Genomic DNA, 115,343 nt, shown 5'->3' with positions numbered 1-115,343 from the left:
TTCGAACGACAGCGGCAGGCGCGCCGGACGTGCCGCCGGGACGAAGGTTGCCGCCGGGGCTTGCAGCGGATCACCCAGCAGCGCGGCCAGGGCTTCGAGGGTCGGGTGTTCGAACACCGCTCGCAGCGGCGGCACGCTGGCGAACTGTTGGCGCAGGCGGGCAAACAGCGTGGCCGCCAGTAGCGAGTGGCCGCCGAGGTAGAAGAAATGGCTGTCACGGCCGATTTGCGCCGACGGCAGGTTCAGCAACTCGGCCCATAGGGCGGCCAGTTGCTGTTCGGCGGCGCTGCGAGGTGGGTCCAGGGCGTCTGGCGCGGCTTGGATGTCCGGGGCCGGCAAGGCCTTGCGGTTGAGTTTGCCGTTGTCGGTCAGCGGCAGCTCATCGAGCAGCACGAATGCCGAGGGCACCATGTAGTCGGGCAGGGCGGCGCCAATGGCTTTGCGCCAGGCGTGGATGTCGGCCTGCTGGTCGCATGTCACGTAGGCCACCAGACGCTTGTCGCCGGGCACGTCTTCACGGGCCAGCACCACGGCCTGGCGCACGCCTGGTTGGGCGCCGATCAGGGTTTCTATTTCCCCCAGCTCGACGCGGAAGCCACGGATCTTCACTTGATGATCCATACGGCCCAGGTATTCGAGCTGGCCGTCGGGCAACCAGCGCACCAGGTCGCCGGACTTGTACATCCGCGCGCCTGCCACGGATGAGAACGGGTCTTCGATAAACACCTTCGCGGTCTGCTCGGCGCGGTTGAGGTAGCCCAGGGTCACGCCGGCACCGCCGATGTGCAGTTCCCCCGGGACGCCCACCGGCATCGGGTTGAGGAAGGCATCGAGCACGTAGGTGCGTACGTTGGCGATGGGGCGGCCGATGATCGGCCGCAGCGGGAAGTCATCCACCGCGCAGCCGGTAGCGTCCACCGTGCATTCGGTCGGGCCGTAGGTGTTGAAGAAGCGGCTGCCGGTAATCGACGGCAGGCGTTGCCACAGTTGCGCGTCCACCGCGTCGCCACCGAACAGCACGAAGCGCGGCAGGTACACCTCGCCACGGCGAACGCCGTCGCTTTCGAGCAGGGCCTTGAGCTGTGCCGGGGTGCACTCGAAGGCCTCCAGGCGAGTGTCGCGGAAGAATCCGGCGAGGGCCTCGGGGTCGTAGCGCACCTCTTCCGGGGTCAGGTACAGGCTGTGGCCGTCGAGCAACAGGATCAGCTCGGCTACCGAACTGTCGAAGGCGAACGAGTAGTTGAAGCTGGTGCGCATCGGCTGGTCGGTGTAGCGGCGATACAAGCCATGGATACGCGCCCAGGCCAGGTTGACCACCGAGCCGTTGGTCACCAGGGTACCCTTGGGCTTACCGGTCGAGCCGGAGGTGTACATGATGTAGGCAAGGTCTTGCGGCCCGGCCAGTGAAGTCGGGTTGCTGTCCGGTTGGTTGGCGAACAGAGCGGCGTCGCTGTCCAGGCGCAGGCGTGGCAGGCCGGCCCCCAGTTGTTCCAACAGGCCTTGCTGGCCGAGGAACAGCGCCGGTTGCGCGTCTTCGAGCATGTACGCCAGGCGATCCACCGGATAGGTCGGGTCCAGCGGCACATAGGCGCCACCGGACTTGAGAATGCCCAGCAGGCCGACCAGCAGCTCCAGCGAACGCTCGACACACAGCGCCACCGGGCGGTTGGCAGCGACGCCACGGCCGCGCAGGTAATGCGCCACCTGGTTGGCGCGCCGGTTCAGTTCGCCGTAGCTCAGGCTGCGGCCTTCGAAACACAGGGCGTCACGTTCCGGGGTGCGCTCGGCCTGTTGTTCGAACAACTGGGCGAAGGTCAGGTGCGTCGGCACCGGCATCTCGGTGCGGTTCCACTCGACCACGGTGCGTTGCCACTCCGTGTCCATCAGCAGTGGCAAGGCGGCGACCGGGCGCTGTGGCTCGGCGAGCATGTGTTCGAGCAAATGCTCCAGGCGGGCGAGGGTCTGGCGGGCGCTGTCGGCGACGAACAGGTCGAGGGCGAACATCAGCTCCAGTTGGATCGGCGCATTGGCCGGGCACAGCACGTGCAGGTCCAGATCGCATTCAGAGTGGCGCAGCGGCGTGTCCAGCGCTTCGAATTCCAGCCCGGGGAAGCGCAATCGCGACTCCATGGCCAGTTGTTGGGCGACCATCACCTGGTACAGCGGGGCGTGGCTGAGGCTGCGTGGCAGTTGCAGGCTGTCCACCAATTGTTCGAACGGCAGGTCCTGATGCAGCAGGCCATTGCGCAGGCGCTCGGCCACTTGTTTGACCAGGGCGGTGAAGTCGGCTTGCGGTTCGAAGTCGGCGCGGATCGCCAGGTTGTTCAGCAAGATGCCCAGCAGTCCTTCGGTGCCCGGCTGTTCACGGTGGGTGACCGGGGTGCCGACCAGCACCGTGGCATCGCCGCTCAAACGGTGCATCAACACGGCAAAACCGGCGAACAGGACGGTGAACGGCGTGGTGCCGAGACGACTGGCAAAGGCCTGTACCCGGGCGCTGAGGTCGGCGCTGAGTTCACGCTGCACGATCCCGGCGCGGTAGCTTTGCACCGATGGCCGTGGATGGTCGGTGGGCAAGGCCAGCAGCGGGCTGGCGTCGCTGTCGCGGCGGTCCAGGGTGGTGGTCCAGTAATCGAGCTGGCGCTTGAGTTCGGCGCCTTGCAGGTGTTCGCGCTGCCAGAGGGCGAAGTCGGCGTATTGCAGCGGCAGGGCCGGCAGTTCGGCGGCGGCACCGTTGCAACGGGCTTCATAACCCAGGGCCAGTTCGCGCAGGGCGATGGTGGCCGACCAGGCGTCCGAGACCAGGTGATGCAGGGCGATGCCGAGTACGTGCTCGCCCGGCGCCAAGCGCAGCAAACGCGCACGCAGCAGCGGTGGGCAGGTCAGGTCGAACGGCTGCTCGAAGGTGTCCTGCAAGGCGTTGAACTGCGCGCCGGCGCGGGCGGTGGCGGTCAGGCCCGACAAGTCTTCGAAAGGCAGCGCGATGTCCAGGGCTGGGCTGATACGCTGGCACGGCACGCCGTCGACGCTGTGGATGCCGGTGCGCAGGATTTCATGGCGCACCAGCAGATCGTTCAGGCTGGCGTGCAGCGCCTCGACATTGAGTTCACCCTTGAGGTGCAGGGCGAACGGGATGTTGAACAGGGTGGTGCCCGGTGTTAGTTGCTCGATGAACCACAGGCGTTGTTGTGAGAACGACAGCGGCAGCAGCGGCGGGCGTGGCTGGGCCTTGGGCACGCTGGTCGCGCTGGCTTGCGGGGCGGCGGCCTCGGCCTGGCGTGCGCCGATGGCTTCGGCCAGCAAGGCCACGGTCGGCTGTTCGAACAGCACCCGCAACGGCAGGTCGAGCTTGAACTGGGTGCGCAGGCGGGCAACGATCTGGGTCGCCAGCAGCGAGTGCCCGCCGAGGGTGAAAAAGTTGTCTTCCACGCCCACCGTGTCGCGCCCCAGGACCTCGGCCCAGATGGACGCCACCGTGGTTTCCAGCGCGTTGCGCGGGGCGATGCTTTGCTGGGTGTCGGCCTGCCAGTCCAGTTCTCGGGCGGCCAGGGCCTTGCGGTCGACCTTGCCGTTATTGTTCAGGGGCAGTTTGTCCAGGCAGACGAAGGCCGCCGGTACCATGTACGGCGGCAGTTGGGCGCGCAGGTGTTCGCTCAGGCCGTCGCTGCCCAGGGTCTGGTCATGGGCCGACCAGTACGCCACCAGCCAGGCTTCGCCGACGGTGTTTTCCCGCAGCAGGACGGCGGCCTCGCGGACGTTCGGGTGCTGGGCGAGACGGTGTTCGATTTCCGTCAGTTCGATCCGATGCCCGCGCAGTTTCACCTGCTGGTCGCGCCGGCCCAGGTACTCGATCACCCCGTCGGCACGCCAGCGTCCCAGGTCGCCGGTGCGGTACAGGCGACCTTCGAGTTGAGGATGGTCGATAAACGCCTCAACGGTGCGCTGCGGGTCGTGCAGGTAACCGCGGCCGACGCCGACGCCACCGACACAGATTTCCCCGGCCACGCCAACCGGCACCGGGCGCAGGGCCTCGTCCAGCACATACAGGCGGTTGTTGGCGGTCGGCTGGCCGATGGGCATGTGGCTGACCTCGGCCCCCGGTGCTTCGAAAATGGGCTGGAAGGCCACGTCGTCGGCGCATTCGGCCGGCCCGTAGGCGTTCATCAGGGCGATGTCGGGGAAGCGCGCGAACCAGTCCCGGGCCACGGTCGGCGGCAGGGCTTCACCGGTGGGCAGGACCCAGCGCAAGTCCGGCAATTGCAAATCGCATGGGCACAGCGCGAGCAAGGTACGCATCAGGCTCGGGACGATTTCCAGTACGTTCAGGCGCTCGCTGGCAAGCACTTGCAACAGGCGCTGCGGGTCGTGGGCGACTTCATCCGCAAGAATGTGCACGGTGGCGCCGAGCACCGGTGCGGCGAGGAACTGCCACACCGAAATGTCGAACGCCACCGACGCGGTCTGGGGAATCCGGTCGGTGGCGCTGAGCCCCAGGGCCGGCACCTTGCCGAAGATATTGTTGAGCATGCCGCGCTGTTCGATCATCACGCCCTTGGGCGTGCCGGTCGAACCCGAGGTGAACAGTACGTAGGCCAAGCTGTGCGGGCCCGCGAGCACCGGCAGTGGCGCGTTGTTGCCGGATGTCCAGCAGGCTTCGGCGAACAGCGCCTCGGGCGCCTGGTCGAGGCCGCTGAGCAGTTGATCGAGCAGGCTGCTGCAAGCTTCGCTGGCGACCAGCAACGGCGCGCCGGACAGCCCGAGGATTTCCCGCAGGCGCTCGGGCGGGTGATTGACTTCAAGGGGCAGCATCGCCGCGCCGGCCTTGAACACGGCCAGCATCATGGTCAACAACGCCAGGCCACGGGGGGCGACCAGCGCCACCAGTTGATCTTCAGCGGCGCCGGCTTCGCGCAGGGCGTGGGCCAGGCGCGTGGAACGCAGGTCCAGCTCGGCGTAGGTCAACGACTCACCAGCGCAGATCGCGGCGACCTGTTCGCCGCGCTGGGCCACCTGGGCGGCAAACAACTCGGCGTAGCTTTGATCCAGCGGAAAAGCGTGGGGGTTGAGCGCCCACTCGCCCAGCAACTGCTGGCGTTCCTCGGCGGCCAGCAGTTCGAAGCTGGCCAATGGCGCGTCGGGGGCGGCGAGCATGCTGCGCACCAGGCTGGCGATATGGCCCAGCAGGCGCTGCACGGTGGCGGCCTCGAAACGTTCGCGGTCATAGGACACGCGGATGCCCAGCTGTTCGCCCGGCAGGATCACCACGGTCAAGCCGTAGTGGGTATGCACGCTGTGGTCCATGCCTTCGAGGCTGAACTGGAAACCGCCTTCGAGAATCTGTTCGTCGATGGGGGCGTTTTCGAATACCAGGATGCTGTCGAACAGGGTTTCGCCCCGGGGGAAATCGCTCCAGCCCTGGATATCGGTCAACGGCGTGTGCTCGAAGTCGCGCATGTCGACGTTGAGCTTTTGCAGGTCGCCCAGCCAATTGCCGAGCGCGGCGTTCGGGTCCACCGAAACCCGCAGCGGCAAGGTGTTGATGAACAGGCCGATCATTTCCGCGACGCCGGTCAGGTCGGCCGGACGCCCGGCCACGGTGACCCCGAAGACCACGTCCCGCTGCCCGCTGTAGCGCGACAGCAGCAACGACCAGACGCCTTGGAAAAACGTGTTCGGGGTGATCCGGCGACTGCGGCAGAACGCTGCCAGCGCTTGGGTTTCCTGCGCGTCGAGGTGAATCAGTTGGTCGTCCACCAGCACCGCGTCGGTGTAGCGGTCGCGGGTCACGCCGTTGTCCACGGTCAGTGGCGTGGGGGCGTTGAGGCCTTGCAACTGGCCGCGCCAGAATTGCTCGGCCTTGCCTGCGTCCTGGCGTTGCAGCCACTGGATGTAATCGCGAAATGGCCGAGGGCTTTTCAGTTCCGGCGTGCGGTCGTTGCACAGTGCTTCGTAGACTTTGAGGAAGTCCACGGTCACCAGGGAAATGCACCAGGCGTCCATCAGGATGTGGTGGAAGCTGCGAATGAACTCGTAGGATTCATCGGCCAGGCGCACCAGCCGGAAGCGAATCAGCGGTGGCTTGGACAGGTTGAAGCCGACTTTCTGCTCGTCTTCCAGCAGCGTGCGGATTCGCGCTTCCTGCTCATGGGGGGCGAGCCCGCGCAGGTCGAGGGTGTCCAGCGGCACCTTGACCTGGCGATGGATCACCTGCACCGGTTGCTTCTGGCTTTTCCATTGGAAACTGGCGCGCAGGGAAGGGTGCAGCGCCACCACCTGGCGCCACGATTCGAGGAACGCCCCTTCATCGATGGCTCCGCCGATGCGGTAGCGATCCTGCATCAGGTACACGCCGGAGTCTTCGTGCAGCAAGGAGTGGAATAGCATCCCTTGTTGCAGCGGCGATAGCGGATAAATGTCTTCGATCGGGTTACCGGCGGTTTTTTCGGTGGTCATTGAAAGCGTCCTGCGTAAAAAGGGGCAGCGGTGATGGCGTGGCGACGGGAGGAGCCGTTCACAGGTCGGCCTCGTCCAGTTCGGCCAGCAACGCTTGCATTTCGTCATCGGACAGGCCCGAGGCGCTGAACTCGGTGCTGTCGGCTTGCGGCTCGGCGGCGTTCGGGGCCAGCGGTTGCGCGACCTCGGCCATGGCGGCGATGGTCTGGCGTTCGAAGACTTGCTTGGCCGAGAGTGCGATGCCTTGCTCATGGGCCTGGGCCACCACTTGCAGGCTCAGGATCGAGTCGCCGCCGATGGCGAAAAAGTTGTCGGTGACGCTCACGGTCGAGAGCTTCAAGACCTTGGCGACGATGGCTTGCAGGGTGGTCTCCATGGCATTGCGCGGCGCCACATGGGCGCTTTCGTCGAACTGGTCCGGGTCGGGCAACTGGCGAGTGTCGAGCTTGCCGTTGGGCGTGCGTGGAAAGCTCGCCAGGGTCAGCACCAGGGCCGGCACCATGTACGACGGCAGGCGTTCGCCGAGGAAACGCTTGATCGCCTCGGAGTCCGGTGCGTAGCCATGAGCGGCCAGGATGTAGGCGAGCAGGCGCTTGCCTGCGGCCTGTTCCTGGACGATCACTGCGGCTTCGCGCACGTCGCTGTGGCTGCACAACTGGCGTTCGATTTCCCCCAGCTCAATGCGGTAGCCGCGGACCTTGACCTGATGGTCCTTGCGCCCCAGGAACGCCAGGCGTCCGTCGGCCAGCCAGCACGCCAGGTCGCCGGTGCGGTAGGCACGGGTGCCGTCGGCCAGGGTGACGAAGGCCTTGGCGGTTTCTTCGGGCTTGTTGCGGTAGCCGCGGGCCAGGGTCGGGCCGGCGAGGACGATTTCTCCCGGCTCGCCGATGCCGCAGGCGGTGTCGAATTCGTTCAGCAGGCGCAGGTCCATGCCGGCGATCGGACGGCCGATGCTGACGTTCCGATTGGGCTCCAACACCTCATAGGTGGCCCAGACGGTGGCTTCCGTGGGGCCGTATTCGTTCACCAGCCGGGCGTGGGGCAGAGCCTTGCTGTGTTGCGCGATCAGCGACGGCGGACAGGCTTCGCCGGCGACGATCCAGCAGGCGAGGCTGTCGGCTCCGCCACTGCGTTGCAACTGATCGAGCAGGGCCTGGTAGAGCGACGGCAGCGACAGACCATGGCTGACCTGATGCTGGGTAATCAACTGGGCCAGGCGAGACATCTCCAGCTCTTCACCTGGGGCGGGCAATACCAGGCGTGCGCCTTGGGCCAGGGTCCAGAAAATCCCGGCGACCGAACTGTCGAAGGCAAACGACGACAGCAGCAGGTAGGCGCGCACTGGCGTCGCATAGGCGGCCATGCGCACCTGGGTCGAGAAGCTCAGGGCGCCGTGGCTGATTTCCACGGCTTTCGGCGCACCGGTCGAGCCCGAGGTGTAGATCAAGTAGGCGAGGTCGTTCGCGTCTGGCAACGGCAGTGTCGGCAAATCGCCGAGGTCCGGCGTTGCCAGGTCATCCAGCACGAAGCGTTGCAGGCTGGCCGGCACGCTGTCGGCCAGTTCGGCGCTGACCACGATGTGGGCAATGGCGCTGTCGGCGAGCATGTAGGCGCGGCGGTCGGCCGGGTAGGTCGGGTCGATTGGCACGTAGGCGCCACCGGCTTTCAAGACGGCGAGCATGGCGACAATGGCCGCGTTGCTGCGGGCGAACAGGATGCCGACGGGCACTCCGGGGCCAATGCCGGCAGCGACCAGGCGATGGGCCAACAGCGTGGCGCAGGCGTCGAGGCGGCTGTAGCTCAGGTCGCCGTCCTTGTCGCTGAGAGCGATGGCGTCCGGCCGTTGGCGAACCTGACGGGCGATCAACTCCACCAGTGTCAGCGGTTCGATGGAGGGCACGTTCGCATTGGTGCCGATCAGCTGCGATTGCAGCGCTCCACCCAGGGGCAGTTGGGCCCAGGCCCGTTGCGGTTCCGCCAGGGCGCCTTGCAGCAGTTGCAGCCATTGCTCGGCGAGGCAACCCGCCGCGTCGGCACTGAGGGCATGGCGATCGTAGATCAACTGCGCGTGCAGGCTGTCGGGCAACTGGCGCACGTTCAGGCACGCCTTCAACGGGTTCATCACCGCGCTGGCATGGCGCTCCCGGGCATCGCCCAAACGCCAGGCAAAGGCATAGTCGGCGTTGAGGTGGCCGGTGTAATAGTCTTGCCAGCCGATTGCTCGCTCCAGGGTGGCGGCCACTTGCGTGCTTTGCTCCAGCAGGGTCGCCTGGGCATCCAGTTCGATGTTCACGGGCAGGCACTGCTCGAACAGGCCCAGGGTATCCGCCAGTTCCGCACCGCGACTTTCATGGATCAGGGCGAGTGGCACCTGTTGCTGGCCGGCCAGTCGGCCCAGCACCGCTGCCCATGCAGCCAGCAGCAGGTCCGGGGTCAGGGCCGGGTGACGGGCGAGGTCGGTCGACAGGCTGAGGTCCAGTCGGGCGGGGGCAAATCCGCCATCGAGGGCCGATTCGAGCGGAAGCTGCAAGGTGGCCGCTTCGGTTTCGCCCGAAGGTTTCCAGAAACTCACGCCCGGATGGTCCGGCGCCTCCTCGACCAGGCTCCAGCGCCACTCGGCGTAATCGGCGTACTGCAGGGTTTCGGACAGGTCCGTGGGGGTGTCTTGCAGCAGTGCACCGGCCAGCCATTTCAGGCTGACGAGGTCGAAGTGGCTGCTGGCCGCCGCCAGGTCCAGGACCGCTTGCTCATCGGACAGGCGCACCAGGGTCACGCACAGAGGGGTTGTCCAGTCACGGGGCTGATCGGCGAGCCGAGTCAGTGCGGCGTCCTGGTCGGCGCGGCTGTGCTGGCGCAGGTCCTGCAGGTTCACCGCCAGTGAGCCGGCTTCGTCAATCACCTGCACCGGGTCGCGCAGGCCGAGTACGGGCATCAGTCGCGTGCGCAGGATTTCGCTGCCGGCCACCAAGGCTTGCAAGCGGTTGTTCAATGCGTCGACGTCCAGCGGTTGCGACAGCGACCATTGCAAATGACAGCTGAACGGGTGCTCCGCCGCGCCGTTGATGTGGGGGTAAACCGATGCCTGTTGCGGTGAAATACGAAAACCTTGAAGTCCGCTCATGTTCATCTCGACTGGAAAAGGGCTTGAGCCTGGATCACCGCACAGACGCCGGGGCTTGCTGGACACGTGTCAGGCAAGCCTCCTGTGAACGGCGGGTGGACCCGTTGAATGTCAGACGGCAACGTCGCTCGACAGCAGGGCTTCAGCCATGCCGGTCATGATGGCGCGCTTGCCGGTAAAGGGTTCGCGACCGTGCACGGCGAGCATGTTGTCGATGAACAACACGTCCCCCTGTTGCCAACTGAAACGCACCAGCGAGTCGAGGTAGGCCGCACGCAGCGATTGCAGTACGTGCGGCTCGATCGGTTCGCCATCGCCATAAAAGGTGTTGGTGGGCAGGTCGAGGTCGTTGAAGTTGCTTTGCAGCGAATCGCGGATGCGTTCGGGCAGGGTGCTGATGTGGAAGAACGTCGCGTGGTTGAACCAGACCTCTTCGCCGGTGCGCGGGTGGCGCACCACGGCCGGCCCGCGTTGGCGGGTGCGCAGGCGATTGTTGTCTTTCCATTCCACTTCGATGCCGACGCTGGCGCAGTAGGCCTCCACTTCGCGGCGGTCTTCGGACTGGAACACGGTCTGCCACGGCAGGCCGAAACCGTCGCCGTAGTTGCGAACGTACAGCACGCCTTTTTCCCGGAACCGCGCTTCGATCTGCGGGCTGATCCTGGCCTTCACGGCGCGGGTCGAACCAATCGGTGTTTCACCACCTGTCTCGGACGGCAGTTGGCAGTAGAAGAACAGCCGCAGCGGGAAGCGCGGCGAATAGGAGTGTTCGTTGTGGGGGAAAATCATCTGGTCGGCCGGGTAGTCGGTCGAGGTGTAGATGTTGCCGCCGACCCGTGTCCGGGGCGAGGCGCGGAACATGTATTCCAGTGCGCCGGGGGAGAGGGCGGCGATCACCTGGTCGAACTGTTCGACGGACGCGACGTTGAAGCCGCGAAACAGCAGGGCGCCGTACTCCAGCAGTTTCTTTTCCAGCGACTGGCGTTCCCGGGCGGCCCAGGCGACCAGGTCGACGCCACTGACCGCCGGCTCGATCACCAGGGGCAGGGCGTGGTCCGGGCTGAGCAGGCGCTCGGTCACCAACTGTTGTTCCGAGACGCTCATGGCTTTGCGACGCACGGCGCCGAGGGCGCGTGGCGATGGGGGCACGATAGACATAACGGCATCCGACTCGGTTAAAGGGACAAGGAGCGACGTTTGGCTTGCATCAGCTGGCTGCGACCGGCCAGCGCCTGGGACTGTTGCCGCTCGCGGGCGAAGGCCTGGTCCCAGCTGTCGATGCGTTCGGCCAGCGCCGGCAATGGCTCGTCCAGCAGGCTGTGTAGCTGTTCCAGCAGGCATGTCCACAGGTGTTGCAGACGCGAGGCACGGTCCTGATCGAAGTATTCACCGCGATACTTGAGGGTCGCGGCGAGGCCTTCGCTGCCGTGCACCAGGTCGAGCACCAGGTGGAAATCCCCCGGTGCCTGTGCCACGTCCAGCGCGGACAAGTGCGCGCCGGCGATGGCGGTCGGGGCCACCCGCGACGGCTGATAGTTGAGCTTGACCTGGAACAGCGGCGAGTGACCGGGACGGCGCTGCGGCGCCAGGGCCGAGACCACCAGGTCGAAAGGCAGGCCTTGGTGGGCGTAGGCCAGGCGCGCTTCATCGCGCACCTGCCCAAGGAAACCGGCCAGGGTCGGTTCGCCGCGCAGGTCACAGCGCAGGGTCAACTGGTTGACGAAGAAGCCGATGACGTCGTTGTGCTCGGCCAGCGGCCGGCCGCTGACATCGGTGCCCAGCAGGAATTGCGGCTGGCCGCCCAGTTGCTTGAGCACCAGTTGGTAGCTGGCCAGCAACAGCATGAACAAGGTCATGCCTTGCTCGCGGGCCAGCGTCGTCAGCCGTTCGCAATTGGCCTGGGGCACGCTGAAGTCCAGGCTGTGCTGGCCCTGGGTCTTGCCGTTGCCACCCAGGTCCAGCGACTGCGGCAGGCCGGCCAGGTGCGCGCGCCAGAAGTCCTGCTCGGCGGCGATCCGCTGTTCGCTCCAGTGCCGAGCTTCCCATTGGGCGAAGTCGAGGTATTGCACCGGCGACGAGGCGTCTGCCGAGCCGGCCAGCTCCGCCAACAGCACTTGCGCCGAGCGACCGTCGAAAGCGATGTGGTGCAGGGTCAGCAACAGGTCATGGTGCTGGTCATCGCGGCTGAGCAACTGCGCTCGCAGCACGGGGCCGGCGTCCAGGTCCACAGGTGTGGCGTGTTCGTTGGCCAGGTGGTCGCGCAGTGCGTGCTGTTGCTGCGCCTCACTCTGGTCACGCAAGTCATGGTGCGCCAGCGGGACCGCCGAAGCCGGCAGCACCCGTTGTTGCGGGCCTTCGACACCGTCGCGGTAGACGGTGCGCAAGACACTGTGGCCTTCGACCAGGGTGTTCAGGCGCAGTGCAAGTGTCTCGACGTCCAATGGCCCTTGCAGATGCAGGTGCAGCACCAGGTTGTGCTGGGTGTCGTCCGGGTTCAACTGACGCAGAAACCACAGGCGACTCTGGGCGAAAGACTGACGACCCTGCTGGGTGTCGAGGCGCTCGCTCAAGGTCTCGGAGGTTGGCGACGCCTGTCCCAGGAAGTCCTGCAAGGCTTGCGCCCATTGCCCGAGGGTTTGTTCGCCGAACAGATCCTGGGTATCGAGGCTCCAGCCCAGGTCCCGGTGCAAGCGAGCGGCAAAGTCGGCCAGGCCGATGGAGTCCAGGCCCTGGCCTACCAGGCTGAGCTCGACGTTCGCCGAGAAATACGGGTTGACCTGGCGCAGCGTCTGTTCCAACCACTGACGGCACGCCGCCGGGGCGAGGTGCGATGCCTCGGCTACCAGGCGCTTGAGCTGGTCAAGGTCGACGGCCTCGCTATCGTCGGCGAGGGCCCCAGTGCTCTGGGCAATGATGCTCAGGGTGCCCGCGGCCAATTGTTTGCGCGCGCCTTGACGGGCGATCTTGCCGCTGGTGGTCATCGGGATGGTGCCGGCTTGCACCAGCACAATCTGGTCGATGCCACAGTCGGCGGCTTCGCGCACGGCGTTTTGCATCGACGCGAACAGCGCCGGGTGATGGGCCGGGTCGACGAACTTGCGTTGCGGCTCGGCGACAATCACCAGTTTCTCGCGGCCCAGTGCCGGGTCCATTTCCGAGAACGCGGCGATGCGCCCGGTACGGATGCCCGGCTCGGCGTCGGTAATGGCGAATTCGATGTCGTGGGGGTAGAGGTTGCGACCGTTGAGAATCAGCAGATCCTTGAGCCGCCCGCAGATCACCACCTGGCCTTCGTGCATGAAGCCCAGGTCGCCGGAGCGCAGGTAATGCTCCGATGAGCCGATGATCTGTGCTTCAAAGGCTTCGCGAGTGGCCGTGGGGTTCTTCCAATAGGATTCGGCGTTGCTCGGGCCCTTGAGCCAGACTTCGCCAATGCGATCGTCAGCGCAGCGCTCAGAGGTTTGTGGATCGACGATGGCGATGCTGTGCAAGGCTTGCGGGTAGCCGCAGGCGACGAACTCCACGGCGGCGGCATCGGCAGCCGCCAGGGCCACGCGGCCGGTCTCCAGCACGGCTTTGTCCAGGCGCAGCACCACCGGCAGCGCGTCGGCCGGTGTGGCGCTGACGCACAGGGTGGCTTCGGCCTGGCCGTAACCGGGGCTGATGGCCAACGGGTTCAGGCCGCATGCGGCAAAGCGCTGGGCGAAGGCTTCCAGGGTGCCTGGGTGGATCGGTTCGGCGCCGTTGATGGCGTGTTTCCAGGCGCTCAGGTCGAGCTGTGCGATCAGGCTATCGCTGACCACGCGGTTGCACAGGGCATAGGCGAAGTTGGGGGCGAAACTGGCGGTGGCGCGGTAGCGACTCAGCGCCTGCAACCAGGTCGACGGCGCATTGACGAACGTCTGGGACGCCATCAGATAGCAGGGCATGCCGCTGTAGAGCGGGGCCAGCATCCCGCCGATCAGACCCATGTCGTGGTACAGCGGCAGCCAGTTGACCATGGCGCCGTGTTCGTCGAAACCGTACGCCTGGCGCATCAGTTCGACGTTGGCGATCAGGTTGCGCTGACGCACCTCGACGCCTTTGGGCGAGCCGGTAGAGCCCGAGGTGTATTGCAGGAAGGCCACGGTCGAACCATCGATGGCCGGGCGTTGCCACTGGCCGGCCGGGGGCGTGCCCAGGTCCTGTACGGTCAGCACCTCGACGCGGCCCTCCACCAGTTCCAGCAAGCCTTCGCAATAGTCCGCCGGTGCGAGAATCAGCGCCGGTTCGGCATCCACCACCACGTTGCGGACGCGGTCGAGATGGCGCGGTTTGCGCGACGGCGGCGGAAACAACGGCACGGCAATCAAGCCGGCATACAGGCAGGCACAGAAGGCGCGGGCGTAGTCGAGGCTGGTGGGCAGCATCAGCAACACCCGGTCGCCCGGTGCATAACGCGCTTGCAGCGCGGCCGCCAGGGATCGGGATTGCTCGTGCAGTTGGGCAAAGGTCAGGGTTTCGCCGATCTCTACGCCGTCCGGCAGGAAATGCAGGGCGGCACGCTGAGGGAAGTGCTGGGCGTTGGCTTCCAGCACGTCGATCCAATGTTCGAATGAAAACATGTGCAATTCACGCCATGGCCACGATGACTTTGCGGTCACCGGTGAAAGGATTGCGACCGTGTGCCACCAGTCGGTTGTCGAGCATCAGGACGTCGCCGGGCTGCCAGGGAAAACTGATGGCGGTCTCGCGGTAGACCTCGCGCACGGTGTCGAGCATGTCGTCGGCAATCGGCGAGCCGTCGCCGAAATAGACATGGCGCGGCAGGTTCTCTTCACCCACCGCCGCCAGCAGGCTGGCGCGTACGCTCGGTTCGATGGCCGAGACGTGGAACAGGTGCGCCTGATTGAACCAGACCCACTCACCGGTCTCGGGATGCTGCTGCACGGCGGCGCAACGCTGGCGGGTGCGCAGGTCGCCATCGGCTTTCCATTCCCACTCGATGTCGTTGTCCTGGCAATAGCGTTCGACCTGGGCACGGTCCTGGGTGTTGAAGACTTTCTCCCAGGGCAGGTCCAGGGCGCCGCTGTAGTTGCGCACGTAGAGCAACTCACGGCTGGCGAACAGCTCGCGAATCTCGGCAGGCATGCGCTGGTAGATCAGGCGGCTGTCGGCAATCGGGGTCTCGCCACCGGTTTCGCTGGCCTTGATGCAGTGGAACCAGATGCGCGAAGGCCAGGGCCGGGTGTAGGCCTGCTCGTTGTGCAACGGGATGAATTGATGGGCCGGGTACTCAGTGGAGCTATAGATCCCGGCGAAGACTTTGCTGCGCGGCGTGGAGCCGAATTCGTAACTGGCCAGCGGTGCACCGAAGCTGGCAGCGAAGCGCTTGAAATCGATGGGCGTGGCGACGGTGAAACCGCGGAACAACACGCCGCCTACCGTGGTCAGGGCATGGGCCAGGCCGTCGCGGATCGAGGCGTCCAGATCGTGGATCGACTGTCCCGGTGCCGCCTGTACCAGCACGGGTAACGACTGCGCGCTTGCATCCGTGGGCGCCATTGAAAAAAGCTCGGAACGCCCGTTCAGGTGTTCGATTGAGGTCATCCTTGTGCATCCTCTTTTGTCTTCTTCGACCAGTCACAGGACCTTGAAAGCAGGGCAGCGGTCGGGTGTGTAGGACTCGTCTGTAATGTATCCAGATCAATACAAGACGACATACTAGGTACAAATGAGATGGATTATCAATACTATTTATTTAATTTTTTTTTTGGATTAGACTCCGCTCCGCTGGCGCCAAACAGCCTTCGGCCAGCTCAAAAAACCTAAAAATATCTGTCGCAGGGGAGCGGGGCGTGAATTTCAAAAAGAACACAATTGCGTTGGCTGTGGGGTCGGCCATCGGCTTGAGCAACGGCGCATGGGCGGCTGAAGAAGCGAGCAAGATGGAGATCGCTCCCATCACCGTGACGGGTGAAAAAATCGACCGTACCCTCGAGAAAACCCAATCCAGCGTCGTGGTCGTCACCGACAAGAACCTGCGTGAGCATGGCGACAAGGACCTGGTGGATGTCTTTGCCCGTACGCCCGGCGTCTATAGCCAGGCCGGCAATGAGAACTGGGGTATTCGTGGCGTGCCGGTGTCCGGTTTCGACGACCAGGGCCCGGCGGCCCTCAACGGTGCGGTATCGGTGTATGTCGACGGTGCCGTGCAGCCGAACCGCGCGCTGACCCTCAGCCCGGTCCCGCTCTGGGATGCCGAGCAGGTCGAAATATTCCTGGGTCCACAGTCCACCACCCAGGGTCGTAACTCCCTGGCCGGTGCGGTGGTTATCCAGACCAAAAATCCAACCTTCGAGCCTTCCTTCTCGGCGCAAACCAATGTGGGGAACTATGGTGAGCACGGAGCGGCCGTGGCGGGTGGCGGGGCGATCGTGGATGAGAAGATCGCCGGGCGTATTGCCGTGGATTATTCCGACGGTGACGGCTACATTCGCAACACCACGCTCGATAAAGATGCCAACCCGCATCGCACCAGCAACGCCCGCGGTAAATTGCTGATCCTGCCCAATGACGACACTGACGTCTTGCTGACGTATGCCCATAACGAGCACCGCCAGGGTGACCGCTCGACGATGCGCGGTTCCGATGGCAAGCCGAGCTATTACGACATCGCGTCCAATACCGAAGCCTTCGACAACCTCAAGCAAGACACCCTCAGCGCCAAGGTGGATTATCGCCTGAACGATGCCTGGTCGCTGACCAGCATGACCGCCAATACCAGCACGGACTACAGCAACCGTCTGGATTTTGACCAGAATGCGGTGGACAACGAGGTCGTTCTGCGTAAGCAAGACGGGAACCTGTTCAGCCAGGAACTGCGTCTGAATTACGCCTCGGACACGGTGAAGAGTTTCGTCGGCGCCTACTATGGCCACAACACCAACAAGTTCCACGACCGGCTGCTGTTCGATGACGTGCTGGTGCGTACCGTCAAAGGTGATACCAAGATTGAAAACAAGGCGGTGTTCGGTGAAGTCAACTGGACGTTCGCGCCGCGCTGGACGTTGATCACCGGCCTGCGTTACGACCACGAGACGAACAATACCGATATCGAGGAGGACGGCCGTTTCGTTCCCGAGAAAATCAAGAAGTCGTTTGATGCCGTGCTGCCGAAACTGGGCATCGACTATGAATTGGCCACGGACCAGTACCTCGGATTCATGGTGCAGAAGGGCTATCGCGGTGGTGGTGTCAACCTGCGCTCCGGTAGCGGTCACCAGGCCTACGACCCGGAATACACCACCAACTACGAGCTGTCCTATCGCGGTTCGTTCTTCGACAAGACCCTGCGCGCCCGCGCCAACCTGTACTACACCGACTGGAAAGACCAACAGGTCAGCGTGCGGCAGTCTGGCAGCAACGTCATTGATATCTACAACGCCGGTCGCAGTGACATCAAGGGCCTGGAAGTCTTCGTCGAAAAAGACATCACCGAACAACTGACCCTGAACGTCGGTGGTGCCATTACTGACAGCAAATACAAGGACTTCGTCGCTGACAATGGCCAGGACAGGAGCGGTGAATCGTTCCTCTACTCGCCTAAATACAAGGCCTCGGTGGGTGGAGTCTATCGCTTCGACGATCGCCTGATATTCGGCACGGACATTGTCTATCAGAGCACCGCGCCTTCGGAGTACGAATTCGACTCAAACGGCAAAGTCAGTGGCGAGCGTAAGAGCGACGCCTATGTGCTGGTGAACTTCAACACCGAGTACAAAGTCACCAAGAACGTCGCCGTGTCCGCCTACGTCAAGAATGCGTTCGACAAGGAGTACGTCACCAACAATCGCAACGACGACATCATCGACGTCGGCGCACCGCGCACGTTCGGCATGATCCTGCGTTACGACATGTAAACCCATGGGCGCGGGGAGGCAATCTCCCCGCGCCTGGTTTGCGGCTTCCCGGATGTGTGTTTCCAGGCTGTTTGTTCCCTTCCAAACCCAGCCTCCATGGAGGAAATCATGAGTGCTTTTTCGAATGTCACAGCGGGTGGCGCGCAACAGCTACGCCTGTTGCACACCGGCCTGTCGAGTCCTTACTGCCTCGATTCGACACCGTTGCTGGAACGCCAGCAACAGCAGGAATCCAACGCCCGCAGTTACCCGCGACGCATTCCCCTGGTGCTTGAAAGGGCCCATGGCATTTATGTGCAGGACAGTCGCGGGCAAGTGTTCGTCGATTGCCTGGCCGGTGCCGGCACCCTGGCGCTGGGGCACAATCATCCGGTGATCATCGAAGCCATCACCCAGGTCATGGCAGCTGGTGTGCCGATGCATACCCTGGACCTCATGACACCAGTGAAGGACGCATTCGTCCAAGAGATTTTCGCGTGCCTGCCCAGCGAGTTCGCTCGCCATGCACGCATCCAGTTCTGCGGCCCGAGCGGGGCCGATGCGGTCGAGGCCGCGCTCAAGCTGACCCGTACCGCGACGGGGCGGCATTCGGTCCTGGCGTTCGAAGGGGCCTATCACGGGATGACCCTGGGCACGCTGGCCATCAGCGGCAACCTGTCGCCCAAAAACGCCCTCGGCGCCTTGATGCCCGGTGTGCAGCGCCTGCCGTTCCCCCATGATTACCGCTGCCCGTTCGGGGTGGCCGGCGATCAGGCGGTCACGTTGAACGTGCGTTACCTGGAGCACCTGCTCAACGACCCGGAAAGTGGCGTGACCGCACCGGCGGCGATGATCCTGGAGCCGATCCAGGGCGAGGGCGGGGTGATCGCCGCGCCGGACCGCTGGCTGCAGGAGCTGCGCCGCTTGACCCAGGCCCATGGCATCCCGCTGATCGTCGATGAGATCCAGTGCGGCATCGCCCGCAGTGGGCGGATGTTCGGCTTCGAGCAATCGGGTATCACGCCGGATGTCATCACCCTGTCCAAAGCTATTGGCGGTGGGTTGCCGCTGTCGGTCATGGTCTATCACGAGTCGCTGGATGTCTGGCAGCCGGGTGCCCACGCCGGCACGTTCCGTGGCAATCAGCTGGCGATGGCGGCGGGCACCGCGACCTTGCGCTTCATTCGTGACCATGGCTTGGTCCAGCACGCCGAAACGGTGGGTGTGCACTTGCGAAAACACCTGCGGGCACTGCAAAGCGAGTTCGCCTGGATCGGCGATGTACGCGGTCGCGGCCTGATGCTTGGCATGGAAATCGTCGACCCGCAGGGTACCCTCGATGTACAGGGTCATCCGCCAGTGGACACGGCCCGGGCCAAGGCTTTCCAACAGGCCTGCCTGAAGCACGGATTGATCGTTGAACTGGGCGGACGCCACGGCGCGACCGTGCGCTTGCTGCCGCCGTTGATCATTACCGAGCAGGAAATCGATTTTGTCGCGAAAATCCTGTTCCAGGCCGCGAGCACGATCAACGAGCGTCCTGCGGGTTAATCATCCACCGATGTCCAGGGCTTGCCGACTGCCATCGGCAAGCCTTTTTTTCATGGGGCAGGGAATAACAATGCAGAAAAATTTCGCCTCGCTGAAACCCGCCTCGCTGTTGCTGCTGGTGCTTGGGTTAAGCGCCTGTGGTGCCCAGGAACCGCGCGCCAGGCCCAGTGCGGCGTTGCCGCAGGTCAAGACTCTGACGGTCCAGCCGCGAGCGTTTGCCATGAGCACTGACTTGCCCGGTCGGATCGAGCCGGTGCGCATCGCCGAGGTGCGCGCGCGGGTGGCCGGTGTGGTGCTGACCCGGCACTTCCAGGAGGGCAGTGACGTCAAGGCCGGCCAGTTGCTGTTCAGCATCGACCCGGCGCCGCTCAAGGCGGCGCTGATGCGCGCCGAAGGTGCGCTGGCCAGGGTCGAGGCCGATGTCTATCGGGCCAACGCCCAGGTGCAGCGCTTCAAGCAACTGGTGGAGATCAGCGCCGTCAGCCCGCAGGCGTTCGACGAAGCCATGTCCGATCTCAAGAGCGCCCAGGCCAATCGCCTGGCGGCCCAGGCCGACCTGACCAGTGCCCGGCTCAACCTGGATTACTGCCAGGTGCGCGCACCGATCAGCGGCCGCATCGGTCGAGCCCTGGTCAGCGAAGGCGCGCTGGTGGGGCAGGACGAGGCGACGCAGATGGCGCGAATCCAGCAACTGGACCCCATTTACGCGGACTTCACCCAATCCGCCGATCAGGTGGTGGCCTTGCAGCAGGCGCTGGCCAGTGGGCGCCTGACCCTCGATGGCAGCGGTGCGGCCGAGGTGACGGTACAGGTGGGCAATCCCGCCCAGACCCGACGCGGCAAGTTGATGTTTTCCGATATTTCCGTGGACCGAAGCACCGGGCAAGTGACCTTGCGCGGCGAGTTCCCCAACCCGGACAACGTGCTGCTACCTGGCATGTACGTGCGGGTGGTGGCACCGGCAGGGGTCGACCCACAAGCGCTGTTCGTGCCACAGCAGGCGGTACAACGCGGTGCCGACGGCCAGGCCCGGTTGATGCTGGTGGATGTCGCTGGTGTGGTGCGCGAACGGGTGGTCAGCACCGGTGCGATGTTCGGCACCGACTGGCAGATCACCCAGGGGCTGGCGGCGGGCGAGCAGGTGGTGATCGAGCGGGCCGACAAACTCAGCGCGGGGACGCAGGTCCACGTGGTTACCTTGGCCGAGCAACAGGCTCGTAACTGACGGCCAGCGGCCTAGGGAAGAAAACGATGCCGGATTTTTTCATCAACCGTCCGAACTTTGCCTGGGTCATCACCTTGTTCATCGCCCTGGCCGGCGTACTGACGCTGGGCACCTTGGCGGTCAGCCAGTACCCGGACGTGGCGCCGCCGCAAATCAATGTCAGCGCCAACTATCCGGGGGCCTCGGCGCTGATTGTCAGCCAGAACGTTACCAGCCTGATCGAAGAGGAGCTCAACGGCCTCAAGGGCTTGATCTATTACGAATCCAACAGCGCCAACGGCGGTGCCGAAACCACCATCACCTTCAAGCCGGGCACCGATCCCGACATGGCCCAGGTCGATGTGCAGAACCGCTTGCAGCGAGTGGTCGGCCGCTTGCCCCAGGCGGTGATCGAGCAAGGGCTGGAAGTGGAGCAGGCACGTTCCAACTTCCTCCTGGTGTATGCCTTGTCCTACACCGATGGCCAGCAGGACTCCGTCGGGTTGGCCGACTATGCCGCCCGCGCCATCAACAACGAAATTCGCCGGGTGGCCGGGGTCGGACGAGTGCAGATGTACACCGCCGAACGGGCCATGCGGATCTGGGTCGATCCGGCGCGGCTGGTGGGCTACAACCTGTCGATGGCCGATGTCGGCAGAGCCATCGCGGGGCAGAACATACAGGTGCCGGCTGGTAGCCTGGGTGAACGGCCGGGGCCAGCCGACCAGCAGATCACCGCCACGGTGATGGTACAAGGGCAGCTCGAATCGGTGGAGGCGTTCGGCAACATTGTGCTGCGGGCCAACGATGACGGTTCCAGCGTGCGGATCCACGACGTGGCGCGGGTCGAGCTGGGGCGCAAGGACTACCGCTTCGACGCGCGCCTGAACGGCAAGCCGGCGGCGGCCATGTCGGTGCAACTGGCACCGGGCGCCAACGCACTGCAAACGGCGGAGGCGATCAAGACGCGGCTCGCACAGCTGTCGAGCACCTTGCCGGCGAACATGGTCCTGAGCGTGCCGTATGACACCTCGTACTTTGTCGAGGTGGCAATCAAGCAAGTCATCTACACCCTGGCCGAAGCCATGGTCCTGGTGTTCCTGGTAATGCTGCTGTTCTTGCAGAACCTGCGCTATACGCTGATTCCGGCGGTGGTGGTGCCGGTCTGCCTGCTGGGAACGGTGGCGGTCATGGCCGCGCTGGGCTTCTCGATCAACATGATGACGTTGTTCGGCATGGTGCTGGCGATCGGGATCCTGGTGGACGACGCCATTGTCGTGGTGGAAAACGTCGAGCGGTTGATCGCCCAAGAACACCTGTCGCCCAAGGCCGCGACCCGCAAGGCCATGCGGCAGATCAGCGGGGCGATTGTCGGCATTACCCTGGTGTTGGCGGCGGTGTTCCTGCCGCTGGCGTTCATGGGCGGCTCGGTGGGCGTGATCTACCAGCAGTTTGCCGTGGCCTTGTCGGTGTCGATCCTGTTCTCCGGGTTCCTGGCGCTGACCTTGACGCCGGCCCTGTGTGCCACCGTGCTCAAACCGTTCGATCCGGCGCCCCCGACCCGGCCCAACCGCTGGGCGAGCGCGTTCAATCGACGCTTCGAGGCCCTGGCCCAGCGTTATGAGCGGCTGGGCGCGAGCTGGGTTCGACGCGGTAGCCGCAGCCTGTGTCTGTACCTGGTGTTGCTGCTGGTACTCGGCTTCACCTATGCCCGGTTGCCGTCCTCGTTCCTGCCAGCGGAGGACCAGGGGTACATCGTCACCGATATACAGCTGCCACCCGCCGCATCGGCCGCGCGCACCGACGTGACGGTCCAGGCATGGGAGCGATATGCCCTGGCGCAACCAGCCACGGATCAGGTGTTGGCGATCATGGGTTTCAGTTTTTCCGGGGAGGGCGCCAATGCGGCGTTGTCGTATGTCACCCTCAAGGATTGGTCGCTGCGCGGTAGCGGGCAGGCCAGCGACGAGGTGGCTCGACGCGCGAACGACGCCTTTGAAGAGGTCGCCGATGGCACGTTGTTCAGCGTGGTGCCGCCGCCAGTCGACGGTCTTGGCACCTCCAGCGGCTTCGAGTTGCGCTTGCAGGATCTGGCGGGTCAGGGGCACGAAGCGCTATTGAAGGCGCGCAACCAATTGCTCGAGGCAGCCAAGGCCTCGCCGGTGATTGACCATTTGATGGAGGATGGCCTGGCCGATGCACCGCAAATCAACGTCAGCATCGACCGTGAAAAGGCCGAGGCGCTGGGGGTGAGTTTCGATGTGATCAGTGCGGCGCTGTCCTCGGCGCTGGGTTCGGAGCAGATCAACGAGTTCGCCAATCAGGGACGGATGCAGCGGGTGATCATCCAGGCCGATGGCATGAGCCGGCAGACGCCGCAAGCGCTGCTGCGCCTGCAAGTGCCCAACCGCCAGGGGCGCCTGGTGCCTTTGGATGCGTTCAGCCGTTTTGAATGGCAGGTCGGACCGTTGCAGATCGCTCGCTATAACGGCTCGGCATCGCTGCGTTTTTCCGGGGATGCCGCGCCGGGCTACAGCACCGGGCAGGCGATGCAGGCGTTGCAGGACATCGCCCGGCAGTTGCCGGCCGGTTTCAGTCTCGAATGGGCGGGGCTGTCGTTGCAGGAACAACAGGCCAGCGATCAGGTGCCGCTGTTGGTAGGGTTGTCGTTGACCATGGTTTTGCTGGTGCTGGTCGCCCTGTATGAAAGCTGGGCGATTCCCTTTGCCGTGCTGCTGATCGTGCCGGTGGGCATGCTCGGTTCGGTATTGGCGGTGACAGTGATGGGCATGCCCAATGATGTCTATTTCAAAGTGGGCTTGATCACGATCATCGGTCTTTCCGCCAAGAACGCCATCCTGATCGTCGAATTTGCCAAGGCCCTCCACGCTGAGGGCGCCAGCCTTGCACAAGCGGCGGCTCAAGCTGCACGCTTGCGGTTCCGACCGATCGTCATGACCTCCCTGGCCTTCATCCTGGGAGTGATGCCCCTGGCGTTCGCCAGCGGTGCCGGTGCTGCCAGCCAGCGAGCGCTCGGCACCGGCGTGGTCGGCGGGATGTTGGCAGCGACCGTGCTCGGGGTTTTGTTCGTGCCGGTGTTTTACGTTCAGGTGCTGTCCGTCGCGAACCGCTTGCGTCGCCGCCGTGGTGCATCGATCGAGGAGGGGGCGTGACATCCCGTTGATTCGGGCTGGGTGGAAGGCACTTCCGGCGTTGGAAAACACCGAGCCCCAGGCAGTCGTTCAAGGTCTCTGCAGTGATCACCAAACCCTGTGGGAGCGAGCCTGCTCGCGATGACGCCGGCCAGCCAACATCACTGCCAACTGACCCACCGCTTTCGCGAGCAAGCCCGCTCCCACAGGGGATTGCGGGTGTCCACGGCATTTGGAGTCGACACCAGTAACCTGTGGGAGCGAGCCTGTTCGCGATGACGGCAGCACATCCAACATCAATGCAAGCTGACCCACCGCTATCGCGAGCAGGCTCGCTCCCACAGGGATTTGCGGTGGACTCCAATTCTGTGAACGCCTCGGAACCATTGTGGGAGCGAGCCTGCTCGCGATGACGCCGGCACAGCCAACATCACTGCCAACTGACCCACCGCTTTCGCGAGCAAGCCCGCATTCACAGGGATCTGCGGCGGACGCGCGATCTCGCCCGTCAGTAAGTCGGTGCTATCGGTCTTCCACGCGGACCTGTTGGAACCCTGTCACCAAGTCGGGCCATCCTGTCGTGCTCGACCTCAGGCATTGGCGTGGCTCAGCCCGGTCAAGGTGTCCGCGATAGCCTTCGTACGTTGCGCCGTGCCTTCGGTGGTGCGGCTCGAGTCTTCCAGGGCATCGAGCATCTCGCGCAGGGCGCTCACGGCGATGGACTGGTCTTCGATCTGTTGGGCGACACCTTGGATCTCCGTTGAGAGCAGGTCAATGTCCACGCCGATTTCCGCGGCATTCTTGCGGGTGATTTCCGCGAGCTTGCGAACCTCGTCAGCCACCACCGCAAACCCTCTGCCCATCTCACCGGCGCGCGCCGCTTCGATGGCGGCGTTGAGGGCCAACAGGTTGGTCTGTCCGGCGATTTGCTGGATGACCTGTACGATCGACTGGATACGCAAGCTCGAATTGGCCAGCGCCCGGGCGCCGACCACCGCTTCACCCGCTTGGGTGGCAAGCTGCTCGACAGTCGTGCCGGCCTGCTCGGCGACGTTGTTTTGCCGGTCGATCGTGCCCGTCAGGTCATCCATCGACAGGTGCAGCTCGCCGGAGTAATGCTTGATCTGCGTCGCGATCTGCGCTTGCTGCTGGCTGGCGTGGGCCAATACCTGGCCCAGGTCCGTCAGCCCGTCGAACACCGGCAGGATCGTGTTATCCAGGCCGCGAGTGTCCAAGGCGCTGCTGAAGTCATTCATCTTGAACGCCATGATCTGCTTGACCACCACATGGTTCAGGCCCGCCAGCTTCTTGACCTGGCGGCGCAGGAAAAACGCCTTGAACTCGCCATAGTGGGCGATGAAGTTGTCGACGTATTCATCGACGAAACTGGCGCCCCTGGTGATTCGAAAGAAGAAAATCGCCGTGAGCGTCTGGTTCAGGTTCAAGCCGAGGATTTCACCAAAGGTCGAGAAGCCGGCCAAGGGCACATCCCCGAAAATACCGGCCATGCTGCCCAGGTCGCTGCTGTTGTTGAGCCGGCGCAGGATGCAGTCGTTGAGAATGGCGGCCACCGGACGGCCGCCCTTGCCCTTGAGAAATTTCTCGTAGTCGAGCCGGGTCGCCTCGCGAAGGGGCGTGCGCTTGACCATCACCAGCTCTTCGCCGGGCGCCACATCGCAGAACAGCTGGATGATCTGCTGCTGATAGTCGATACGGGCAATCGAGCGTACGAAGAGCTCATCGCCCACGCGGATGGCGAATGAGTAATCGGCCAGCTTCTTTTCCAGCGCCTGGGCACTGCACTCGAACGCATCGCACAGTGCCTGGACCATGCTCTTGATGTTCCCACGGCTGTCGATGACCTGGTCGATGGTGCGGTCTTCGACCGACGCGGTCAGTACGTTGAACGTCAGCCCGGCAGGTTGGAAATTCTGGCTCTTGAACACCCCGAAGCGCACATCCGTCGCGGTTTTCAGGAAGACAATCTGCGCATGGTTCTGATAACTGTGCTGCCCATCACTGATCAGGGTCTTTTTGAAATCCGTCTTGCCACCGGCCGACCCGCCGACGAACAGGCAAGGGAAACGTCCAGATTCATAGAGCGCCTCCATAAAGAACGACTCGGAGGCTGAAAGACCGTCGAACACCACGTAAGCCAAAGTATCGCGGTGATCGATGGGCGTGCTCACTTGCGCCTGCTTGATGTTATTCACCAAGCGGGCGATTCGTTCACGCATGGCCAGGCGCTTGCCGCCACCGCGAATGTCCTCGCACTCCAGGGGCACCATCACCACCTCGGCCGACACAATCACACTGGCGTCAAACAGCTGCAGCACCACCCGGTCCCAGGACTCGCCGGTCTGGCAGTACAGCGTATTCGCACCGTTGCACAACTCACCCGAGGTCGTGCACAGGCTGATGGTGCTGTTGGGAAAGCGCTTCTTGACCTTAGTAGCGACTCGGTCGATGTCCAGGTGAGGGGAGACGAATCCGGTGACCAACACGGGAGTGATGCGTACGTTGGCCAGCGTCTGGTCAAGTTCACCGGTAGTGCAGACCACGCTGACCGTCCCCTGGTTGCGGGCTCGGGCTTTGTTGAAGAGGTTCAGTAGGTTCATGGCTGGACTCGGTTGAGCGCGACGTGAGGCGTATGGGTATGGGGCGGAGTCCTTTCTCTATAGCGGTCACGGCTGGGGGGCTTGTATGGGCGTGAGCTTGGGCTATTGGCGGGGGTGGTCCATAGGGGCTTTTGGTTGGGGTTTACTACGTCTGTTGGTCAGCGACTTTCGTATAGGTCCCTGGAGAAACCTATGGAAAAAATCAGTTCTCATCCGCTGGACGACAAAGCGCCACCCGCTATGCTTCGACGATGGCGTCTTGCCATTCACTACGCCCATCACAACAACCCAGGGCGCGAGACGAGAACCTGCCCGTCATCGCCCCTTTACAGAGATGATCCATGAATACATACAAAGCCGTGTCGGGAGTTGTGTGGGGTTTTTTGTTGGGTTGCATCGGCCAGGCCAACGCTTTTCAACTCTCGCCGGATGGCACCTTGGCTGAGCGGGAGATGGCCAAGAAATACGGGGTTTCCTATAAGGCGACGGTGCCTTTCGCCAGCTTTGCGCTGCATAATTTTTCCGATCCGGCCCATGAGGCGTTGACGCAGAAGATCTATGGGTGCGACGGCGATTGGCAGGATTGCAGCAACCCTAACCTGGAGTATGCCGGAGCCTACATTATTGCCGGGGTTCGCTGGAACGATGATCCGGTGTTCATGCCCGGCGCGGAAGATGCCAGAACCAAGGGCTGCAATGGGCGTTACTCGGTTGGCTTTATCTCGCAGACGCGCTGCTGGGTAAATCTGTTCGAGAAAGCCGAGGACAAAAGCGCTTCCGATCCGATGGCGTTCATGGGGTCGGGGAATTACATCTCTCGTTCGCATTTCGGCGACCTGCAGTTCTTGCATGCGATGGCTTCCCAGGAGGGCGCCACGCCAGAGCAGACCAAGCGTGAAATCATGATGTGGGCCGAGTTCGCCTGGGGTGTTGCCGACGGAACCTACCCCATCAATACCTATTTGAAAGACATCAAGATCGAAGGCTGGGAGCAGCATTTCAATAATGGGCAGACGGTGCAGGACCTTTTTGCGGTCGGGCGCCCATGGCTGCGGGCGAATGTGAACCAGGTGGCGTTTGGCAGCCTGCTTCATCTTGTCCAGGACAGTTTTGCCGGCGGGCATGCGCAGCGGCGCGAAGAGGTCATGGGTGACAAGTGCATGGGCGGGGCGGAGGCTGTGCTGGGGCGAATCGAGGAGTTCCATTCTTACGCAAGGCAGGACCATGCCAAGCACAAGGACGCTGATGCCAGTTCAGTTGCCAGGCTGATGCTGATGGCGCATGAGCCGGATGTCGTGGATGCCGGCAAGAAGCTGAGGGGGTTTATCGCGGATCGCAAGAAATGGGCGGACGTCAGGCCGTATCTGGATGAGTGTGTCTTTGCCCTGGCCAATGAAACGACTCCGGCGTCGGCGGGTGATGGATATAAGCTGGAGGCCAATCGCTGACCACCTGATGAAAAACTGGTGGGAGCGAGCTTGCTCGCGATAGCGGTGTGTCAGGCGACTTCGATGTTGACGGTCATGACGCTATCGCGAGCAGGCTCGCTCCCACAGTAGCCGCAGAACGATGTGCCTTACTTGCCCGCCGGCCGTTCGTTGACATTCAGCCTTCCTCGACCATTATTAAGTGCCTCCAGAGTTATCAGTCCTCCAGAGGCACGAGCATGGTACAAACCGACATTCTCATTGTGGGAGCCGGTCCTACTGGATTGGTCCTGGCGTTATGGCTCACCCGGCAGGGAGTGACTGTCAGGATCATCGACAAGAGCCATGGGCCGGGCGAAACATCGCGGGCCATGGCCGTCCAGGCCCGTACCCTTGAGTTGTATCGCCAACTCGGCATGGCCGGTGCGGTCATCGAAGCCGGGTACAAGACCCCGGCCATGAACATGTGGGCCCTGGGAAAACGCAAGGCGCGGATTCCGCTGGTGGACGCCGGCGGGGATGTGTCGCCTTATCCTTTTGTCCTCATATACCCCCAGGATCGTCATGAGCAGCTGTTGGTCGAGCAGCTTAAGTCCCTGGGCGTCGATGTCGAGCGGCAGACCGAACTGCTGTCTTTCGAGGATCATGGCGACCGGGTTACCGCGTGCTTGAAGCAGGCGGATGGTCGCGAAGAAACGCTCACGGCCGCTTACCTGGCAGGCTGTGACGGCGCGCGCTCGCTCGTCCGGCATCAGGTGGGGAGTGGCTTCGAGGGCGGTACCTATAAGCAACTGTTCTACGTGGCGGATGTGTCTGCCAGCGGTTTCGAGCCTGCGGGCGAGGCCCATATCGCTTTTGATAAATCCGAATTCGTGTTGGTGTTTTTCTATGGCGAAACTGGCCAATATCGCCTGATCGGCACGGTTCGTGACGAACGTGCAGAACACCCTGAGACGCTTACGTTCGAGGACGTTGGTCACGACGCGATTAACGGCTTGAACATCAGGGTCGATCACGTCAATTGGTTCTCCACTTACCGGGTCCATCATCGTGTCACGGATCAGTTCCGCTGGGGCAGGGCGTTTTTGCTGGGAGACGCTGCCCACGTCCACAGTCCGGCCGGCGGCCAAGGCATGAATACCGGCATCCTCGATGCGATCAATCTGGCCTGGAAACTGGCGGCGGTCGTGAAGGGGCGGGCAGCAGACTCGCTGCTCGACAGTTACCAGGCGGAACGCCAGGCGTTTGCGCAAAAGCTTGTGGAAACCACAGACCGGCTGTTCACCTTTGCCACCGCCCAAGGCAATTTTGCCGACTTCGTGCGCACGCGCATCGCACCGCTCTTCGCAAGCGTTGCCTACAAGAGCGAGAACGTGCGTGAGTACCTGTTCCGGATGGTGTCCCAGACCTCCTTGAATTATCACGAAAGCCCATTGAGTGCCGGCAAGGCGGGTGAAGTGCAGGGCGGTGACCGTTTGCCATGGGTACCGCTGGCGGGTGCCGACAACTACGAACCGCTCGCGACCATCGGCTGGCAGGTGCATGTCTACGGCGAGGCCCGGGCGGACCTGAAAGCCTGGAGCAGCCAGCACCAGATCCCCCTGCACACGTTCGCCTGGCAGCATGAGCATGACAAAGCCGGGTTGTGCCGGGACGCCGCCTATCTGCTACGCCCCGATACCTACGTCGCCCTGGCGGATCCGCAAGCGTCTACGGCAACGTTGAGCCAGTATTTCAGCGACCGGGGCCTGACACTGCCGGCTTGAACGCGCCAGGTAGGGCGCCGGACGCTGCCGATAGCCAATCTGTGACCGTCTTCAGCCCAGATCCCCAGCCTCATGCCGCTCCGGCACCTGGCTCGCCTCGTCACCCCACGTGCGGTTGACTCGTTGTCCGCGCAGGACGGCAGGACGCTTGGCGATTTCTTCTGCCCAGCGTTGCACATGGGTGTATTCGTGGGTACTGAGGAATTCGGCGGCGCCGTAGACGTTGTTGCGCACCAGTTGGCCATACCAGGGCCAGACCGCGATGTCGGCGATGGTGTAGTCGTCGCCTGCCAGGTAGCGGCTTTCGCCAAGGCGGCGATCCAGCACGTCGAGTTGGCGCTTGGCTTCCATGGTGAAGCGATTGATCGGGTATTCGAGCTTCTCCGGCGCATACGCGTAGAAATGTCCGAAGCCGCCACCCAGGTACGGTGCGGCGCCCATCTGCCAGAACAGCCAGTTCAGTGTTTCGGTGCGACCTGCCGGATCGGTGGGCAGGAAGGCGCCGAATTTTTCCGCCAGGTAAAGCAGGATCGAGCCGGACTCGAAGACGCGGATGGCCGGCTCTACGCTGCGGTCCAGCAGGGCCGGGATCTTGGAGTTGGGGTTGATCTGGACAAAGCCGCTGGAGAATTGATCGCCCTCGTTGATGCGGATCAGCCAGGCGTCGTATTCCGCGCCCGCATGACCCAGCGCCAGCAGTTCCTCCAGCAGGATGGTCACTTTCACGCCATTGGGCGTGGCCAGGGAATAGAGCTGCAGTGGATGCTTGCCAATCGGCAAGGTCTTTTCGTGAGTCGGCCCGGCAACAGGGCGGTTGATGCTGGCGAACTGGCCGCCAGACGGGGCGTCGTTTTTCCAGACCTTGGGCGGAACGTAGGACGCATTGCTCATCGGGACATACCTCATCGGTTGCTTGTGGTGTGATCCCCCAGAGTCTACCGCTGTTCGTTCATGATCCGCGCCACTTCACCGGAAGCCTTGAGCTGGTCGAAGGCGCGTTGGGCCTTGGCGACGACTTCATCCGGTGTGCTCAGGCTGAAGGCCAGGTGGACCCTGTGGGGTTGTTCGTCGAGGGTATAGACCTCTTCCAGCGAAGTGAAATCCACCTGGGCGTCTTTGCTCATCAGGCGTGCGGTGTTCTCTGGCATCGGCAGCAACTGGATCTGGCGATTGAGCAGTTTTTGAAAGTTGTCGTGGTTGTTGGCCGAGATGACCAGCCGGGTGAACCCACGCTGTTGCAGGTAAATCTGCTTGGCGTCATTGCGCACCACGCCGATGCTGTACTGCTTGGCCTCCTCGAGGTTGTTGACGGTAATGCCTTCGCTGTCCCGCATCTTGTAGAGCCGGCTCGCTACCCGATGTATTTCACCGACCCATTTGAACAGTTGCTCGCGAGCCGGGGTGCGGTCCAGCGGGAAAATCAGCACGTTAGGTTCGTGCAGCGCCTTTTCATAGGCGCGGGCCCACGGGTAGAGCGACAGGCTGTAGTCGGTGAGCTGCGCGTTTTTCAGCGTTTCTTCGGCGATGCGAATGCCTGGTCCGACGACCTTGTCGTCACGCTGATAGGCGTACAGCGAGTCTTCGGTGACGACTTCGATTGCCTCGGCGTGGCTTTGCAGGCTGATGGAGGCAAGTAGCAAGCATGAGCAGAGTGTCAGGCGAATATGCATATGCAGACCTCATGGCGCGCGATGGTTGTTACAGGGCGACGCAGTCGCGCCCCTGGTGTTTGGCCCGGTACAGCGCCTGGTCGGCGCGTTGCAGCAATTGGTCAAAATGATCCATTGTCTCCGGGTCGAGCTCGGCGACGCCGATGCTCACGGTGACAAAAGGCGATACCTTGGAGCCGCTGTGGGGCAGCTCACGCTCGGCCAGGCTCGTACGCAAGCGTTGGGCGGCTTCGCAGGCCTGGACGCCGTCGATATTGGGCAGGACCACGACGAACTCTTCGCCGCCTACGCGTGCGGTCAGCTCGCCAGAGCGGCCGAACACACTGCGCAGGGTCTCGGCGATCTCTTTCAAGCACTGGTCGCCCTGCATGTGGCCGTAGGTGTCGTTGTAGATCTTGAAGAAATCGACATCGCACATGAGCACGGCCAGCGGGGTCTTATGGCGGATCGCCCGGCGAAACTCGATTTCCTTCAGTTCGTCGAAATAGCGACGGTTGGCCAGGCCCGTCAAGGCATCGTGACGTGACAGCGCTTCGAGCGATTGGTTGGCTGCCTTCAATTCAGCGGTGCGTGCCTCGACCAGTTCGGCCATTTGATCGCGGCTGGCGGCAAGAGCCAGTTCGTCCGAACGCTGGCGCTCCAGATGGGCGTGGAGATTGTCCTGGAGTGCATTGACCTGGGATTCGAGCAGGCTCAGTTCGTCCTGGCGGAGCACCGCCCGTTGCAGCTTGAGGTGATGCTTGAGGGTTTGCGGCGCAAGTTCGCCCAGGTGACGGGCGATGTGCACCACATGCACGGTTACCAGGCGGTTGAACATGGTCATGACCAACCCGGCCAGCAGCAAGGACTGGATGAGCTGGGTAATGACGATGCTGCGTGCTTCGCCCCAGAGGCGCTCCCACAGCAGGTTATTGTCGCCTTCGATGGTCAGCTCGCCGACTTTTTCCTGGGCTCCGGCGTAGGGCTGCGCGATGAGTTGGCGATGCAGCACCGGTACCACGCCCGATTGAGCGACGGTGTATCGATTGAGTTCGATGATTTCGGGGGCTTGGCCGGGGCGCAGGATGTTCAATACCACGCGACCCACGGGCGGGGCCGTGGCGACGCTGGTGATTTGCTGGTCGAGGGATTCACGGTCCAGCTCCCAAATGGCGTGGGCCAGGGTGTTCTGGAACACTTGGTCGATCAGGGCCAGTTCCGAATTCATTTCCGCGAGGTTGTTTTCCCAGGCCAGCCAGGTTCGCCAGGTGACCATCGCCAGGGTAAAGAGCAGGCAGAACAGCAGCGTTGCCAACACCAGGCGCCGCCCCAGGGAGCTGAACGCCTTGGCCTGTGGTTGTAAGGAGGACACCGTACGGAAATCGCCCCCCATGTCATAACCATTTGCGCAGGATGGCATCGTAGACGCCGTTGCGGCGTATGGTTTCAAGGCCAGCACGGAACTTCTCCACTGTTTCGGTCGGCGTCTTGCGGCTGAACGCCATGTTCAAGCCATCTGTACTGCTCAGCTCGGGCAGCGGCAGCGAGCGGATCAGCACTTTGTCCGGGTCTTCGCCATTCTGGCGCGTCAGGTACAACGCGTTGAGCTCATTGGAGATCCACAGCTCCACGTGATCGACCTTGAGCTTGCGGTAGTTGTGTTCGTACTTGGTGCTCGACTGTAATTCTTCGCCGATGCGAAAGCCCTTCGACACCAGGTATTGCTCGCCCACGTCCTGATTGACCGTGGCGATCTGGTGACCATGGGCATCGGCCAGCGAAGCGAGTTTTACCGGTCGGTCCGCCAGGGAGTAGATGTACCACTGCGTCGGGCCAATGGTGCCGACCCACTGGAAAAGCGAATCGCGTGCCGGTGTACGGACGATCGAGTAGATCAACACGTTGCTTTCATTGAGCGCCAGTTCATACGCCCGGGCCCAGGGCATAGGCTGGATAGGCGCGTCCAGGCCGACCTCCTTGAGCACGGCCTGGACCACCTCGGTGCTCATGCCGGTCACTCGCCCGTTCTGCGTCATGTTGTAGGGCGGCAGTTCCTCGGTGACGATGCGCAGCGGCGCCTCTGCCGCGCAAGCGCCAGCAGCGAGGAACATCAGGACGCCCCACATCAGCAGGCGATTAAGCGGCAAACCCATTGATCATTACCCTATGCAACTTGCAGAACCCGGCGAGGCCTGGGAGCTATCACTGATAGGGTTATCGGCTGGGCGGGCGCCTGCTTGAATCGTGCCTGTCGAAAGCGACAGCCCAGCCGCGGGATCAACCGTTCAACAGCGTCATCGTTTGCGCCTGGTATCGGTCGCCCGCCACCGCACCTTCGCCTGCGAAAATCCCATCCAGTTGGGCCAGTTCGTCAGCGCTCAACACCACCGAAGCCGCCGCCACATTGCTTTCCAGATACTTGCGCTGCTTGGTGCCCGGGATCGGGATGACATGCTCGCCCTGGGCCAATACCCAGCCCAGGGCCAGTTGCGAGGCGCTGATGCCTTTGTCCGAGGCCAAGGCCTTGACCCGCTCTACCAGCATCAGGTTGCGATTGAAGTTGTCAGCCTGGAAGCGCGGGCTGAAGCGACGATAGTCATCGGCGGCGAAGTCCTCGGGTGATTTCAGCTCGCCGGTCAGGAAGCCCCGGCCCAGGGGGCTGTAGGCGACGAACGCAATGCCCAGGCGTTGGCAGGTAGCGAGCACGCCGTTTTGTTCGGGGTCGCGGGACCACAGCGAGTATTCGCTTTGTACCGCTGCCAGTGGATGCACGGCGTGGGCCCGCTGGATGGTCTCGGCGCTGGCTTCCGAGATCCCGATGTGGCGGACCTTGCCAGCCTTGACCAGCTCGGCCATGGCGCCGATGGTTTCTTCGACGGGCACTTCAGGGTCAATGCGGTGCTGGTAGTAGAGGTCCAGGTAATCGGTGTCGAGGCGCTTGAGGCTGCCGTCGACAGATTGCCGGACGTATTCGGGGCGGCCATTGACGCCTCGGGCGTGGGGATCGCTGCTGCGCACCAGGCCGAATTTGCTCGCCAGGTACAGGCCTTCACGTTTGCCACGCAGGGCGCGTCCGAGCAGTTCTTCGTTGGTGTACGGCCCGTACATGTCGGCGGTGTCGAACAGCGTCACGCCCAATTCCACGGCGCGGTGCAGCGTGGCAATCGCTTCCCGCTCATCCACGCCCGTGGTGTAGAAATCCGACATGCCCATGCAGCCCAGGCCGATGGAGGAAACGTAGGGGCCACGATGGCCGAGTTGGCGGGTCTTCATGATGATTACTCCTGGAAATGAACGACCTGTGCAGTCTCTATCAAGGGGTTTCCTGGATAAATCCACGATTATTGGTTTAACTATTCGTGATATCTGAATAATGAGGCGCAACATTGGACCGATTACAAGCCATGCAGGTGTTCCGGCGCATCGTTGAGCTGGGTGGTTTTGGCAAGGCGGCCGATGACCTTGGGCTACCCAGGGCCACCGTCAGCCTGCTGATCCAACAGTTGGAAGCGCATCTTGGGGTGCAGTTGTTGCAGCGCACCACCCGGCAGGTGCGCGCAACGCTTGATGGCCAAGCGTATTACCAGCGCAGTGGCCAGTTGCTGGACGACCTCGATGACCTGGAAAGCTCGTTGTCGGCGCAGCGAAGCCAGCCGCGCGGCACCTTGAAAGTGGACATGCCCATTGCCTTCGGGTGCACCTGGATCCTGCCGCGCCTGGCGGATTTCTACCGCCGCTACCCGGCGTTGCAACTGGATCTGGGCTTCCACGACCGCCAGGTCCATCTGCAGCGCGAGGGCGTGGATTGTGCAATCCGCGCCGGCAATGTCGTCGACCAGGCGTTGGTGGCACGCCCCATCGTGCGCCTGCACCAACTGACCTGTGCCAGCCCCGGCTATCTTGCCCGCGCCGGGACGCCTGGGCGGCTGGAGGATTTGCCGGCGCACCAGGTCATTGGCTTTGCGTCTGGCAATGGACGGTTTTTCCCGTTCGAATTCGAGGTGGCAGGGCGGGTGCGCGAAATGCAATTGCCGAGTGAGCTGAACGTCAATAACGCCGACGCGTATGTGACCGCCTGTGAAGCGGGGTTCGGTTTGATTCAGGTGCCGCGTTACCACGTGCAACGGCAGTTGGCCGAGGGCAGGCTGGTCGAAGTATTGAGCGAGTATCGCGTGCCGACGTGGCCGATCTCAGCGGTGTACCCGCCCCATCGACAGTTGTCGCCCAGGGTGCGGGTGTTTATCGACTGGGTGATCGAGCTGTTGCACGGCGAGGCGGATGCGCAGGGGGCGCTGATGGAGCGGGTGTAGGCTTGTGCACTGTGCTCGACGGCCAGGTCGACAGAGCCTGGTCAACCACCATCTCCAGGAGCTCGCGACTAAAGCCGGCCTTGGCCTGAACAGCCATGCCGTGAGTCATTGCCAGCACAAAGGCGGCCAGTGCCGTGCAGTTGGCGCTCTGCGGCAGATCCCCATCCTCTTTTGCCCGTTCGAAGCGCTCACGCAACGTCACCTCTGCGGTTGCTCGTGCGTCGATCAAGGCGCATCGAATGGGTTCGGCATCGTCCGAGCCTGCCAAGGCGCCATGGATTCCGAGACAGCCTTTGCGGTCCGGGTACCGGGTATTCAATTCCACCGCCCGGCGGAGGATGTGTTCGGCTACCTCCCGCGAAGTGGGTTGTTCCAGCGCCATCGGGAAGAAATCCAGATAATGCGTGTAATAGCGCTCGAGCGCTTTGCGGAACAAGGCCTCCTTGTTGCCGAACGCAGAATAAAGCGCAGGGCGTTCAACGCCTGTGGCCTGGGTCAGGTCGGTGTATGACGCCCCCTCGTAGCCCTTGCGCCAAAACACGCAAAGCGCCGCTTCCAGCGCTTTCTCCACGTCGAACTCACGCTGTCGCCCCATCAGATCACCTCAAGCTTTTTCATAACGATCGATATTAAACCCCTTGACGATTGCTTCGCAAATTCATACTGTCCGTTACGTTAACGGTCGTTATGGTTCCTCGGTAGCCTCCACACAAGGGGCACTCAAACATTCATGAAGAGGGTTTTACCGTGCAGAAATTACTGGCAGGCAAGGTTGCACTCGTAACAGGTGGATCACGTGGCCTCGGTGCCACCCTGGCGCAGGCACTCGCCGACCTGGGAGCGGATGTTGCAATCAGCTACGTCGCATCGGTCGAGAAGGCCGAGGCCGTGGTCCAGCATCTCAAGGCGAAGGGCGTTCGTGCGCTGGCAGTCCAGAGCGACCAGGCGGACATGGCGGCGGCCCGACCGTTGATCGACAAGGTGATAGCGCATTTTGGCCAACTCGACATCCTGGTGAACAATGCGGCAATCGCGGTTCAGGGCAAGACGGTGGACGCCCCCGATCTCGATACCGTCAACCTCGATCGCCAGTGGCAGACCAACGTGATGGGCGCCGTGGCGACCACGCGCGCGGCCGCCCCGGTGCTGTCGGATGGCGGTCGGATCATCTTCATCGGTTCACTTCTGGGCGGGCATGTCCCGTTTGCCGGCGCCGCCGACTATGCGGGAACCAAGGCGGCTATCGTCGGTTATGCCAAGGGCGTCGCTCGGGACCTGGGTGCTCGCAATATCACGGTCAATGTCGTCCAGCCCGGCATCATGCCAACCGACATGTCGGCAGAGGTATTGGGCGACAGTGTGCCCGACGCGCTGCTGGACCTGCATCCGATTCGCCGGATTGCAACACTCGAGGAGGTGGCGGCTACGGTCTGTTTCTTGGCGGGGCCAAGCGGTGGCTATATCACCGGCAGCGCGATCGATGTAGCCGGCGGCCTGAGCATCTGATCCCCAACGTTCAATCGGAACCAGAGGTGCAATCTCCCATGACGACCATCGGCATCATCGGCGCAGGCGAGGTGGGTAGCCACATCGCACGCGCGGCCATCGCGAACGGCTATCAGGTCGTGATTGCCAATTCGCGCGGCCCCGAGACCCTGGAGAGCCTGATTGAGACGCTGGGTCCGTCAGCGCGCGCAGCCACTGCTGCGGGCGCTGCGATGGCGGGCGATTTCGTCGTCGTGGCGGTTCCACTCAAGGTCGTCAATGACATGCCGGTGGAAGCGCTTGCGGGGAAGGTCGTGCTCGATACGAACAACTACATGATATGGCGGGATGGGCATATCCCGCTCATCGATTCCGGCGAAAAGACCGTCCACGAACTCCGTCAGGAGCAACTCCCCACTTCCAAGGTGGTCAAGGCCTTCACTCATATCCAGGCGCCCCGGATCATCACTTGGGGCCAGCCCGCTGGCACCGCCGAGCGCCTGGCCCTGGCGGTTTCGAGTGATTTTCCCGAGGCGGTGGCACTCGTGACGCGGCTGTACGACCAATTCGGTTTCGACACTGTCGACAGCAGCCCGCTTAGTCAATCCTGGCGCAACGCTCCCGGCCAACCCGCATGGAAGCAAGAGCGCCAGACCCGGCTCGAGCTTATGGCCAACCTGGCCGCTGCGCGACACCCGTCAAGCCTTGACCCAGCGCTGGCGACTCCAGCTACTCAACGTATCGACCGCGAACACCAGTAGCAACATCGCCAGGATCACCGTGCTGCCCTGTGCTTCCTGGAACAGGCTGAGGCTGACGTAGAGCATTTGCCCCAAGCCGCCGGCGCCGACGAAGCCGAGCACGCTGGCCATGCGGATGTTGTTTTCCCAGCGGTACAGAACATAGGCCAGCAGTTGGGGCAGAAGGTTGGGCAGCGTGCCGTAGCAGAACGCCAACACGGCATTGCCGCCTTGCAGGCGGATCGCGTCGGCCGGTTCGGAAGGGGTATTTTCCAACGCCTCGGCGAACAGCCGGCCGAGCACGCCGGTGGTGTGCAGGGCCAAGGCCAGGGTGCCGGCATTGGGGCCGAGCCCGGCGGCCAGGACCATCAGTGCGGCCCACACCAGTTCTGGAACGGCGCGCAAGGCATTGAGCAGCAGGCGCGAAGCACTCTGTGGGGGCCAGCCGAAGCGACCGGCCGCAGGCAGGGCCAAAAGTAGGCCAAACACCGCCGCGAGCAGGGTGCCAAGGGCCGACATGGCAAGGGTTTCCAGGGCGCCGTGAGCGATCGCCTTCAGATGACCCGGGCTCAAGTCCGGACTGAGAAAACGCTGCGCGTAAGCCCCCATCCGGTGCAGATTACCGCTGTCGCCAAGCTCGCTCAGGTCGATGCCCAGGTAGACGAACGAGGCGACGACCGCCGAGCCGATGCACAGGACCATGACCGCGTTGAGCAGGCGCTTCATGCCAGCCTCCAGCGCAGCAGGCGGCTGAGTTGATCGGCGAGCAGCACCAGCATCAGGAACGTCAGCAGCAGGCTGGCCACTTCACCGCCGGCGAACATTCGCAACGACAAATCCATTTGCTGGCCCAGGCCTCCGGCACCGACGAACCCCATCACCACCGAGGCGCGGATGGCGCATTCCCAGCGATACACCGTATAGGACAGCAGTTCCGCCGCGACATTGGGCAGGATCCCGTAGCAGAAGGCCGCGAGCCGGCTGCTGCCGGACTGCAAGAGTGCGTGGGCCGGGCGCTGGTCGACCGACTCGTAGATTTCCGCGTAGACCTTGCCCAGCATGCCGCTGTAGGTGATGGCGATCGCCAGTACGCCGGCGGTGGGGCCGAGGCCGACGGCGCGTACGAAGAGCAAGGCCCAGACGATTTCCGGGACGCTGCGCAGGAAGATCAGCAGGCCGCGTACTGGCCAACGCAGCAGTTGCCCCCAATAACCCGGATGCCCGGCACGGGAGGCCGCCGACAGTGACAGGGCGCGGCTGGCCAACAGGCTTGCGGGCACCGCCAACAGCAAAGCCAGGGCCATGCCGGCCGTGGCGATAGCCAGTGTCTGCAAGGTGGCCTGCCACAGCAGTTCGATGAATTCGTCGCCATGGGCGGGAGGCCAGAAGGCCGCTACAAACCGGCCCATTTCGCTCTGGCTGTCGCTGGTGACCAGCACTCGGAGGTCCAATTCGCTGAACTGGATGCCGGGCCAGAGCAGGATAAGGGCCAGCAGGCTGAGCAGCAGGCGAGGGCGGCTGGCGGGGTCTCGGGTATCGCGTGTCAGCATCGGGGGATCTGCACGCTCGAGGGCGGGAGGGGCGTTGGCGAAGACTGCAGCTGTTCGTTGGCGTAGAGCGTGTCGAGCAACGGACGGTCGACCGCCTCGGTTGGCAGGTCGAACAGGATCTGCCCATCACGCAGGCCGATGACCCGGGAAAAGTGCGCCAAGGCCAGTTCCACCGCGTGCAGGCTGGCAACCAGGGTAACGTTGTGCTCCCGGGCATGGCGACAGAGCACCGAAAGCGTGTGCTCGGCTAAAACCGGGTCCATGGCCGAGACCGGTTCGTCGGCCAGCAACACCTCCGGCGCCTGATACAACACCCGGGCAATGCCAACGCGTTGCAACTGTCCGCCGGACAGCTGCTGGCATTGCGCGAACAACTTGTCACCCAGGTCCAGCCGGGCCAGCGCCGCCCTGGCGCCTGGAATATCCAGCGGATGCAGCAGGTTCAACAGGCTTTTGCCGATGCCCCACTGACCGAGTTTTCCGGCCAGGACTGCGGTGACCACGCGTTGGCGTGGCGGCAGGGGCGGCGCTTGGTGGACCAGGCCGATACGCGCGCGCAGGCGCTGACGCTGGCGGGCAGACAACTGCCAGGCGCGCTCGCCGAGCAGTTGCAGCTCGCCGCTACCCGGGCGCAGAGCGGTGGCGAGCAGGTTGAGCAGGCTCGACTTGCCTGCGCCGGACGGGCCGATGACCGCGACCTGTTCGCCCGTGCCGATGTGCAGGTCTATGCCCCGCAGCGCCTGGACACCGTTGGCATGGGTAACGCTGACCTGGGTCAGTTGCAGGGTCATTTGAGCAGTTCGGCGGCGCGCGCGGCTTCCTCGATGCCCTTGTAGTTCTCAGGCTTGGTTTCGATGAAGCGACTGGCGGCCTGCAGGTCGAGGATTTCCTTGTCTTTCGGGTTGGCCGGATCGAGTGCCAGGAAAGCTGCCTTGATCTTGGCCGCCAACGCTGGGTCGAGGGTGCCGCGCACCGTCCAGTTGTAGTCGAAATAGGTGGGGGTGGTGGCGAAGACCTTGACCTTGGTCGTGTCGACCTTGCCGGCCGCCACCAGTTTTTCCCAGACGCTGGCGTTCAGCACCCCAGCGTCCACCTTGCCGGCCTGGACCCAGGCGACGGTAGCGTCATGGGCGCCCGAGTAGCCCACGCGGCTGAAATAGCTTTCCGGCTTGATGCCGTCCTTGAGCATGAAATAGCGCGGCATGAGACTGCCGGAAGTCGACGACACCGAGCCGAAGGCAAAGGTCTTGCCCTTGAGGTCGGCGAGGGATTTGACGGCCGGGTCGGCGGTGATGAATTTACTGGTGAACTGGGCATCCTGTTCGCGCTGTACCAGCGGGATGGCGTTGCCGGTTTTCAGGCGTGCCTGCACGAAGGTGAAGCCACCCAGCCAGGCCATGTCGATCCGGTCAGTGGCCAGCGCCTCGACCACGGCCGGGTAGTCGCTGACGGGGACGAACTCGACTTTCATGCCGGTTTGCTGTTCCAGATAGGCACCCAGCGGCTTGAACTTGCGCAGCAACTCGGTCGGGGCCTCATCGGGAATCGCACTGACTTTCAGGGTATCGGCGGCCTGGGTCAGCAGGCTGCAAACAGACAGGGCAACGCCGACGGCCAATGCCAGGGAACGCTTGAGCATGGAAGATCTCCGGTACATGAAGGCAGGAATGTTGACGCATCACGCCCACGGGTAAGCGGTACGCCGTTCTGTGAGGGTAGACGAAGGAGAGGGATATTAACCGTTTCCGGCCTTGAACTCATCCAAACCCCTTGTGGGAGCTTGCTCGCCGCCACGCGTTGTGTCATCCAGGTGTCATCGAAGCCAGGCAGGATTCTCGCAAACCATCGTGGGATGTCCGGCAGCGCTTGTGCCTGCTGGCTGATGAAGCAAGGAACACCGCTATGAAAGGCGACGCCCCTCTGTTCGCGGCCATTGACCTGGGCTCCAATGCGTTTCGCCTGATGATTGGTCAGTCGGTAAAGCGTAATCGACGCCTGGTGATCCAGGAGGTGAAAACCCTGCGCGAGCCGGTCCGCTTGGCTGAGGGCCTGCAGGCTGGGGCTCTGGACGAGCTGGCGCTGGATCGGGGTTGGCAGGCCCTGGCCCGATTTGGCAAAAAGCTGCGTGGCTTTGAAGCCACAAGGGTGCGGGCAGTGGCGACCAGTGCCGTGCGCGAAGCGGCCAATGCCCAGTTGTTCCTGGCCAGTGCCGAGCGGCACCTGGGGTTTCGGATCGATGTGCTGTCCGGTCATGAAGAAGCCCGGCTGGTGTATGCCGGTGTTGCCCATACGGTGCCCGGTGTCGAGCGTACGCGGCTGGTGGTGGACATCGGCGGTGGCTCGACCGAACTGATTCTGGGGCAGGGCGCTCAACCGTTGTCGACGGAAAGCATCGCCATCGGCAGCGGCACCTTTGGCGCACGTTACTTTCCGGGTGGCTGCATTACCGCCCAAGCCTTGTTGGAGGCTGAGCGAGTGGCTACCCAGCAGTTTGAAAAAGTGGCGGCTGGTTATCGCGCGCAGGGCTGGCAGCAGGCGATCGGCTCTTCCGGTACTGCGCGGATGTTGGCCAAGGTGCTCAAGGCCAATGGTCTCAACGACTTTGGACAAGGCGGTATCACCTACGGTGGGTTGTTGCGTTTGTCGTTGAAGCTGCTGGACGTCGCTCATCTCAACCAGCTCAGGTTGGCCGGCTTGCAAAGCCATCGCCTGGGCATCTTGCCCGGTGGCCTGGCTATCATGCTGGCGGCCTTCAAGACTTTCGGTATCTCGAACATGATCGCTTCCGAACCGGGCCTGAGGTTCGGCGTTCTTCATGGCCTGATGCATCAGCACTGATCGCGGACGGTCGTTGTCATTACCGTTTATCAGCGACGGCTCAATTTCGGGCATCAGCGCTTCATCGGTTGTCCCTTGTTTGCCGCAACCTCCAGCATTTCATCGCCTGGGCAGCAGCTGCGTCCGCTTATCGCAAGCATCGGCCTGGATCAGGGTGATTGCATGAACGGAACTTTTCGCTCTTTCGATATGCAGTCAGTGAAGGCACAATGCGCATCCTTTTTTGGCTCGCCTTGCCCGGAGGCCTCGAAAATGATCAAAACGCCGTACTACCTCATCGATAAACAAAAGCTGCTGGCGAACATGCAGAAGATCGCCTATGTGCGTGAGCAGTCCGGGGCCAAGGCCTTGCTGGCGCTCAAGTGCTTCGCCACCTGGTCGGTGTTCGACCTGATGCAGCAGTACATGGACGGCACCACGTCGTCGTCGCTCTACGAACTCAAGCTCGGCCGGCAGAAGTTCGCTGGCGAGACCCACGCCTACAGCGTGGCCTGGGCCGACGACGAGATCGAGGAGATGCTCGCCAACTGCGACAAGATCATCTTCAACTCCATCGGCCAGTTGCAGCGTTACACCGAGGCATCTGCCGGCAAGGTCCGTGGCCTGCGGGTCAATCCGCAAGTGAGCAGCTCCGATTACCTGCTGGCGGACCCGGCGCGACCGTTCAGCCGCCTGGGCGAATGGGATCCGGTGAAAGTCGAGCAAGTCATCGAGCATATCTCCGGCTTCATGTTCCACAACAACTGCGAGAACGGCGATTTCGGTTTGTTCGACCAGATGCTGGGCACTATCGAAGAGCGCTTTGGTCACTTGCTGCATAAGGTCGAGTGGGTCAGCCTCGGTGGCGGCATCCATTTCACCGGTGAGGGCTACGCCCTGGATGCCTTCTGCGCACGGCTCAAGGCCTTCTCGCAAAAGTATGGCGTGCAGGTCTACCTGGAGCCGGGCGAGGCCGCGATCACCCAGAGTGCGTCGCTGGAGGTCACCGTGCTCGACACGCTCTACAACGGCAAGCACCTGGCCGTGGTGGACAGCTCCATCGAGGCGCACATGCTCGACCTGCTGATCTACCGCCTGAACGCCAAGCTGGCGCCGAGCGAGGGCGAACACACCTATATGGTGTGTGGCAAATCCTGCCTGGCCGGAGACATTTTCGGCGAGTACCAATTCGATCGTCCGCTGTCCATCGGCGATCGGCTGTCGTTCATCGACGCGGCGGGCTACACCATGGTCAAGAAAAACTGGTTCAACGGTCTGAAAATGCCGTCCATCGTAGTGAAGCAACTCGACGGCAGCGTCGAGGTGGTTCGCGAGTTTGTTTACGACGACTATTTGTCCAGCCTCTCTTGAGCTGGCGGAAGGAGAAATAAAGAAATTGAAGAAGAACGTACTTATCATTGGTGCAGGAGGTGTCGCCAAGGTGGTGGCCCACAAGTGCGCGCAGCACAACGACGAACTCGGTCGTATTGCTATCGCGTCGCGCAACATCTCCAAATGCCAGGCCATCATCGACAGCGTCAAGGCCAAGGGTAGCCTCAAGCAACCCGCCGACATCAAGGCCTTTGCACTGAACGCTCTGGATGTCGAAGCGACCAAGGCGCTGATTCGCGAAACCGAGTCGCAGATCGTCATCAACGTCGGCTCTGCCTTTCTCAACATGTCGGTGCTGCGTGCCTGCATCGATACCGGCGTGGCCTACCTGGACACCGCCATCCACGAAGAACCGGGCAAGGTCTGCGAGACGCCGCCCTGGTACGGCAACTACGAGTGGAACCACCTCCAGGAGTGCCAGGAGAAGAACATCACCGCCATTCTCGGCGTGGGTTTCGACCCGGGTGTAGTCAATGCCTATGCGGCACTGGCGCAGCAACAGCATTTCGACCGCATTGATTCGATCGACATCCTCGACGTCAATGCTGGCTCCCATGGCAAATATTTCGCCACCAATTTCGATCCGGAAATCAATTTCCGCGAATTCACCGGACAGGTGTGGAGCTGGCAGGACAGCCAGTGGACCAGCAACACCATGTTCGAAGTCAAGCGCACCGATGACCTGCCGGTTGTCGGCTCGCAGAACCTGTACCTGACCGGCCACGACGAGGTGCATTCGCTGTCGAAGAACCTCGATGTGGCCAACGTGCGTTTCTGGATGAGCTTCGGCGAGCACTACATCAATGTGTTCACCGTACTCAAGAACCTCGGCCTGCTCTCCGAGCAACCGGTCAAGACCGCCGAAGGCCTGGAAGTCGTGCCACTGAAAGTGGTCAAGGCCGTGCTGCCTGATCCGAGTTCGCTGGCACCGGGCTACACCGGCAAGACCTGCATCGGCGACCTGGTCAAGGGCACCAAGAATGGCCAGCCGCGCGAGATGTTCATCTACAACGTGGCCGACCACGAGGAGGCCTACGCCGAAACCGACAGCCAGGGCATTTCCTATACCGCAGGCGTGCCACCTGTGGCCGCGGCCTTGCTGGTAGCCCGTGGCGAGTGGGACGTGCAGCGCATGGTCAACGTCGAGGAGCTGCCTGCCGAGGCGTTCCTCGAAGCGCTGGATGTGATGGGCTTGCCGACGCGCATCAAGGACGAGCATGGAGACCGTCCCTGGAACCAGAACGCCTGAAGGATTCCAGGCAGGTTCCGCCCTGGCTATCCCTGGATAGGAACTGCAGAATCACTCTGGATTCTGCAGGCGATTGAACCAGGAGACTCACCGTTGCGTGAATCCCTGGCAATCCGCGGGAAGCCTTGAAGAAATGCTCCGTATCGAAAGGTACGGGGCATTTTTCGTTTATGGCGCATCAAACAGATAACCTGTGGCGAGGGGATTTATCCCCGCTGGGGCGCGCAGCGGCCCTGAAGCCTGGCCCTGTGGTGTTTCAGGTAGACCGCATCCCGCTTTTGGGGCTGCTGCGCAGCCCAGCGCGGATAAATCCCCTCGCCGCAAAAAGCCCCTCGGTGTTCCATCCCTCTATTCCATCGAGCGCGCACTGCGCCGCCTTTTGTGGCGAGGGAGCTTGCTCCCGCTGGGTCGCGCAGCGGCCCCCAACACAAGACCGCTCCGGCAAAAATCCTCGCCATGAATGATCACTCGACCTTACGATTGCGCTTCACTGCCCAGGAGAAACAATCAGTGCAACCCTTCAGGATTCGCGAGCTGGAAATCACCGATGTGCAAGCGCTGCTGGCTTTCGAAATCCATAACCGTGCATGGTTCGAGTCGCAGATCGATGCACGGGACCCTGCCTTTTATTCATTGACGGGCGTAACCGATCACATTGAAAGTTATCTGGCTGATTTTGCCGCGGGCGCCTGGCACCCGTTTGTCATCGAAGATGCCAGCGGAAGAATAGTGGGGCGGGCGAATTTGAAAGGCATCGATGTACCACACGGTTGTGCCGAGGTGGGTTATCGCATTGATCAACGCGTTTGCGGGCAAGGGCTGGCAACGCTGGCCCTGAAACACCTGATTCAGGAAGCACAGATGCGTTGGGGGCTTACGGGGCTGGTGGCTTATGTCTATGAGAACAACGTCGGCTCAAGGAAGGTCCTTGAGCGGTGCGGGTTTGTGCCTGATGCGCCGTCTTGTGACCACAAAACCGGGAGTTCTTCCAGATGGGTAAAACCATTCAAGTAGAACTCCCGACGTTCCAATCCTGAGGTTTCGCCGCAGCGTTACCGCGTGGCTGCAACGCGGCCTGGGTGGCGACGTCCTGGTTCAGTTCAGCGGTGTCGGGCAAGCCTTGCCGGCGACACTTCAACCCAACGCATCGACCAGCCTCGGCAACCAGTGGGTCGCATCGCCCACCAGTGTTTTATCGGAAGCGGACCCCATCGGTTCGATGTTGATATGCACCAGCCAGGCGCCATGTTCGGTTGCCAATGTGGGAATTCGCGCCGCCGGGTACACGTTTCCAGAGGTGCCAATGGAGAGCATGACGTCGCAGTCACGGGCAGCGGTGAACGCCTGGTCCAGTTCCTGTTCCGGCATCCCTTCGCCGAACCAGACCACGTTGGGGCGGACCTGGCCGTCGCAGTGCGGGCAACGCGGTGGTTCCAGGCTGTCGCAGTCCGGGCCGACATCCACGGGCAATGGGCCCAGATAGGGACGATTGCACTGGAAGCAACGAGCACTGGCCAGATCGCCGTGAAGGTGAATCACCTCCTTGGATCCGGCTCGTTCGAGCAGGTCGTCGACGTTCTGCGTGATGACGGTCACACGGGGCAAGCACTGCGTGAGCCTGGCGACTGCCAGGTGCGCGGCATTGGGTTGCGCCTCGTTAACCAGCGTCCGGCGCCAGCTGTACCATGCCCATACCAACGCAGGGTCTTTGGCGAAGGCGGCGGGGGTGGCCAGTTTCTTTGGGTCGTAACGCGCCCAGAGGCCGGTCGAGGGATCACGGAACGTCGAGATACCGCTTTGGGCGGAAATACCGGCCCCGGTAAAAATGGCCAGGTGCCTGGCCGTTCGCAGACGCATCACTGTTTGCGCGAAAATGGCTTCTGAATTCACAGTTCCATCCCCACGTCAGACCTGGGAGCACTGATCGCGCAACCAGTCGAAGTTGCTCCAGTACTTTCTGTCACCGCCGGGCTGGGCGCGTTTTGTCTCGATGAAAGGCGCAAGGATCTGGTGGCAGTGCTTGATGCTCGGCGCCCAGTTTTCGATGATGATGTGTTTGTTCTTGATCAAGTCGGCACGCAATAGAGCCGCGACAACGTCGTAGTTGGCGCAGGTCAGCGATGCATGCTGGACATGGGTCGCGTCCCACTGGTCATGATGCAGGGTCGACAATGTGGCGCGAACCGCTTGCCGGGCATCGCGGGCCTGGCTGGCTTGCAGGAACTCGACTATCGAAATGATGCTCTGGGCCTCGGAAGCCTGTTGAGTCGCTTTCAGTTGTGCCGTCAGGATGACCACCTGGCGAACGACCAGGTACATCGATAGCAAGGCCACCAGGGCCACGGCCACTTGGACTACCAACGTCCATGTTTCGTAATTAGACATTTTTTCTCTCTTGCTCCCTAAGTAATTCCAGTGTTCTCGAGTCGACGCTCACCCCACCATCCAGCGCCTGGGCATACACGGAGTGCTCGCCCGCGACCGCCGCAAAAAGCGTCATGCAGGATGCGAATTTCATGGCATCAAGTGCCCCCAGGAGTTTCTCTGTAGCGACTTCCGAGTCCAGTACGGCACGGGTCGCGCGCTCGAGTCGCGGTCCCAGAAGCGGGTGATGCAGATACTCGCGCGCCTCTTCCATGCCGCGCAGGCCATAGTAGGTGGCGTTCTCACTGACACCCAGGCCGCGTAATTGGGGAAAGATGAACCACATCCAGTGGCCTTCCTTGCGTCCACGCCGTAACTCAAGCAAGGCGTGGTCATAGGTTGAGGCTTGTGCCTGGACAAAACGCTCCAGTGATTCGGTCATGTGAGCCTCTGATACGGTTTCAAGGCTGAAGAATGAAGCGCGTCCAGGCTCTAACAAAATAGTGGCCTTATGATGCCATGGCCGGGCGCGTATCGGTAGCCTTGACCATCACCCCCCAGGCAAGGGCAAACCCTATAGCACACTTGCGCTATAGCGCCGCTCGGTACTCGACCCTAACCTATGAGCGCTGTCGGGTTTTCGACCGGTTGCAACGAGCACATTTGAACAAGGACCTGTTTTTTGAAAAGCATACCTGCCAGAAAGTCCAACATCTGCCTGGCTTATCGCAAGCGCCTCGCAACGGTCTTCGCCGCCTCGGCCCTTGCCGTCAGTGGCTGGGGTTCTTCTATCGCCGTTGCGTCGGCATCCACGGCCAGTGAGACGTCCTCTGCCGCTTGCACCAACGAAGCGGATTTTCAGGCCGGGACAGTCGTGGAGTATGAAAGCCGGGACAATCTGTCGTCGGCCACCAGTCGCGGTAAAACCGAGACGTTGGGACGTGAGGCATTTGCCGGCGCGAATCCGGTGGCTTCGGCGCACACTTCGTTCCTCAATAATGCGCCGTTCTTTGTGACGACAACGTTCGCCGAGATCAAGGACGGTCGGCTGGTTCGCTACGGTGATCGCCATGGTGCCGGTGCATCGTTGGTGACCACCACCTACCTGCCTCCCGCTTCCACGCCGATTGATCTGCAACCGGGGCAGACCGTCACCGTCAGCTACAAAAACAAGGCGGTGAGTGCCGGCGCAACCGTTGAGTTCGATGTCGTTGAGCAGCTGACTTACAACGGTCGTGAAACGATCAAGACGGCCCTCGGTACGTTTGACACCTGCAAGTTCACCAATGAAATCTCTACTGGCTCGGCTTCCGCCAATCAGCCCAAAAACGTGGTCGTTGTGCAGAATTGGTTTCCCGCGGACGGACCTTATCGTGGTCAGTCGATCCGATCCGTCACGCCTCCCGCCCATGGTGTCGCACAGAGAATCACTGAAGTCGTCAAGATGCAGTATGGGACGCGATGAGAGACGCGTCTCGGGCCGGAAGATTTGCCGGATTATCGTGGCCGACGAACATCCGCTGTTCCGGGAAGGGATGATGGTGCTGCTGGAACGCCTGATACCTGACGCCATGATCGAACAGGCGGGAAATCTGGAGGAAGTACGGACGCTCGCAACCAATGGCCAACCGCTCGATACACTGATTCTTGAAATACGTCTTCCCGGCCTGGGCTCCGTCAGCGAGCTCGCGCAGTTGCGCCAGGAGCTCAAGCACACCTCCATGATTGTGGTTTCGACCCTGGATGACGGCGATATCATTGATCGTGTCATGGCGACCGGTGTAGACGGGTTTGTCGGCAAGAGTCTTTCCCCCGACCAGGTCGGCAAGGCCATCGATGATATTCGCCGGGGCGAAGTACTGGTCAAGTACGAGCCTTCGGACCCGCTGCCGCTCGGCTCCAACGATGATATGAGCAAGCTCACCTCCCGGCAGCGGGAGGTCTGGAAGTTGATTGCCGAGGGCAAGACCAACAAGGAGATCGCGGCGGCGCTGGAGATCTCTCCCTTCACCGTGCGCATTCATGTCTCTTCGTTGATCCGCGCGCTGAATGTCCCCAACAGAGCGGTGGCCGCTGCACGTTTTGCCGGGCGCCAGACGCCTGCTACCTTGCGCTGACGGAAACCCACAAGCCTCGGAACAGGCGCGCGCATACCAAGTGTGCACAGCGGCAATCTGTCATGAAGGGTGAATCGGCACCCAAGGCGCCGATTCGTCCAGTGCTTACAGCCAGTACCGCAGGCCGAGCATCAAGGACTGGGCGTTGTACTGGGTTTCCACATCGGCCTGGGGCAGGCCCTGGATTTTGCCGAAGTTCGCTTCGCGAGTCTTGAAGTAGCGATAGTCCAGGGACATGGACCAATGCTCGTTGAGCTCATAACCGACGCCGGTGCCCAGTTGCCAGGCCGAGACAGTGTCGCGATGGGTGCCGCCGAACTCGACGCCGCCAGCTTCCAGGCCCTTGATGGTCAGCACCGCGTAGCCCAGGCCACCGCCAATGTAAGGCGTGAAGCGACTCAAGGGGGCAGGCAGGTTCGGGATGTCGTACCAGAGGTTGGCCATCAGGCTGCTGGCTTGCTCTTCGCCTTTGCCCTCGATGCTGCTTCCGCCCTCATAGACCCGGTTATTGAACTGGTCCAGGGTGTTGCGGCGATAGCTCAATTCCAACTCGGGCCGCAGCCCGACCGGGAACCGCCAGCCCATTGCCAGCCCGGTGGCGAAGCCAGAGTGCAGCGGTTGATTGAATTCCATCTCGACGAAATCGAGGTCGTTCTGGGTCAGGTCCTGGTCAGCGACCCAGTTCACGCCGCCCATGCCACTGACATAGGGGCCGAGTGTGTCGGCGAAACTCGATGCTGGAGCGATGACACCCAGGCCAACGATGCCCATGGCGAGATACTGAGTTTTTTTCTGTAGGTTCATGCTAGATCCGAAATGTACTGTTATCGATAAGTAAGCAAAGCGAGTCCGGGAAGGTGCGTTCAGCACGCAGCCACCCGGAAGGGTTCATACGAGATGCAAAGGCGTCGCGGTTTTCTCGTGCCGCGAGGTGCCGATGGCCCGTTGTTCAGCCAGCGTGCACAGGTTGTCCAGTGCGGTGGTCATCGCCGCAGTCAACGCTTTGCGCAGCAACCCGCGATACAGGAAACTCAACGGCCCGGAAATCTTCGCGCTATGGATGACATGGGTTTCATCGGCAGAAAGCCTGCGCATCTGATGATCGAATTCGAGGTCGATCCAAAGCAGCCGTGCGCTGTTGCGATAGCTTTCGTGCAGGCTCACGGCTTCGAGTTTCAATGGCATGTTCAAGCCATTCTTGAGAACGCATTTGCCGCGCGTTCCCGCCTGGAACGGACCGTCGAGTCGACACTGGCGAACGTCGGTATCCCATAACGGCGCTTCTGAAAAATTGCTCCAGATCTTCCAGATTTCAGAAGGGGGCGATTTGACTATGATTTGCACTTTGACATCGTTCACGGCGATACCTTGGTTGTGGAGGGCACGGTCATGGGGCAGATCCATTCAATGCTCAGGCAGCCGGCGCCGATTGACTCAGCACCTGGGCGGTAATGTTGGCTTGACCGATTTTTTCGCCCCGGTTGAACAGGTCGATATAGATGCGGTTGGTCTTGAATGCCTGGAGCGACGCATCAAAACCGGCTTGCGGCGCCAATGACAGCGGGCTGTTCCTGGGGATGGGGCGATCCAGGGTGAAGCTCAGTGCCAGCAGATTCATTGGGGTATTGAGTGGAATGCGCAGATGGCTGTGAGCGATCTGCATGTAGCACTGGCGCGCCACTTCGAGGAAATACACCATCGAATAGTGCGCGGGATCACCTGCCTGGAAGAAGTGTTCCGGCGGCAGTTTCACGGTGTCCACGCTCAGGCCCTGGGCGACGCCGCTCATGTCACTGACGATGACGTTCTCTTCCCTGGCCTTGTGCAGCAGGGCCTTGTCGCGGCAGGGCGTGGCGGTGAACTCGCCGGCTGGCGATGTTTCGAACGCCGAGCTGTAGGCCATCCCGAGGACGCAGGTGCACATCACTTTCCCGCCCTGCATGACCTTGGCATTGAACATCTGGGGATCCTGGCCTTGCTCGACGTGCAGATCGATCACGCCCTGCTTTTGTACGTATTGCTGGAACTTGATCGTCAGGCTCTTGATGTAGGCGACCCGTCCGCTCAGAGGGGGCATGGCCAGTTCGATCAGTTGCAGCACACCCTCGAGCAACAGAATGCCCGGGATGTGGTCCAGGGGATGATCGAAGAAGTACGGGTGCGCTTCATTCACCACGAGCTGGGCGTGCAGCGACTGAGGGTTGCGCTGGGCGTTGGCGATCACGATATGTTCCGCGCTGCGCTGCCAATGCGCCGGGCGCTGGGTTGCGTCGCCCCGGTGCAGGGCGAACAGGCTTTCCATCGCGCGTACTCGTACCCGCAGGCCGGAGAGCAGGGTGCTGGTGAGCATGTCGCTCAGTTGCTGCACGTCGACGCCATCGTTCTGCGGTTCGCGAACCAGGCTGACAGGCGTGATGACTTGCTGCAGTTCGTGGGATGACGAATGGGCAAAGCGCAACATGAAGGGATGCTTGATAGGCGAACTGGCCTCGGCCGCTGTCGGGTTCCATTGGCGAAGCTTCTCGGTAAACAGCCACATCACCGTCTTGCCGGCGTCGCGCACCTCGATCACGGTATGGCGCGCGCCCCTCAACATCACCGCCAACAGAGTCTCGATGCCACTGGCCTCAGCCAGGAAGCCGGTCAACTCCCGCAGTGAGCCGCTGGCGGGCGCCGCAACAGGTTGCAACTCGCAGACTTCGACGTTCGAATAGTCGCTCGGCTCCTTGCCCAACCGTCGGCAAGCCTCTTCCAACGAGTCGGCGGCGTGGGCGAGGACCGCGGCGTGGATCACCAGCAAGGGTTTGTCGGCGGCATCCGGTTGATAACGACGCAGCGCGACCAGCCCCAGACCTTCACCCTCGGTGGTCGTGCTGCACCGGGCACGCTCTACTTCTACTTCAGCGCTGACAAAGCGTCCTGCGCCGAGAAGGAGCGTGGTGATGCCGTCGTTGAACCATTGTGGCGAGGCCAGCAAGGTTTGCCAGAACAGGCCTGTCGTGCCGACCAGGGTCTGATGGAAACCCTTGAAGTCGAAAATCTGCGCCGGATAACCGGACAACATGTTCGGCAGCATGGTTGCCACGTCCGTCACTTCGACGCCCGGTGCCGCACCTTGTGCCTGGGCGTAAAAGTTATGGGCGCTGCTATAGGCATTGCTGAAGCGCTCGCCACCCATGTTGCAGCACATGACCATCGCTGTGCCGGGCGAACCGGCCACCCCCGGCAAGCGTCGCAGCAAGTGATTGACGCGGTCGGTGATCAACAGTTTGAACGGATCGACATGAGCCAATGGTTTGGGGCCCATGCCAAAGCCGTCGATATCGATGACGTGGTCTTGTGCGAGGAATTGCCCCAGCAAAGGTTGGCCGGGAGCCGGGGTGTAATCGACGAAGCGCCCATAAGGGAACGTGACCGAGGGGGCGGCCGGTTGATCGAGTTGCTGCTGGAATGACTGCAAGGAGCGGTGGCTGCCCAGCGCTGCTTCAGCCTCGACAATGGCAAGGTCCAGTGTCACCACGCCACAGGCGCTGGCCGAGGCCGGCTGGGGCGCGACAGGCTGGTCATCGGGAATGTATTCATCCACCACCAGGTGCGCGTTGGCGCCGCCGAAACCAAAACTGGAGATGCCGATCCGGATCGCGGACTGACGCTCCTCCAGGGGTCGCACCTGCTGGGTGGCGAGCCGCAGGCAGGTCTCGTCGACCTTGGTGCTGGGGCGGTAGCCGGGCTGGGGCGGAATGCCTTTATGGCGCAGGATCATCAATGCCTTGGCGAGGGAAGCACCTCCGGCAGCGGCCAGGGGATGGCCGATGACCGACTTGATCGAGCCGATGGTGATTTTCTTGCCGTCCGGACGATGGGGGGCAAAGAAGCTGTTCAGCGAGGCCAGCTCCGTTGCGTCCCCCAGCGGAGTACCGGTGCCGTGGGTCTCGATGTAGTCCACGTCACGTGGATCAAGACCACGATAGGCACGTTGGTAGGCCGAGTACTGGGCCTGTTTGCCGGGCGCGAACACCGAGCCTTCGGCGCCGTCGGCGGACATGCCCAAGGCGCGCAGGACGCCCAGGGGACGGCGCTGCGCCGTCAGGGCCTGGGCGAGCGGCTCGACCAGAAAGGCGACCGCACATTCGCCCGGCACGATGCCGTCGGCGTCCTGGCCGAACGCTTCCATCCGGGCCCGGGCGGAGAAGGCCGTCAACTGCGAGAAACCCAGGAACAGTGCTGGCGGCAGCACGGTGTTGAGGGCCATGACAATCGCGTTGTCCGCCTGCCCACTGTTGACCAGCGCCTGGGCCATATCCAGGGCGTAAGGGAACGAACTGCATGCGGTGTCCACCGATAACGCCGGCCCACCCAAGGCAAAGGACGCAGCCAGTTCCGCGACCTGTTCACCGGGTGTAAACCCCGGTGGTGTGGCGGTTTTTCCGGACATTCCGGTGGTGAAATAACTCTCGTCACTCCAGGATGTCGCGATCACCAGTGCGGTACGCTCCCTGTTCAGCTCCGAGCCTTGTCCGGCCAGTTGGCCAAGCAGTGCCTGGAGTATTTTCTTGCCGATGGCGACCTGTCTTCCTTCATGCCGTGATGGGGTCGACGCGTCATCGGTCAGGCAAAAAGCGCTGTCCAGATAGACGCGATCCTTCTCGCCTGCCTTGGTTGAATAGATCGATGCCTTGTCCAATTCCCAACGGGTCGGCATTGATTCAATCGGTGCGATCTGCCCTTGCGAGAGCAACTGCCAAAGCGCATCCGTTGACGGCGCCCCTGGAAACTCGCCCGCCATCGCGCTGAAGCAAAAATCGCCCGTTGTCGTTACTGCGCCACTCATACCCTGTCTCCCTGATCGCCCAAAATGCTGGGTGACCTGTTCGATCACCCGGATTCCATTCCTGTTGCCCGCTGCTAGCTCAGCCTGGCCAGCAGCGACAGGGCATCCTCGGGCGTGCGACGGGACATCAACGCTTCACCGGCAAACTCGCTGGCAGAGCACTGTTGCGCCATGGATTGGCAGAGCGCCTCTCGGGCAAAGCCGTTGAGGCCCAGTTGTGCGAAGGGCGTCTGGAGGTCGATCGACTGCGCCGTCTCCGGGATCAACGGGGACAGGGCGTTGAGCAGCAGGTTTTCTTCCTGCCCTTGAGTGTCCGTCGCGGCAGGTGAGGGCGCTGCCTGCGGCTGGGGATCGGCCAGGGCAGCTTGAATCAGAGCGATGGTGGCCTGCGGGAACTTGGCGTTGGCCAGCTCGCTACTGTGGGCCTTGAGCTGCGGCCACATGGCAACTGCCGCTTCCAGGAAGTCCAACTGCACCAGCGAGTCCAGGCCCAGGCTTTCATAGCTTTGTGTCGGGTCGATCTGCTCAGCCGTAAAGCCGGTGATGGTCGCCAGTTGGTCGACTACCCACGCTTGGACGTCCACCGCGGGTGCCTGCGGATCGGCTTCAAGCCGTGCCAGCAAGGCTGTCGGGGTAGGGGCATCGAAGAGCTGCGAGGTGAGGTCTTTCTTTTCCGGGAAATGTTGGGCCAGGGACTCGAAAATATCCACCAGCCCCAGCGAGTCGATCCCCAGGCTCTCGAAGCTTTGATCAAAGTCGATCTGTTGCGCCTGGAACCCGGTGACCGAGCTGATTTCGGCGCGTAACCACTGTCCGTAACTGAGCGCGGCTGCCTGTTCGACGGCTTCGGCTTCGGCTTCGACTACGGGCGTCGGAGCCAGTATTGTCGGGTTCGAGTGAACCGGCTCCAGGGCCGCGATACTCTTGCTGACAGGGGCTTCGATCCCATTGGCATAAACGCCTTCAAGGACTTGTTGGTGAGCATTGAAATAATGCGCAGTGACAGTTTCGGCCTGTTCCAGAAGCCGCAGTAATATCGATTCCTTGGCGATATTCGATTCGCACAATGAATCAATGATCTTTTCTGAGAGGGAGAAATAGCTATGGGCTATTCTTCCATTGGACACGATGAATTCCTGTACAACATCGTTAAGTTGCAAGCGCATGGGAATCTCCTAACCAAGTCGGTCGAAATTTCTATAAGTAAGAAAGATCAAGAAATCATGGCCCAGGGCAGGGCCTTGTTTATGTCAATTAATCAAACTGGCAGTAGTCATGGAGCGACTTAAAGTTGGAGTTCCACTGCGTCGGTCTCGCAAGATATTGTTTTTCTGGCGCCCTTGAGCAACCCCGATCTTACGTTCAGATAAGTCACCAGCGTCATTGCATCGGCGCCGAGGAAAGCGATATAGCCGTCAGGCCGGATCAGCATCAACATGCCTTCCTTGGCGTGGTAGCGCTTGTGCAGCCGCCAATCGGGGTCCAGCAGTGTCGAGTGCCAGGCCGGCAGCCCGGCACTGCTCAGGGCATCGATCACGCAATAGGCCTTGATTCCCGGGTAGTCCTTTTCCACCGACTCGGCCAGCGCGTAGTAGCCTGGCAGCAAAGGGGAGAACTGGTCGGCCGCGCTGAAAATCAACAGCGTGAAGGTTCCATGGAACAAGTCGATCAAGCGTTTTGCCGGCATCCCTTGCAGTTGCCACAACTCGACATCGGGTGCCAGTTGCCCGGCGCGAGGCGGTGCACTCTGGAACTCGGGTTTCTTGCCTTTCTTGTTCCAGTTCCGGCGCTGTTTTTTCGTCACCGATTCTTGAATGTAGTCACTCTTGTCGTAGTGATATTGATGACCGGAAATCATCGACGGCAGTTTGCGCTGGACCTTGTTGCGGTTGCTCAACAGGGGCAGGACATTGTCGCGTAGCCAGACCAGGGCACGACGCCTGACGGTAATCAGCCCTGTCAGCCGGTGGGCGGTGTTCTCGACTTCCAGGGCAACCGGATAGCGCTCGTCGTTGTAGCTGTCCAGCAAGGACGGATCCGCCAGGTCCTGATCGACATAAGCCATTTTCCAGGCCAGGTTATAGGCCTCGGAAATCCCCAGGTTCATCCACTGCCCGCCGATGGGACTGCCGATGTGCGCCGAGTCCCCCAGCAGAAACACAGAGCCTTGTTGCATCGATTGCACGCGGCGATGCTGGAAGGAGGCGATGGTGGTCGATGAAATGTTCGACAGCGTCATCTTTTGCCCGCGTCCTTCGCACAAGCGTTGGAAATTCTCCAGGCTCAAGGATGGGCGTTCGCCTTCTGGCGGCAGGTTGTAGGGCATTTCGATGAACAGCCGATAACGCGATTGAGCACTGATCGGCGCAACCGCCACATAACCGTCCTGCGCACCCAGGAAGAACGCGCCCTCATCCTTGCTTCCGGACCATTGGATATCGGCATCGGCGAGCATGAAGAAACGATCGTAGGATGAACCTTCGAAGGTCATGTCGAGGCGTTTTCTGATGTTGCTGCGAGCGCCGTCACAGGCGGCTACCCAGCGACTGGTGAAGTTTTCATCGGTGCCGTCGGCATGTTTGAGCGTCATGCGCACCGAGCCCGGCAGGTTTTCGATGTCCACCAGTTCGGTATTCCACTCCACCTCGGCGCCCAGTTCCTTCAGCCGCTCAAGGAGAATTTTCTCGGTTTGCGGCTGTGGCAGGCTCAGGAGCAGGGGATAGGTCGCATCCAGGTAGGAGAAGTTATAGTTCAACACCCGCTTGGCATTCGACTGCACCGAAAACTGGTTGATCGTGAAGCCGGCGCTGATGGCTTGCTCGGCAACGCCCAGGTCGCGAAAGATTTCCAGGGTCCGGGAATGGATGGCCATTGCTTTGGTCGCCGTCGAGGGGCCGGCGTTCTTTTCAATGATGCGAAACGACACGCCCCATTTCTTCAGCAGGATTGCCAGGGTCAGGCCAATAGGGCCGGCACCTACGATCATCACGGTAGGGGCGCTGCCAGGTCGCTTGAAATGCTTGGGGGCCAACGTGCTCAGAGTGTTCATCGATCAGTACCAGTTTCTGTAGAAGGGGGAGTTGGCAATGCTGAGCAGGGCATCGTCGCCTGATGAGTCGCCGTAGGCATAAATGTAAAAATCATCAAGGTTGCTCAAGCAGCCTTTGAGCCGCGTGACTTTCTCTCGCTCTACACAGTTGGTACCGGATATCCCGCCGGTCAGCTTGTTCTTGGCCGTTGCCAGGCGGGTGCCGCACACATAGTCAAAACCCGCGGCCTGGCCCCAGGGGATCAGGTAATTCTCCGGCGAGTTGCTGACCAACGCCGTGACGTGTCCCATGGATTGATGCCACTTCAGCCGCCGCAACGCCTCGGGCCTGAGCCAGAGCGGCAGCTGCTCGCTGATGAAGTACTTGGCATGCTCGCGCTCTTGCTCCACCGACAGGCCGCCCAGGTAACAGGCAATGAAGGCCAGGCGCGCTTGCATCAGCGGGGTGATGCCCACGATCACGCTGAGCATCTTGGGCAGCAGGGGAATGATCCTGAGCCAGAACGAACGGGTTCCCACGATAAAGCGCATGTAGCGCCAGAATGTGTGGCGGTCGGTCAGTGTGCCGTCGAAGTCGAAGACGGCCAGTACCGGTTGTGTGCTGTTAGCGTGCATGTGCCTCTTCCTTGAGAGAAGTGATCTCGATGGTCTTGGGCAGCTTGAAGCCCGATAGGTAGCGCGAAAGCAGGGTGGAAAGCGCGTTCTGGGTCAGCTCGCCGGTCCCCTCGACGCACAGGTGCAGCACGTTGACTTCCTTGTGGTCCGGGACGATATAGGCTTTGGCGCGCACCACGTCAGGGTGCTTGAGAGCGATGGATTCGATTTCCACCAGGTCGACCATCTGCGCCTTGATCTTGGAGATTCGCAGGCGTTGGCAATAGAAAAACACATGCCCATCGTCGTCCTGCCAGACCAGGTCACCGCTGTGGAACCAGCCGTCGCGGAAGAACCGCGCATTGGCGTCCTCGGCATCGTTGTAGCCGTCGATCACCATCGAGCCGCGTATCAGCAGTTCACCGATGCGCCCTGGCGCCACGTCCTGGCCCTGGGCATCGACGACTCGCAGTTCCACACCGCTGATCGGCTGGCCCATGGCGCCACGGTGGACTGGGCCAATCGAGCTCTGGACGATCACGGGCATGCTTTCGGTCAACCCATAGCCTTGCAGCACCGGATTGCATCCCAGCAGCTTCCCCAGCTTCTCGGCTTCGTCGGCCGGCAGGTGACTGCCGCCGGAGTAAATCATCAACTGCGGGTGCAACGGCAAGAGCGCGCCTTTGCGCTTGGCCAGCCGCGTATTGAAGTAGCGAATGACATCGGGCACCAGGCAGGCAAAGGTGATCTGATGTTCGGACAGGACTTCTGCCAGGTCTCGGTTGAGCAGGGTGTTGGTCATGAGCAGGGTGGCGCCCACGCTCAAGGGAAACACCATCATCACCGACAGGCCGAAGATGGCATACAGCGGCAGCGTCACCAGATGAACGGAGCCGACGCCTTGCAGATGAAACCGCTCATGCAGCCCATCGCTCGATTGCGTGAGGTCCAGATAACGGTGCGAAACAGCCAGAGGCCTGCCGATACCACGATAGGTGAACTGTACCGAGACGATCGGATTGCCCTCGGGCAACAATAAGGGCTCGATCTGGTGAGGAAGTTGAGAGATGGCCGTTGTGTTGGCGGGCAGGGGCGATGACGGTTCGCTCTCACCGTCCACCAGCAGGGAGTGCCTGACGCCGTTGTCAGCCTGGAACACCTCACTGTGTTGCCCCCATAGCGCTTCGGTCGTGACCACTAGCATCGGCCTGGCGAGACTGACGACGCTGTTCATTTCGAAGGGAGTCAACTTGTAGTTGAGGATGACCGGAATTGCACCCCGCCCGATGATCGCCAGGTAATAAGCGATGAACGCCACCCCATTGGGCAGCACCAGCGCTACTTTGTCTCCAGGCAATACACCGAGTGCCGTAAGGGCGCCGTTGCATTCTTCAGCCTTGATTCGCAACTGACGGTAAGTGACGGTGTCTTCTTCCGCGTCCAGATGCCGAATAGCAACTTGTTCGGGGAAAGATTCCGAAAAACCGACAAAACGATGCAGAAAACCTTCTTTATATGAAAGGCTTTTCATTTACCAACCTCTCTCAATCCTTGGATGTTTGGCTAGTCAAAAAAAGTACTACAGAGGCAGGCTATATATGAATTGTTTCAATTAAGCATCTGTGTAGTTATTGTTCCGATACCAATTCAGGGTATCGGTCAGGGTTTCAGCGACAGGGCGGAACTTGCACTCCAACTCCCTTGCACTTTTACTGTGGCTGAAATGAGTACGGCCTTGTTCCTGCTCCATGAGCTTGACCGTGGAAGTACTGATGAGCACCGGTTTTTTGGTAATCCGGTAATAACCTTCATAGATAAGTGCGATGATTCTCAGCATGAACAGCGGCACTTTTCGCTCTGGAGCCTTTATCCCGCTGACATTCGACAGCGCCTGGAAAATGCTCTTCATGTCCATGTGATTGCCGGCGGCCAGGTAACGCTCTCCGGACCTGCCGCGGGTGATGGCTGCGATTTGATGCTCGGCCACATCCCGGGCATCGACAACGGAAAAGCTTCCGGGGAGTACACCGGGCAATTTTTGTCCGACAAAGTCAAGCAAGAACTGGCCTGAAGAAGTAGGGCCGATATCACCAGGGCCGAACATCCACCCGGGCAGGACCATGGCGACAAACATGTCCGGGTGTTCTGCCAGGAATTGCTGGACCTTTTGTTCGGACAATATTTTGCTCAAGTAGTAATCGTCAGCCTCCACCTCACTGCGAGACATGGTTTCATCGATCACTTGATCCCTATTGCCCTTTAATACGGCAATGGAAGAGGTATGGACTGCACGACGGATACCGGCGTCATAAGCCGCTTGCAACAAGCGCTCGGTACCGATCACATTAGTGTCGTAGAGTTTTTGCCAATGTTTCCCGCCTTTGTAACTGTCACGGAAATAGGCGGCTGTATGAAACAAGGCGTCACACCCTTGCAGGGCATGGCTGAAGGCATCGACATTAAGCATGTCGCCTTCGACCAACTCCACGGGCAAGCTGCCGAATTGTTTCCTGGCTTTCTCTACGGAACGAACCAGTGCTTTTACTTTAATGTTTCGTTTCAACAACGCACGAACGACATTGTTTCCGAGCAGGCCAGTAGCGCCTGTAACGAAGGCATATTCCATTAAAATCCCGCTCCTGTGAGGTGACCTGCCATTGCATCGAGGCTGGTATCGCTGACTCGATGCCCTGATCAGGGGTTGGGCTCCACCAACGGCGCAAGTAAAAACCATACGGTATCTGAAAATCAAGTGGTATTTCGTCGGATTGTCGAACGGATGGCTCTGAACCGGGCCTAAGACGCGGTTTTTCACGCTTGAGCGGGGAGCGCAGAAGCGAAAAATCCGCGGTTAAGCCATGCAAAAGAGGCAGCGGAGCTCAAGAAGCAGCGGGACGTGATCGCCTGTACTACGGCAAAAAACGTGGCAGGTAGCTCATCTAGCGCACCCTTTCGATGGCGCAACTACATGGCACATACATGGCACTTTTTGAAAGTTAAAATGTAAATGATTGAACAAGGCGCGTATAAGATATGATGGCGAAAACGGGTTCCGTACAGCGAGTAGACGATTCGTTGCATTCAGTTACACATAGATATCTTGTTTGGCCAAAGGAGCCGAGGGCGTGATTAAAAAGAGACTAGGTCGAGAAGAGAGCCAGCAAGTAACAAGAGACAAATTGTTCGACACAGCCACTGAGCTGATGATCCGAAAAGGCTTCCATGCCGCCAGCGTCAACGTTATTGCCGAGGAGGCCGGCTTTTCCAAAGGCGCCTTTTTTTCAAATTTCTCAAGTAAATCGGACTTGCTGCTACAACTGACTCAACGCTTCAAGCGAGTTGAAATCGACCGATTGAGTACGACCCTGGCATCGGGATATTCGTCGGAGCAGTTGAGTCACGGCTTGAATGCCTATATCGACACGCTGAAGAACAATACCCGCTGTGCGATCCTCGATGCCGAGTTGCAATTGATCGCCTTGCGCGATGAAGAATTCTCGCCGCATTACTACGACTTGCATGAAGAAAACAGCGAGGCTTTGGGCAAGTTGATTACCATCATATTCAATCATGCTGGCAAGAAGCCGCCCCTGGCCAACGCCGCGCTGGCCAAGACTTTCACCGCCCTGGCGGAAGGCCTGATATTGCAAGGGCACAAAGACCCGGCTGTTGAAATCAAGCTGGTGTTGAACTCGCTCATCCAGACCGCAGAGCCTCTATAGGCCTCTGTCGTTATCGCTGATAGGCCAGCAACCGACGCTCAGCCAATCGGCCCACCAGCGCGTACACCAGCGGTATGTAGAGCTGGGCGCCAATGCCATAGGCCTGGAAGGGCTTGAAATGATCCTGGGGTTGGGCCGCCGGCTTGACTGAATGCGCTGATGGGTATTTAGTTGTGCGATGCAACTAATTGCGCATTGCGTCCGAGGTCCCCGTGAACCATTGCCCACCAGATCTGATTGAAAAAATCCGTTCGGCGTCTCGTCTCATGGTGCGAGAGCTGGGGTTCATGCATACCACACTGGCTGCAACGGGTTATCCGCCTTCGTCGGTGCACACAATCGTGGAGCTCGGCAATCGCCAATCCCTGACTGCGGGAGAGCTTGTCGAGCTGCTCGGTCTGGAAAAATCCAGTGTAAGTCGGATGGTTCGCAAACTCATCGAGGCCGGTGAGATTGAAGAAATTGCCCATGAACAAGATGCGCGCGCCAAGAGATTGCGCCTCACTGCGCAGGGGCAAACCACCCTTCGAGCCATCGATGCTTTTGCCACGCAGCAGGTTGTCGCAGCCATGTCTCACTTATCCAACGATCAATGCCAGGCCGTGAGTGAGGGGATTGCCAGCTATGCCATTGCGCTACAGGCTCATCGGCTCGGTGCAGAGCCGCCTGTGCCGGCGCAATTGGAGATTGCACGAGGCTACCGTCCTGGTGTCATTGGCCGCATTGTGCAAATGCATGCGGACTATTACGCCAGGCATTCGAACTTCGGCCAGTCGTTCGAAAGCCTGGTTGCATCGGACATGGCCGAGCTGATGGGCCGCTTGCACAACCCGCGCAACGAGGTCTGGGTGGCCCTGGACGGTGAGCGAATGGTCGGTTCGATTGCCATTGACGGCGAAGGAGAGGGCGGCAGTGCAGTGCTGCGTTGCTTCATCCTGGATGATTCGGCGCGAGGCAAGGGCGTCGGCAGACGCCTGTTGGCTGAGGCGATGAAGTTCTGTGACGAGTGGAGCTTCAGCTCAACGAGCCTCTGGACGTTCCAGGGGCTCGACGCTGCCCGCAAGCTGTACGAGGCGTTTGGTTTCAGGTTGGTGCAGCAACAAGAAGGGCAGCAATGGGGGCGGCAGGTGACGGAGCAGTGTTTTGTAAGACCGGGCCCAGCCGCGTCGCCCATTTGAATCGTATCAATTGGCGCTATTGGATTTGAAAACCCCGCTGAGGATAAAGGCATAGCGTTCCGGGCGGATGAAAAATGTCGTGCGGTCGCAGCAGCGGCCATCGGCAAAATAGGACGTGCGCTCCATGACCAGCAGCGCGGCGCCGCGTTTGATGTGCAGCGCGCCGGCCAGGCTCTTGTCGGCTTCCTGGGCACGGATGGCCAGGTCGGCACGGGTGACCGCCAGGCCGGTGATCGACTCGAGAATGGAATAGATCGGCTGATGTTCGACTTCAGCCCAAGTCACACTGGCCAACTCTGCCGGTAAGTGACTGCGTCCCAACGCGATGGGTTCGTCATCGACGACGTGCAGTCGCTCCAGAAGCAGGCAGTCGTCTGCTTCTTCAAACAAACCACGCATGGCTTCTGGAACAGGCTGCAGGGCATGGCTGAGCACCTGCATGCTCGGTTGCAGCCCTTGCAGCAACAGCGCCTCATGAAAGCTGCGCAACGCATCCAGGCCGTGGCGCACCTGTTTGGCCGCCACGAAGGTGCCTTTACCTTGCTTGCGTTCCACCACGCCGTCGTCGCTGAGCTTGCCCACTGCCAGACGAACCGTGACGCGGCTTACCCCGAACCGTTCGCCCAACTGCGCCTCGGACGGTAGCTTGCCGCTGGGTTCGTAGTCGCCGCGCTGGATTTCCTCCAGCAGTTGATGGGCAATCTGTTCGTAGAGCGAGGTGGTGCTGTCGCGAAGAATGGAGGTGGACACTGTCAGCTTCCATGGACTTGAGTGGGGCGGGGGCCTTCACTTCTAAGGTTATAAAAATCGGTTATTGGGACTACTTGTATTAATACGTATTATGTCAGGCATTCCCATTGTAAACGACCTGACGACACTTGCCATGCTCAAAAACTTTCCATACGCACCGCCGCAAGCCGATGCCCTGACGGTCGATGACATCAGCTTCAGCTACCCCAATGGCCACCGGGTGTTTTCCTCTTTCAGCCTGAACGCCAAACCTGGCGAGTTCGTCGCGATCCTCGGGCCATCGGGCTGTGGGAAAACCACCTTGCTGAATTTGCTGTCCGGTTTCGTGCAACCGCAAAGTGGCCGCATCACGATCAACCAGACAGCGGTACGCCCGGAGCGTTCGGAGTTGGGTTATGTGTTCCAGGCGCCGCAATTGTTTCCCTGGCTGAGCGCTTTGGAGAACGTGCGTTTCGGTCTGCGGATGAGCGCCCACACCGACGAATCGCAGCAGCGCGCACAGGCGTTGCAGTACCTGCGCCTGGTCGGTCTGGAGAGCGCGGCGCATCGGCTGCCGCACCAGCTTTCCGGTGGCATGCAACAGCGTGTCTCCCTGGCCCGGACCCTGGCCCTCGAACCCAGCGTGCTGCTGATGGACGAACCGTTCGCCGCGCTCGATGCCATCAGCCGCAACAGCATGAACGAGGAGACGTTGCGCCTCTGGGCCGAACTGGGCCAGACGGTGTTGTTCATTACCCACGACATCGATGAAGCGGTGTTCCTGGCCGATCGGGTCATCGTGCTCAACATCGCGCCCGCAGGGATTCACAGCGAATTGGAAATCCATCTGCCGCGTCCCCGCACCAACCTGAAAACCCGCCGGTTACCGGCGTTCCTCGATTACCGCAATGAGCTGATGACGCGCATTGCCCAGGTGATGGACGCTTGCGACGCCACGGCCTATCCCACCCCTCGACTTGAGCTGACAGCATGATCAAACGTTCGCTGCTTGCCCTTACCTTGTCTGCCGCCACGTTGGCTGGTAGCGCCTGCGCCGTGGCTGGCGAGGAGAAACCCTTGCGCGTGGGGTATGTCTTCGCCATGGCCAACGCCCCGGCGTTGATCGCGGATAAACAGGGTTACTACCGTGAGGAAGGCTTGAATGTCGACCTCAAGGCGTTGGGCGATGGCCCGGTGATCCAGCAGGCACTGGCCGCCGGTGAGCTGGATGTGGCCTATGTCGGCACCCCACCGGTGTACCAATGGTTTTCCCGCGGGCTGCAAAGCCGGATCCTGGCGAAGGTCAATTACGGCCAGGCCGCGGTGATTGTCGACGCCAAGAGCCCGATCACCGACCTCCAGGCGCTCAAGGGCAAAAAGCTCGCCGGGGTCAAGAAGGGCAGTGGCATGGATGTGCTTCTGCGCGGTTATGTCCTGAAGGAAAAGGCCGGGCTCGATCCTGACAAGGACCTGGACATCGTCGACATGCCGCCGGGCAACATGAACGCAGCCCTTGAGCGCGGCGTCGTCGACGCGGCATTTTCCTGGGAGCCCTTCGTCAGCCAGTCGGTGTTGCGCGGTTCGAGCCGGATCCTGCTGGACGTGAACCAGGCGTTGCCCCAATACCCGTGGTACGTGGTGATCGCCTTGCCGAAAACCTTGCAGGAGCGCCCGGAGGAGGTGGTGAAGCTGCTCCGTGCCCATCGCAAGGCCATCGCCTTCCTCAATGAGCATCCCGCCGAGTCGAACCGGCTGATCGCCGAGGCATTCAAGCTTGAAGCGGTGCAAGGTACTGACGGCAAGATCATCGCGCCGCAGGCCATTGTCGCCCAGGCCCGAACCCGGCTGGGCTGGTCGGCGGACTTGCAGGCCTCGGACATCCAGTTCATCCAGCGCCTGATGGATTACTCCCACGACCTGGGCTTTATCGATACCACGCTCAAGACCGAACAGATCGTGGATACCTCCTACCTGGAAAAAGCCGCGCACTGAGTCCGTCATGTCCCTGCCAAAACCGAATTGGGGATGGGCGTCGCTGCCATTCCTGCTGTTGATCTGGGTCGCCCTGGCGAGCCGCTTTCCCACCTACATCCTGCCGCAGCCCTGGGACGTCGCCCGCGAGGCGCTGCGGTGGCTGGGCGACCGTTCGCTGTGGCAGCACCTGCAGGCCAGCGTCCTGGAAGAGCTGGGTGGTTTTTGCGCCGCCGTGCTCGTGGCGCTCCTGCTGGGCACGGCCGCTGGCCTGTCCTCGCGCTTTCGCGATTTTGTCTCGCCGCTCAACAGTCTGTTCATGGCCATCCCGCCGATTGCCTGGGCGCCGCTGATCATGATCATTTTCGGCCTGGGCTATGTCTCCATTGTGCTGGTGATTTTCATTGCCGCGATGTTCCCCATGGCGGTGACGATCCAGGAGGGCGTGCAGAGTATCCGCGGCGGTGAAGTCCGCGCGGCGCGCACCCTGGGCGCCAACGCCTGGCAACTGTTGGCCCATGTCTACCTGCCGGCCTCGTTACCGTTCGTGACCGCCGCCTTGCGCATCGGCTTCAGCCAGGGCTGGAGGGCGCTGGTCGCGGCGGAGATGATCGGCGCGTCCCAGGGCATTGGCTGGATGGTCGCCACGGGCGGGCAGATCGGCAACAGCAGCCAGGTGCTGCTGGGCATTGTCGTGATCGGCCTGATTGCCTGGCTCATGGAGAGCTTTGTGTTCCGGCGTATCGAGCGCCACTACCAGAAATGGCGCGTGCAATAAGCACCGTCGCTGTCTTCGCTGCCCCTTCAAACCTTCAGTGGACCACTGCACGAGGTGTCATGTGAGTAATGTTTTCGATCCCCGCGAAGCCGGGCACTACATCGCCCCGCAAGGCCTGTACGAGCGCAACAAGAAACGTCCGTTCCTGGGCAGTATCCACTGTGACCGTGACGTGCTGGTCGCCGGGCAGTGGGATGAGATCACCCTGGTCTACGAAGTCGGTGGCAGTGGCCTGGCCGACGGCGCCTGGCTCAAGCTGGCCTTCAAGTTCTATTCCGACTGGGCCCTGTTCCAGACCTCGAACCCGGCGGGTCCCAATTATGTGAGTGCCGAATACCAGGCCGGTGAGTTGGTTCCCGGCCAGAGTCAGGCCACGGTGCAGCACTTGAAAGTGCGCTTCGACCAGAAGGGCCATGAACGGCCATTCCAGAAAGCGATCATCATCGACATCATCGACGGTTACCTGAACCCGGGCGATAAAGTCATCATTCGCCTGGGTGATAGACGTCAGGGCGGGGCGGGAACACGGGTCCAGAGTTTCGTCGAGAAGGACTTCCGTTTCCGCCTGTTCATCGACCCGTTGGGCAGCTCGAAATTTGCCGAGGTGCCGGGTGATCCATTGCTGGACATCGTGCCTGGGCCGGCGCGGCGTGTGCAGTTGATCGTGCCGCGACTGGTCAGCGCCGGCGAGGCGTTCGATGTCCTGTTGCGGGTGGACGATGCCTGGGGCAACACTTGCCGGAACTTGCCGCTCAACGGTGTCTTGGCCCTGGTTGACCCGGAAGGCGGCGAGCGTCTACAGCCGTTCACGTTGGCGTCCGAAGGCTGGGCGACGGCCCGGGTCGAGGGGCTTGGCCTCGGGGCGGTGGGCGAGTGGCGTCTGTCCGCCACGGTGGAGGCGCCCTTTGTTGACGCTGCCCAGGCCTTCGTCACCGTCGATCCCGCCGGTACTGCATTACGCCCGCTCTACGCCGACCTGCATGTGCACTCCGATGACACGGTGGGCACCAACGACACCTTGTACAACCTCAGTTACGGCCGTGATGTCGCCGGGCTCGATGTGCTTGGCTACACCGCCAACGATTTCAATATCACCGAGCAGCGCTGGGACCAGGCGGTCAGGTTGATCCACGAGCTCAACGAGCCAGGTCGGTTCGTGTGCTATCCCGGAACCGAGTGGTGTGGTAACTCCTGTGCGGGCGGCGACCGCAACGTCGTTTTCCTGCATGACCGCAAACCCGAGTTTCCTTTCGACAATCAAGGGCGATTGGTGCGCTCCTTCGAATGGAACGAGTTCACTGCCGGCACCATCAAGCCGGGCGCCTGGCCGGTGGACGAGTTGTACGCCGCCTATGCCAAGGATCCCGAAGGTCATCTGATGATGCCCCATGTCGGCGGACGCCGTTGCAACCTCGACTGGCATCACCCGGAGCTCGAACGGCTGATCGAGGTCGGTTCGGCCTGGGGCCAGTTCCATTGGGTCTACGCCGAGGCGCTGCAGCGAGGCTATCGGGTCGGCGCCGCGGCGAACAGCGATGAACACCAGGGACGCTGCGGTGGCGGCGTTCCGGCCACGGCGGTGTTCGGCTCCCGGGGCGGGTTGACCGGCGTTGTCGCCGAGGCTTTCGACCGAGCCAGCGTCGGCAAGGCCCTGCGCGCTCGTCGCACCTTCGCCACGACCGGGGAGCGTTCGTTCGCCAGCCTGCGCCAGGGCAGGCACTTCATGGGTGAAGTCTTCACCGCTGATTCGAATGCCACCCTGGACTATCGGCTACTGGGCGAGGCGGGCTGGGAGCAGGTCGATCTGTTCGATGGCGATAAGCTGATCTGGTCGCGCAACCTGCATCAGGAACTGGGTTTTTGCACGCAACGCATTCGCCTGCGCCTGGGAGGCGCGCGGATCAAGGACCGTTATCGCGGCGCCTACTGGAGCGGCGAGATCCGCATCACCGGCGCGGTCATCAATGGCTTTCGCGCCTTGGGCCTCGATCATCCCGAGCAGACCGTCTGGCGCAAGGATGCAACGGTCCTGGCGTTTCGCACCGACACCAATGGCGATACCGACAGCATCGAAATCGACCTGTCGCAACTGGCCGGCGCGACGCTGCAGGTCCACAGCCGTATCGACAACTACGTCAAGGTTGGCGACCCGTCCGAACCGCAACCATACGTACACGCGCCGACAGTGTTGATGGAGCTGTCCGGTGATGAACTGCTGGCGCAATCGCAAGTGGTCGAAGCGTTGCCAGGCGCGGAGTTGAAGATGTCCCTGGAGCGGATGACCGCTGCCCCGTTGCCCCGTGAATTGCAGGGCAAAATCGAACTGGCCCGCCTGGGGCTTGAACCAGGGCGTGAACACCCCTTGTTCATCTGCGCCCGCCAGCGCGATCAATCACGGGTCTGGACCTCCGCGCTGTTCCTGACCCTGTAGGTCTCCGGGCTGGCGAAGGTCTCATTAACCTGTGGCGAGGGGATAAATCCCCTCGCCACAAGCTCGCGGAACAGCATTATCTGGGCAGATTCGCGCAAAACCCCGACAGTCCCAGCAAACCTGCGAAAGCCCGGCAGTCGTCGTTGCGAGAAAGTGAAGCCGTCGATAACGACAGCGCCCACGGGCGCCGGGCTGGCGAATGTCTCGTCTGCCCGCTCACGCAGGAGAGCGATCATGACCGATATCCAACACAACATTCCCCACGAAGTCGAAGGCAAGGTTGCACTGGTCACCGGCGCCGCCAGTGGCATCGGCAAGGCCATCGCATTGCTGCTGCACGCCCGCGGCGCCAAGGTGGTCGCGGAAGACATCAACCCCGCCGTCCATGAGCTGGCCCGTCCGGGGCTGGTGCCGCTGGAGGCCGACATCACCGAGGATGGTGCTGCCGAGCGCGCGGTCGGCCTGGCCGTCGAGCAGTTCGGCCGGTTGGACATCCTGGTCAACAATGCCGGGATCATCATCAACAAGCTGGTCATCGATATGACGCGCCAGGACTGGGAGCGCATCCAGGCGGTCAACGCCACCGCCGCCTTCCTGCATTCCCGCGAAGCGGTCAAGGCGATGATGCCCAACAAGTCGGGTGCCATCGTCAACATTGCATCCTACGCGTCCTATTTTGCCTTCCCGACCATTGCCGCCTACACCGCATCCAAGGGTGCCCTGGCGCAACTGACGCGCACCCTGGCGCTGGAAGTCATCGAGCATGGTATTCGTGTCAATGCTATCGGCGTTGGCGATGTGGTCACCAACATTCTCAATAACGTGGTCGAGGACGGCCCGGCGTTCCTTGCCCAGCACGGTGAAGCCGCGCCTATCGGCCGAGCCGCACAGCCGGAAGAAATTGCCGAGGTGGTTGCATTCCTGGCGTCGGACCGTGCCAGCTTTATCGTTGGTTCGGTTGTCATGGCGGATGGAGGCATGACGGTCACTGCTGGCTGAGTCAAGAAAAACGGCGCTTATCCCATGAAGGGTAAGCGCCGTTTTTTTTGCCTTCGGCCTTGAGTGTTCGTTCAGAGTTGCACTCGACGAAGTTTGCCACTTAACGGCACAACGCTTCCATCTGGCGTAGGCAGTGGCCGCCCGACCAGTCCCATGCCTTCGCTGACCAGTACCGCGTCCGGTAACAGGCACAGGTTGGAAGGTGTATCCAGGTCGCGGGCGAGCACCGTGACCTGGGCTGTTTGCAAGTCGCAGCTCAGCAGTCGCCCGCTGAACCGGGTAAAGCCACCATGCAGGGGTTCGCCGTTCCAGTCGGGGAGCAGCGGTTGCTGCAGGCGCTCGCAGAGTTCCAGCACCAGCAGCTGGCCGTTGGGGCGCAGCGCCAGCCCGGTGGGCAGTTGCAGGCCGCGAATCAGGACGTCGATTTTGGCGCTGGCGGGCCAGACCCGGATCACCTGGCCGGCCTTCTCGGCAAAGTCGATGCCCTTGCGGCTCGGTTCGCCGTGCAGTTCGCCGGAGAACAGACTGATCAGCACCGCGTCTGTCGCCGGTTCGTACACCAGGGTCACGGGAACGGCTTCCTGGCCTTGATCCAGTTCGGGCAGTTGGGCCAGCACGTGCTCCTCCTGGCCCATGGAGAACTCCACCAACTGATTGGTATCGGGCTTGACGGCCAGCCAGCTGCGACGGGTCGGGTGGTAGCACAGCGCGTTCAGATTACCGCGGCTATGGAAGACCGGCTCGGGTGGTGTGAATTGCAGGTCCAGCAGCTTGGAGCCGGCGACGTAATCGGTCTGGCTGACCAGGCAGCGTCCATCACCACAGGCGATGTCCGACACCCCCATGATTTCATCGCGCAACATGCGTGCCTGCATGTTCATGGCGCGAAAACCTTGCGCCAGGGTTTCGCGGGGCAGGTAGGCGCCGGGCCGCTGCGGATCCGGTCGCAGTCGACTGATACGGCCGCTGAAGGGTTGGTCGGGCAACCCCGAGCCTGCTTCGGTGAGCAGCAAGCTGCCGTCGGCCTGCCGGCAGAGGCCGCGAGGGTTCAGCAAGTCTTCGACGATGAAGATGCTGGGACGCAGGGCTTCGCTGGGATGCACGGGAATTTGAAAGGGAACGGACATAGGTTCTCTCCATGAACAAAAGGGGGACGCATTCATTGCGGCGGTTGCCAGGGCTCACCGGTGAGATAGGCCCGCAGCAACGCTCGTTGGCAGGGCGACATCGAGCGCACTACCGGCATGAACAGCGTGGTGCCTTTGTAGGCATCCGAGGTGCGGGCGAGGATGGGGTTCTTGGCGCCCATGATGGCGTCGGGTTGATTCAGCGGGATATAGCGCGACATGGCGGGGAACGCCAGGTAGTGAAAGCGCAGGACGTTGGGGTACATCAGCGGCCAGGTGATGGTGGTGCCCGAGGGAATGCCGAAGTCGGTCTGGGCGTACTTGCGAAAGTTGGTGAAGTAAGCACTGCTGTCGAGGCCATTGGCCGTGCAGGTCAGGGCGACGAAACCCGCCTGGGCGGCGCTGCCTGGTTTGACGGTGACGGGGAAGCTGACCGAAAGCTGGCCGGCGCTGACCGTCAGGGAATCAGGGTAGTCGAGGAAGTCCCAGTACTGCGGTTCTTTATACACGGGGGGATCAGCTGCCGGGATTGCCTGCAGGCCGATTTCGGTGGTGCTGGGGACCGCTCCGCCCAGGTACCTGACCTGGAGGGTGATCGACAGGCCGTTGGGGTAGTCCTCCAGATAGACGTTGCGCTGGTCGGCATAGATCCGATAGGTCGATTCGGTGGCTTGCAACGTGGTCCCGGCGACCGTGCCCGGCGCGTTGATCGCCAGGGCGCCGGTGCGCACCGCCTGCTGCTGGCTGGCGGTCAGGGGCAGGTCGACGATGCCGCCATACACGTAGTAGTCCACCAGAGGGCTACTGGTCGGGTCGAGGGTCGTCAGGGTGGTGGAGCCGGCGCTGATGGTCACGGTCCCGTAATTGGCGTTGGGTCCGATCGGGCTGGTGATGTCGTCCCTGACGGCCCGGAAGGTTTCCTTCGGGATGACGTTCACCATGTCGATGCTCAGGTAACCGCTGTTGCCCAGGTCGGCATAGCCGGCGTTGTCCGTGCACTGGTTGACCAGTTGCCGGCCCGGCTGGCAGTTCAGCGGCTCGTCGGCGAAGGCCGGCGCCAGTGTGCCGATGACCCGGCCGATGCTCGGGTTGGGCGTGTACTTGCCGGCGGCGTAGTCGGCGTCCAGTTGTTCGGTGGTCATCGTGGGGCACATTTCGAACATGACGAAACGCAGGACGATGCCTGTCGCCCCCGGTGCCTGAATAATCGAGCGCAGGCCGCTGCTGTTCTGGTTCCAACTGACAATGCTGCTCAAGGGGAAGGTCAGTTGAAACGTGCCGCTGGCGTGGAAAGAGCCCGGCGCGTCCATTTTTTTCGGCAGCAGCACACGTCCCGCCACGTCGAAACTGCTGCACACGGTGTTGCTGCGGATCAGCAATTGGATGTTGTCGTTGCCACCGATTTGCAGGCCGCCAACGAAGATTTGGGTGGTCGTCGAGGCGGTGGGGTCCAGGTCCACCATCATCGGGCCGGAAACAGGCCCCTGGCCGGTCACCGGGTCCACCGAGCCGAGCAAATAGACGGCCTGGCCTACCAGGTCGCCGGTGGTGCTGATGCTGCCAGGGATGCCCTGGGAACTGATCAAGGCGTTCTGCATGTCGACGACATGCTGTCCGTAATGATTCCAGCCCCCGGCGGTGTAGTAGTTGCCGGTGGGGGCATTGATCATGTTGTTCAACTGGTCGTCGGTGTAGGACTGGGCGCCTGGTGCCAAGGTCGAGGTGGTCAGGTCGAAGAGCGGCCAGTGATCGTTGCCATCGTAAGGAATGGTCGGAGAGTTGTTCGGCAGGCTGACGTCGGTGCGGATGCCGCCCCAGAAATTCAGCCGTGGTCCGTTCAGGATGCTCATGTTTTATTCCTCGTCCTTGATGGTTTTACCGACAGGCGCATTGGCGAATTTGAACAGGTAGGAATAGTCGGCCTTGTAGGGGCTTTTGACCGGTGTCGCCATGGAGTGGCAATTCATGCAACTGCTGTTGGGCTGGATGTAGCTTTCCATGGTCACGTTGGCCGAAAGGGCCGGTGTCGGCTGGCCCAGTGGGTTGCTGGGGTTGTCCGGCATCAGCGGGCGCTGGGTGGTGATGAGTTGGTAGTACTTCAAGACGCTGCGTTGCAGGCCCGGGTCGCTGCGGTAACGGGCGTTGACCTCGTTGGTGATCTCGGCGATCGGCGTGACGCGGTTCAACGGGTTCGGGGTCTGGAAGGTGGTACCGGGTTTTGGCACGCAGACCAGATGCGTGCCCTGAGTCTGCCAGTCACAGGGCGACTGGTTGAGGGTGGCTGCCGGAGCGCTGGGGTTGAAGTAGGAATACGCCGTGCCGGATGTTGGCTGGTCAACCCATACGCCGTTCACCTGCACTTTGGGTGGAACGTTGTCGATCTGCTCGAAGGTCGACCAGATCCACTGCGGATAGCCGTTCACCTTGGTGATGACGTGCAGCCCCACCAGGCCCAGGTAGGCCTCGGTGACACCGCTGCGCTGGCCCTGGTCGTCGAACGTGGCCACGCGTGCAAGCATGGTCAGGTAGCGGCTGGCATTGTCGTTGGGGGTGAGAATGCGCCAGCTCGATTTGACCTCGATGACCCCGTAGGGAAAGTTGATGTTGTTGGCTTTGGAAACCACATCGGCGTTATAGAACCGGTTGGCGACGATGTAGTTATAGGAGGTCTCGTTGGCCGAGATATCGTAGTAGGTCGGGTTGCCGGCCTGGTCGATCAGCCAGCCGCCGACGGCCTGGTCGACGGCATTGACCTGGGAGCTGTTCTTCAAGGCGGCGATGTTGATGATGCCCAGGCTCTTGGCAAGCTGCGGGGTGTTCCAAGGGCCTGGATCGGCCCCGCGTGGCAGGAAGGTTTCCTCCACGGTCTTGTAGGTCTGCCAGACGGTGTAGCCAGGATCCCCCGGTTGTTTGCTGCAGTCGGGATCACCTCGCTGCCCCGCCTGGGCGGGCCAGTTCACGGCGATGAACAGTTGCCAGCTGTATTGGTCGAACAGGTCCTGGCTGGCGTTGGCCGCTGGCGCTGTGCTGGGCGGCTGGCAATTCAGGTTCGTGGCCTGCGCCCGTGGCATGGCGTGTTCCCGGGATTGCTCCAGGGCCAGGGCCGGGAGGCTGGTCAAACCCAGCAGGACCAAGGTGAAACGCAGTGAAGTGTTCATGGCGATCCTCCGTCATTGCTCAGGGTTTACGCTGCATGAGCTTGTTCCACTGCGCCTTCTGGCCGTTGCTCTGTGAGGCCGGTGGCTCGAACAGTTGGCAGGGCGGTGGATTCGCCGGGCACATCGCGGCCACCTGCGCCCAGGTCTGGGCCGGGTCCGGTTTGGCGATGCGGAAGTTGGTGTAGTTCTGGCTGACGATGGGGGCATTGGCGACGCTGGTGTCACCGGAGAAGAAGAAGGATTGCGGCTGCCGGTAGGGCGGTTGCCCCGTCATTTTCTTGTAGAAGGCATAGCCGAACAGGATCGGCCCCTGGGGCGATTGAAGGTCCAGCGCGTAGGCCTGCACGCTGGCGTCGAGGTTCTGGCTGCGTTCGGCGCTGTAGGGCAGGTGCTGGATGAAGTCTTGCCGCGGCGGATGATTCATCGGCGAGAACATGCAGCAGGCCGGCATGTCCTTGGGGCGATCCTGCGGGTAGGTCAGGAAGTAGGCCTTGTTGCCCAGGGACACGAAGGAGCAGGTGTAGTTATTGTTCTTGATCGGGAAGATCGGCAGGCAGTACTTCTCATAGTGTTCCATCATCGCGCCGAAGCCATCGCCATCGGCCGGGATGTAGGTGGTGTCGTAGTAGCTGGTCCCTCGGGAGACGGTGTAGTCCGCCGGGGTGAGAGTGGAGGGCGGATTGCTGTAGGGCGGCGGGTTTTTTTCGTAGTTGTGCATCACCCGGTACATGGTCCAGTCGCTGATCCAGAACGCCGGAAAAAACGGATCGGAAGGGTCGCCCGGGGCACGCTTGGCGATACAGTTGCCGTTCTGTTCGTTGCAGCCCTCGGTGTTATGCACGCCCATGGTGAAGTAGACGGCACCGCTGTCCTGGGCGAAGAGGGCAGGGCTGAACAGCAGGATCAACAACAGCAGCCGGTTCAAGATACTGGTTTTCATGACTCATTCCTTTGAAAAAGTATCGAGTGACACTGTGGAGACTGTGGGAGCAAAGCTTGCTCGCGATGAACGATCACGCGGTCATTCGCAGGACCGAGATGCCTTATCGCGAGCAGGCCTTGCTCCTACACGGTCAGAGGTTGTCGTAATCGCTCATCTTCAGTGGCATGGGCGGATAGCCGCGCTTGACCAGCTTCTTGGCCCACAGCTCCAGCACCGCGCGCCGGCTTTGCGACATGTCACGGGTGATGGGCATCGAGAGCGTGCTTTCTTCCTGGTACTCCTTGCTGATCAGCACAATCAACTGGTCGATGGCGCCTTCGACGCGCGCCTGGGAGTTGAGCGGCATGAACTTGTTCATGATGGGGTACAGGTAATAGAACGTTTGCAGGATGCGTGGGTAGAGGAAACCCTCCCACAGTTGCGTTGCGGCGTCCTGGTCCTTGTAGATGGCGTTCCAGGTGTTGATGAAGTCCTGTTGCAGCTGGATGTCCACGGGCAGGACGCGTATCGGCGCGAGGAAGTCGATGTAGGCCTGGGGTAGTGGAAAGCTGAATGGGATGAGCGGATCGCTGTCACCTTCCTTGACGAAAAAACGCAAGGTCGGGAAGCCCGGAGCAACTGCCCTGAAGCTCACCTGGGCGATGCCGTTGTCGTCGGTGGTGGTCGTTACATAGGAGTAATCCACCTGGGTGGCCTGGTAGTCGTTCAGTGTCCCGGTGACGTAGACGCCAGCGTCGAATGCCAGGCAAGGGCGCAAGTTGACCGCAATCGGTTTGCCTTCGCCGTTCAGGAAATCCTGATACCCCACCGGTGTGCTAGCCGGCCGATGCACATTCTGCAGGGCGGTAAGCCGCCGGCCGCTGCCAGTGGCCAGGTAGTTCGATACGGGGGGCGCATGATTGAACTGCGGCAGATTGGCATGGTTCAAGTTGAGGTCTGTCGGATCGTTGTAGAACAGCGTGAAGTTGGCCGCATTACTGAACGCCAGGTAGTAGTCGCTGGTGGTCACCATGTAGGGGTTGCCATATTCCGCTACCCACAACGTGGTGTTGCGGGCCGGCACACCATTGTTCTGCACCATGATGTTCAGTGTCTTGTGGTCGCCCACGTCGATGAAACTGCCGCTTTCTATGACCTCGGCGGTCCAGGTCTGCTGGGTGGCGGCGATTTTCGGTGCATCCTCGGCCGGAGGCTGCACTTGCAGCGCCAGGGGGCCGGACTGCAACGTTGCCTTGTCGGCGTCGGTCAGGGTGAAGTCCAGCAGACCGGAGCGTTTGTCGAAGGCGGCCTGGTTGTATTGGTCGAAACCGAAGCTGACCACCGGGTTGAACTGTTGATTCTGCAGAACCCCCAGTTTGTAGTCGCCGGCCTGGAATTTTTCAGCGGTCAGGATATCGGCCTTGGGGACCACCGGATAGAACGGGAAAGTGTTAGCCAGATCCAGCGACAGGGTGTTGTCGGTAATCTGTGCCGACACCACGCCCAGTGTGGTGCTTTGGGGATCCTTGCCTGGTTGAGAAACCGCTACAGGCTGCGCGGGCACCAGGCGCAGGCCGGCGGGGGCGGTGGGATATTCGTCAGTGAGCCACAGGCCCAGGGTCGCGGCGGTGCGGCTGTAGGCGGGGTTGAAGAAAATACTGGAAACGTTGTCCAGGCCCTTCTGATACATCGCTTGCACACGATCCATATCCGTGGGGGCGTTGGAATGGGTGTTGACGTACGGGAAGTCGTTGAAAACACCGTTCCTGTCGTAGCAGGTCAGGTAGGTGGAGAACCGGAACATCAAGCCCTGTACACCTTGCTGCGTCATCTGCTGTTGAAGGTTACTCAACAGCGCCGAATCGCCGATGACCCATTCCAGGTTCTCCTTGGGAAAGCAGGTCTGCCAGGTGGTGGTGACATACACCAGGCCACCGAAGGCACCCCAGTTGAAATTCAGGAAGCGATCCATCATCCGATATTGGCGATTGAGGGTCAGGCCACATGTGGTATCCCCCAGTATCAGCTTGTCGAAATACAACGCGGTGAAGGCGTTCTGCCACGGGCTGACATCCACGAAGCGCGCGGCCGTCGGAGTGTTGCTGCCAAAGGGATTGCCGAGCAGTTGGTAGTCCCTGCCGACCAGCGCATCCTGGGTGATGTAGGTGTTGGCCTGCAGCTCGCCACCAATAATCGTTGAGCGAGTGCCTTTGTAGCTCACCGTGCCGCAGGCATTGTCGCCAAACAGATCCCATTCGGCGGGCATGTAGGGGTAGGCTTTCGGGTTGGCATTGGTCGGCACCTGCAGCACATAGGTTGGCAGAGCGTCCATTGCCAAGGGGTTGATGACCCAGGGCATCAACTGGGTGGGGGCGTTGTTGGGCGTGATGTCGAAGTGGCTCATGAACGGCCAGTTGATGTCCATGTTGACTGCGTCATACAGCGGGAACACATCATTGTTGTTGGCCGTGGGTGGATTCCAGAACATATGGCCATTGAGGTAGATGCGGGGGAAATTCAATACGCTCATGTCATGCTCCTTAGCGTTGCCACTGGGCGCGTTTCAGCGACCAGACAAAGTCCAGTTTTTTGTAGCCGTCGAAATCTGAGGCTGGCAGCGGGGCTGTCGGATAGACAATGCCGCCCCCATGGTTCAGGGCGAAATTGAAGTATCCGTCGTCGTTCGAGTAGGCAGCGGTGCTGTGGCAGGCCAGGCAGGACGAGGTGTTCTGGAACGCCGATTCCAACTGCGAATTGGCCAGTACCTGGGTGATGGGCTGGAACTCGACCCCGATCAGGTCGTACTTCGACAGGGTCGGGTTATTGGCCTGGAAGCTGGCGTTGACCGGCTTGGCGGCCGCTGTCGGCCCGGTGGTGTTGGTCATCGGTGCAGGCGTTGGCCCATTGGTCACGGTGTACTTGCTGTTGTTGATATTCTCGAAGGTGGTCCAGACCCAACTGCTGTTCAGCTTGTTGACGACATGCAGGCCACTGAGTGCCGCATAGCCGACCTGGTACTTTCCGTCCTGCTGGTAATACGCCTGGGCGACGTAGTAGCCGTCGTTAACCAGGGTTTGCCGGTAGGTTGTGTCCGAGCCGATCCACAGCCACGCGGCTTTCAACTCCCAGGCGGTGGGTGGGAAGTTCAGGTCGTTGGCCAGGGCGGCCTGGCCGTTCACGTTGTAGACCTGCTTCTGCACGATGTAATCGAACGTGTCCTTGCCCATCAGCAACTGAAAACGCACCGGGTTGCCCTGTTGGGCATCGGGCACGGCACCGCCCATTTGCAGGATCAGGCCATCGACCTGTTGGGTGGCATTGATGTTATGGAAGGATCGGGACAGGTCCATGCCTTGTGCCTTGGCTTGCGTCACCACCGCGGCCGGGAGCGGCGCGGAGCTGTCATAGGCGCCCGGTGGTGCGCCGTTGGGCAGGTAGACCTGATCCGAGGGCTTCATCATCTCCCACACAAGATTGCTGCTTTGCGCGGTGCTGGGTTGGTTCAAACAGACGAACCAGTTCCAGGCCATGGTCTCGGGACTCTGGGCAAACGCGGTCCGAGTCTGGTTGATGTCTGCTCCAAACTGCAGGAAGTTGCTGCAATCGAAGTTGTTGGGGTCCTGTGCCTGGGCCAATCCGGCCAGGGCACTTAGAACAGTGATGGAAATGGTTCGCCGCATGGAAGCTCCTTGGCATTCGCCGTATCGGCATGAGGGTGCCCCCGGAAGTGTTCCAGGAGCAGTTGCTTCACCGCCGTGGCCGCAAGGTGCTGCGGTAACGACAGATCACAATTGGTGATGAGCAGCGGACCGGTCTTCTCGCTCGTGGGCAGCCGTCCGTGGCTGCCGCGGACCAGGCGGGTGTCCAGCGGAATCAGGTCCATGTAGTAGCGAAAGCCGAGCTTTTTCTGAAGCAGGCGGCGCGCCACTTTCAGTTTCGGGAAGCGAATGGCCGGGTCGATGAACAGCTCGAGCGGGTCGTAGCCCGGCTTGCGATGGATGTCCACGGTGCGGGCAAAGTCGGGGGCCTTGCGATCGTCGAACCAGTAGTAGTAATCGAACCAGCAGCCGGCGGCGGCCACGGCCACCAGCTCGCCGCTGCGGGGGTGATCCAGTTGCCAGGCGCGTTGTTCGGTTTTATCGAGCACCTGCTCGATGCCGGCCTGGCGTTGCAACAGCGCCTTGACGCGTGGGATGTCGCGCGCATGCTTCACGTAGATGTGCGCGACCTGATGATCGGCCACGGCAAACGCTGCACTGGCACCGGGATCGAGCAACTCCCAGGTCAGCGATTGGCGTACCTGCAACAAGCCCTCGGCACGTAACAAGCGGTTGATGGAAACGGATTGGGTGACGGCTTCGATCCCGTATTCGGACAGCAGCATCACCGCCGCGCCTTGCGCTTGGGCAAAGGCCAGCAGACGTCCCACTTCGCTGTCGATGGCCCGTACCTCATCGGCAATCGACGGGTGATCGGGCCCCAGGCGTTGCAGGCTGTAATCGAGATGGGGCAGGTAGATCAATTGCAGGTCGGGTCGGTCGAGCTGGAATTCGGCGATGGCACAATCGACGATCCAGCGGCTCGAGGCGATGCCGGCCGCCGGCCCCCAGAAGCCCGGAAAGGGAAATTCGCCGATCTGCTGCTCGATACGCTCATGCAACGAGGCGGGCGTCGAGTACAGGCCGAACACCTTGCGCCCATCGGCCGGGTAATGCGGCCGTGGGGTAATGGCGGCGTCCACGTCCGCGTACATGTTGTACCACCAGAATAACTGGCTGCAGCGAAACCCGGGGTGCTGGCGCTTGAGTGCCTGCCAGACCTTTTCCCCTTGGATCAGTGCGTTGGGTTGCAGCCAGAAACGCACTTCGGCCTGGTCGCGAAAATACCAGCCGTTGCCGACGATGCCGTGGTCCGACGGTGCCAGCCCCGTGAGGATCGAGGCCTGCACGGTGGAGGTGACCGCCGGGAACACCGGTTGCAACGTGGCCATCTTGGCCGTTTTCAACAGGGCATTGATGCACGGCGTCGCGGCACCCAGCAGCGCGGGGGTCAGGCCGACCACGTTGATCAGCAGCAGCGGCTGACGCGCAGGATCAGAGGGCATCGGCGCAGGCCTCCAGTGCTTGGGGTTGCAGCAACTGGCGCTGCCGTAACTGCTCCTCGACCCAATGCAGCTCCGCCGCGATGCCCTGGAGCTGGGCGTGCTCGGTGGTGGGCCGCAACTGGCTGGGCAGGACGCCCCAGCTGTAGGTTTCCACTTCCAGTACGGGGCGAAAATCCCCATGGTCGGCCAGAAAGTCGAAGGTCTGCGCCAGGGCGACCTGGCTGCCGCTGAGTTCGGGCAACAGCAGGTGTTCGCTGAACAGCGGAATGTGGAAGTGAATCCTCAGTTCGGGATGGGAGGGGCCATTGCGCTCACAATCATCCAGGGCCGCGGGGAGGTCGGCCCAGGCTGATAATCGCTCCTGCCCATCGCGGACTTTCACTTGATGCAGGTAGGTGGGTTCGGCAAATCCGCCCAAGGTCGTGAGCACCTGTTTGCGCCGATGCGCGTCCTCAGGTAGCCGGCAAATCAGCGCATTGGATAACTGGATCTTGCCGATGGGTACCTGGGCCTGACGCAATCGGTCCAGTGACTGATAGCAGTCTTCGAACATCACGGCCTGGTGGCAAACGTCAAAACACAGCGCCAGGTGTTCATGGTGCTGGTCGATGGCTTGCCAGTGGCGGAAGAAGGCGATGGCCTGGTCGGTGTTTTCCAGCACGCAATCGGGCTCCATCTCCAGGCAGATGACGATCTTCTTGCCCGTCTCCCGCAGCAGTTGGGCCAGCGCGGCGGTGAGTTCGCGCAGTTGGTGCTCGGCACGTTGCTGTAGCGTCGGACTCCAGTGGGCGGCATAGCCCAGCGGCACGCTGGAGATCACCCCCTGGGAACAGTCGACTGGCAGGGCCTGGGCGAGAATCCGCGCCAGATCCAGGCTGTACGCCAGCCGCTGCGGGTCGGCCCAACTGGGCAGGTAGACCTCGGCTTTCACCGCGCCGTGGTGGAATTGGCCGTAGGGGAAGCCGTTGAGCGAAGTCAGGCGTAGACCACTGCGTTGCAGCAGGGCGAGGAAGTCCTTGCGGGCCGATGCCTGTTGGAGTTCGGCGGCGGCAACGGCGCTGATCCACAGGCCGCTGTCCTGGGTGTCCAGCCCGCGCAGTGTCCGTACGCTCTGGAAATGCCGCTCGATGGATGCGCGCAACCCGCCCAGGTCACGGGTCGGGTGCACGTTACTGCAATAGCCGATCTGCGTGGCTGTCCAACCCGTGCGGGCACTCATTTGACCACCGGCTCCTGGCCCCGCAAGGCCGAGTTGTCCTGCCACTGCCGCCGCTGATCGATGGGCAGGGGCGTGCCGACCAGGGCTTTGTCCAGCTGGCCGCTCTGGGCAAAGAAGTCCACCGGGTTGTGGAACAGCACCTGTTCGACCTGGGTTTCACTGAAGCCGGCGGCCAGCATCGCCTGGCCGGTCTTGGGCACCTTGAGCGGGTCGCTGATACCCCAGTCGGCGGCACTGTTGACGACCATTTTTTCCGTGCCGTACTGCTGCAGCAGGGCGACCATGCGCTGTTCCGACATCTTGGTGTTGGGGTAGATGGAATGGCCGCGCCAGCAGTCGCTGTCCAGCACCAGGGGCAGGGTCAGTTCGTTGAGGTGGTCAATGATCACCAGGTGTTCGGCGATGCCGACCTCGCGAATGACGGCGAGCGTGCGTTTGGTGCCACCGATCTTGTCGCGGTGCGGGGTATGCACCAGCACCGGCAGATTGAATTGCTTGGCCAGCTCCAATTGGGCGGCGAGAAAGCGATCTTCTTCCGGGGTGATGTCGTCGTAGCCGATTTCACCCACCGCCACCACCCCGTCTTTCACCAGGTAGCGCGGCAGAATCTCCAGCACCTCGTTGGCCACCGACAGGTCATTGGCTTCCTTGGGGTTCAGGCCGATGGTGCAGAAGTGATGAATGCCAAACATACTGGCGCGAAAACGCTCCCAGCCCAGCAACGTGTCAAAGTAGTCGATGAAGCTGCCGACGCTGGTCCTGGCCTGGCCCTGCCAGAAGGCCGGCTCGATCACCCCGGTGATGCCGGCGGCTGCCATGTTCTGGTAGTCGTCAGTGGTGCGGCTGACCATGTGAATATGCGGGTCGAAGTACTTGAGCATGGTGAATCCTCGTCAAAAAAACAGGGGGACGGTTGGGCATCAGTTCGGCGAAGCGCCGCCCATGTGCTCGATCCATGGCGACGGCAAGCGTTGTTGCTGGCCCAGGCCGGCCAGGCGCTGACGTTGCGCCGGACTCAGCAGGTCGAAGGCAATCACTTGGGGCAGGCCGGCGGACACCGTTCGTTCGGCGGCGAGTTGTTCGTCCAACAGGTCGAGGGCCAATTGATTGAGGGTGACGCTCTGGCGTTTCGCCAAGCCGATCAGGCGTCGTACATCGAGGCCCATGCCCAGTGCTTTCAGCACCAGTTGGTTGAAGGCTCGTTCGTCGTAGTGGCGGGACGGGTAGGCGGTGTCCAGGGCGAGGGCGGCGAACACCTGGCTGTTGCTGGTGCGTCCGGCCTGGCGTGCAAGTTCCACGCACTGCCCGCGGCTATCGAGCCAGTCGAGGGCCTTCAGGATGGCGATCTTTTCCTGATCATCGCCCCACAGGAACAACTGGTGTAGCAGGGGGACTTGCCCGGCGAGGGACTGCAGTTCCAGTACCTGGGCCAGCAGCAACGCCCGCGCCAATTGGACGTTGCTCCAGCCGTCAGTGCCAGGCTGGGCACGTTCCTTGAAGTGGCGCTTGCATTGGCTGCCCAGCAGCGCTGCCGTGTTGGCGTCCGGGCGTTGGGCAAGCTGCGTCTGTGCCTGCTGCCACCATTGTCGTTCGGTTTCATCGAGTGACTGGATGAAATTCCGGCGTTGTTCGTTCAGGCAGTCGTGGCGCATGTCGAGGGGCGCCGAGGTCGGTGCAGTAACGTCCGTGTTCATGTTGGTTTGATCCAGCGCTGGAAATGAGGAAGCAGGAAAAACACCAGGACACACAGCAGGCTGCCCAATGGCTGGTCAGCCACGGCCAGCACCAGGGCATCGAACAATGGCAGGGCTGCCAGGCCGGCGCCGATAAAGGCCCGGACCTGCCGTTGCCGGGGGTTGGCCAGGTTGCGCCAGTAGTGCCAGCCCAACCAGCCAAGCCATAACAGCAACACCGGCCAAAACCAGGCGTTGCCTGCGTAAATCGCCAAGGCCAGCGGGCTCAGCATCAGCAGCAGGGGGAGGCGGCTGATCAGTTGGTTACGGTGTTCCTGGCGAGCCAGGTAGGTCAGGCCGCTGATGTAGACACCGAGCAAAATCGCGCAGAGCCAGATCGGCTCTGGTGGCATCGCCAGACTGGCCGCCGCGGTGAGGTAGAGCGCCGAGCGGCACGCTCCCATCAGCCAGACGCTGTTGGCGTACTTCTTGTGCAGCAGGTTGTAACCGAGAATGCAGCCTACCAATAGGGTGGCGCTGCCCAACAGCCAGTGCGGTTGCTCGATCAGCCGACTCAGGCCCAGCAGCGAGGCCGCCGCCAGCACCAGCAACAACGCAGTGGCCAGTCGCACTTGCTGGCGGCTGACCAGGCCCAGGGTAATAGGGCGGGGATTATCGTGTTGTTGGTCCCAGTCGGCGTCCAACAGGTCGTTCAGCAGCATGCCGGCCAGGTACAGCAGTGACAGTGCCGCCAGCAGCAGGATCCACACCAGGGACGACGGCGGCGCCAGGGCTCCGGCGCTGCTGGCCAGCAGGGCGGCGGCGAGCGTGTTGGTCCACACCGTGGGCAGGTTGGACACCCGGCCGAGGGTCATCCAGGTCTTGAGGTTCAACGATGCCTGGCTCATTGCGCACAGCTCTCGTTCAGGGTGAGCACGAGATCGACCTGGGTGGACAGCCGCTGCAATGCCTGCTCCATTCGCGCGGTATCGATTTCATGCAAATCCACCGACTCGCCGATCCTGCTGAGCATGGGGATGGAGAGTTGCCCGCCCAAATGCTGGCGGAACTCCTCCAGGCCCAGCAAAACCTGGGAGCGCCCCAGTGCATCTTTCAAGGCCAGTTCCGGCGGATTCAGGCAGAAGCCGAGTTTGAGCAGCAGGTGCAGCACCCGTTCGGTGTCGACATCGCTCAACAACCCCAGGGCATTGGCATAGAGTCCATCCAGGGCCATGCCCACCGCGACGGCTTCACCGTGGCGCAGTCGGTGGTGACTGAGATTTTCCAATTTGTGGGCGGCCCAGTGCCCGTAGTCCAACGGCCGTCCGTTACCGCGTTCGAAGGGGTCTCCGGCACCGGTGATGTGCGCCAGGTGTAATTCGGCGCAGCGGCGGATCGCATAGCGGCTGGCCGTGTGGTCGAAGTGGGCGAGGGCGTCGGCCTGTTGCTCCATCCACTGGAAAAACGCCTGGTCCTTGATCAGCGCCACCTTGACCGCCTCGGCCAGTCCGGCGATCTGGTCGCGCCGGGTCAGGCTGGTCAGCAATTGAAAGTCGTTGATGACCGCGGTGGCGGGGTAGAAAGCCCCCAGCAGGTTCTTCTGGCCAAAGGCGTTGATGCCGTTTTTCACGCCGATACCGGCGTCGTTCTGGGCGAGTACGGTGCTTGGGATGCGAATCAGGCGGATGCCGCGGTGGAAGGTGGCGCAGGCATAGCCCACCGCATCGAGCACCGCGCCGCCGCCGAGGGCCAACACGTAGCAATGCCGGTCCAGCCCATGTTGCAGCATGTCGCTGTACAACTGTTGCAACACCTGTGAATCCTTGCTCGCTTCGCCAGCCGGGACCGCGATGGGTGGCGCCTGCAAATGCAAGTCGGGAAAATGGTTGGCGAAGTAGGCATTGATCTGTTCCAGCAGTTGCGGGGCGCTTTGCAGCAACTGCTCATCGGCGAAGATCAACACCGTTACCGGCCCCCTGTGCCCGGCCATGAGCTGGCGGTGCAGGCAGGGATTGAGCGGATCGAACAAATGGTCGGTGAACACCACCGGGTAGTCGTAGCTGACCTTGAAGCGCCCGTGCAAAGGTTGCCCGGCGTCGTGCCGGCGAATGCTTTTGAACAGGCTGTATCCAACGATGAAGACTCCGGGTAATACCATGCTGGCGAGCAGGGTCACCAACAGCGCGTTCTGTTCGACGAGAAAGCTGCCAATGGCGCTGTAGGCCAATGCGAGGCCGGCATTGGCCAGGGTGGTAACCAGGATGAACGCACGCAGCGGATAGCGTTGCATGCCGGCGGCGACGACCGAGGTTTCCGCCAGTACCGGGACGCCGCGCAGGCAGATCAGCGACAGCGTGCCCAACCGGTACGCCAGTTGCCCTGGCTGGCGCTGATGCAGGCCGATGCGGCCGGACAACAGACGCAAATAGCCGGCTCCCAGTGCATAGCCCAGCCCGGCCCCCAGGCACAACCCGATGAAAATCGCCAGGTAACCCCCCAGGCTGCCGAGCATGGCCACGGCCAGCAGCGCGACCATGCTCGATGGCACCGGCAGCACCACGTCCAGTGCCAGCAGGGCGATCAGCAGCAACGCCAGGTAGAGCTTCTGCGAAGGCGTGGAGGGCAAGTACAGGTTGAGATGGGTCAGGAAGTCCTGGATCTGTTGCTCGAACAACAAGAAGCTGGCGATCACCAGGCCAGAAAAGCACACCAATGACAGCCAGAAATATCCGGCTGGTCCTTTTTGCGAGCGCAAACGATACCCACGGCTGTGCTTCATCAAGCATCCCTCTTGTTGTTATGACTGATTCCGTGTCAGTAATTGAAAGCAACGCCAACTATGTGTTTTAGGCCAATAGACGCTCTCGCCCGAGGGGCTGTCGTTGGTGGTTGATGATGTGGTTGGAGACAGATTTGAATCTAGACGGCCAGGGTGTTTTTGCAAGGCCATTTGATGGCAATCTGATTGGCCGCGATTTCCCGCTTCAGGGCTTTGAATACCCGCGCAACTGCGCCGGGCTGACGCCAAGGCGTTGCTTGAACAGCGTGGTCATGTGGGCCTGGGAATTGAAGCCGCAGATGTGAGCGATCTCAGCCAGTCGGGCGCTTGAATCACGCATCAGCGCCCGGGCCTTGGCCAGGCGTCGGTCGATCAGGTAACTGTGTGGGCTTTTGCCGGTCGCCTGTTTGAATGCCCGCATGAAATACCCCTCGGACAAGCCAAGCAGCGCCGCCATTTCCTTTATCCCCAGCGGACCGTCGAGGCCGGTGTCGATGAACTCGTCGAGCAAGCGCATCCGGCCCCCCGTGATGGAGCCGTTGGGGTGGGCCGAAAATGCCTTATGGTCCTTCACTCGCTCAGCCAAACCGAGCGCCCAGGCCTCCCAGTCGTTTTCGGCGGTGGCGCGCAGTAACGCGCTGCGCATCTTCAGCGCGAGAGTGGTGGCCAATGGATCAATACGATTGTTGAACGCATGTTCCCCCGACAACGCCATGCCGTCGGTGCGCACCACCCGCAGGTATTCACCGCCCCTGGGGGATTCGGAGAACACGTCGCATTCGGCGGGGACGAATGCCAGGCCGTTGGGTATCGCCTCGAAGGGCTGCACTCGGTCGCTGCCGATGGCGTGCAGGCCGCGCTGGCTGTCGAAGGCAAAGCCGATCGCCGACTGAGTCGCGACATAGCGGGTGGCGTAGGCGCAGCCGGGCAGCAATTCGATCGCCCAGGGCCCAGCCTCGATACGACGGACCGGTTCGGGCGGGGGCGGTTGTTGGCGGTTTCGACGGTTCATGAGTCGCATAGTAGTGAAGAGCGGGCCTGAAAGTCAGGTCAGTTTTCTGAAAGCCCGCCGCAGTCGGGCCGATTAGGCTGAGTAAAAACCTGGAGGCCAATCATGCACACACTGACCCGCGACGCGATCGAACAAGCTGCCCGCCATCTCTACCAAGTCATGCCTGCCACTGCCCAGTATGCCTGGCCCTTGCTGGCTGAGCGGTTGGGTTGCACGGTGTGGGTCAAGCACGAGAATCACACGCCGATCGGGGCCTTCAAGGTGCGCGGCGGCGTGACCTTCGTGCATTGGCTCAAGCGCGAGCACCCCGAGGCGAAAGGCATCGTCACGGCAACCCGCGGCAACCATGGCCAGAGTCTGGCGTTGGCGGCTACTGCATTGGGTTTGAAAGCGTTGATCGTCGTGCCGCAAGGTAACTCGGTGGAAAAGAACAATGCCATGCGCGGTTTTGGCGGCGAGGTGGTCGAGTATGGCCGCGATTTCGACGAGGCCCGTGAAGAAGCTGTGCGCCTGGCCCAAGCACATGGCCTCTACCTGGTGCCGCCGTTCCATCCCGAGTTGGTCAAGGGCGTGGCGACTTATGGGCTGGAGCTGTTCAATGCCGTGCCGGACCTGGACACCGTCTACGTGCCGATAGGCTGTGGCTCGGGGATTTGCGGGGTCATCGCCGCCCGCGATGCCTTGGGCTTGAAAACCCAGGTGGTGGGCGTGGTCTCCACCGAGGCCACGGCGGCGAAGTTATCGTTCGAGTCTGGAACGCTCTGTGAAACCGCTTCGGCGAATACCTTTGCCGACGGCCTGGCTGTGCGTAGGCCCATCCCCGAGGCCTTTGCCATCTACGGGGCCGCAGCGGCGCGAATCGTATCGGTCAGCGACGCTGAAATTGCCGAGGCCATGCGGGTGTATTACACCGACACCCACAACCTTGCTGAGGGTGCCGGCGCCGCAGCCTTGGCAGCGCTGATGCAGGAACGTGAAACGATGCGAGGGAAAAGGGTGGCGGTGATTCTGTCCGGTGGGAATATCGACCGCTCGGTGTATGCGAAGTTGATTGACTGAACCAGGGTTTGCCACCGTGGCGCTAGATACCAGGGGCGAGTTTAGATCGATTATTTCTTACGGTTATTTATATAGCTGTGGAAGGCATATCCATGACCGGAGAATCGAAGCTGTCGTGGGTGAAGCATCTGCAATGGAAGCGAATGAAGTGCAATAGCGGACAACTATGCGCGCGTCGCTCCGGTAAGCCTGCTTGAACGTTCATTCCTGCTGTTCGATCGCCATCTTGTCGGGCCCGGGCCAATCCTTAGAATCCGCCCCATCAGCTTCGTCCGACTCTCGAACCTACAGGGAACCACACCATGATGAACGCCATGCAGATGCAAATGCCGATGAACGCCAACATGCCGATGATGCCAATGATGGGCATGCCGATGATGATGGCGACCATGACCTGCGAAATGATGGATGACGGCATGCTGTGCAAAATGATGCCCGCTGCCGGCATGGACATGGCCATGTTCAAGAACAGCGCCGACATGATGCAGATGATGATGAACTGCGGCATGCCGATGATGATGCACTGCGGCAACATGAGCATGATGTGCATGTCCCAGGCGAGCATGGCCATGCCGATGGCGAGCATGATGATGCCAATGCCGATGATGGGCATGCCGATGCCGTCGATGAAGTGCGTGATGGAATGCACGGTGATGGCTGACTGCATGATGTGCAAAGTCATGCCAATGGCCGGCATGAACATGGACATGATGAAGAACTGCTGCGCCTTGATGATGAAGATGATGAACGACTGCAGCATGCCAATGATGATGAGCTGCAACGGCATGCCGATGATGTGCTGCACCTGCTGATTCGTCGCGACTGGCACTATCCATTGTGGCGAAGGCAAATCCCCTCGCCACAATGCGGTGTATTCAGTCCAGGCGTTCCGGGTAGGTCACCACTAGATACGCCACCGCCTCACTGTCCGCCGGGTTGCGATAGCGGTGAGGCTGGTCAGCGTAGAACAGAATCGAATCACCCGTGGAGAGCAGGTAGCGCTCGTCGTTGACGCTGATCTCCAGCACACCTTGGGACACCACCAGGTTTTCCTGGACGCCAGGCCCGTGGCCTTCGGACTGGTCTTCGCCCAAAGGGCTCAGGCGCAGCTCGTAGAATTCCGACTGGCGTGCCACATCGAACGGGAACAGGGCGCGGCTGACGAACGCGCCATTGGCGCTGACCAGGCGTTTGCTCTGGCTGGCCGACAACACCGCCACCCCTTCGAAAGTCCGGTGTTCCAGGAACGCGGCGACCGACACCTTCAGGCCCTTGGCGATTTTGCACAGCACCTTGATCGACGGGACGCTGCGTCCGGATTCGATCTGCGCCAGCATGGCCCGGCTTACCCCGCACTGGCGGGCGAGGGCGTCGAGGGACAGGTGGCGCTTGCCGCGCAGGCGTTGCAGGTTCTGCGCGACCCGTTCGCAGATCGGATCTTCATCCAGGGCTTCGAGATTGTTCAGGTCCACTTCGGGCTCGTCGGTACTCGCCAGAAAGCGCGAGGGCTCCTGGGCGCTCACGCGTGGTACGTCCTGGTCGATTGGGACGCCTGGACCCAATGGAACGCCTGGTAACCGGCATTACGCGCGTACATTTCCCACATGGTCCGGGCCAGTTGCTGGGCCTGCTTGCGTTTGCGCATTTGGACGAAGTCGATAACGTTGTCAGTCGGTTTCATAAGGCACTTCACTGTCGTGACCAATGGGACGGGATGAGCTGAGAGTACGTGGTTCTGTTTATAACCATAAATACTGATTGTTTATTTATTAATGCCTTTGTGTTCTTAGTGCCGCGTCTGATCAAATCACATGGGCGCGATGCAGTTCCGTCAGGGCCAGCGCCTTGAGTCGGGCCAGCAACGGGTCGCGCCGGTCGCGTGGGTGGTCCAGTTGCACCGCCAGCTCTTGGCGAATGCTGCTGGGGCGGTTATCCATCACCAATACCCGGTCGCTCAGATACAGCGCCTCATCGACATCGTGCGTCACCAGCAACAGGGCGATGGCGTACCGTTCGGCCAGTTGCAGCAACAGGTCCTGCAGTTTCATGCGGGTGAAGGCGTCCACCGCACTGAAGGGCTCGTCCAGCAACAGCACCCGCGGTCGCGAATACAAGCCGCGTGCAATCGCCACCCGTTGCGCCATGCCGCCGGACAACGCCTTGGGCAAGGCGTCGGCAAAACCGCTGAGGCCCACTTCCTCGATCAACTGCGCGACCCAGGCCTTGTCGTAATCGTCGTCATCACTGAAGCCGATGTTCTGTTGCACCGTCAGCCAGGGCATCAGCCGCGGTTCCTGGAACACAAAGGCCAGTTGCTCGGTGTGGCTGAGCAGTTGCCCTTCAAAGTCCTTCTCCAGGCCGGCGACGATGCGCAGCAAAGTGCTTTTGCCGCAGCCACTGGGGCCCAGCAGGCTCACGGTTTCGCGGGGTTGCAGTTGCAGGTGGATGTGATTGAGCACAGTGGTGGTGGCGAAGGTCTTGCGCTCGACGTGGATCTCCAGCAGGGCTTGGCTCATGGCTCACTCCTCGGTGCCGTTAAAGGTGTCGCGCCAGGCCAGGAAGCGTTTTTCCAGACCGGCCAGCATGCCGTCGCTGAGCTTGCCCAGCAGGGCGAGCACGATGATTGCCGCCAGCACGATGTCCGGGCGCGAGGTTTCGCGGCCATCGCTGAGCAGATAGCCCAGGCCTTTGGTCGCGGCGATCAGTTCGGCGGCCACCAGGAACATCCAGGCCAGGCTCATGCCGCTGCGCAACCCGGTGAACAGGCCCGGCAGGGCGGCCGGCAGGAGAATCCGGCGCACCAGACGGCGGCGGTTGAAACCATACATATGGCCGACCTCCACCAGCTTGCGGTCGATGTTGCGAATGGCTGCCACGCCATTGAGGTAAACGGGGAAGAACGCACCGATGGCGATCAGCACCACTTTCGAGGTTTCGTCGATGCCCAGCCACAGCAGGAGCAACGGCACCCAGGCCAGGCTGGGGATCGAGCGCAGGCCGGCGAAGGTCGGTTCCAGATAGGCTTCGGCTTCGCGGCTCAAGCCAACCCAGGCGGCGAAGACCAAGGCCAGGCCGGCGCCGATGGCAAAGCCCAGCAGCACTCGCAACAGGCTGGCGCTGATGTGTTTCCACAGCGCACCTTCGGCCAGGTCGCCGAGGGTCAGGGCGATCTCGCTGGGGGCCGGCATCTGGTAGGCGGGCAACCAACCGATGCGCACGATGATCTCCAGGAGCACGATGATCAGCACCGGCAGGGCCAATCCCTTGAGGCGCAGCCGCCAGCGGTCGGAGTTGAACAGGGGCGTTTTGCCCGCTGCGGGCAGGGCCAGGCGCGGGCTGGAGAGGTCTTTGCTGTTGCTGCTCATGGCGGTTCTCCGGCAACGCCGAATCCGCGCCAGGCGCGGATCGGTTGTCACTTGGGCAAGGGGTTATTGACGGGCCACGGCCTGCTGGCGGCCGGTGTCGAGCAGTTGATCGATCACCTGGTCCACATTCACCCCGCGACGGACCAGCTCCTCGGAAACCAGGATCGGTGCGGCAGCCTTGGAGGCCAGCACATCCTTGGCACTCAATTGCGGGCTGCCCAGGTCGGTGCGTGACAGTTGCAGCCGGGCAACTTCCAATGGCAGTCCGGATGCGTCGGCCAACAATTTGGCCAACTCTTGCGGATGCTCCAGCGACCACGCCCGGGCCTGTTCGTAGGCGGCGAGCACGGTGTCGATGGTCTGCGGATGCTCCTGGGCATATTTCTCCGTGACGCTGACCACGCCGTAACTGTTGAAGGCGGGGTTGCGATACAGCAGGCGCGACCCGGCCTGTACTTCGCTGGCGGCCATGTGCGGGTCGAGGCCGGCCCAGGCGTCGACGTCGCCTTTTTCCAGGGCGGCGCGACCGTCCGGGTGTTGCAGGTGCACCAACTCCACATCGTCTTTTTTCAGCCCTGCCTGTTGCAGGCTGCGCAGGGTGAACAGATAAGGGTCGGTGCCCTTGGTGGCGGCGATCTTCTTGCCCTTGAGGTCGGCGATGGTCTTGATCGGTGAATCCTTGCGCACCACCAAGGCCGTCCATTCGGCGCGGCTGTAGACATACACCGATTTGATCGGACTGCCGTTGGCCCGGCTCAGCACGGCGGCAAGGCTGGCGGACGAAGCGAAGTCGACGCCGCCGCTGTTGAGGTATTCCAGGGAGCGGTTACTGCCCTGGCTCAGCACCCAGCTGACCTTGGTCTGGGGCAGGGCCTTTTCCAGATAACCGAAGTGCTTGAGCACCAGGCTGACCGGCGAGTAATAGGCGTAATCCAGATGCACTTCGGCCGGCGGGCTTTCTGCGGCCAGGGTCATGGACGGCAGGCCCAGCGCCAGGACGCAGGCGCTGATCAGGTATCTGGCGCGGGCCAGGGAGAAGCGGACGTCGGGTTTCATGGAACAGCTCCAGACAAGGCGGCGAGAAGGCAATGTTCTTATTTCCGAAAGATCGGACCGCGAGAGGAAATCCCGCTTGAAAGGAATATTGCAGGCTCTGTGCCACAGCCCGGGAAAGGGCGGTTTACGGGCGTTGCCATGGAGTAACGGTTTCAGGGAAATGTTGCCCAGCCAACAGTCTGTTGCCGCGCTGTTGCGCCATCAACATCGGCTGCCTGTGATCATGAGCTTATGCAATAAAAGAATTTAGAATGTGAATTACAAGGACGTTATGTTCTATGAAACTCACTCAGGAAAGTCTTCATGAAGGTCTCCCGATCCCTGCGCCGTCTGCTCCTCAGCACATTGTTCGCCGCACCTTTGGTCCAGGCCGCCGAGCCGTTGGTACTGCACATTGGCGACCAGAACTATTACAACGTACGGGCTTCGGTGGAGGCCTCGGGCGTGCTTGAAGGCGCTGCCTACCGTGTCGACTGGAAACATTTCCAGGCCGCCGCGCCCCTGGCCGAGGCGCTGAATACCGGCGACCTGGACCTGGGTTTTCTTGGCGATTCAGGTTTTCTGTTTTTGGCGGCCAAGCAGGCGCCGGTGAAGTTGATCGGCGTTTCGCGGCAGAACCCGGACACTATCGCGTTACTGGTGCCCAAGGACTCGCCGGTCAAGACCATCGCCGACCTCAAGGGCAAGAAAGTCGCCTATTGGCCCGGTGCCTGGAGCCAGCAACTGACCTTGCGCGCCCTGGAGCAGGCCGGCCTGCCGGAGAATCATGTCGAATTCATCAAGCTGATGCCGATCGACGCGGCTGCGGCCTTGCCCCAGGGCAGCATCGATGCCTTTCCGGTGTGGGAACCCTATATCTCGCAACAGATCCTGTTTTCCGGCGCCCGGCCAATCCTGACGGCGAAAAACCTCATGCCCGGCCTCAGCGCTATTGCCGCTTCGACGTCGGCCATCGACAGTAAGCGCGAAGCCATCGCCGATTTCCTCGGGCGCGTGAAGCAAGCCCGTGCCTGGGTCGACAACCATACCGATGCATACGCCGACCTGTGGGCAAAAAAAGCCAATCTCGACCAGAACGTCTCACGCCATTGGTTGCGCCAGGCCCACATGAGCGTCGGCCCGGTAGACCAACAGGCGGCCGCCGACCTGCAAAGCACGGCGGACTTCCTGTTCAAGGTCAAGGCGCTGCCGGCTCCGCTGGCTACCGCCGGGATTATCGACACGTCCTTCAGCCAGGCCTTGAGCGAATAAATCGGGTCATTCCGGATCAGGGCACCAGTACGGCTTTTGCACTGCTGCCATGGGCGATCAGCGCGTACTGGGCCTTGCCGTCTGCCAGGGGGATTTCAAGGATATCCGTGGGAGCGTCGATGACGCCTGCCTCGAAGTGGCGGCCAAATTCTTCAAGCATCCGGGCGCAATCGGTGTTGTCGTAGAGCAGCGAGTTCACGCCGATCAAGACGCCGCCTTTGCGATAGAGCGCCAGGGCAGGGAAGTGCACCATCCCATCTGGCGGGGCGGCAATGATCGCGATGCGACCGAAGTTGGCCAATGCCGATACTGCTTCTTGCAGCCAGAAGCCAGTGGTGTCGAAGATGACCTGCGCGCCTGCGGGAAACACGGCTTTGACCTGTTCTGCAAGGCTGCCGGGTGCGCTGGTCACGATGACTTCGTAGCCTTTGGCTTGCAACTCGGCGGCCCGTTCCGGTCGCCGTACCGCCGCAAGCACACGTGCACCACGGGCCTTTGCCAGGGCCAGCGCTGCGCTGCCTACCGCGCCATTGGCGCCAATCACCAGAAACGTCGTGTCACGCTGCACGTTGGATCGTTCAACGGCATCGTAGGCGGTGGTGAAAGGTACGCCGATGGCCGCCGCCTGGACGAAAGACAAGCGCTCGGGTTTCAGGGCCACGCCACTGGCCGGAACCGTGAGGAATTGCGCATGGGAGCCGTCACGCAGGAACCCCGGGCCCTTGCCGGTTCCCCAGACCGCTTTGCCCAGCAGATGTGCGGGGCCTTGCTCGACCACCCCGGCGAAATCACGGCCGGGCACACGGGGCAAGGTGGTATAGGGAAAACGACCCTCCACATTTTTAACGTCACTGGGGTTGATCCCGGCGGCCTTGACCCGGATGAGGACTTCATCGGCACCAGGAACGGGGGTTGGCAAGTCGACAAGCGAGAGATAGTCCAGGCTGCCGGTGGCGCAAAACTGTAGGGCTTTCAAGCTGCAATACTCCTCGACGAAATGAGGGTCGAGGATAGCGTCCGAGCCGAGAGCGAGCCCGCCAGAGACTTTCGTCTATCGGACAAATCCCCTGGATGCCATCGCGTGCTTATACGCTGACGGTGCAATGCCCAGGGAGCGGCGGAACATCTCGCTGAAACTGCTCAGCGTATAGCCCAACCGTGCCGCTATCGCCCCCACCGAGTCGCCCTCCAGGAGTGCGGCGACGGCGTGGGCAAGTTGCACTTGTCGGCGCCACTCGGTAAACGTCAGGCCAAGCTCGGCATGGAACAACCTGGCCAACGTGCGCGTGCTGGCCCCCACCGACTCGGCGTGTTGCTCAAAGGACATGGCGAGTCCGGGGACATCGAGCACCGTCTCGCACAAATTGCGCAAGCGTCGATCCCCACCAACGGGCATGGGCACTTTGAGCACCGCCGAGCGCAGTTCACGAAGTTCCAGCACCAGCAGGTTGTCCAAGGCATCACGCATCGCCGGATCAGGACGGTTGCCCAGCGCCACTCGACGGATGATCAGTTCGCGCAGCAGTTTGCTGACCTCGAGTACTTCCAGCTCAAGCCCCACGCTCATGGCGAGTTCTGCACGCAAATACAGATTACGCATTTCCAAGGGCGAAACGACTCGGATCCCGTGTGTGACCCGAGGCGGCAGCCACACCGCGCGCTGCGGCGGCACCAACAGTGCCGCGCCGGGCGTATCGACCCACATGAGGCCACTTTGCGCGTAGAGAAGCTGGCCCCATTCATGATGATGAGGCGCGATCAACATCCCGGACGGGTAGGTGCGGGAAAGTGGTTGGACAAGATGAGTCGTGTCCGTCAGATCGGGGGGTGAAGCAAGGGCCATGACCGGAGCTCGGAATGATATCGGTGCTTTTTAGCACAAGTGCGCAGGGGTTGGAGCCTGGCTGGGCCAGCCCGTCAGAGCTTGCTTGGGGCGATTGTGCCGCCGCGATCGCGAGCAGGCTCGCTCCCACAGTTTTCCGGGGTGATAGTGAGATTCGAGAGACACCCTCAATCCCCTGTGGGAGCGAGCCTGCTCGCGATCGCGGCGGCTCAGGTCGTACTAGGATTGAATGTTGCGCCGATGACTATGCCGCCTCCGCCGCCATCGCCGCCTGGACGCTGGGGCGTGCTGCGATTCGCGCCATGAACGAGGCCAGCACCGGCCAGTCCCCGATCTGGATATTGAACGACGGCAGCCAGTTCAAGACGGTGAACAGATAGCCGTCGGCCAGGCCGAAGGTGCCCATCAGGTAATCCTGTTGTTCAAGCGCCTGGCTGAGGTAGTCCAGGCGCCTGAACAGTTTTTTCCTGAAGATGGCTTTGGTCGGCTCGGCAATATCGGCGTTGAACAGTGGGGCACATCCGCCGTGGATCTCGGAACTGATGAAGTTCAACCACTCCTGCAGGCGCACCCGCTCCCAGGTGCCATTGGCTGGCGCCAGCGTGTTTGCGGGGACCAGATCGGCCAGGTACTGGACGATGGCGGGCCCCTCGGTCAGGACATTCCCGTTATCCAGGACCAAGGCGGCCACGTAGCCCTTGGGGTTGATGGCCAGGAAGTCGAATCCGTCGGCGGTTCGCTTGGTCTTGTTGTCGACCCGAATCAATTCAAAGGGCAGGCCCAATTCCCGCAGCACGATGTGCGGGGACAATGAGCAGGTCATGGGGGCAAAGTACAGTTTCATCGTTTCCTCAAGGACGGGGGGACGTGCCGCCAGGATCCGTGAGGGAAGGAACATTTTCAAAGGACATCTTCAGTGCTAGCGTATGACAAAATCTCATGAGCAAGACAAACCTCCATGGCCAGTCGAATCCCTTCTCTCAATGGCCTGAAAGCATTCGAATCAGCCGCCAGGCACATGAGCTTTACCAAAGCCGCGCAAGAGCTGAACGTCACTCAAACAGCCATAAGCCACCAAATTCGCCGGCTCGAAGATGAGTTGGGCGTGCGCCTGTTCCTGCGGCTCAAGGATGGCCTGGCCCTGACAAACGAAGGCCATGCCTATTTTCCTGGCGTTCGTGCGGCGTTCCAGGAGTTGCGCTATTGCACGCAGACGTTGCTGGAGAATCGCAATAACAGCGTGTTGACGATCAGTACCCTGGTTTCATTTGCCTCCAAATGGCTGTTGCCGCGCCTGGCGTCTTTCCAGCAGGCATTCCCCACTATTGATGTGCGCGTCACGGCGTCCACCGACTGGGTGGATTTTCGTCAGGGCGGCGTAGATGCGGCCATTCGCTACGGTCATGGGGGCTGGAAGGGGATGCGGGCCGACTGGCTGATGGCCGATGAAATCTTTCCGGTGTGCAGCCCCAGGCTACTGCAAGGTCCAACGGCCTTGGAGAAACCGGGCGATCTGGCCCGGCACACGTTATTGCAGGTTAGCGGCGTGACCGGCGACGACTGGAGTTCATGGTTGAGTGCCGCCGGCCAATCGAAAAAACTGGCCGAAGGCAGCCGGTTGACCTTCGACCTTGCCATGATGGCTGTACAGGCTGCTGTCGACGGCCTGGGGGTATGCATCGGACGTTCAACTTATGTCGAGGATGACCTGAAGGCAGGACGGCTGGTTGCACCCTTCGATCTGCGATTGAAGTCTGATCTCGGCTTCTATTTCGTGAGCCCCCATGACATGGCCGATTCCCCAAAAGTGCAGGCTTTTAGAACCTGGTTGATGGATTCCGTGGGTTTTGGTGCAGAAAAGTGATTACAGCGTACCGTTCAGTCTCCAACCAGTGAGCCGATATAAATTAAGAAGGTCCGGTTACTTTCAGGGTTCACCGAGGGTACGTCATGTTTAATAAGAAACTAAAAAATGAACTGACGGCTAGGACGGCCGAATTGGCAACATACAAGGGACTGGTTGGCGCCTTGGAGCGGTCGATGGCGGTTATCGAGTTCAGCCCCGATGGCAAGGTCCTTCGGGCGAACGAGAATTTCCTGAGCACGATGGGCTACCGTGCGGATCAATTGGCGAACCTGTCCCACAGGGATTTCTGCACCCCGGCGCTGACGGGCAGCGCCGAATACCGTGAATTCTGGAACCAATTGCGCGCCGGCAAATTCGTTTCCGGTACGTTTCAGCGCCGCAGTGCGTCAGGCCAGAATGTATGGTTGGAAGCCAGCTATAACCCGGTCATGGACGAGCAAGGCCGCGTCGTGAAGGTGGTCAAGTACGCACTCGATGTCACCGCCAGAGTGGCCAATGAGGCCGAAACCCGTGGCCGGCTGGCGGCGCTCGACCGTGCCATGGCAGTGATCGAGTTCGACCTGGGTGGCAACATCCTGACCGCGAACGACAACTTCATGAATGTCATGAATTACTCGCTGGCCGAGCTCAAGGGCAAGCATCACCGGATGTTCTGCGAGCCCAGCCTGGTGGGCAGTGCGGAGTACAGTGATTTCTGGCGGCGTCTCAACGCCGGTGAATTTTTCAGCGGTCAATTCAAGCGTCTCGGCAAAAACGGCAAGGTCGTCTGGCTGGAAGCCAGCTACAACCCGGTCTACGACGCCGAAGGCAAGTTGTGCAAGATTGTGAAGTTCGCCAGTGACATCAGCGAACGGGTGGAGAAATTCGAAGAGGACTCCCGCGGCGCTTCCCGTGCGTATCACATCTCCGCCGAAACCGAACGGGTGGCCGAACAGGGCGCCCAGGTGATCCACCAGACCGCCAAGGAGATGCGCGAGATCGCCGACAACATCGGTGCCTCCGCGCGTCTGGTTGGGCAACTGGGGGCGCGTTCGGAAGAGATCACGGCCATCGTCAACACCATTCGCGGCATTGCCGACCAGACCAACCTGCTGGCCCTCAACGCGGCCATCGAGGCTGCGCGCGCCGGTGATCAGGGAAGGGGCTTCGCGGTGGTGGCCGACGAGGTCCGGCAACTGGCCGGGCGCACCAGTCGCTCCACCTCGGAGATTGCCGAAATGATCGGCATGATCCTCTCCGAAACCCGCGATGCGGTCGCGAGCATGAACATAACCCATGAAGGCGCATTGCGCGGTGTCACCCTGGCGGACCAGGCCGGATCGGTCATCGTGCAGATCCGGAACGGGACCACCGATGCCCTCGATGCGGTGAGCATGTTCGCGTCCAAGCTCGACGAGTCCGAGGTGATTCCCAAGACGGCTATCGGCTGGGTGGGTTGACGTGAGCTGAGGCCTCGCCCTTGCGATCCATGCGCTTGACCAATTCAAGCAGTACCGCGCGCAACTCTGGCGGTCGCACGGGCTTGGCCAGCACCGAGATATTCAGGCTTTGCAGTGATTGACGGATCCGCTCGATCTCATGCCCGGTGATGACCAGCGCCGGGACTTGCCAGCCGCGCTGTTCGCGTATCGCGGCGATGCATTCGGAGCCTGAAATTCTTGTGCCCAGGTCGAAATCGGCGATGACGATGTCGCAATCACTGGCCAATCCCTCGCCGTCGCTGTGGGCCTCGACCTCGCAGCCCCATTTTTCCAGCAGCGCCGAGGTCGCCATCAGCACGTTGGCGTCGTCTTCTACCAGGCACACTCGCAAACCGTCCAGGCGATTCTGGACGGGCACGACCTTGGGCGACGTGATGCGTGGTGCCGCTGGTTCCAGGCCGCTGATCGCCACCCTGGTGCCTTGTCCGACCTTGGAGCGGATGTGTATATCGACGTCCAGTAGCTGGCTGATGCGCTTGACGATGGACAGGCCCAGGCCAAGGCCCTCGACATCTTTGTCGCGCACATGACGCACGCGGTAGAACTCCTTGAACACTTCGGGCAAATGTTCGGCGGCAATGCCGCGTCCCTTGTCGTAGATCACCACGGCCAGGCGTTTGCCCTGGCGACGCACGCCGATCAGCACAGGTTGGCCGGGCGCGTACTTGAGGGCGTTGGACAGCAGGTTCTGGACCATCGTGGTCAGCAAGCCGGGATTGACGCTGACCCAGTAAGGACAGGCGCGCAGACGCAGTTCGACACCGGCCCAACGGGCCGCCTCGGTGTTTTGCTTGACCACGTCTTGCAGCAATTGGCCCAAGTGTACGGTGTCGGCCTTCGGCATCAGCTGGCCGTGATCCAGGGTGTAGATATCGAGGATCGAGCGAAACAGTTGCGATACGGTGTGCAGCGAGCGGTCGATGTTGTCCACCAGCCGCAACTCTTCAAGCCCCAGCCGGGCGTCACGCAGGCAGGCGGTGAACAGGCCGATGGAGTGGATCGGTTGGCGCAGGTCATGGCTGGCCTGGGCCAGGAACCGCGACTTCTCCTGATTGGCCGAAATGGCCTCTTCGGAGGCAATGCGTGTGCGCTTGAGCAAAATGTGCGCGTAGGCAGGCACCACGATGGTGGTGACAATCAGCATCAGGAACATGTAGGGCTGCGTGCGCCAGAATGGGTTCAGCCAGAAAATCAGCACCAGGGTCGACAGCGCGATAACGGTTGCCAGCGCCAGGTAGCGCGAGCCGAAGCGCATGCCATTGCCTAAAGTGACCCAGAGCAGCGCTGCGTAGATCGGCAGTGCGCTTTCACCTCCCAGCACCATGGCGAACGCGATGCCCGTGTAGTCATGCAGCATCGAGAAAAGGCGTCGCCAGAAGAAGTGTCCTGGCCAGCGCTTGATGATCATGCGCAGGAATACCGAGGCGACGATAAACGTCACGATGTAGACGATGATGGGCACGTAGCCTGTGGCACCACCGGGATGGATACTGGCCAATACGGCGATATACAGCAGCGCACAGGCGCTGACGATCAGGCGCAAGGTGGCCTGGTCGAGTTCACTGTTCTTTTCCACTGGTTTTTGAACCTCATGAGCTTCTGATGCCTTGAGCAATCGTAGCGGCTAGCCCATCCGTGCTATTCAGAATTGTTGCCCGAGCCGGGATACTTCAGGGGGTATTACCACTCAGGACGTCGGGAGAGTACATGAACGGAGTCGTTCGTTTTGTCAGTGTGATCAGCGCCACGATGCTGTGCGCTTCAGTGGCCCATGGGGGGAGCCAGGCGTGCACGATGGAGGGCGAAATGACTGTCATGGGGCAACACATCGAGGCGAAGGACTGCGTGCAGGCGAGCGATAAGCAGCCGGTGGCCAAGTTCCGCTCCAGCTGTGAGGCCTATGCCAACATGCCGGTCGCACTGGGTGGCGAAGCGGGCAGAATCACCTATTCACAGGCCTGCCCGGAAAATCCCCAAGGCACCTGTTTGAATGTGAATGGGCAGGGCGTGGACTTCTATTACTACAAACGTACCGCTGAGCTGTTGGACAGCACACGCAAGGGTTGTGCCTTGAGTGGAGGTACCTGGAAGGAGTGATCGGCGAGGGTGGGGGCAGGCTTGATGCTGCCCCCACCGGACGAGCCATTACGTCAGTAGACCCTGTAGTACTTCACGACGTCATCGACGAAATAGATGGTCAATACCGAGCCTTGGGTCTGGCTTTGGCCCGTTTTCGTGCCGGTCACGCTGCTGACGTCGTTGGCCACGGTCTGTGCCTTGGACAGTTGTGCCGAGGTGTCGTACATCTTCTGGCGCGTTTCGGTCGACACGTATTTATTGGCCAGCTTCATGTATTTATCCAGACCCTCATCGCTCTTTTCATAGGTCCAGTTCGACTCGTTGCTGGTACTGGTCGAATTGAGTTCTTCATTGGTCGGCGCACCGAACATCTGTGTGATCTGGCCTTTTGTCGTCTTGCCCGGAATGATCGTTTGCTTGAGGTAAGCGACGTCGTATTTCCTGGCGCCCTGATTCAAGGAGCTCATCAAGTTACCCAAGTCACCGGTGTTTGCACAACCGTTGAGTACGCCCGCCAGCACGCACAGCGCCAATCCATTTCTAAGTGTTTTTCCATATTCGAAGGACATGATGACTTACCTTGAGTTAATGTCAGGACCATTCCATTTCAACCGGGTGACGGTGAAGTTGACCCAGCATTGCGCCGCCTACCGATTTATTTGAGTAATAGGCTTCGCACGCCAAAACGTTTCAATAGGCACAGGGATACTGCACGGCGTATGGCGCGTTGGCTTTTATGTCTGGCTGTTCGAACAGCCTTTTTAAGGAGCGTCCACAGCTTAGGGGGGAGTACTGGGCGAAGCTATAGTACAAGTGTGCTATGGCCTTGGAGGCGGGCAAAGAGGATAACGCTCAATTAATATTGCGGCGGCATATATTTAATTGTCTTGTTTTTCCGACCATCCGCCATTACTGGGGAAATTGGAAAATTGCGCCGCGGCCGCCGCGCGTGTGGGGACACCCAGGGATTTGAGCAGGCTTGAGACATGGATGCGCACCGTGAAGGGGGAAATGCCCAAGTCCCGCGCGATCTCCTTGTTGGTCTTGCCGGCGGCGATCAAGCCAAGCACTTGCCGTTGGCGCGTGGTCAGTTGGGAAAGTGCATCGTCCATGATCGAGTTTTCGGCTTGATACTTCACTACCACTTCGCCTTCGCGTATTGCCATGATGGCGTCGGCAATACCGGCGGGGTCGATATTCTTGCCGATGAAACCGTCGGCACCCTGGGCCATCACCTGGGAAATAACCTCGATGTCATCCACCATTGAAACCACGATGATCGAGGTGCGTTTGAATTCACTGCGCAGTTGGCCTATGACTTGCAAAGATTTGATCCCGGGGAAGCGCAAGTCGAGTATCAGGGAGTCTACTTCCACCCCGGACCGTGCCAGCGCCAATACTTCGTCCAGATTGCCAGCTTGTTCTATGGTTGCAGTTGGCATGAGTCGTTCAATGGTCCTGAGCATTCCTTCGCGAAACAAAGGATGGTCGTCTGCAACAATTACTCTGCACGTCATGTTTTCAGATCCTTCTGATCTTCAAGTCCGCGAATCGTAACCTAAACTACCCCCTCGGGTTTCAAGTTTGATACAACCTTTCATGTTGGAATAATCCTGTGACCATGACGGAAAAGAATAGCGAGCTTGATCAGGCTACGTTGAGATTGACGGTCGGGGCCTGTGCTTCACTCTACGTCATTGTCGTGGCGTGTCTGGCCAGTGACTTCGATACCTATGTACCGATCCTCTGGTACATGACGTTTTTCTTCGGCGTCGCGGTCCCGCTGCGCATGGCGGTCAAGCGCTGGCCCGGGCACTTCTTCCTGCGTCGGCTTTTTGCCATGACGCTGGACTATGCAAGCCTCGCCTTCGCCTTGATCGTGGGTGGGGAGGGCACGCTGCCGGTGTACGCGGCAGTGCTCTGGGTCACGTTGGGCAATGGCATGCGTTTCGGCTCGCGCTACCTGGCGCTGGCAACCGCTATCGCGCTGTCGACCCTGGGGGTGATTTTCCTGCTCACGCCGTTCTGGCGTGGCCAGCCCTACCTGTTCCTGACGTTGATCGTCACCACCATCGTGGTGCCAGCCTACGCGCATATCCTGCTGACCCGTACCCGCATCGCTTCGGAAGAGGCGATTGCCGCGAACCAGGAGAAATCCCGCTTCCTGGCCCAGGCCAGCCATGACTTGCGCCAGCCGATCCACTCGATCGGCTTGTTCACCGCCTGCCTGCGCGACGCCCGGCTGGGCCAGGAAGAACTGCGACTGGTGGATAACATCGACCGTTCGCTGCATATCGTGTCGCAGCTGTTTCGTTCGATCCTGGACATCTACACCCTCGATAATGGGCAGCTTGAACCCCAGGCCGAACCCGTGCACCTGGGCGCGTTGCTCCAGGACGTGGTCAAGCAGAACACCGAAGCCGCCCGTTGGGCCGGTGTCGAGTTGCGCCTGCGGCCTTGTCGGCATTGGGTCAACGTCAATGCCGGCCTGTTGGCGACCATGGTGCAGAACCTGGTCTCCAATACGCTCAAATATGCCCCCGGCCAACCGGTGTTGATCGGCGTGCGTCCGAGAGGCAGTGGCCTGGCCATCGTCATCTATGACAAGGGCCGAGGCATTGCCGCCGAACACCTGCCCGAGGTGTTCAAGGAGTTTTATCGGGTACGCCATGTCCGTGACAAGGATGTCGAGGGGCTGGGGCTGGGGTTGTCCATCGTGAAGCGCATCAGCCACTTGATCAATCTGGACATCCAGCTGGACTCCCGGCTCGGCCAGGGCACCCGCGCCATGATCCAAGGACTGGAAAGGGTCGCGCCGAGGGCTGCGGTGGACAGGCCGGTGCCCACCCAAAGCCGCTTGCAGGGCTTGCGGGTGTGCCTGGTGGAAGATGACGCCAACGTGCTGATGGCGACGTCCGCGCTGTTGGAGAAATGGGGATGCGAAGTGGAAACCCACAGCGACGGAGTGGGCGTGACCAGTGACTGCGACATCATCATTGCCGACTTCGACCTGGGTACGAAGGTCTCGGGTTCCGAGTGCATTGCCGCGATTCGCGAACACCGGGGCTGGGAAGTCCCCGCCATGATCATGACCGGCCATGAAATCGAGAGAATTCGCCATGCGCTGCACCACATGAACATTTCGATCCTGGCCAAGCCCGTGCGCCCCCCGGAGTTGCGGGCGACCTTGCTCGAGCTGACCAAGACTTTCGCCAGCATCAGGACATGACCCCACCCAAGCCATGCCAAGCAGCCATCAGCCGGGTTTTCCACCATTCCATTTTATGAAACGGTGGATTGCAGTTTGTGCGTATTCCTGCGCAGCCGCTTTGGGCAGAAGATGACTCCAGCCACTTGCACACCTGTGCAGACGATGGCGGAGAATCTCTAACCGTAGCGCACTGGCGCAGGCGTTCATGCTGCGAAGCGCGAGGAGTAGCTGATGGACGAAGCCTTGCAAGCAAAAAACTCGCCCTGGCATGAAGGAGAGCTGGCGTTGCAGCGCTCCGTCGGAGCAGTCGACATGATGGCCAGTGTCGGTCAGCGGCAACTGGCGCGCACCTGGATGCCGGACCAGCATCGGGAGTTCTACGCCCAACTGCCTTTCGTAGTGCTGGGGGCCGTAGACCGGCAAGGCGATGTGTGGGCGACCCTGCGCGCGGGGCAACCGGGCTTCATGAACTCGCCCGATCCGCAGACCCTTCACATCAACCTCGAGCCTGAACCGAACGACCCGGCCCAGGAGGGCATGGGCGAAGGGGATGCCATCGGGATGCTGGGCATCGAGTTGCACACCCGCCGCCGCAACCGCATGAACGGTGTCGTGCGTCGTCAGCTCGAGCCAGGGCTCGAAATTTCAGTGAGCCAGGCGTATGGCAACTGCCCTCGCTACATCAACCTGCGCCAATACCATTTTGTCGACGCACAGGCCGTCGCGCCGGTTCAATTGTCTGTGTCAGACCCGCAAGTCCGGCGCCTGGTGACGGCAGCCGATTCGTTCTATATCGCCACCTATGTGGTGCGCGATGGCGAGCGGCAGGTCGATGCTTCTCATCGTGGCGGCAAGCCGGGGTTCGTGCGCATGGATGAGGACGGGTCGCTGACCATCCCGGACTTTTCCGGCAACCTGTTCTTCAACACGCTGGGCAACATCCTGCTCAACCCACGGGCCGGGCTGGTGTTCGTCGATTTCCAGACGGGCGATCTGCTGCAAATGAGCGGCTCGGCGCAAGTCCTGCTGGACGACCCTCAGATCAGCGCGTTCCAGGGCGCCGAGCGGCTGTTGCGCTTTACGCCGCAACGCATCGTTTATCGCCCGGCGGCCATTGCGCTGCGCTGGAAGGATCAGGACGAGGGCGAGTCGCCCAATTCAATGATGACCGGCAGCTGGGAGCAGGCCACCGAGCGCTTGCAGGCTGAGGCACTGCGTAGCCGCTGGCGTGCGTTGCGGGTTGCGCGGGTGGTCGATGAAAGCCCCAGCATTCGCTCGTTCTATCTGCAAGCGAGCGATGGCTTGGGTTTGCCCCGGTTCGAAGCCGGGCAACATTTGCCAGTGCGGATCTTGCTGGAGGGACAGACCACGCCAGCGATCCGGACCTATAGCGTATCCAGTGCGCCGTCGGATGATTTCTTGCGCATCAGCGTCAAGCGCAATGGCTCGGTATCGTCCCACCTGCATGAGCGGGTGCAGGCGCTGCACGAGATCGAAGCGCGGGCGCCCCAAGGCCATTTCACCGTCCAGGCCACCGAGCGGCGTCCGTTGGTATTGCTGGCAGCGGGGGTGGGCATCACGCCGCTGTTGTCGATGTTGCGCGAGGTGGTTTACCAGGGGCTGCGCATCAGCCGCATGCGCCCGGTCTGGCTGGTGCAAAGCGCCCGTACGGTGGCCGACCTGGCGTTTCGTGACGAAATCGACGAACTGGCCGCCCGCGCCGGCGACAAGTTGCAGGTTTTGCGCATGGTCAGCCAGCCACCCACTGAGGCCGGCGACGCCGCTGGCTTCGACCTGGCCGGCAGGATCGATGTGGAACTGCTCAAGAAACTGCTGCCGCTCAATGACTACGACTTCTATCTGTGCGGGCCGGGCAGCTTTACCCAGGCGCTGTACGACGGGCTGCGCAAACTGCGCATTCCTGACGATCGCATTCACGCGGAAACCTTCGGTCCCTCCACGCTTGTACGAGATATCGAAGTCACTGTCCCGGCGCCACAGCAGGTGCCGGCCGCGAGCGAAGCGGTGAAGGTCTTGTTCGCCAGCTCCGGCAAGGAAGCGCGTTGGGAACCCGGCAGTGGGACGTTGCTCGAACTGGCCGAAGCGCGCGGTTTGAACCCGGAATTCAGTTGCCGGGGCGGTTCCTGTGGCACCTGCAAAACCCGCTTGAGCCGCGGCCAGGTGCATTACTTGAGCATGCCGGCCGAACCGGTTGGCGAAGGTGAAGTGCTGATCTGTTGCGCGGTGCCGGCCCAAGGGAGCGAGCCGTTGGTGCTTGAGGCCTAGTGGCCTGTGTGGCTAATTCGTGCACTCAACTTCGGCGCCAGTGCTTGCCAAGCTGCGTTACCATTCCTCGCCGTAGCGGGCTACGACTCGTCATGGCGCCTTGCCTGGCAATCACTGGCACTCGAATTTGAGTACTCGAATTAACCGTACAGGCCACTAGTCTGGCGAGCCGACTGTTTCACCGAGTGAAATGCTGGATTGTAAAAGCTGGTTATTCCGCTCTGCGGCACAGGAGCAGAGGATAGCGCCATCGACGCGATCACCGCTTCGAGCCAAAAAACAACACGGAGTACGTCATGTCTGAGAAAGCGATCAAACTTTATCGCCATCCGTTGTCGGGTCACGCCCATCGTGTCGAACTGATGCTCTCGCTGCTTGGCCTGCCGACCGAGCTGATATTCGTGGACTTGATGAAAGGCGAGCACAAGACCCCGGAATTCCTCGCCATCAACAGTTTTGGCCAGGTGCCGGTGATCGATGACAACGGCACCGTCCTGGCTGACTCGAACGCGATCCTGGTCTACCTCGCGGCCAAGTACGGCAAGGGGCAATGGCTGCCCGCCGATCCGCTGGCCCAGGCCCGGGTGCAGCGCTGGCTTTCGGTGGCGGCGGGGCAGATCAACCAGGGGCCGGCCAACGCCCGCCTGATCACCGTGTTCGGCGCCGGTTATGACGCCGAAGACGCGATCAAGCGTTCCCACGCCCTGTTGCAAGTGATGGAACGGGAGTTGGGGCAAAGCCGGTTCCTGGCCGGTGAGCAAGCGACCATCGCCGACGTTGCCGCGTACACCTATGTATCCCACGCGCCGGAAGGCAACGTCGCGCTGACCGAATACCCGAACGTCCGGGCCTGGTTGGGCAGCATCGAAGCCTTGCCGAACTTCGTCGGCATGCAGCGTACCGCCAAGGGCTTGCAGCAAGCCTGATTCAAGGCATAGGAGCTTGCCGGGCGGCATCTTCCGGCAACCCCCTTGCGTTACCCGGCAACGACATTCAATTCACGTGCCCTCAACCAAGGCTGGATCGCCCATGGATCGCTTTCAGGAAATGCAGATTTTCATGGCGGTTGCCGAGGAGGAGGGGTTCGCCGCTGCTGCCCGTCGACTGCGCATTTCGCCTCCGAGCGTGACGCGCGCCATTGCGGCGATGGAGGAGCGGATCGGCACCCAGCTGTTGTCTCGCACCACCCGCAATGTGCACCTGACCGAAGCGGGGCAACGCTATCTGGAAGATTGCCGGCGGATCCTCAGTGAACTCGAGGAAGCCGAGGAGGCCGCTGCCGGTAGCTACTCGATCCCCTGCGGGTATTTGACGGTCACCGCTCCGGTGCTGTTTGGCGAGTTGTACATTGCACCCTTGCTGACGGATTACCTGGATCAGTTTCCTTCGGTACACCTCAACGCCTTGTTGGTCGACCGCGTGGTGAATATCGCCGACGAGGGCATCGACGTGGCGATACGCATCGGCCATTTGCAGGAAAACAGCCAGCACGCCATCAAGGTGGGAGAAGTGCGCCAGGTGATTTGTGGCGCCCCGGCTTACTTTCAGCGACATGGACGGCCAACGCATCCTGGCGAGTTGAGCAAGGCCAATATCGTGATGTCTTCGGCCAGTCATCTGCTGAGCCACTGGCAGTTCATGGACGAGACCAACTCGCTGAGCTTGCGCTTCGATCCACGCCTGGTGGTGACTGCGAATCAGGCGGCGATCAATATCGCCTGCCAGGGCTGGGGCGTTACCCGAGTGTTGTCCTATCAGGTGGCCCGACAGGTCGCCGATGGTGAACTGGAAGTGGTGCTCAAGGCGTTCGAGCCGCCGGCGTTGCCGATTCACGTGGTGTATCAGAAGAGCAATCGAGTGCCGGCCAAGGTGCGCACGTTCGTGGACTTTCTCAGCGATCGATTGGGCGGCGACGTGACGCTCAAGCCTGTCGAAAGAGGCCTCGCCTGATGGCGCGTCACCACGAAATGCTGATGTTCCACGCACTGTCGCAATGCCCCAGCCTCGCCTCGGCAGCCCTGCACCTCAACGTATCCGGACCGACCGTGATGCGCGCCGTCGCTCGGCTGGAGGCGCGACTGGGCGTGCAATTACTGTCGCGAAGCACGCGCGGGGTGGTGCTGACAGAGGCCGGGGTCGGCTTCATGGCCGATTGTTCACGTATCCTCAAGGCCATCGACGAGGCCGAGGCGTCTGCCAAGGGCTGGCATGTCCAGGCGCAGGGCAACCTGACGGTCCTGCTGCCCCTGCTGTTCAGCCGCTATATCATGGCCCCGATGCTGGCGGGCTATATGGACCAGTACCCTGAGATCAAGGTATTTGCCCACTACCACGATCGTTTTCCGAACATGCATGAGGAAGGGCTGGATGTGGCGGTGCTGGTGGGGCATCTACCCAGTTGTTCATTGATAGCACGACCTGTCGGTAGCGTTCGCTCGCTTGTCTGCGCCAGTCCTGGCTACCTGGCGCTGCATGGTGAACCGGTTGTCCCGCAGGACCTGCACCACCATCGACTGATCGCCACGCAGGCCAACCAGGATTGGGTTCAGTGGCCCTTCCAGCAAGAGGGCGAGGCCAACTTCCTCAAGGCACGCACACGACTCAACTGCGCCACGCTACAGGCGGCCATCGACGCCGCGGCTCATGGTGCCGGGTTGATGCGCTGCTTGAGCTATCCGTTGTACGACTATCTGAGCAGTGGGCGCTTGCGCCGGGTCTTGCAGCCCTATGAGCCGCCCTCGATACCGGTTCATGTGGTCTACCGGGAAAGACGCAAGGCGCCGATGCGCGTGCGCAGTTTCGTGGACTACATCGTCGAGCACCTGCGCGAGCACCCAGCCCTGCGCGCCGATGCTTGTTGAGTGTCAGCGGATCCCACGGCGTAAGCGTCCTGGGGCCTCACCGTAGGTTTCCTTGAATTTCTTGCTGAACGCGGCCTGGGATTGGTAGCCAACCTGTACCGCGATATCGCTCAAGCCCAGGTGTGAATGGCTGAGCAGGCTGAAGGCCAGCTCCATTCGTACTTGCGTCAACAGCACCCACGGCGAGACGCCGGCCACCTTGATGAACGCGCGCATGAAGCTGGCCCGGGACATGCTCGCGATCTCCGCCAGGCCTTGAATGGTCCACTCGTACGCAGGGTCCGCCAGCATCGCTTGCCAGGCTCGGCCCAGACGTTTATCGCCCAGCAGGGCCAGTGAGCCGCTGTCCTGCCCGTGGCTGGCCAGGTGCGCACGCAGGATCAGGGTGAACAGGGCCTGGGACAGGGCGTCGAGCAAGAAGCGCGCGCCGGGTTTATTTTCATCCGCTTCCCCGCGAAGGATCTCCACCAATGCCGGCAATGGTCCATTGGCCGGTAATGCGCCGCTGGGAATCACCAGGTACTCGGGCAAGGCGCCGAACAGCAACGAAGCCCGGTTGAAGTGAAAACCACCGCAAAGCATATCCAGCTCCGCGCTGGCACCGCCAATGCGATGAATCGGCAAAGTGCCCCCGGTCACGACCCGGGGCGAGGTCGGCGTCACCGTTTTCCCGGGGCTGTGCATGACGTGTGGGGCGCCGCGCGGCAACAACAGGATGTCACCGGCGCGCATGGGCAAGCGCTGCCCGTCGGCAAACTCGACGCGACATTCGCCGGCCAGGACGATGTGATAGGGCGCCGTGCCCAGGGCTTGTTGCCCGTGATCCAGGGCCCAGTCGCCCTGGAATTGACAGCGCAGGTCCAGGCTGCCGCGAACGTTGGCCAGGCTGATGAGTTTATCGATCGCATTCATTTGAGCGTTTCGCCAAAAAAACTGAGCGCATTGAGCAAACCGCAGTGGCGCCGGGGTGAAAAACTGAGGGCGTCAAAACAGTACACCCAACCCACTCAGGAGTTAATGCCATGTTCAATAACTGGTCCGAATTGTTGCCCACCATCCAGAAAGCCTTTGGCGCGCTGGGTCGCAGCAACCCGAAAATGGTCAAGGCCTATATGGCGCTAGGGGAGGCCGCCAGCGAAAACAATGTGCTCGATGCCAAGACCCGCGAGCTGATCTCGATCGCCATCGCCGTGACCACCCGCTGCGACGGCTGTATCGCCGCCCACACGGATGCGGCGATCAAGGCCGGCGCGAGCCGTGAGGAAGTCGCAGCGGCCCTGGCAACGGCGATCTCGTTGAACGCGGGTGCTGCCTACATCTACTCGCTGCGGTCGCTTGAAGCCTATGACACGCTGAAAAAGCCGGCGTGATTTGCACCCGATCCCCAGCCCTGGAGCCTGAACGGTACCAGGGCTTTTTTTGTGCTGTCCGCTGCGATTGTTTCAGGTGGCGCAATTGAGTCATGAGGCTGCCGGGCATTCTCTAAAAATGGTTTGCCAGTGAAACTGATCCTGAAAGTGATTGACCACTCCAGGTCGTCGCAGCGCTCTGCACACAGCAGGAGATTCCCATGAACGACGCTACTTGCACTGACAGCCTTTGGCCGGATACCTCCGTCGCGATGTACCCAGAGCACGAAAGCGGCTTCCTGTTGCCCCAATTGATGGGCGCCTTGGCAAGCGAGTCCGCCGGCCCCGTTTCCAATGGCCTGTGTCGGCGGCGCTCGATCGGCACCGTGTTGACGAAGGCTGGCGTCTTTGTGATGCGGGTGCTGATTCATCGCGCGTCATGGCGGATGTAGATGCATCGTGTACGCCTATACAATGCTTGGAAATGCTCAAGCTCCAGGTGGTGGTTCCGATGTTGCTACGTCACTTGCGGTATCTGCTGGCGGTCGCTGACCACGGCGGCTTCACGCGCGCCGCCGAGGTGCTGCACGTCTCGCAGCCGACCCTGTCGCAACAGATTCGGCAACTGGAAGAAACCCTCGGTGTGAGTCTGTTCGACCGCACGTCTCGCACGGTCCGGCCGACGGATGCGGGCGCGGCCTATATTGAATGTGCCCGTCGGGTGCTGGTGGAACTGGCGGCCGGAAAGCGGGCGCTGCACGACGTCAAGGACCTCTCCCGCGGCACTTTGCGGCTGGCCATGACCCCGACGTTCATGGCTTACCTGGTCGGGCCGCTGGTGCGTGACTACAGCGCGCGATACCCGAATATCCATCTGCAGATCTTCGAGCTGTCGATGGTCGACATCGAGGCGGGGCTGGCCAATGACACCTTGGACATCGCCATCGCCTTCGATCAGGCCAGGCATGCCGATATCGAATCGATCCCGGCGTTCAGCGAGACACTGGGGCTGATGGTGGGGCGCAATCACCCGTTATACGACTGCCAGGTCGCACTGACGGCTGAGCAGGTCGGGCAACTGGAATTTGCTTTGTTGACCCCCGACTTTGCTACCCGTACGTGCATCGACGAATACTTCGCCCAGGCCCGGATCACGCCAAAAGTGAGCATCGAGGTCAACTCGGTCAACACACTGCTGGAAGTGATCAGGCACTCGACCGTTGCCACCATTCTTCCGGAGCCCATCGCCACCCAGGAGCGCGCACTGCGCAAACTGGCGTTGCTGGACGCGGCCCCTCGGCGTGGGGCCGCGCTGTTGCGGCGCAAGAACAACTATCACAGTGCGGCATCCATGGCCTTCATGGACATCATGCTGCAGTCGCCGTGCGGGCCGGCACGGCACACGCCCGAGGATTTTCAGCCAGGGGCCTGAAGCTGCGATTATCGGTGTCCAGGGCATCGATGGATCCGGTCTCGATGTCATAGACCCAGCCGTGCAGGTTCAGCAGGCCTTTCTCCTGGGCCAGCCGCACGCTCGGGTGCGTCTGGATGTTCGCCAATTGGGCGATGACGTTTTCACGCACCATCGAACTGACTTTCGCCGCGTCATCGACGTGAGGTCGTGACCCGTTGATGACCCTGGCCGACTCGGCGTGTTGCAGCCAACCGCTTACCGCTGGCAGATGATCCATGCAAGCGCATTTGGCGACGGCCGTCATCGCGCCGCAATCGGAATGACCACAGATTACGATGTCCTTCACGCCCAGTACCGCGACGGCATATTCCACCGTGGCGGAGACGCCGCCTGGATGTGGGCTGTAGGACGGCACGATATTGCCGGCATTGCGGATCACGAACAGTTCGCCGGGTTCCTGCTGGGTCAGCAGCTCAGGCACCACGCGGCTGTCGGAGCAGGTGATGAACAAGGTGCCTGGGTGTTGCGTGGTGGCCAGGTGTTTGAACAGATCGGTCCGTTGTGGGAAGACCTCTTCCTGGAACTTCAGGAAACCTTCGATGAGCGCTTTCATGATGTTCGCCTTGTAATGAAATTGGAGATGAATGAAGTGACTGGCTGCGGGGAGCAGCCAGTAGCAAGATCGTTGAGTGGTTTGGCCGCAGCCTACAGGCCAATGACCGGTCAGAACGGACGCAGGGGCAGGAACTTGCCGTCCAGTGTGATCACCGCGCGGGAGCCACCTTCCGGGTCCTCGACTTTCTTGATATCGAGCTTGAAGTTGATCGCGCTGATGATGCCGTCGCCGAACTGCTCATGGACCAACGCCTTGAGGGTGGTGCCGTAGATCTGGATCATTTCGTAGAAGCGATAGATCGTTGGATCGGTTGGCACACCGGCGAGGCTGCCGCGCAGAGGGATGATTTGCAGGCGGGCTATCGAGTCAGCGGTCAGGTCGAGTTTCTCGCCAATCACCTTGGCCGCGTGTTCCGGCAATGGGTGCTGGCCGAGCAGGGCGGCGGTGACGTAGGCAAGGCTCAGGCCGGTGTCGTCGGCCAGGTCCTGCCAGGACAGGTTCTTGCGCGCCTTGGCATCCAGCACTTCGGTGGTCAGGGCCAGGCTGGTGTCATTGTAGGCGTGAGACTGTTGCATGGCGTAGCTCCTATCGGTTTGGGGCGGGTTGATGTCGCTTGGGTGAAGCCATCATCTGCCGCTTGAGCTATAGCGTCCAAGACCGATATGCAATGCAATGTATTGGTGTTTCCTATGGATTGGGGCCGTCCCATGCTGGGAGAACTAACCCTTCATGCCGTTGTTCCTAATTGAATGCCAGGTAACGTGCGGATCGCTTCGATGGAAATGCCCGTTTGAAAACAAGGCCAGCAAAGCGGTGTTGAGTCTTGCCGCGAAGGTGTGTGGATTGAAGCTGACATACCCTGAAACCCAGATTTCAGGAAGCGCCGAATAAGGCTCCCGTTACGTCTTGGCCGGCGAGTCGACCAGCCGACAAGTCCCCAGGAAATAAAACACACCCCCGGCAACAATGAACAGGGCGAGCATGTAGAAGATGTAGTGAGGCGGCTGCGTTGCCAAAACGACGCCACACAGCACTGGTCCGCAGGCCCCGCCGAGGTTGCCAAGATTCTGCGCGGCGTAGTACATGCCGCGCAGGTGGTCGGGTGCGATGTTGTCGATGAACATGTATTCAGCGGGAAAGACGATGATCTCTCCGACCGTGAACACCGCCATGGCGATCACCCACAACACCAGGGTGTCGGCCAGGGCGAAGCCGGCCAGCCCGACGATGAACAGACTCAGCCCGGCCGCCAGCCACAGGTTCAGATGATGGTGGGAAATCCTGCGGCCAATGGGGTATTGCAGGCTGATCACCATCAGCGCGTTGGTTGTCACAACGGCACTGATGATGCTGTAGGTGAACTGGGCTGTTGTCGTGACCACCAGGTACTGTGAGAGATAGGCCGTGAACTGGCCGAAGACCACCGCACTGAGCAGGCCGCCAAGGGTGAAGCACACCAAGCGGTAATCCCGCAGCAGGAGCTTGCCCACGGCCAGAAAGGGCACGGGTTTGTGGCTCGTATCGACGACCGCCAGGCCTCTGTCGCCCCAGACGAAATAGACCAGGCAGAACCCGGCACCGAGCATGCCGGACAACAGGAATGGCAAGCCGATGTCCAGTTTGGCCACCCCCGCGCCAAGAAACGGCCCAACGGCGTAGCCGATGTTGGTCAGCGTGTATTTGATCGAGAACGCTTCGCTGCGATCGGCGACTGCAAGCAAGCTGCCAAACCCGGCCTTGACCGCGATATCGATGACGGCATACGCCAGGTTGATCAGCACCAGGCAGCCGTAGAACGACCAGAGATCACGGGCCAGGAACGTTCCGAGAAAACCCGCCGCGAACAGTGCGCTGAACCCCAGGATGAGTCGGTGGCTGGACATATTGTCGACCAGAAAGCCGCCGTACAGGCTCAACAGGGAACCGATGATCAATGTGCTGCCGATCACCAGGCCGATGTCGGCCACGTTCAATTCAAAGCTGTCCGACAGGTAAATGACCAGGTAGGGCAATGTGATTGCCCGAGCCAGCGTCAGGATGAGTGACGCAGAAAGCAGCAAATTGACTGATGTGGGGTAGCTTTTAAGGGTAGCGAGCATCCTTGCCTCATACGACTGCAGATGTTTATAGGGGGGCAGCGTCGTCTCGCGGACGGAAACGCAGCGGCCAAGCTTACTGAGGAATTCAATTCTGATTTATGATGATTTTTCTTGTATTGAGTGAATCCAGTTCATGAGTAAAGGATGGCCATGTTCTCCTCGGAGCGATTGAAGGGGATCGATGTATTTGTCTGTGTCGCCGAATCCGGCAGCTTCAAGGCCGCCGCCGAGCGGATGAGCCTTACCAGTTCTGCCATCAGCAAAAGCGTCGCGCGCCTGGAGAGCCGGCTCGGGGTTCGCCTGTTCGACCGTACGACTCGACGGGTTTCGCTGACCGATGCGGGGATCATCTTCCTTCGCACCTGCGCAGGCGTGCTTGCAGACCTGGAAGAGGCTGAATTGTCTCTGCACGCTGAAAACGCCGAGCCGCGTGGCAGGGTTCGGATCGACCTTCCCGGGGCCTTCGGCCGATCCCAGGTGCTGCCTATCGTCTTGCGATGCTTGCAAGGCTATCCGCAACTGGTGCCACACATTTCGTTCTCCGACGGCTTCATCGACCCAGTGCACGAAGGGGTGGATATCGTGATCCGTTTAGGAGGCGCGGACATATGGCCCGACACGTGGGGGCATCGTTACCTGGGCCGCGAATGGCATATTTTCTGCGCATCGCCGGCCTATCTGGCCAGGCATGGCACGCCCCTGGTCGATCTCGATCTGGAGCGGCATCAGTGCATTGCCTACGGTTGGCCGGACGGAAATGTCAGTCCTTGGAATTTTGCCGGGGGCCACAGGGGCGAAACGCTCAGGAAACAGGTATCGCCAAAGCTGGTGGTGGGCGATGGCGAGGGCCTGGTGGTTGCGGTATTGGCCGGTTGCGGTATTGCGCAATTACCCTCCTGGTTGGTCCAGCGGCAACTGGAAGAAGGGACATTGGTTGAAGTGCTACCCCAGTTGGCAACCGATGGGATGGCGATCAATCTTGCCTGGCAGAAAAGCCGTGAGAAGCTTCCCAAGGTTGCTGCTTTACTGGACGTGCTGACGGCCAGCCTGGCTCAAACGGTTGGAGGGCAGGGGTAACGAGTTCCGGCTGTCAAGACTCACGCTCAGACGCTTGATGCCTGGCCTGCCGGCCTTCGGCACCGACGACCAGCCAGATGCCGATGGCGGATATCGCCATGCCCGACGCCATCTGCCATGAAAGCGGTTCGTTGAACATGGCCCAGGCCCAGAGCATCGTAACGGGCGGGCTGAGGTACAGGACGCTGGCAACTCGGGTGGCCGTCGCGCGGCGCAGGCACAGCCAATAGAGTCCATAGCCACCCATCGTCGATAGACCCGCGGTCCACACTACGCTCAGTGCAAAGCCTGTGCTGGGCAGCGGCGCC

95 protein-coding genes and 2 pseudogenes (2 of these 97 cut by a window edge) are annotated in these 115,343 nt (G+C 61.4%); 38 read left to right on the top strand and 59 right to left on the bottom strand.

The features are described from left to right. The 5 genes from PSH86_RS17985 to PSH86_RS17965 form a co-directional block, all read right to left on the bottom strand. A protein-coding gene (locus PSH86_RS17985; protein WP_305483976.1) for a non-ribosomal peptide synthase/polyketide synthase crosses the window boundary here: on the bottom strand, window positions 1-6,453 show its 5' end (the start). It extends 7,494 nt beyond the left edge of the window; the window shows 6,453 of its 13,947 coding nt (coding positions 1-6,453); its start codon is at window positions 6,451-6,453; the stop codon falls past the left edge of the window. A gap of 58 nt (window positions 6,454-6,511) precedes the next feature. After that, window positions 6,512-9,574 carry an amino acid adenylation domain-containing protein gene (locus PSH86_RS17980; protein ID WP_305483973.1) on the bottom strand — a complete coding sequence of 1,021 codons (3,063 nt, stop codon included), beginning with the start codon at window positions 9,572-9,574 and terminating at the stop codon, window positions 6,512-6,514. A gap of 111 nt (window positions 9,575-9,685) precedes the next feature. Beyond that, a complete protein-coding gene (locus PSH86_RS17975) occupies window positions 9,686-10,732 on the bottom strand; it encodes a TauD/TfdA family dioxygenase (protein WP_109753165.1) in 1,047 nt (348 codons plus the stop codon). A gap of 17 nt (window positions 10,733-10,749) precedes the next feature. After that, window positions 10,750-14,178: a condensation domain-containing protein gene (locus PSH86_RS17970; protein WP_305483969.1), complete on the bottom strand. Its 3,429-nt coding sequence runs from the start codon at window positions 14,176-14,178 to the stop codon at window positions 10,750-10,752. Window positions 14,179-14,185: 7 nt separating this feature from the next. Then, on the bottom strand, window positions 14,186-15,163 hold the full coding sequence (locus PSH86_RS17965) for a TauD/TfdA family dioxygenase (protein ID WP_176687641.1): 978 nt from the start codon (window positions 15,161-15,163) through the stop codon (window positions 14,186-14,188). Window positions 15,164-15,411: 248 nt separating this feature from the next. Here PSH86_RS17965 and PSH86_RS17960 point away from each other — a divergent pair, with 248 nt between their 5' ends. The 4 genes from PSH86_RS17960 to PSH86_RS17945 all read left to right on the top strand — a co-directional run bounded on the left by PSH86_RS17960 (window position 15,412) and on the right by PSH86_RS17945 (window position 23,382). Beyond that, a complete protein-coding gene (locus PSH86_RS17960; protein ID WP_109753162.1) occupies window positions 15,412-17,475 on the top strand; it encodes a TonB-dependent receptor in 2,064 nt (687 codons plus the stop codon). A gap of 108 nt (window positions 17,476-17,583) precedes the next feature. Beyond that, a complete protein-coding gene (locus PSH86_RS17955; RefSeq protein WP_305483966.1) occupies window positions 17,584-19,005 on the top strand; it encodes a diaminobutyrate--2-oxoglutarate transaminase in 1,422 nt (473 codons plus the stop codon). A gap of 70 nt (window positions 19,006-19,075) precedes the next feature. After that, window positions 19,076-20,230 (top strand): efflux RND transporter periplasmic adaptor subunit, encoded by a 1,155-nt coding sequence (locus tag PSH86_RS17950; protein ID WP_109753160.1) that lies wholly within the window; start codon window positions 19,076-19,078, stop codon window positions 20,228-20,230. 26 nt (window positions 20,231-20,256) lie between these two features. Continuing rightward, window positions 20,257-23,382, top strand: coding sequence for a multidrug efflux RND transporter permease subunit (locus tag PSH86_RS17945; RefSeq protein WP_305483963.1), 3,126 nt, complete (start codon window positions 20,257-20,259; stop codon window positions 23,380-23,382). Between the two features lie 569 nt (window positions 23,383-23,951). Here the strand turns inward: PSH86_RS17945 and PSH86_RS30630 are convergent. Together PSH86_RS30630 and PSH86_RS30625 are read right to left on the bottom strand one after the other, a co-directional pair. After that, window positions 23,952-24,869, bottom strand: coding sequence for a methyl-accepting chemotaxis protein (locus PSH86_RS30630; protein ID WP_370873819.1), 918 nt, complete (start codon window positions 24,867-24,869; stop codon window positions 23,952-23,954). A gap of 3 nt (window positions 24,870-24,872) precedes the next feature. After that, window positions 24,873-25,979: pseudogene (locus PSH86_RS30625) on the bottom strand (FIST signal transduction protein); the annotation flags it as partial. A gap of 341 nt (window positions 25,980-26,320) precedes the next feature. On the opposite strand from PSH86_RS30625, the gene PSH86_RS17935 reads away from it, so the two are divergent. Together PSH86_RS17935 and PSH86_RS17930 are read left to right on the top strand one after the other, a co-directional pair. After that, window positions 26,321-27,427, top strand: a complete 1,107-nt coding sequence (locus PSH86_RS17935; RefSeq protein ID WP_305483957.1) for a hypothetical protein — start codon at window positions 26,321-26,323, stop codon at window positions 27,425-27,427. Window positions 27,428-27,645: 218 nt separating this feature from the next. Continuing rightward, on the top strand, window positions 27,646-29,172 hold the full coding sequence (locus PSH86_RS17930; protein WP_305483954.1) for an FAD-dependent oxidoreductase: 1,527 nt from the start codon (window positions 27,646-27,648) through the stop codon (window positions 29,170-29,172). 51 nt (window positions 29,173-29,223) lie between these two features. Here PSH86_RS17930 and yghU read toward each other — a convergent pair whose 3' ends face one another. From yghU to PSH86_RS17905, 5 genes are all read right to left on the bottom strand, one after another. Next, complete coding sequence (gene yghU, locus PSH86_RS17925; RefSeq protein ID WP_305483951.1) at window positions 29,224-30,063, bottom strand: glutathione-dependent disulfide-bond oxidoreductase; 840 nt, start codon at window positions 30,061-30,063, stop codon at window positions 29,224-29,226. A 44-nt stretch (window positions 30,064-30,107) separates the two neighbouring features. After that, window positions 30,108-30,842 (bottom strand): ABC transporter substrate-binding protein, encoded by a 735-nt coding sequence (locus tag PSH86_RS17920; protein ID WP_212801012.1) that lies wholly within the window; start codon window positions 30,840-30,842, stop codon window positions 30,108-30,110. Between the two features lie 28 nt (window positions 30,843-30,870). After that, entirely contained in the window at window positions 30,871-32,214 is a 1,344-nt protein-coding gene (locus tag PSH86_RS17915) for a diguanylate cyclase (protein WP_305490375.1), read from the bottom strand. 1 nt (window position 32,215) lies between these two features. Beyond that, on the bottom strand, window positions 32,216-32,974 hold the full coding sequence (locus tag PSH86_RS17910) for an ABC transporter substrate-binding protein (protein ID WP_305483945.1): 759 nt from the start codon (window positions 32,972-32,974) through the stop codon (window positions 32,216-32,218). A gap of 124 nt (window positions 32,975-33,098) precedes the next feature. Then, window positions 33,099-34,094 (bottom strand): aldo/keto reductase, encoded by a 996-nt coding sequence (locus tag PSH86_RS17905; protein ID WP_305483942.1) that lies wholly within the window; start codon window positions 34,092-34,094, stop codon window positions 33,099-33,101. Between the two features lie 113 nt (window positions 34,095-34,207). Here PSH86_RS17905 and PSH86_RS17900 point away from each other — a divergent pair, with 113 nt between their 5' ends. Next, window positions 34,208-35,131, top strand: coding sequence for a LysR family transcriptional regulator (locus PSH86_RS17900; RefSeq protein ID WP_116832659.1), 924 nt, complete (start codon window positions 34,208-34,210; stop codon window positions 35,129-35,131). On the opposite strand, the gene PSH86_RS17895 is transcribed toward PSH86_RS17900, so the two are convergent. Beyond that, window positions 35,061-35,726 carry a TetR/AcrR family transcriptional regulator gene (locus PSH86_RS17895; protein ID WP_116832658.1) on the bottom strand — a complete coding sequence of 222 codons (666 nt, stop codon included), beginning with the start codon at window positions 35,724-35,726 and terminating at the stop codon, window positions 35,061-35,063. The genes PSH86_RS17900 and PSH86_RS17895 overlap by 71 nt on opposite strands. Before the next feature lie 152 nt (window positions 35,727-35,878). On the opposite strand from PSH86_RS17895, the gene PSH86_RS17890 reads away from it, so the two are divergent. Both PSH86_RS17890 and PSH86_RS17885 read left to right on the top strand, forming a co-directional pair. After that, complete coding sequence (locus PSH86_RS17890; protein ID WP_163858264.1) at window positions 35,879-36,637, top strand: SDR family NAD(P)-dependent oxidoreductase; 759 nt, start codon at window positions 35,879-35,881, stop codon at window positions 36,635-36,637. Window positions 36,638-36,675: 38 nt separating this feature from the next. Then, entirely contained in the window at window positions 36,676-37,377 is a 702-nt protein-coding gene (locus PSH86_RS17885) for an NADPH-dependent F420 reductase (protein ID WP_163858266.1), read from the top strand. On the opposite strand, the gene phnE (PSH86_RS17880) is transcribed toward PSH86_RS17885, so the two are convergent. Genes phnE (PSH86_RS17880) through PSH86_RS17865 form a run of 4 tightly spaced genes read right to left on the bottom strand, consistent with a single transcriptional unit; the run spans window position 37,315 to window position 40,545 of the window. Next, entirely contained in the window at window positions 37,315-38,082 is a 768-nt protein-coding gene (gene phnE, locus PSH86_RS17880) for a phosphonate ABC transporter, permease protein PhnE (RefSeq protein WP_109753148.1), read from the bottom strand. The two genes, PSH86_RS17885 and phnE (PSH86_RS17880), sit on opposite strands and share 63 nt — an antisense overlap. After that, entirely contained in the window at window positions 38,079-38,906 is an 828-nt protein-coding gene (gene phnE / locus PSH86_RS17875) for a phosphonate ABC transporter, permease protein PhnE (RefSeq protein WP_212801007.1), read from the bottom strand. Before phnE (PSH86_RS17875) ends, phnE (PSH86_RS17880) begins: the two co-directional genes overlap by 4 nt. Continuing rightward, window positions 38,900-39,697, bottom strand: a complete 798-nt coding sequence (locus PSH86_RS17870) for a phosphonate ABC transporter ATP-binding protein (RefSeq protein ID WP_163858271.1) — start codon at window positions 39,695-39,697, stop codon at window positions 38,900-38,902. Before PSH86_RS17870 ends, phnE (PSH86_RS17875) begins: the two co-directional genes overlap by 7 nt. After that, complete coding sequence (locus tag PSH86_RS17865; protein ID WP_109753145.1) at window positions 39,694-40,545, bottom strand: putative selenate ABC transporter substrate-binding protein; 852 nt, start codon at window positions 40,543-40,545, stop codon at window positions 39,694-39,696. The genes PSH86_RS17870 and PSH86_RS17865 overlap by 4 nt, the downstream gene beginning before the upstream one ends. Window positions 40,546-40,808: 263 nt before the next feature. Here PSH86_RS17865 and PSH86_RS17860 point away from each other — a divergent pair, with 263 nt between their 5' ends. The 4 genes from PSH86_RS17860 (at window position 40,809) to PSH86_RS17845 (ending at window position 45,378) form a co-directional block, all read left to right on the top strand. After that, window positions 40,809-41,744: a Ppx/GppA family phosphatase gene (locus PSH86_RS17860; RefSeq protein WP_176687660.1), complete on the top strand. Its 936-nt coding sequence runs from the start codon at window positions 40,809-40,811 to the stop codon at window positions 41,742-41,744. Between the two features lie 252 nt (window positions 41,745-41,996). Then, window positions 41,997-43,094 carry a carboxynorspermidine decarboxylase gene (locus tag PSH86_RS17855; RefSeq protein WP_109753143.1) on the top strand — a complete coding sequence of 366 codons (1,098 nt, stop codon included), beginning with the start codon at window positions 41,997-41,999 and terminating at the stop codon, window positions 43,092-43,094. 25 nt (window positions 43,095-43,119) lie between these two features. Then, a complete protein-coding gene (locus PSH86_RS17850; protein WP_305483929.1) occupies window positions 43,120-44,364 on the top strand; it encodes a saccharopine dehydrogenase family protein in 1,245 nt (414 codons plus the stop codon). Between the two features lie 510 nt (window positions 44,365-44,874). After that, window positions 44,875-45,378, top strand: a complete 504-nt coding sequence (locus PSH86_RS17845) for a GNAT family N-acetyltransferase (RefSeq protein WP_305490374.1) — start codon at window positions 44,875-44,877, stop codon at window positions 45,376-45,378. A gap of 120 nt (window positions 45,379-45,498) precedes the next feature. On the opposite strand, the gene PSH86_RS17840 is transcribed toward PSH86_RS17845, so the two are convergent. From PSH86_RS17840 to PSH86_RS17830, 3 genes are read right to left on the bottom strand one after another with little or no spacing between them, the layout of a single operon-like run. Continuing rightward, complete coding sequence (locus tag PSH86_RS17840; RefSeq protein WP_240337754.1) at window positions 45,499-46,221, bottom strand: NAD-dependent deacylase; 723 nt, start codon at window positions 46,219-46,221, stop codon at window positions 45,499-45,501. Window positions 46,222-46,269: 48 nt separating this feature from the next. After that, window positions 46,270-46,749 (bottom strand): hypothetical protein, encoded by a 480-nt coding sequence (locus tag PSH86_RS17835; protein ID WP_092252564.1) that lies wholly within the window; start codon window positions 46,747-46,749, stop codon window positions 46,270-46,272. Further along, window positions 46,742-47,170 carry a DUF1810 domain-containing protein gene (locus PSH86_RS17830; protein ID WP_109753139.1) on the bottom strand — a complete coding sequence of 143 codons (429 nt, stop codon included), beginning with the start codon at window positions 47,168-47,170 and terminating at the stop codon, window positions 46,742-46,744. Before PSH86_RS17830 ends, PSH86_RS17835 begins: the two co-directional genes overlap by 8 nt. 240 nt (window positions 47,171-47,410) lie before the next feature. On the opposite strand from PSH86_RS17830, the gene PSH86_RS17825 reads away from it, so the two are divergent. After that, window positions 47,411-48,193: a hypothetical protein gene (locus tag PSH86_RS17825; protein ID WP_305483924.1), complete on the top strand. Its 783-nt coding sequence runs from the start codon at window positions 47,411-47,413 to the stop codon at window positions 48,191-48,193. After that, window positions 48,180-48,845 (top strand): response regulator transcription factor, encoded by a 666-nt coding sequence (locus tag PSH86_RS17820; protein WP_305483922.1) that lies wholly within the window; start codon window positions 48,180-48,182, stop codon window positions 48,843-48,845. Before PSH86_RS17825 ends, PSH86_RS17820 begins: the two co-directional genes overlap by 14 nt. Window positions 48,846-48,950: 105 nt before the next feature. Here the strand turns inward: PSH86_RS17820 and PSH86_RS17815 are convergent, their stop codons facing one another. The 8 genes from PSH86_RS17815 to PSH86_RS17780 all read right to left on the bottom strand — a co-directional run bounded on the left by PSH86_RS17815 (window position 48,951) and on the right by PSH86_RS17780 (window position 59,945). Next, a complete protein-coding gene (locus PSH86_RS17815; protein ID WP_305483920.1) occupies window positions 48,951-49,649 on the bottom strand; it encodes an outer membrane protein in 699 nt (232 codons plus the stop codon). Between the two features lie 84 nt (window positions 49,650-49,733). Beyond that, entirely contained in the window at window positions 49,734-50,249 is a 516-nt protein-coding gene (locus PSH86_RS17810) for a polyketide cyclase (RefSeq protein ID WP_232200999.1), read from the bottom strand. A gap of 7 nt (window positions 50,250-50,256) precedes the next feature. After that, window positions 50,257-53,676, bottom strand: a complete 3,420-nt coding sequence (locus tag PSH86_RS17805) for a beta-ketoacyl synthase N-terminal-like domain-containing protein (protein ID WP_305483915.1) — start codon at window positions 53,674-53,676, stop codon at window positions 50,257-50,259. A 74-nt stretch (window positions 53,677-53,750) separates the two neighbouring features. After that, window positions 53,751-54,842 (bottom strand): phosphopantetheine-binding protein, encoded by a 1,092-nt coding sequence (locus PSH86_RS17800; RefSeq protein ID WP_109753134.1) that lies wholly within the window; start codon window positions 54,840-54,842, stop codon window positions 53,751-53,753. A 119-nt stretch (window positions 54,843-54,961) separates the two neighbouring features. Then, complete coding sequence (locus tag PSH86_RS17795; protein ID WP_109753133.1) at window positions 54,962-56,725, bottom strand: FAD-dependent monooxygenase; 1,764 nt, start codon at window positions 56,723-56,725, stop codon at window positions 54,962-54,964. Window positions 56,726-56,728: 3 nt separating this feature from the next. Further along, a complete protein-coding gene (locus PSH86_RS17790) occupies window positions 56,729-57,340 on the bottom strand; it encodes an HAD-IB family hydrolase (RefSeq protein WP_116832642.1) in 612 nt (203 codons plus the stop codon). Then, window positions 57,330-58,850: a class I adenylate-forming enzyme family protein gene (locus tag PSH86_RS17785; RefSeq protein ID WP_305483910.1), complete on the bottom strand. Its 1,521-nt coding sequence runs from the start codon at window positions 58,848-58,850 to the stop codon at window positions 57,330-57,332. Before PSH86_RS17785 ends, PSH86_RS17790 begins: the two co-directional genes overlap by 11 nt. An 81-nt stretch (window positions 58,851-58,931) precedes the next feature. Next, window positions 58,932-59,945 carry an SDR family oxidoreductase gene (locus PSH86_RS17780; protein ID WP_305483907.1) on the bottom strand — a complete coding sequence of 338 codons (1,014 nt, stop codon included), beginning with the start codon at window positions 59,943-59,945 and terminating at the stop codon, window positions 58,932-58,934. 499 nt (window positions 59,946-60,444) lie between these two features. On the opposite strand from PSH86_RS17780, the gene PSH86_RS17775 reads away from it, so the two are divergent. Then, window positions 60,445-61,041 carry a TetR/AcrR family transcriptional regulator gene (locus PSH86_RS17775; RefSeq protein ID WP_109753129.1) on the top strand — a complete coding sequence of 199 codons (597 nt, stop codon included), beginning with the start codon at window positions 60,445-60,447 and terminating at the stop codon, window positions 61,039-61,041. A gap of 10 nt (window positions 61,042-61,051) precedes the next feature. Here PSH86_RS17775 and PSH86_RS17770 read toward each other — a convergent pair whose 3' ends face one another. Then, window positions 61,052-61,225: a hypothetical protein gene (locus tag PSH86_RS17770; protein WP_305483904.1), complete on the bottom strand. Its 174-nt coding sequence runs from the start codon at window positions 61,223-61,225 to the stop codon at window positions 61,052-61,054. 82 nt (window positions 61,226-61,307) lie between these two features. On the opposite strand from PSH86_RS17770, the gene PSH86_RS17765 reads away from it, so the two are divergent. Beyond that, window positions 61,308-62,219, top strand: a complete 912-nt coding sequence (locus PSH86_RS17765) for a bifunctional helix-turn-helix transcriptional regulator/GNAT family N-acetyltransferase (protein WP_109753128.1) — start codon at window positions 61,308-61,310, stop codon at window positions 62,217-62,219. A gap of 6 nt (window positions 62,220-62,225) precedes the next feature. Here PSH86_RS17765 and PSH86_RS17760 read toward each other — a convergent pair whose 3' ends face one another. Continuing rightward, window positions 62,226-62,969 (bottom strand): GntR family transcriptional regulator, encoded by a 744-nt coding sequence (locus PSH86_RS17760; RefSeq protein ID WP_305483901.1) that lies wholly within the window; start codon window positions 62,967-62,969, stop codon window positions 62,226-62,228. 133 nt (window positions 62,970-63,102) lie between these two features. Here PSH86_RS17760 and PSH86_RS17755 point away from each other — a divergent pair, with 133 nt between their 5' ends. The 5 genes from PSH86_RS17755 to PSH86_RS17735 all read left to right on the top strand — a co-directional run bounded on the left by PSH86_RS17755 (window position 63,103) and on the right by PSH86_RS17735 (window position 69,127). Further along, on the top strand, window positions 63,103-63,942 hold the full coding sequence (locus PSH86_RS17755) for an ABC transporter ATP-binding protein (protein ID WP_109753126.1): 840 nt from the start codon (window positions 63,103-63,105) through the stop codon (window positions 63,940-63,942). Continuing rightward, window positions 63,939-64,940: an ABC transporter substrate-binding protein gene (locus PSH86_RS17750; RefSeq protein ID WP_305483899.1), complete on the top strand. Its 1,002-nt coding sequence runs from the start codon at window positions 63,939-63,941 to the stop codon at window positions 64,938-64,940. The genes PSH86_RS17755 and PSH86_RS17750 overlap by 4 nt, the downstream gene beginning before the upstream one ends. Window positions 64,941-64,947: 7 nt before the next feature. Then, window positions 64,948-65,697, top strand: coding sequence for an ABC transporter permease (locus PSH86_RS17745; RefSeq protein ID WP_305483897.1), 750 nt, complete (start codon window positions 64,948-64,950; stop codon window positions 65,695-65,697). Window positions 65,698-65,758: 61 nt separating this feature from the next. Beyond that, window positions 65,759-68,128: a hypothetical protein gene (locus PSH86_RS17740; RefSeq protein WP_305483895.1), complete on the top strand. Its 2,370-nt coding sequence runs from the start codon at window positions 65,759-65,761 to the stop codon at window positions 68,126-68,128. Between the two features lie 234 nt (window positions 68,129-68,362). Then, window positions 68,363-69,127, top strand: a complete 765-nt coding sequence (locus tag PSH86_RS17735) for an SDR family NAD(P)-dependent oxidoreductase (RefSeq protein ID WP_305483892.1) — start codon at window positions 68,363-68,365, stop codon at window positions 69,125-69,127. Window positions 69,128-69,198: 71 nt separating this feature from the next. On the opposite strand, the gene PSH86_RS17730 is transcribed toward PSH86_RS17735, so the two are convergent. The 13 genes from PSH86_RS17730 to PSH86_RS17670 all read right to left on the bottom strand — a co-directional run bounded on the left by PSH86_RS17730 (window position 69,199) and on the right by PSH86_RS17670 (window position 86,130). Beyond that, a complete protein-coding gene (locus PSH86_RS17730) occupies window positions 69,199-70,254 on the bottom strand; it encodes a hypothetical protein (RefSeq protein ID WP_305483890.1) in 1,056 nt (351 codons plus the stop codon). A 32-nt stretch (window positions 70,255-70,286) separates the two neighbouring features. Next, window positions 70,287-72,104, bottom strand: coding sequence for a hypothetical protein (locus tag PSH86_RS17725; RefSeq protein WP_305483887.1), 1,818 nt, complete (start codon window positions 72,102-72,104; stop codon window positions 70,287-70,289). Between the two features lie 3 nt (window positions 72,105-72,107). Further along, on the bottom strand, window positions 72,108-73,412 hold the full coding sequence (locus PSH86_RS17720; RefSeq protein WP_232200992.1) for a hypothetical protein: 1,305 nt from the start codon (window positions 73,410-73,412) through the stop codon (window positions 72,108-72,110). Between the two features lie 19 nt (window positions 73,413-73,431). Next, window positions 73,432-74,352: a hypothetical protein gene (locus tag PSH86_RS17715; RefSeq protein ID WP_163858311.1), complete on the bottom strand. Its 921-nt coding sequence runs from the start codon at window positions 74,350-74,352 to the stop codon at window positions 73,432-73,434. 133 nt (window positions 74,353-74,485) lie between these two features. Continuing rightward, window positions 74,486-76,864, bottom strand: a complete 2,379-nt coding sequence (locus PSH86_RS17710) for a hypothetical protein (protein WP_163858312.1) — start codon at window positions 76,862-76,864, stop codon at window positions 74,486-74,488. 10 nt (window positions 76,865-76,874) lie between these two features. Next, window positions 76,875-78,014, bottom strand: a complete 1,140-nt coding sequence (locus tag PSH86_RS17705; RefSeq protein ID WP_305483881.1) for a hypothetical protein — start codon at window positions 78,012-78,014, stop codon at window positions 76,875-76,877. Continuing rightward, window positions 77,984-79,438: an alkaline phosphatase family protein gene (locus PSH86_RS17700; protein ID WP_305483879.1), complete on the bottom strand. Its 1,455-nt coding sequence runs from the start codon at window positions 79,436-79,438 to the stop codon at window positions 77,984-77,986. Before PSH86_RS17700 ends, PSH86_RS17705 begins: the two co-directional genes overlap by 31 nt. After that, complete coding sequence (eboE, locus tag PSH86_RS17695; protein WP_305483876.1) at window positions 79,428-80,657, bottom strand: metabolite traffic protein EboE; 1,230 nt, start codon at window positions 80,655-80,657, stop codon at window positions 79,428-79,430. The genes PSH86_RS17700 and eboE overlap by 11 nt, the downstream gene beginning before the upstream one ends. Then, a complete protein-coding gene (locus tag PSH86_RS17690) occupies window positions 80,654-81,538 on the bottom strand; it encodes a TatD family hydrolase (protein WP_109753112.1) in 885 nt (294 codons plus the stop codon). The genes eboE and PSH86_RS17690 overlap by 4 nt, the downstream gene beginning before the upstream one ends. A gap of 39 nt (window positions 81,539-81,577) precedes the next feature. Then, window positions 81,578-82,351 (bottom strand): EboA domain-containing protein, encoded by a 774-nt coding sequence (locus PSH86_RS17685; RefSeq protein WP_305483870.1) that lies wholly within the window; start codon window positions 82,349-82,351, stop codon window positions 81,578-81,580. Then, the gene (locus PSH86_RS17680; protein WP_116832625.1) at window positions 82,348-83,238 is read right to left on the bottom strand and encodes a UbiA family prenyltransferase; all 891 of its coding nucleotides are present in this window, start codon (window positions 83,236-83,238) and stop codon (window positions 82,348-82,350) included. The genes PSH86_RS17685 and PSH86_RS17680 overlap by 4 nt, the downstream gene beginning before the upstream one ends. Beyond that, a complete protein-coding gene (locus tag PSH86_RS17675) occupies window positions 83,235-85,109 on the bottom strand; it encodes a 3-dehydroquinate synthase (protein ID WP_305483867.1) in 1,875 nt (624 codons plus the stop codon). Before PSH86_RS17675 ends, PSH86_RS17680 begins: the two co-directional genes overlap by 4 nt. Window positions 85,110-85,314: 205 nt before the next feature. Beyond that, complete coding sequence (locus PSH86_RS17670; RefSeq protein WP_305483865.1) at window positions 85,315-86,130, bottom strand: helix-turn-helix transcriptional regulator; 816 nt, start codon at window positions 86,128-86,130, stop codon at window positions 85,315-85,317. A gap of 93 nt (window positions 86,131-86,223) precedes the next feature. Here PSH86_RS17670 and PSH86_RS17665 point away from each other — a divergent pair, with 93 nt between their 5' ends. Together PSH86_RS17665 and PSH86_RS17660 are read left to right on the top strand one after the other, a co-directional pair. Beyond that, window positions 86,224-87,180: a threonine dehydratase gene (locus PSH86_RS17665; protein WP_109753107.1), complete on the top strand. Its 957-nt coding sequence runs from the start codon at window positions 86,224-86,226 to the stop codon at window positions 87,178-87,180. Window positions 87,181-87,482: 302 nt separating this feature from the next. Continuing rightward, window positions 87,483-87,992 (top strand): hypothetical protein, encoded by a 510-nt coding sequence (locus PSH86_RS17660; protein WP_167659325.1) that lies wholly within the window; start codon window positions 87,483-87,485, stop codon window positions 87,990-87,992. Between the two features lie 63 nt (window positions 87,993-88,055). On the opposite strand, the gene PSH86_RS17655 is transcribed toward PSH86_RS17660, so the two are convergent. From PSH86_RS17655 to PSH86_RS17635, 5 genes are all read right to left on the bottom strand, one after another. Continuing rightward, the gene (locus tag PSH86_RS17655) at window positions 88,056-88,646 is read right to left on the bottom strand and encodes a helix-turn-helix domain-containing protein (protein ID WP_305490373.1); all 591 of its coding nucleotides are present in this window, start codon (window positions 88,644-88,646) and stop codon (window positions 88,056-88,058) included. A 53-nt stretch (window positions 88,647-88,699) separates the two neighbouring features. Continuing rightward, window positions 88,700-88,861: a hypothetical protein gene (locus PSH86_RS17650; protein WP_162893838.1), complete on the bottom strand. Its 162-nt coding sequence runs from the start codon at window positions 88,859-88,861 to the stop codon at window positions 88,700-88,702. Window positions 88,862-88,982: 121 nt separating this feature from the next. Then, window positions 88,983-89,696 carry an ABC transporter ATP-binding protein gene (locus tag PSH86_RS17645; protein WP_109753105.1) on the bottom strand — a complete coding sequence of 238 codons (714 nt, stop codon included), beginning with the start codon at window positions 89,694-89,696 and terminating at the stop codon, window positions 88,983-88,985. A 3-nt stretch (window positions 89,697-89,699) separates the two neighbouring features. After that, on the bottom strand, window positions 89,700-90,545 hold the full coding sequence (locus PSH86_RS17640) for an ABC transporter permease (RefSeq protein WP_109753104.1): 846 nt from the start codon (window positions 90,543-90,545) through the stop codon (window positions 89,700-89,702). A gap of 63 nt (window positions 90,546-90,608) precedes the next feature. Continuing rightward, entirely contained in the window at window positions 90,609-91,601 is a 993-nt protein-coding gene (locus PSH86_RS17635) for an aliphatic sulfonate ABC transporter substrate-binding protein (RefSeq protein WP_109753103.1), read from the bottom strand. 303 nt (window positions 91,602-91,904) lie between these two features. Here PSH86_RS17635 and PSH86_RS17630 point away from each other — a divergent pair, with 303 nt between their 5' ends. Further along, on the top strand, window positions 91,905-92,852 hold the full coding sequence (locus PSH86_RS17630) for an ABC transporter substrate-binding protein (protein ID WP_305483854.1): 948 nt from the start codon (window positions 91,905-91,907) through the stop codon (window positions 92,850-92,852). 16 nt (window positions 92,853-92,868) lie between these two features. Here the strand turns inward: PSH86_RS17630 and PSH86_RS17625 are convergent, their stop codons facing one another. From PSH86_RS17625 to gstA, 3 genes are all read right to left on the bottom strand, one after another. Next, complete coding sequence (locus PSH86_RS17625) at window positions 92,869-93,828, bottom strand: zinc-binding alcohol dehydrogenase family protein (protein ID WP_109753098.1); 960 nt, start codon at window positions 93,826-93,828, stop codon at window positions 92,869-92,871. Between the two features lie 75 nt (window positions 93,829-93,903). After that, window positions 93,904-94,695: a helix-turn-helix transcriptional regulator gene (locus tag PSH86_RS17620; RefSeq protein ID WP_204334250.1), complete on the bottom strand. Its 792-nt coding sequence runs from the start codon at window positions 94,693-94,695 to the stop codon at window positions 93,904-93,906. A gap of 244 nt (window positions 94,696-94,939) precedes the next feature. Then, the gene (gstA, locus tag PSH86_RS17615) at window positions 94,940-95,539 is read right to left on the bottom strand and encodes a glutathione transferase GstA (RefSeq protein WP_163858323.1); all 600 of its coding nucleotides are present in this window, start codon (window positions 95,537-95,539) and stop codon (window positions 94,940-94,942) included. A gap of 114 nt (window positions 95,540-95,653) precedes the next feature. Here gstA and PSH86_RS17610 point away from each other — a divergent pair, with 114 nt between their 5' ends. From PSH86_RS17610 to PSH86_RS30615, 3 genes and pseudogenes are all read left to right on the top strand, one after another. Next, entirely contained in the window at window positions 95,654-96,559 is a 906-nt protein-coding gene (locus PSH86_RS17610; protein ID WP_116832617.1) for a transcriptional regulator GcvA, read from the top strand. Window positions 96,560-96,645: 86 nt separating this feature from the next. Beyond that, window positions 96,646-97,365: pseudogene (locus PSH86_RS30620) on the top strand (PAS domain-containing protein); the annotation flags it as partial. Between the two features lie 21 nt (window positions 97,366-97,386). After that, window positions 97,387-98,001 carry a methyl-accepting chemotaxis protein gene (locus PSH86_RS30615; RefSeq protein WP_370873818.1) on the top strand — a complete coding sequence of 205 codons (615 nt, stop codon included), beginning with the start codon at window positions 97,387-97,389 and terminating at the stop codon, window positions 97,999-98,001. On the opposite strand, the gene PSH86_RS17600 is transcribed toward PSH86_RS30615, so the two are convergent. Then, window positions 97,982-99,619, bottom strand: coding sequence for a hybrid sensor histidine kinase/response regulator (locus PSH86_RS17600; RefSeq protein ID WP_109753092.1), 1,638 nt, complete (start codon window positions 99,617-99,619; stop codon window positions 97,982-97,984). The genes PSH86_RS30615 and PSH86_RS17600 overlap by 20 nt on opposite strands. Before the next feature lie 131 nt (window positions 99,620-99,750). Here PSH86_RS17600 and PSH86_RS17595 point away from each other — a divergent pair, with 131 nt between their 5' ends. After that, window positions 99,751-100,140, top strand: a complete 390-nt coding sequence (locus PSH86_RS17595; protein ID WP_146206848.1) for a hypothetical protein — start codon at window positions 99,751-99,753, stop codon at window positions 100,138-100,140. Window positions 100,141-100,193: 53 nt separating this feature from the next. Here the strand turns inward: PSH86_RS17595 and PSH86_RS17590 are convergent, their stop codons facing one another. Then, entirely contained in the window at window positions 100,194-100,691 is a 498-nt protein-coding gene (locus PSH86_RS17590) for a hypothetical protein (protein ID WP_116832614.1), read from the bottom strand. 309 nt (window positions 100,692-101,000) lie between these two features. Then, window positions 101,001-101,639 (bottom strand): response regulator transcription factor, encoded by a 639-nt coding sequence (locus PSH86_RS17585; RefSeq protein ID WP_305483848.1) that lies wholly within the window; start codon window positions 101,637-101,639, stop codon window positions 101,001-101,003. A gap of 104 nt (window positions 101,640-101,743) precedes the next feature. Here PSH86_RS17585 and PSH86_RS17580 point away from each other — a divergent pair, with 104 nt between their 5' ends. From PSH86_RS17580 to PSH86_RS17560, 5 genes are all read left to right on the top strand, one after another. Beyond that, window positions 101,744-103,351 carry a hybrid sensor histidine kinase/response regulator gene (locus tag PSH86_RS17580; RefSeq protein WP_232200975.1) on the top strand — a complete coding sequence of 536 codons (1,608 nt, stop codon included), beginning with the start codon at window positions 101,744-101,746 and terminating at the stop codon, window positions 103,349-103,351. A 213-nt stretch (window positions 103,352-103,564) separates the two neighbouring features. Continuing rightward, a complete protein-coding gene (locus tag PSH86_RS17575) occupies window positions 103,565-105,619 on the top strand; it encodes a pyridoxamine 5'-phosphate oxidase family protein (RefSeq protein ID WP_305483847.1) in 2,055 nt (684 codons plus the stop codon). Window positions 105,620-105,915: 296 nt separating this feature from the next. Continuing rightward, complete coding sequence (locus PSH86_RS17570; RefSeq protein ID WP_109753087.1) at window positions 105,916-106,545, top strand: glutathione S-transferase family protein; 630 nt, start codon at window positions 105,916-105,918, stop codon at window positions 106,543-106,545. 103 nt (window positions 106,546-106,648) lie between these two features. Further along, window positions 106,649-107,569 carry a LysR family transcriptional regulator gene (locus tag PSH86_RS17565; protein WP_163858328.1) on the top strand — a complete coding sequence of 307 codons (921 nt, stop codon included), beginning with the start codon at window positions 106,649-106,651 and terminating at the stop codon, window positions 107,567-107,569. Next, window positions 107,569-108,480 (top strand): LysR family transcriptional regulator, encoded by a 912-nt coding sequence (locus PSH86_RS17560; protein ID WP_305483846.1) that lies wholly within the window; start codon window positions 107,569-107,571, stop codon window positions 108,478-108,480. The genes PSH86_RS17565 and PSH86_RS17560 overlap by 1 nt, the downstream gene beginning before the upstream one ends. A gap of 3 nt (window positions 108,481-108,483) precedes the next feature. On the opposite strand, the gene PSH86_RS17555 is transcribed toward PSH86_RS17560, so the two are convergent. Continuing rightward, window positions 108,484-109,392, bottom strand: a complete 909-nt coding sequence (locus PSH86_RS17555) for an AraC family transcriptional regulator (RefSeq protein WP_212800985.1) — start codon at window positions 109,390-109,392, stop codon at window positions 108,484-108,486. 110 nt (window positions 109,393-109,502) lie between these two features. Here PSH86_RS17555 and PSH86_RS17550 point away from each other — a divergent pair, with 110 nt between their 5' ends. The 3 genes from PSH86_RS17550 (at window position 109,503) to cynR (ending at window position 111,261) form a co-directional block, all read left to right on the top strand. Next, complete coding sequence (locus PSH86_RS17550; RefSeq protein WP_060741839.1) at window positions 109,503-109,850, top strand: carboxymuconolactone decarboxylase family protein; 348 nt, start codon at window positions 109,503-109,505, stop codon at window positions 109,848-109,850. Between the two features lie 200 nt (window positions 109,851-110,050). Next, entirely contained in the window at window positions 110,051-110,281 is a 231-nt protein-coding gene (locus tag PSH86_RS17545) for a hypothetical protein (protein ID WP_116832609.1), read from the top strand. Window positions 110,282-110,340: 59 nt separating this feature from the next. Next, entirely contained in the window at window positions 110,341-111,261 is a 921-nt protein-coding gene (cynR, locus tag PSH86_RS17540) for a transcriptional regulator CynR (RefSeq protein WP_163858332.1), read from the top strand. Here the strand turns inward: cynR and PSH86_RS17535 are convergent. From PSH86_RS17535 to PSH86_RS17525, 3 genes are all read right to left on the bottom strand, one after another. Further along, entirely contained in the window at window positions 111,197-111,856 is a 660-nt protein-coding gene (locus PSH86_RS17535) for a carbonic anhydrase (RefSeq protein WP_109753082.1), read from the bottom strand. The genes cynR and PSH86_RS17535 overlap by 65 nt on opposite strands. A 110-nt stretch (window positions 111,857-111,966) precedes the next feature. Next, window positions 111,967-112,434, bottom strand: a complete 468-nt coding sequence (gene cynS, locus PSH86_RS17530; RefSeq protein ID WP_109753081.1) for a cyanase — start codon at window positions 112,432-112,434, stop codon at window positions 111,967-111,969. 324 nt (window positions 112,435-112,758) lie between these two features. Next, on the bottom strand, window positions 112,759-113,958 hold the full coding sequence (locus PSH86_RS17525; RefSeq protein WP_305483845.1) for an MFS transporter: 1,200 nt from the start codon (window positions 113,956-113,958) through the stop codon (window positions 112,759-112,761). 150 nt (window positions 113,959-114,108) lie between these two features. Here PSH86_RS17525 and PSH86_RS17520 point away from each other — a divergent pair, with 150 nt between their 5' ends. Next, window positions 114,109-115,035, top strand: coding sequence for a LysR family transcriptional regulator (locus tag PSH86_RS17520; protein ID WP_305490372.1), 927 nt, complete (start codon window positions 114,109-114,111; stop codon window positions 115,033-115,035). A 13-nt stretch (window positions 115,036-115,048) separates the two neighbouring features. Here PSH86_RS17520 and PSH86_RS17515 read toward each other — a convergent pair whose 3' ends face one another. Beyond that, window positions 115,049-115,343 carry the 3' portion of a DMT family transporter gene (locus PSH86_RS17515; RefSeq protein ID WP_305483844.1) on the bottom strand. The gene runs 662 nt beyond the window's last position, so only the last 295 of its 957 coding nucleotides appear in the window; its start codon lies off the right edge, out of view; the stop codon is at window positions 115,049-115,051.

The sequence above is a fragment of the Pseudomonas sp. FP2300 genome (assembly GCF_030687595.1).
Taxonomy (GTDB): Bacteria; Pseudomonadota; Gammaproteobacteria; order Pseudomonadales; family Pseudomonadaceae; genus Aquipseudomonas; species Aquipseudomonas bijieensis.
The sequence above is the reverse complement of the archived record's forward strand: the minus strand, read 5'-3'. Positions and strand labels throughout refer to the sequence as shown.

What these genes read in the sequence shown, in the direction of transcription:
- PSH86_RS17965 (WP_176687641.1), bottom strand. Translation starts at nt 15,163, where the DNA reads ATGACCTCAATCGAACACCTGAACGGGCGTTCCGAGCTTTTTTCAATG.
- PSH86_RS17555 (WP_212800985.1), bottom strand. Translation starts at nt 109,392, where the DNA reads ATGAATGCGATCGATAAACTCATCAGCCTGGCCAACGTTCGCGGCAGC.
- gstA (WP_163858323.1), bottom strand. Translation starts at nt 95,539, where the DNA reads ATGAAACTGTACTTTGCCCCCATGACCTGCTCATTGTCCCCGCACATC.
- PSH86_RS17560 (WP_305483846.1), top strand. Translation starts at nt 107,569, where the DNA reads ATGGCGCGTCACCACGAAATGCTGATGTTCCACGCACTGTCGCAATGC.
- PSH86_RS17915 (WP_305490375.1), bottom strand. Translation starts at nt 32,214, where the DNA reads ATGGGGGGCGATTTCCGTACGGTGTCCTCCTTACAACCACAGGCCAAG.
- PSH86_RS17595 (WP_146206848.1), top strand. Translation starts at nt 99,751, where the DNA reads ATGAACGGAGTCGTTCGTTTTGTCAGTGTGATCAGCGCCACGATGCTG.
- PSH86_RS17950 (WP_109753160.1), top strand. Translation starts at nt 19,076, where the DNA reads ATGCAGAAAAATTTCGCCTCGCTGAAACCCGCCTCGCTGTTGCTGCTG.
- PSH86_RS17690 (WP_109753112.1), bottom strand. Translation starts at nt 81,538, where the DNA reads ATGCTCAAGTACTTCGACCCGCATATTCACATGGTCAGCCGCACCACT.
- PSH86_RS17920 (WP_212801012.1), bottom strand. Translation starts at nt 30,842, where the DNA reads ATGCATATTCGCCTGACACTCTGCTCATGCTTGCTACTTGCCTCCATC.
- PSH86_RS17620 (WP_204334250.1), bottom strand. Translation starts at nt 94,695, where the DNA reads ATGGCCCTTGCTTCACCCCCCGATCTGACGGACACGACTCATCTTGTC.
- PSH86_RS30630 (WP_370873819.1), bottom strand. Translation starts at nt 24,869, where the DNA reads ATGGCCGGTATTTTCGGGGATGTGCCCTTGGCCGGCTTCTCGACCTTT.
- PSH86_RS17810 (WP_232200999.1), bottom strand. Translation starts at nt 50,249, where the DNA reads ATGGATCTGCCCCATGACCGTGCCCTCCACAACCAAGGTATCGCCGTG.
- phnE (WP_212801007.1), bottom strand. Translation starts at nt 38,906, where the DNA reads ATGCTGACACGCGATACCCGAGACCCCGCCAGCCGCCCTCGCCTGCTG.
- PSH86_RS17865 (WP_109753145.1), bottom strand. Translation starts at nt 40,545, where the DNA reads ATGCTCAAGCGTTCCCTGGCATTGGCCGTCGGCGTTGCCCTGTCTGTT.
- PSH86_RS17610 (WP_116832617.1), top strand. Translation starts at nt 95,654, where the DNA reads ATGGCCAGTCGAATCCCTTCTCTCAATGGCCTGAAAGCATTCGAATCA.
- PSH86_RS17780 (WP_305483907.1), bottom strand. Translation starts at nt 59,945, where the DNA reads ATGGAATATGCCTTCGTTACAGGCGCTACTGGCCTGCTCGGAAACAAT.
- PSH86_RS17535 (WP_109753082.1), bottom strand. Translation starts at nt 111,856, where the DNA reads ATGAAAGCGCTCATCGAAGGTTTCCTGAAGTTCCAGGAAGAGGTCTTC.
- PSH86_RS17765 (WP_109753128.1), top strand. Translation starts at nt 61,308, where the DNA reads ATGGTGCGAGAGCTGGGGTTCATGCATACCACACTGGCTGCAACGGGT.
- PSH86_RS17910 (WP_305483945.1), bottom strand. Translation starts at nt 32,974, where the DNA reads ATGGGTTTGCCGCTTAATCGCCTGCTGATGTGGGGCGTCCTGATGTTC.
- PSH86_RS17635 (WP_109753103.1), bottom strand. Translation starts at nt 91,601, where the DNA reads ATGAAACCCGACGTCCGCTTCTCCCTGGCCCGCGCCAGATACCTGATC.
- PSH86_RS17840 (WP_240337754.1), bottom strand. Translation starts at nt 46,221, where the DNA reads ATGCGTCTGCGAACGGCCAGGCACCTGGCCATTTTTACCGGGGCCGGT.
- PSH86_RS17685 (WP_305483870.1), bottom strand. Translation starts at nt 82,351, where the DNA reads ATGAACACGGACGTTACTGCACCGACCTCGGCGCCCCTCGACATGCGC.
- cynS (WP_109753081.1), bottom strand. Translation starts at nt 112,434, where the DNA reads ATGCAACAGTCTCACGCCTACAATGACACCAGCCTGGCCCTGACCACC.
- PSH86_RS17570 (WP_109753087.1), top strand. Translation starts at nt 105,916, where the DNA reads ATGTCTGAGAAAGCGATCAAACTTTATCGCCATCCGTTGTCGGGTCAC.
- PSH86_RS17970 (WP_305483969.1), bottom strand. Translation starts at nt 14,178, where the DNA reads ATGTTTTCATTCGAACATTGGATCGACGTGCTGGAAGCCAACGCCCAG.
- eboE (WP_305483876.1), bottom strand. Translation starts at nt 80,657, where the DNA reads ATGAGTGCCCGCACGGGTTGGACAGCCACGCAGATCGGCTATTGCAGT.
- PSH86_RS17665 (WP_109753107.1), top strand. Translation starts at nt 86,224, where the DNA reads ATGCACACACTGACCCGCGACGCGATCGAACAAGCTGCCCGCCATCTC.
- PSH86_RS17660 (WP_167659325.1), top strand. Translation starts at nt 87,483, where the DNA reads ATGATGAACGCCATGCAGATGCAAATGCCGATGAACGCCAACATGCCG.
- PSH86_RS17805 (WP_305483915.1), bottom strand. Translation starts at nt 53,676, where the DNA reads ATGAGTGGCGCAGTAACGACAACGGGCGATTTTTGCTTCAGCGCGATG.
- PSH86_RS17590 (WP_116832614.1), bottom strand. Translation starts at nt 100,691, where the DNA reads ATGTCCTTCGAATATGGAAAAACACTTAGAAATGGATTGGCGCTGTGC.
- PSH86_RS17645 (WP_109753105.1), bottom strand. Translation starts at nt 89,696, where the DNA reads ATGAGCCAAGCCCTGCTGGAGATCCACGTCGAGCGCAAGACCTTCGCC.
- PSH86_RS17795 (WP_109753133.1), bottom strand. Translation starts at nt 56,725, where the DNA reads ATGAACACTCTGAGCACGTTGGCCCCCAAGCATTTCAAGCGACCTGGC.
- PSH86_RS17785 (WP_305483910.1), bottom strand. Translation starts at nt 58,850, where the DNA reads ATGAAAAGCCTTTCATATAAAGAAGGTTTTCTGCATCGTTTTGTCGGT.
- PSH86_RS17905 (WP_305483942.1), bottom strand. Translation starts at nt 34,094, where the DNA reads ATGAAGACCCGCCAACTCGGCCATCGTGGCCCCTACGTTTCCTCCATC.
- PSH86_RS17575 (WP_305483847.1), top strand. Translation starts at nt 103,565, where the DNA reads ATGGACGAAGCCTTGCAAGCAAAAAACTCGCCCTGGCATGAAGGAGAG.
- PSH86_RS17895 (WP_116832658.1), bottom strand. Translation starts at nt 35,726, where the DNA reads ATGGGGCGACAGCGTGAGTTCGACGTGGAGAAAGCGCTGGAAGCGGCG.
- PSH86_RS17980 (WP_305483973.1), bottom strand. Translation starts at nt 9,574, where the DNA reads ATGAGCGGACTTCAAGGTTTTCGTATTTCACCGCAACAGGCATCGGTT.
- PSH86_RS17710 (WP_163858312.1), bottom strand. Translation starts at nt 76,864, where the DNA reads ATGAGCGTATTGAATTTCCCCCGCATCTACCTCAATGGCCATATGTTC.
- PSH86_RS17520 (WP_305490372.1), top strand. Translation starts at nt 114,109, where the DNA reads ATGTTCTCCTCGGAGCGATTGAAGGGGATCGATGTATTTGTCTGTGTC.
- phnE (WP_109753148.1), bottom strand. Translation starts at nt 38,082, where the DNA reads ATGAAGCGCCTGCTCAACGCGGTCATGGTCCTGTGCATCGGCTCGGCG.
- PSH86_RS17855 (WP_109753143.1), top strand. Translation starts at nt 41,997, where the DNA reads ATGATCAAAACGCCGTACTACCTCATCGATAAACAAAAGCTGCTGGCG.
- PSH86_RS17945 (WP_305483963.1), top strand. Translation starts at nt 20,257, where the DNA reads ATGCCGGATTTTTTCATCAACCGTCCGAACTTTGCCTGGGTCATCACC.
- PSH86_RS17835 (WP_092252564.1), bottom strand. Translation starts at nt 46,749, where the DNA reads ATGTCTAATTACGAAACATGGACGTTGGTAGTCCAAGTGGCCGTGGCC.
- PSH86_RS17670 (WP_305483865.1), bottom strand. Translation starts at nt 86,130, where the DNA reads ATGCGACTCATGAACCGTCGAAACCGCCAACAACCGCCCCCGCCCGAA.
- PSH86_RS17730 (WP_305483890.1), bottom strand. Translation starts at nt 70,254, where the DNA reads ATGTCCGTTCCCTTTCAAATTCCCGTGCATCCCAGCGAAGCCCTGCGT.
- PSH86_RS17565 (WP_163858328.1), top strand. Translation starts at nt 106,649, where the DNA reads ATGGATCGCTTTCAGGAAATGCAGATTTTCATGGCGGTTGCCGAGGAG.
- PSH86_RS17800 (WP_109753134.1), bottom strand. Translation starts at nt 54,842, where the DNA reads ATGCGCTTGCAACTTAACGATGTTGTACAGGAATTCATCGTGTCCAAT.
- yghU (WP_305483951.1), bottom strand. Translation starts at nt 30,063, where the DNA reads ATGAGCAATGCGTCCTACGTTCCGCCCAAGGTCTGGAAAAACGACGCC.
- PSH86_RS17545 (WP_116832609.1), top strand. Translation starts at nt 110,051, where the DNA reads ATGAACGACGCTACTTGCACTGACAGCCTTTGGCCGGATACCTCCGTC.
- PSH86_RS17720 (WP_232200992.1), bottom strand. Translation starts at nt 73,412, where the DNA reads ATGAACACTTCACTGCGTTTCACCTTGGTCCTGCTGGGTTTGACCAGC.
- PSH86_RS17870 (WP_163858271.1), bottom strand. Translation starts at nt 39,697, where the DNA reads ATGACCCTGCAACTGACCCAGGTCAGCGTTACCCATGCCAACGGTGTC.
- PSH86_RS17630 (WP_305483854.1), top strand. Translation starts at nt 91,905, where the DNA reads ATGAAGGTCTCCCGATCCCTGCGCCGTCTGCTCCTCAGCACATTGTTC.
- PSH86_RS17885 (WP_163858266.1), top strand. Translation starts at nt 36,676, where the DNA reads ATGACGACCATCGGCATCATCGGCGCAGGCGAGGTGGGTAGCCACATC.
- PSH86_RS17975 (WP_109753165.1), bottom strand. Translation starts at nt 10,732, where the DNA reads ATGTCTATCGTGCCCCCATCGCCACGCGCCCTCGGCGCCGTGCGTCGC.
- PSH86_RS17580 (WP_232200975.1), top strand. Translation starts at nt 101,744, where the DNA reads ATGACGGAAAAGAATAGCGAGCTTGATCAGGCTACGTTGAGATTGACG.
- PSH86_RS17715 (WP_163858311.1), bottom strand. Translation starts at nt 74,352, where the DNA reads ATGAAAACCAGTATCTTGAACCGGCTGCTGTTGTTGATCCTGCTGTTC.
- PSH86_RS17955 (WP_305483966.1), top strand. Translation starts at nt 17,584, where the DNA reads ATGAGTGCTTTTTCGAATGTCACAGCGGGTGGCGCGCAACAGCTACGC.
- PSH86_RS17550 (WP_060741839.1), top strand. Translation starts at nt 109,503, where the DNA reads ATGTTCAATAACTGGTCCGAATTGTTGCCCACCATCCAGAAAGCCTTT.
- PSH86_RS17675 (WP_305483867.1), bottom strand. Translation starts at nt 85,109, where the DNA reads ATGAAGCACAGCCGTGGGTATCGTTTGCGCTCGCAAAAAGGACCAGCC.
- PSH86_RS17745 (WP_305483897.1), top strand. Translation starts at nt 64,948, where the DNA reads ATGTCCCTGCCAAAACCGAATTGGGGATGGGCGTCGCTGCCATTCCTG.
- cynR (WP_163858332.1), top strand. Translation starts at nt 110,341, where the DNA reads ATGTTGCTACGTCACTTGCGGTATCTGCTGGCGGTCGCTGACCACGGC.
- PSH86_RS17830 (WP_109753139.1), bottom strand. Translation starts at nt 47,170, where the DNA reads ATGACCGAATCACTGGAGCGTTTTGTCCAGGCACAAGCCTCAACCTAT.
- PSH86_RS17650 (WP_162893838.1), bottom strand. Translation starts at nt 88,861, where the DNA reads ATGAAACCGACTGACAACGTTATCGACTTCGTCCAAATGCGCAAACGC.
- PSH86_RS17525 (WP_305483845.1), bottom strand. Translation starts at nt 113,958, where the DNA reads ATGCTCGCTACCCTTAAAAGCTACCCCACATCAGTCAATTTGCTGCTT.
- PSH86_RS17725 (WP_305483887.1), bottom strand. Translation starts at nt 72,104, where the DNA reads ATGAGCATCCTGAACGGACCACGGCTGAATTTCTGGGGCGGCATCCGC.
- PSH86_RS17700 (WP_305483879.1), bottom strand. Translation starts at nt 79,438, where the DNA reads ATGCCCTCTGATCCTGCGCGTCAGCCGCTGCTGCTGATCAACGTGGTC.
- PSH86_RS17735 (WP_305483892.1), top strand. Translation starts at nt 68,363, where the DNA reads ATGACCGATATCCAACACAACATTCCCCACGAAGTCGAAGGCAAGGTT.
- PSH86_RS17930 (WP_305483954.1), top strand. Translation starts at nt 27,646, where the DNA reads ATGGTACAAACCGACATTCTCATTGTGGGAGCCGGTCCTACTGGATTG.
- PSH86_RS17640 (WP_109753104.1), bottom strand. Translation starts at nt 90,545, where the DNA reads ATGAGCAGCAACAGCAAAGACCTCTCCAGCCCGCGCCTGGCCCTGCCC.
- PSH86_RS17705 (WP_305483881.1), bottom strand. Translation starts at nt 78,014, where the DNA reads ATGCGGCGAACCATTTCCATCACTGTTCTAAGTGCCCTGGCCGGATTG.
- PSH86_RS17755 (WP_109753126.1), top strand. Translation starts at nt 63,103, where the DNA reads ATGCTCAAAAACTTTCCATACGCACCGCCGCAAGCCGATGCCCTGACG.
- PSH86_RS17585 (WP_305483848.1), bottom strand. Translation starts at nt 101,639, where the DNA reads ATGACGTGCAGAGTAATTGTTGCAGACGACCATCCTTTGTTTCGCGAA.
- PSH86_RS17750 (WP_305483899.1), top strand. Translation starts at nt 63,939, where the DNA reads ATGATCAAACGTTCGCTGCTTGCCCTTACCTTGTCTGCCGCCACGTTG.
- PSH86_RS17935 (WP_305483957.1), top strand. Translation starts at nt 26,321, where the DNA reads ATGAATACATACAAAGCCGTGTCGGGAGTTGTGTGGGGTTTTTTGTTG.
- PSH86_RS17680 (WP_116832625.1), bottom strand. Translation starts at nt 83,238, where the DNA reads ATGAGCCAGGCATCGTTGAACCTCAAGACCTGGATGACCCTCGGCCGG.
- PSH86_RS17790 (WP_116832642.1), bottom strand. Translation starts at nt 57,340, where the DNA reads ATGCACGCTAACAGCACACAACCGGTACTGGCCGTCTTCGACTTCGAC.
- PSH86_RS17820 (WP_305483922.1), top strand. Translation starts at nt 48,180, where the DNA reads ATGGGACGCGATGAGAGACGCGTCTCGGGCCGGAAGATTTGCCGGATT.
- PSH86_RS17815 (WP_305483920.1), bottom strand. Translation starts at nt 49,649, where the DNA reads ATGAACCTACAGAAAAAAACTCAGTATCTCGCCATGGGCATCGTTGGC.
- PSH86_RS17860 (WP_176687660.1), top strand. Translation starts at nt 40,809, where the DNA reads ATGAAAGGCGACGCCCCTCTGTTCGCGGCCATTGACCTGGGCTCCAAT.